This is a genomic window from Kitasatospora arboriphila, from assembly GCF_039528095.1.
GTDB lineage: Bacteria > Actinomycetota > Actinomycetes > Streptomycetales > Streptomycetaceae > Kitasatospora > Kitasatospora arboriphila.
Genome location: NZ_BAAALD010000015.1, coordinates 15802 through 111837, shown reverse-complemented (window position 1 = coordinate 111837; position 96036 = coordinate 15802). Strand labels below are relative to the sequence as shown.

Sequence of the window (96036 nt, the reverse complement as noted above, 5' to 3'; positions counted from 1 at the left end):
GCACCATCCTCGGTGCGGTCAACTTCATCACCACCATCATCTGCATGCGCGCCCCGCGGCCGGCGCCGCGCCGACACCGGCGGAGCGGGCGACACCGCGGGAGCCCGCGGCGGGCCGGGCGGCCGCTCCGGGGTCTCCCAGCCGTACGTCCACGGCGCCTTCCACTGTTCGTCCATCCCGGTCTCCCGTCCGCGCGGCGGGCCGCCCCGCGGGTCGCGGCGGGGGCCGCCGTGCCCAACGAGCCGGCCCGCCGGCGCGGAACGGCACCGGGCGGCGGACACGGTGGTGCGGTGCGGGTGCGCGCCCCCGGGCCCCGGACGATGCTGGGGGGCATGAACAGCAACAGCACCACCGAGCCCCTGGTCGAGGTCGCCGAGTTCCGCACCGACAGCCGCTACCGGCTGGTGCACTTCAAGGGCAGCGGCTGGAAGCCGCTCGCCCCCGAGGAGTTCGAGCCCGAGGTCAAGCACGCCTTCCCCGAGCTCGACCCGCACGACCCCGTCCTGGTGCACTGGGTCGACCGTCCGTGGGAGTGGCCCGCCTGGCACCCGGGCGAGGCCTGACCGGCCGTCGGCGGGTCAGAGCGGACGGCCGAGCAGCCGCCCGGCCTCCGCCAGCACCCCCGACAGGTAGTCGGCGGCGGCTCCGCCGACCGCGAGCCCGGCGGCCTGCCCGGACCACAGGTTGACCAGATCCGACCTGCCCCGGGCGGCCGCCTCGGCGCGCAGCGGCAGCATCAGCGCGTTCTGCACCGGATAGGGCGGGACGGTCTCCTCGTGGGCGGCCATCTCACGGACGAAGCGGTTGGCGATGCCGCGCGCCGTCCGGCCGGAGAACAGCCGGGTGAGCACGGTCGTCCGGGCCTCCGGCGAGAGCAGGGCGCGGCGGTGCACCTCGCTCGCCGCGGACTCGGCGCAGGCCAGGAAGCCGGTGCCGATCTGCACCGCGTCCGCACCGAGCAGCAGGGCGGCGGCCAGGCCGCGCCCGTCGGTGATCCCGCCCGCCGCCACCACCGGCACCCGCACCGCGTCCACCACCTGCGGCACCAGCGAGAAGGTGCCGACCAGCGACTCGCGCACCGGCGCCAGGAAGGCGCAGCGGTGCCCGCCGGCGTCGCTGCCCGAGGCGACCACCACGTCGGCACCGGCCCGCTCCAGCGCCTCGGCCTCGGCGACGGTGGTCGCGGTGCCGATCAGCGGGATGCCGCGGCGCCGCGCCCCGGCCACCAGCCGCTCCGGCGGCAGGCCCATCACCAGGCTGATCACCGGCGGAGCCGCCTCCAGCAGGGCGTCGACCTGCTCGTCGAAGTCCGGCCGGCGCAGTTCGGTGGACGGGTCGGGCAGCCCCAGTTCGGCGTAGTACGGGTGCAGCCGCTCGACGTCCTCCGCGGTGGCGCGGGTCTCGCCCTCGCCCGGCTGCGGCACCCAGAGGTTGACCGCGAACGGCCGGGAGGTCGCGGCGCGGAGGTCCTTCACCAGCTGCGTCAGCGCGTCCGGCTGCAGGTGGTGGGCCCCGAACGAGCCGAGTCCGCCGGCCTCGGAGACGGCGGCGGCCAGGGCCACCGACGACGCTCCTCCGCCGAACGGGCCCTGCACCACCGGGTGCTCCAGGCCCACCAGCTCGCAGAACCGGCCCACGGCGCGTGTGTTCATGACGATGCGCTCCCTCGCTGTCGACGTTCCCGCCATGCTAGACGACCGGTCAACTATTCGTGGTGACCGCCCCGGAACCGGCCGTGTCGGAGGCGGGCCCTACCGTGTCCGTCCATGGGACTCTCGATCACCGTCGGCCTGCTCGACGACCTCGACCGCCACGACCCGGAGGGCGCCACCCACCACGCCCGTGAACTCGCCGTGCTCGCCGACGCGCTGCAGGCCAAGGGCATCGACTGGCGGGAGCCCGCGCCCGCGGGCACCGGCCGCGCCGGCCACAGCGGCGGCTTCCCCTACGCACACCTGCACCACCTGCGGCGGGCGTTCGTGCTGCGCCGCCACGGCGCCGTCACCCCCGCCGCCGACACCGACCCGGACCAGTACGACTGCGACCGCGGCGAGGTCGAGGAGGAGGCGCTGATGTTCTCCTCGCACCTGCTCTGCCACTCGGACTGCGCCGGCTACTACGTGCCCGCCGACTTCGACGACCCGGTGTTCCTGCCGGAGGAGGCCGCGGTCGCGGGTGGTGGGATGGTCGGCTCCGCCGCGCAGCTGCTCGCCGAACTCCGGCGCCTGGCACCGGCGATCGGCATCTGCCCGGAGACCGCGGCCGCCACCGCCGACCCCGTCGTGGCGGCCGACGACCCGTACGAGGCGGAGAAGTCCGCCTGGCACGTACTGCACGGCGCCTGCCGGGAGAGCCTGGCCACCGGCCGCGCGATCGTCTTCCACTGAGGCCCGCCCGTCGCCGCGCCCGCCCACCCGCCCACCCGCCCGGTCGCGGGGCCGTGGCGGGCGGCCGGTGGCGGCCGTCGGAGTGACACTCCGTCGAGTCGTGACGGGGTGTCGTCAATCGGATGCCTAGCGTGACGGGCATGACTGTAGATCGTTCCCTCGCCGCCCCGGGCGGGCCGGGTCTCGCCGGGGCGCCCCGGCGAGGCGGGCTCGCGGCGCTCTTCGTCCTGGTCCTGGCCCTGCTCACGGTCGCCGCGTCGATCACACCGGCCGCGGCCGCGCGCCGGGCGGGCGGCACCGTGTCCGTGCAGTTCGAGAACAAGAGCGACCGCGACCTCACGGGTTTCGCCATCAACGTGCCCGAGGGGTGCCTCATCCCCTTCGCACCGGCCACGATCGCGGCCGGAACCACCGCGACCTGGACGGTGGGGCCCTGCCAGTCCGCGTACGGCACCAGGGGGACGATCGACTACACCGTGCAGGGGGAGAACGGCGCGACCACCCGGATCGGCTGGGACGTGCCCTTCACGGGGCCCAACTCGTACACCGAGTCCGCGCCCACCGGGTACGTGATCGGCCACACCGGCGGCACCGACCCGCAGACCCCCGTCCACTGGACCTTCGACTGCAACTCCAAGACCTGTGACGGCATCCCCGACGCGTGGAAGCTGAACGGCGTCACCCTCGACCCGGGCGACGGCAGCGCCGCCAAGTTCATCGACCTGCCGGCGATGGGCGCCGACGTCAACCGGCCCGACGTCTTCGTCCAGCTCGACTGGATGGCCGGCACCGCACACAGCCACGCGATCGACCCCGCCGCGATCAAGAAGGTCGTGGACGCCTTCAAGAACGCGCCGTACAACAAGCGGGGGCAGACCGGCACCGGCATCAACCTGCACATCGACGCCGGGCCCAACAGCATCATGAACTTCGCCACCAACACCACCTGGGGCACCCTCAGCCGGGCCAAGCAGCTCACCGAGACGACCAACCTCGGCACCAAGGTCAACGGCCTCTACCAGTGGGACGCCTTCACCGCGCTGAAGAACGCCACGGGCGGCTTCCGCAGCACCGCGCGGGGGCCGATCTTCCACTACGCGATCTCCGCCCACAACCTGGAGAGCGGCTCCCGCTCCAGCGGGATCTCCGCCGGCACACCCGGCAGCGACCTCATCGTCAGCCTGGGCAGCTTCACCAACAGCGTCGGCACCGTCGACGAGCAGGCCGGCACGCTGATGCACGAGCTCGGCCACAATCTCGGCCTGCGGCACAGCGGCAACTCGGACATCCCGAACCACGAGCCGCAGTACTTCAGCGTGATGAACTACAGCTACCAGTTCGGCCTGACCGTGGGGACGACCAAGGGCCTCCTCGACTACTCGCGGCAGAACCTGTCGCTGAACGAGACCGCCCTGGACGAGCGGGTCTACCCGCCGACCAACCCGCTCTACGACGTCAGCCACTTCTGCCCCGGCATCGACGGGACGGTCGGCAAGTTCGTCACCATCCAGTCGAGCAAGGCCGCCGTGGACTGGAACTGCGACGGCCGGATCTCCGACACCGAGGTCGGCGTCGACGTCAACGGCGACGGCAGCCAGACCGCCCTCGCCGGGCACGACGACTGGAACGCCCTCGTCCTGCGCGGCGGTGCGGTCGGCCACTCCGGCGCGGATTCGGCCGGCGTCCCGGCCCCGACGCTGGAGAACGAGGCGACCCCCGAGGACGAGGCGATGGACCTCCCCGTGGACGTCACCCCGCCGGTCACCACCGCCCGGACGAGCGCGCACCCGCACAAGGACGGCGGCCACCAGGGCGAAGGCGGCCACAAGGGCGAGGTGCGGGTCGTCCTCACCGCCACCGACGACCTCTCCGGCGTCGCCATGACCGAGTACAACCTCGACAGCAGGGGCTGGCAGACCTACACCGGCCCGATCGTGGTGACCGGCGAGGGCAAGCACCGGCTGCTCTACCGGTCCGTCGACCACGCGCAGAACCAGGAGACGGACAAGTACCTCGTCCTGCGGGTCGACCGGAACTCCGAGTGGCACCAGGAACCGACCGCCGAGCACTGAGCACTGAGCGCACGTACGGACGCCCCGGACCGGGACCTCCCGGTCCGGGGCGCCGGCATGCCGCGGGCGGAGTAGTTGACCGACCGTATACTCGCCGCATGGGACGGAGCAGCACGGCACAGGAGCGACTGCTCGACGCCGCCGGCGACCTGCTGCACACCCACGGCTACTCGGCCCTCGGCGTCGCCGAGATCTGCGCCCGGGCCGAGGTCAAGAAGGGCAGCTTCTACCACTTCTTCGCCTCCAAGCAGACGCTGACCCTCGCCGCCGTCGACGCACACTGGACGCAGCAGCGGCAGGTCTGGCAGACCCTGCTGGGCACCCCCGGACGGCCTCCGCTGGAACGCCTGCGGCACCTGCTGGACGCCCAGGCGGCGGCGCAGCGGGCCGACAAGGCCGGCGGCGGCAGCGTCCGCGGCTGCCTGCTCGGCAACCTCGCCCTCGAACTCAGCGGCCGCGAGCCGGAGATCCAGACCCGGCTCGCCGAGATCTTCGACGAGCAGGCAGCCCTGGTGCAGGGCGTCCTCGCCGAAGCGGCCGCCACCGCGCCGGTCGCCGCCGACACCGGGACGGCCCGCGCGGTCGTGGCCCAGCTGGAGGGTGCGGTGCTGTTCGCCAAGCTCGCCGACGACCCGGCCCGGCTCGACGGCCTCTGGCCCGCCGTGCAGCGCCTCGTCCGGTCCGACTGAGCGGGGCCCCTCCGGCTCCGACTGAGCGGCGCCCCTCCGGCTCCGACTGAGCGGGGCCCTCTCCGGCTTTCGCCCGGACATGCCGTGCGCGGTCCGGCCGGGCCGTAGGCTCGACCGATGGGGACCCGGCAGGTGGACGCATCGCAGTGGCAGCAGGCCTGGACGGACGGCGGACGACGCGCCGTCCACATCGGCGACGTCGCCGACTTCAACGCCCAGTTCGTCCCGCAGAGCCCGGCCGCCCGCCGGCAGGCCCACCACTACTCCTGCCTCGCCGCCTTCTACACCCCCGACCCGGCCGCGCTGCTGCTGCCCGGCGAACCCGACGCGGAGTGGACGGCCTGGCTGGCACGGGAGTTGGCCTGGGGCCCGGTCGAGCTGCACACCGGACTCGCCGACGAGCACGGCACCGTCCGCGGCACGCTCGCCGTCCGCCCGGCCCTGTGCGAGGGCATCGAGCGGCTCGGCCTGCCCGTCCGCCCCTGGGGCCGCACCGCCGGGCCGGGCCTGGAGGCCGTCCACCACTACGAGTCCAAGGCCGCCTCGCACGAGCTCTTCGCCCGCACCGCGGCCGGGCACCCGGGTGTCCTGGTGCCCCGTCAGCGACCGGCCCGCTCGGCCCGGCGGGCCTCCCGGCTGCTCGCCGCCCTGGCCCGCCGCGGCGAGACCGCCGTCCTCAAGGCCCACCACGGCGTCGGCGGGTACGGCACCGCCGTCGTCACCCCGCGGGACACCACCGCGGCAGGCGGCGCCCGGGCGCTGCTTCGCGGCCTCGCCGCCGAGGGCGTCCTGCCGCCCGGCGGCAGACTGCTGGTGGAGGAGTACGTCCCCGGGCGGGGCCGGCTGCGGAACCTCACCTTCGACGCGGTGATCGCCGACGACGGCACCGTGCACCCGGTCGGCACCGCCGTGATGCACGTCGACGGCACCAGCTACCGGGGCGCCACCGCCGGCCCCGGCGCGGTGCCTCCGCGGGCGGCCGGCACCGCGGAGGCGTTCGGCCTCGCCGTCGGCGCCGAACTCGCCCGGGCGGGCCACCGCGGCTGGTACGACGTCGACTTCGTCACCGACCCGGCCGGTCGGCTCGCCCCGACCGAGGCCAACCTGCGGCTCACCGGCCCCGCCGTCGCCTTCGTGCTCGCGGCCCGCCTCGACGCGGTGCACGGCCCGGGCCACCGGGTCCGCACCCTGGACATGCTGCCGCTCGGCGCCCGGCTGCCGCAGCAGGCGCTGCTCGCGCACCTGTCCCAACTCGCGGAGCGCTGCGAGCGGTTCGGCGTGCGCCTGCTGCCGACGATTCCCACCGCGAGCTGGGAGGAACTGCCGACCGCGGGCGTGGCCCTGGCCGCCCGTGCCCCCGACACGGTGACGGCCCTGGACGCACTGGACGCGGCGGAGGCGGTCGTCCGGGCGGCCTGCGAGGCCCTCGCCGACCCCTTCGACGCCGTCGCCCCCGACGTGCCCGGCGTGCCCGGCGTCAGCGCCCGTCCTGCGAGGGGCCGCGCCGCCCGGTGACCGTCCGCGCGGCCGCCGACCCCTGCGCAAACATGAACGATCCCACGATCGCCGCGGCGACGATCAGCGTGACGTTGAACGTGTAGACCATGAACGCCTGCCGTCCCCAGTCGGTCGGGTTCGTCAGCCGGTACATGTTGTCCTGCGGCCACCAGGCGGCGAGCAGCCAGACGATCGCGAGATGGGTGAACCGGGTGAGCACCGGCCCCCGGCCGAGCCGCGCGACCGCGGGGTGCCCGAAGAGGAGGAACGCCGTTCCCAGGGCGAAGCCCAGCCACTCCGCCCCGTACAGCACCGAGAACGCGAGGGTGTAGCTCCCGGGCACCGCCGAGAGGTCGGTGGAGCCCGGCCAGAGGGTGGAGGTGAGGGACGCACTGCCGAAGAAGGCGAAGACCAGGACCAGCACCACCAGGCACCCCCGGGTGAAACCGTCGGCCTCGGCCCGGCCGCCACCGCCCTTGACGGAGCCCGAGGTCTTGCCCGAGGCCTTGCCCGCGCCGTCGGCGTGGCCGCGCGGCGCGGGCAGCGGCAGCGCCGCTCGGTCCAGCTTCCCGGCGCGGGTGCGCGGCAGCGCCGGGACGGGGACGACGGCCTCCGGCACGAGCTGCTTCGGCAGCCGCTCGGCGAGGTACTCCCGGACGGCGGAGGCCTCCGGCCGGGTGCCCTCCGCCGCGACCACGTAGGCCACCAACGGCCGCCTCGCGGAACCCTGTTCGGGACCGAGGACGGTCACCGCGCACTCCCGCACCTCCGGGTGGCCGCGCAGCACCGCCTCCGCCTCGGCCGCGTTCGCGGTGCCCGCCCCGGAGTCCCGGCCGACGTACTCCAGCAGCCCGTCGGCGCGCCGCCGCGCCAGATCGCCGGTGCGGTACGCGCGGTCGTCGATCCCGGGCAGGAAGGCGAAGCGGGACCCGGTCAGGTCGGGCAGACGCGGGTAGCCGCGGCCGACGCCCGGCCCGGTGAGGCAGATCTCGCCGATGTCGCCGTCCGGGACGGGCCGGTCGTCCGGGCCGATCAGGTGCACGCCGTTGCCGGGGAACGGCCGGCCGATCAGGGAGATCCGCTCGGGCTGCTCGACGTCCCCGCCGAGGTCCGCCGGATCGAAGTACGTGCTGTCGACGCCCGCCTCGGCGACGCCGTACACGTTGATCACCCGGACGCCGGGGCCGAGGTAGCGCTGCATCCTCAACTGCTCGTCCAGGTACCACTTCTCGGCGCCCACCGTGAGCAGCCGCAGCGCGCCGAGCTCCAGGCCGCGCGGCTGCAGGTGGTCGAGCAGTCGGCGCGCGGTGTGGACGTTGGTCTCCATCACGGTGATCCGCTCGTCGACCACCAGCCGGTGCAGCTCGGAGAGTTCGGCGGTGCGGTCGAGCGTGAAGTTGCGCTTGGCCATCACCAGGGTGCCGCCGGTGCACAGGGCGCGGATCCAGTCCGCGGTGAAGACGTCGAACTCCAGGGTGGCGGTCTGCAGGAAGCGGTCCGCCGGGGTCAGCCCGTACACCTCGCGCCAACCCCGGTGCGAGTGCAGCAGATTGCGGTGCTCGACCAGGGCGCCCTTGGGCAGCCCGGTGGAGCCGGAGGTGTAGAAGACGCAGGCCGGGTCGCCGGACGTCAGCCCGACGGCGAGCGGCCCGTCGTCCTCGGACGCCGCCGCGGCCGCCGAGGTGTCCAGGCAGAGCAGCGCACCCTCGCCGGAGTCGGCGAGCCGCACCCGGTGCACCTCCTCGGTCACCACCACGGCCGGAGCCGCGTCCGCCAGCACGTGCCGGATCGTCCGGTCCGGTCCGGTCGGCTCCAACGGCACGTACGCGGCACCGGTCTTGAGCACCGCCAGCAGTGCCGTGATCAGTTCGGTGCTGCGGCCGAGCGCGACCGCGGCGAAGCCGCCCGGGCCGAGCCCGAGACCGGCCAGGTGCCGGGCCAGCCGGTTCGCCCGCCGGTCCAACTCCCCGTAGGTGAGCCGGACCTCACCGCAGACCACGGCCGATGCGTCCGGTGCGCGCACCGCCTGCTCCTCGAACAGGCCGTGCACGGTCTGCGCCTCCCCCTGCATGGTCCAACCCCTCCCTCGTCGGCGGTACCGCCCTGAGCCTGCCCGCCCCCACTGACAGTGTGCAGCCAGTACGCCTGGGTGACCGGCCGGGAGTATCGGGTAGTTGCGGGTCCGTCACCGGATCGGGACGTGCCGCGGACCTGCGTCGGCTACCGGTGGGTGCCGGCGGGCGACCGGTGACCGGCCGACGGGCGACCGGGCGCCTGTGGACGGGTGACCGGTGGAGGACCGACGGGCGACCGATGGGTGACCGATGCGCCGCCAACTCCCGCCGCCTACGGTGGAGTCCACCGGCAGCCGCCACCGGCGGACCGGACACCGCACCCGAGGGGGACCACCATGACCGCCTACGCCATCGCCCGGATGCGCGCCATCGACTTCGGCCCGGACATCGTCGAGTACCTGCGCCGGATCGACGCCACCCTGGAGCCCTACGGCGGCCGCTTCGTCGTCCACGGCGGCGCCTACCGGGTGCTGGAGGGGGAGTGGTCGGGCGACACCATCGTCATCGCCTTCCCGGACGGCGAGCGCGCCCACGCCTGGTACGACTCGCCCGTCTACCGGGAGATCATCGCCCTGCGCACCGACCACTCCACCGCCGACCTGATCATCGTCGAGGGGGTGGGGGAGGGCTACCGCGGTGAGGACGCGCTGGCCAAGCTGCTGCCCGCCCACGAGGGCGACGGCGGAGCCTGACCGGCCGTCCGATCGAAACGGACTGACTGACCATCAGATCTTGGCGGCGGCGTGTATGCGCGGTGCGCACGCCCGCCGCGAAGAATTAACCTCCTCGGTCTACTCGCGTAAACCCTGGGAGCAGCAAGCTTGTTGAGCGCCCGGAACCAGTCCGTCCGGGTGCTCTTCGCGCTTCCCCCATCCCTGGAGTCACGCATGCGCTCGATACGCCCGCTGCGCCGCACCGCCGCCGCGCTCGGCGCCGCCGCCCTCGCCGCCACCGCGCTGATGACCAGTGCCGGCACCGCCGAGGCCGCACTGCCCACCCCCGTCTCCACCAGCACCGCGAAGACCTACCTGGCGAGCCTCACGGTGGCCGCCGAGTCCCACGAGTCCACCTACGACCGCACCCTCTTCCCCCACTGGATCACCATCTCCGGCACCTGCAACACCCGTGAGACCGTGCTGAAGAGGGACGGCGTCGGCGTCACCACCGACTCCGCCTGCGCCGCCACCGGCGGCACCTGGACCTCCGCCTACGACAACGTGGTGACCACCAGCGCGTCCAGCTTCGACATCGACCACCTGGTGCCGCTCGCCGAGGCCTGGCGCTCCGGCGCCTGGGCCTGGACGACCGCCCAGCGCCAGAACCTCGCCAACGACCTCACCCGCCCGCAGCTGATCGCCGTCTCCGCGAGCTCCAACCGCTCCAAGGGCGACCAGGACCCGTCGACCTGGCTGCCGCAGGCCTCCTACCGCTGCACCTACGTCCGCGCCTGGGTGCAGGTGAAGTACTACTACGGCCTGTCCGTCGACAGCGCCGAGAAGTCGGCCCTCACCTCGGTGCTCAACGGCTGCTGAGCCGTTCCCGTCCCCTCCGTGCCCGGAGAAGGCGGACGCCCGGACGCTCCCTCGGGGTGGGAGCGCCCGGGCGTCCGGACGGAGCCGTGGCCTCAGGCCGGCAGCTGCGCCTCGATCGCGGCGACCAGCTCGTCCGCCTCGGGCTCGGTGCGCGGACGGAACCGGCCGACCACCGTGCCGTCCGCGGACAGCAGGAACTTCTCGAAGTTCCACTGCACGTCGCCGGCCGTGCCCTCGGCGTCCGCCACCTCGGTCAGCCGGGCGAACAGCGGGTGCCGCTCCTCGCCGTTCACGTCGATCTTCTCGAACAGCGGGAAGGACACCCCGTAGGTGGTCGAGCAGAAGGTCTGGATCTCCTCGGCGCTGCCCGGCTCCTGCCCGAGGAACTGGTTGCAGGGGAAGCCGAGCACCGTGAAGCCGCGGTCGGCGTAGCGCTGCTGCAGCCGCTCCAGCCCGGCGTACTGCGGGGTCAGACCGCACTTCGAGGCGACGTTGACCAGCAGCAGCGCCTTGCCCTTGTGGTCGGCGAGCGAGGTCGGCTCACCGGCGAGGGTGCGCAGGGGGATGTCGTACAGGCTCAACGGAGGGTCCCTTCGGGGCGTTGTCGTGCGGCTTGTCGTGTGGCTTCGGCACGCGGCTTCGGCACGCGGCGCACAGGATGCGCCACAGCGCACAACCCGGCGCGGACCCGATCTGTTCCCGCACCCGCCGGCGCGCCGCCCCGGCGACGCGCCCCCGCCACCCGAACGGCGGAGGGTGCTCGGACGGTCGCCCTACGTGTGCTGTGCTGACCGCCATGACCAACCCCGACGGCGTCGCCCACTACGAGGACCTGCGGGCCCTCTTCGTGAACTGCACCCTCAAACGCTCCCCGGAGCGCAGCCACACCCAGGGTCTGATCGACATCAGCCGCGGGATCATGGAACGGCAGGGCGTCACCACCGAACTGCTGCGCGCCGTCGACCACGACATCGCCACCGGTGTCTGGCCCGACATGACCGAGCACGGCTGGGAGACCGACCAGTGGCCGGTGATCTACTCCCAGGTGATGTCCGCCGACATCCTCGTGCTGTGCGGCCCGGTGTGGCTCGGCGACAACTCGTCGGTGATGAAGAAGGTGATCGAGCGGTTGTACGCCTGCTCGTCGCTGCTGAACGACCGGGGCCAGTACGCCTACTACGGGCGGGTCGGCGGCTGCCTGATCACCGGGAACGAGGACGGCGCCAAGCACTGCGCGATGAACGTCCTCTACAGCCTGCAGCACCTGGGCTACGTCGTCCCGCCGCAGGCCGACGCCGGCTGGGTCGGCGCGGCCGGCCCCGGCCCGTCGTACCTGGACGAGGGCTCCGGCGGGCCGGAGAACGACTTCACCAACCGGAACACCACCTTCATGACCTGGAACCTGATGCACCTCGCCCGGATGCTCAAGGACGCCGGCGGCATCCCCGCCCACGGCAACCAGCGCTCCGAATGGGACGCCGGCTGCCGCTTCGACTTCGAGAACCCCGAACACAGGTGAGAGCGGCGCGGCCCACGACCTCGACCGGACCCTGGGCCGGCCGAGGCTAGGCGCCCGCGCGCCGGGGCAGTTTCCAGCCGGGGCGGGGAAAGTGGCAGGTGTAGCCGTTGGGGACCTTCTGCAGGTAGTCCTGGTGCTCGGGCTCGGCCTCCCAGAAGTCCCCGGCCGGGGTGACCTCGGTGACGACCTTGCCCGGCCACAGGCCCGAGGCGTCGACGTCGGCGATGGTGTCCTCGGCGACCTGCTTCTGCTCGTCGGTGAGGTAGAAGATCGCCGAGCGGTAGCCGGCACCGATGTCGTTGCCCTGGCGGTTCTTGGTCGACGGGTCGTGGACCTGGAAGAAGAACTCGAGCAGGGCCCGGAAGTCCGTCCGGGCGTCGTCGTAGAGCACCTCGATGGCCTCGGCGTGATTGCCGTGGTTGCGGTAGGTGGCGTTCGGGACCTCGCCGCCGGTGTAGCCCACGCGGGTGGACACCACCCCGGGCTGGTGGCGGAAGAGCTCCTCCATGCCCCAGAAGCAGCCCCCGGCGAGGACGGCCTTCTCGGTCGCCATGGTCTTCTCCCTCAGTGATGGACATCGGCTTGCGCTGGTGCTGACAACCAACGAGGCCACCGTATTCCTGCACACGCGCCGACCGGCCCTCGTCCGGGTTCCGCAAGGACGCAGAACCAGCCGGTTCAGGGCGTGATCGACGTTCCCGGGCGCAGGACGGCGTTGAGGGAGGTCGCCGTCGTCGCGTCGAACCCGGCACGGCACGCGAGTCCCAGGTGCTGCGCGACCTTGCGAATGTTGAGGTCGACCGCGCTCTCGGCCGGGGTGGTGAGTGCGTCGATCGCGGCGCGTGCCCGCAGTACGGCAGTGCTGACGTGGACGGCGCGGGTGATGGAGGCGGGCCACCAGCCGATCGACAACCCGAACCGGAGGACGATGCGCTCGCGGCGTCCTCGCCGTCCATGCCACTGGTCCCCACCGCGCCGACGGCCGGGCTCACCAGGTCGGCGGGCCGAGCACCGGCTCCGCCGTCGGCACCCTGAGCCGCCGCGGGAACATCCAGGCGCTCTCCTTGGATGCGCCCGTCGCCTGGGCGAGGCAGTTGCGACGTCCTCACGCCTCGGTGCGGCAGGGGCTGCACCACGAGGTGCGGCGGGGACTCCGACTGGCCGGCAGCCAGGGGCGGATGACCCGGCGGGTCTGCAGCTGGAACTCGTTCGGCTGTGCCGCCGTCACGGGCCGGCCGTGGTGGTGTCGGTGGGGGATGGCAGCATGACGGGCCGGGTTCCGGTTCTCGGGAGGAAGTCATGCGGCAGCGACTCAATCTGATCCTGCTCGGTGTGCGCGACGTCGCCGCCTCGGTCGCGTTCTACCGGGCGCTGGGGTGGCGGAGGTCCACGGCGGGATCGGACGAGTTCGCGCTGTTCGAACTGGGTGGGGTCGCGGTCGGGTTCCAGTCCCGGGCGGCCTTCGCGGCCGACGCCGGTCTGCCCGACCGGGAGCCGGGCGGATTCTCGGGCTTCGCCCTGGCGTACGTGGCCCGCAGCGCCGACGAGGTGTACCGGGTGATGGCCAAGGCCGCCGAGCTGGGCGCCACCGTCACCCGCCCGGCCGGCCCGAATCCCTGGGGACACAGCGGATACTTCACCGATCCGGACGGCCACCTGTTCGAGGTCCTCTACGAGGACGGCTGGATCTTCGACGAGCACGACGATCTGGTGCTCTGACTGCCGCCGAAACCGAACAGCTCCCAGGCCGGCCACCCCGACGGCTCCACCCCCGCCAGGGCGCTGCGCACCGCGTCCGCCCGTCTGATCCACCAGGCCCGTACGCGGGAGTCGGCGACGCCCCGGTGATCCGGCTCCACAACCCGAAGGAGGTCGGCGGCGGCCGGAAGCCCGTCAACTGACCGCGCCCCCGGGCGTTCGGGACCGTCCACGGACCCGGACGCCGGGCGGCGGCAGACCCGGGCGGCCGCCCCGGGGACGGTCTACCGGGGGAGTGGGCGCGGGCCACTCCGGTCGGGCCGGACAGCCTGCTCCGGCCGGGACGTGAGCGGGCGTCCGGCCACCGCGGCGGCCGCGAGCCTCCGCCGGTCCAGCCGGTCACCGTCGAAGAACTCGGGCAACAGCAGCGCCGCCACGGCCTCGGCCCCGGTGCCGTCGTCGAGGCGCAGGACGGGCACCTCGGTGGGCCGTTCCGCTGCGCCGCTGCCGAGACGGGTGAGGGTTTCGCGGCTTTCGAGTTGCAGCCACGTGCCCACCGAGGAAGGGCCTTCCACCGACAGGAGGCCGGCCTCGTACAGGCTGGTGACGAGGAGGTTCTCCACCCGGAGTGCGCCGGCGACGTACAGCACGCATTCGCTCTCGCACAGCAGGTTCTCCGCCGTGACGGTGCCGGTGACGCACAGCGTCGGGTAGTACCCCGAGTTGGAGAAGTGCAGGCTTCCCTCGACCGTCAGGTTGCCGTCGATGACATGGACGGCCTCCACGTCCTCGCGCTCGCCGACGTCGTCGATGCCGCAGCCGACGGCCACCCCACCGGGGACGACCACGTCGCCGTCGTGCACGAGGACGTGCGCCGGTTCCTCGCTGAACAGACCGTCGAACTCGAGGTCCGGCCCGCCGAGGAACGGATGGCGCTCCACCGCCTCCTCCCACGGGAGGCTCTCCCAAGCGGTCGTCAGTTGACGGAACAGCATCCCACTTCCCTCCAGCTCGCGGTCGCGAAAGACGAACCCTACTGACGCTTAATGCGTGTTGTCGTGGGGGCTGACAGGTCGTGGTTGTCGCGGTACACCCAGGTCATGAGGTACGCGCAGGGCGGCGGGCTGACTGCCGAGCGGAGGGCGTTTCGCGAGCAGATCCGCCTTGAAGCGGGCGAGCTGTTCGCGGCGGGCCGGGACAACGCCGAGGTAGCGAGGGACCTGCGGGTCCATGTGCGGTCGGTGCAGCGCTGGCGCCGCGAGTGGGTGACGCGGGGCGAGGCGGGCCTGGCGTCGAAGGGGCCGGCGTCGCTGCCCAAGCTCAGCGACGAGCTGTTCGTGAAGCTGGAGGCCGCGCTGGACTTGGGGGCGGTGGCGCACGGTTGGCCGGACCAGCGCTGGACCCTGGTACGGATCCAGACGCTGATCGGGCGGATGTTCGACAAGAGCTACACCGCACCGGGGGTGTGCCTGCTGTTGCATCGGCACGGCTGGTCGCCGCAGGTCCCGGCCCGGCGCGCGGTCCAGCGCGACGAGGAACTGGTTACGACGTGGGTGAAGGAGACGTGGCCGGCCGTGGAACGACCGCGGCGGCGCTCGGGGCCTGGACCGTCTTCGCCGACGAGGCCGGCTTCTCGATGACGCCGCACACCGCCCGTACCTGGTCCCGCAAGGGCTGCACACCTGTCATCCGGGTCAACGGCGGCAGCCGCCGCCATCTGTCCGCCGCAGTCCTGTGCTGCTACAAGCCCGGACAGCGGCCCCGTCTGATCTACCGCCACACCACCGACCGGCGAGCCGACCGGCGCAAGGGCTTCTCATGGAAGGACCTGCGCGACCTGCTGGCCGACGCCCACCAGCAACTGCACGGACCGATCGTGCTGGTCTGGGACAACGTCGGCCTGCACCCGAGCCGCGCGATCCGTACCTGGACCGAGGCCCGGGACTGGCTGACCGTCTTCCAACTGCCGCCCTACGCGCCGGACCTCAACCCCGTCGAGGGCGTCTGGTCCAGCCTGCGGCGCACCAACCTGGCCAACATAGCCTTCACCAACTACGACCACCTGGTCACCGCAGTCCGGCGAGGCCTGCGCCAGATCCAGTACCGGCCCACCATCATCACCGGCTGCCTCACCGGCACCCGCCTGGCCACCCACCCCAACTACATCATGCATTAAGCGTCAGGGGTCGCCGAGGCTGAAGTTCAGTGTGTCCATCAGCAGAGGCGGCAGGTTCCGGAGACGACGTGCGGGGCGCTGGACGAGGGCAGCCACTGCTGGCGTATGTCTGGGTTGGGACGGCACACTTCAGCGATGAATCCGAACTCGACCGAACCGACTCGGTGTGATCCGCCTCCAGTTAACTGCGACCTCTACCCCGATCTGGCTTCCGGCGGCGGTCTCGCTGCAGTTCTGCAGGAAACAGCTGCAGAGCTCGGCCTTTCGTTGGGCGACATTGACGTCGACGACCGGCGCCCGCTGACGTCGGCCCGGACGAACAGCGAGAACTTCACAACCTGGATCGACATGAGTGCCGTCGAACGGCGCTTCTTCTTCGGTGTGTGGATCAACGGCACGAAACGGGTCTGGGGCGCCACGGACGACGTGCGCGAGTTGGCCAGGGCCTGGGCGGCGTGGCGCAGCGGCATGACGGCTCGGGAAATCCAGGCCGCAGCACCGTTCGTGGAGGTCGCGGAGCTGGCGGAGGCGCATGAGCGCGGACCGGCCGAGGCCACCGCGCTGAGCTGGGAACTGCTCCTGGCGAAGCTCCGCCGGATCGGTGAGAGGTACGGTTACCCGAACGGCGGGGCACAGTTGGCAGCGGCCGAAGCCGCCTATGGCGAGCCGTTGTTGCGGCAGCTGTTCCCATTCACCAGCCACTTTCAGCTTCACTTCTCGACCTGCACCGGTTTTCCCTACTCGTGGGACGTGCCGTACATCGAGCCCTCGCCCGGTGGGCGGTACCGGATCCACGGGCCGGCGCGTGGCGTGTTCATCGGTGAGGCCAACACGGCGGAACAGGCCGTCCGCGCGGTGGTGCGGGGGCTGCCCGAAGGCTGCGGGCCGGCGGTGGCAGGGACCGCCGTGCCGGTGCAGCGGTAGACCGTTTGGAGGTCCACCGCTGGTGCAGGACGACGCAGACCATAAGGCCTGGTTTCCGGGCCGCGGTCCCGCGCGGGGTCGGGTTTGGCAGCACGGCCTGGGTCTACCGCGACGATCACCGCCTGTCAGCACCCCACGACATCAGGCATTAAGCGTCGGTAGCGGCACCCCGCCGGACCGCCGGCTCCGCTGCGCCGCTGCACGGACCGGGAGCAGTCCGTCGGCGCCGAGCTGTTCCGCGGGGGGTCATGCGCCCGGCAGACCACGGAGGATGTTGGGTGATCGCCTGACAGGTGAGGTACGGGTCGGATAGATCTGTGCGGGTGAATGACTCCACTCCCAGCGAGCCCACTCCCGAGGAGGGCGAGCGCACCTCCCGCGCCGAGAACGCGAAGAACCTGATCAAGAAGCACAAGGGGAAGTTCCTGGCCGTCGGCGGCGCCATCGCCACGGTGGCCGCAGCCGTCGTCGTCGCCGGTCTCGTCGGCGGCAGCGGCACCGGGGAGACCGAGGACGCCGGGGACACCGATGGCACCGAGGACCTCAGGGATTCCGAGTCGGCCGCCGACCTCGGAGACGCGGACCGTCCGAAGCGTAAGTCCCCTGTCGGGCACGACGTCGTGGCGGCCCTGGTGAAGCTCGCGGACGGTTGGCAGGCCAGTGAGGAGCGCAGGGCGGCGTACAAGGAAGCGACGGGGGAGGACCTTCCCGCTGACAGCACCTATCGCTCGGAGCATCGTCGGGGCGACTTCGGGGACGAGGAGGATCCCGGCGACGCCGTAGCCTGAGCACCTGGCGGAAGCCGACGCGGCCTCTCACTCCTGCGTGGTGCAGGCGGAGCCGCTGCAGAGCGTCCTTGCCGTTGCTGACCCGCGGCTTCCCGGTGTGGCCGGGGCACGGGTCAGGAGCTGCTGCCGCTGACGGCCGATTCAGGCTCCTGCCCGACGGGCGTGCGATAGGTTGCCGATCATGACCGACCTGGGACGCATCGCCTGGCCGCCCGAGCCGATCAGGACCGAGAGGCTCGTGCTGCGTGCGCCCGAGGGCCGGGACCGGGCGGCGTTCGTCGATCTGCTGGCGTCGCCGGAGGTGCACACCTACCTCGGGGGTGCCCGGCCGCGTGACGAGGTGGAGCGCGAGATGCGTGAGACGTCCGGGGTGCCCGAGGGGTGGCCCGGGAGTTTCGTCGTCGAGCTCGACGGGGCGATGATCGGTCAGATCCTGCTCAGGAGGGCGACGGAGCACCGTCGCCCGGCCGCGGTGGGGAAGGCCGATCTGGGGTACCTGTTCCTGCCGCGGGCGTGGGGGTTCGGGTACGCCGCGGAGGCGTGCCGGGCGGCCCTCGACTGGTTCGACGGTGTCTTCCCCGGCGAGCCGGTGGTGCTCACCACCCAGAGCGCGAACGTCGGTTCGATGCGTCTTGCGGCGAAGCTGGGGTTCACCGAGGTGGAGCGGTTCCGGGCCTGGGACGCCGAGCAGTGGCTCGGCCTGCGGTCGGCGGTCACGCCGCCGGTGTGAGCCGGAGCCCGTCCCGCCGGCGGACGGGCCGGAAATGGCGGACGGGCCGGAAACGGCGGACGGCCCCGCCGGCGGACGGGGGCCACGACGGCCGGCCCCGCCGGCGGACGGTGCTCCCACGGCGTCCGGGCCCGACGAGGAGGGCGCTTCTCGTCGGGCCCGGGGCGGGATCAGACGACGGTTCGGCAGACCGTTCCGTTCAGGCGGAAGACCGTCGGGGACGGGTTGGCGCCGTTGTTGCCGCCGACGAAGCCGAAGTCGACGGAGTTGCCGCCGTTGGGGGCGAGCCTGGCGTTGTACGCGCCGTTGGTCACGCGGACGTGCTGCCCCTCGGCGGTGATGTCGGCGTTCCACCAGGAGTCGGCGGACTGTCCGGTCGACGGCCAGTCGAAGTCCAGTGTCCAGCCGTTGATGTCCGCCGGGCCGAGGTTGCTCACCACGACGTCGGCGACGAAGCCGTTGCCCCAGCCGGTGGTCACCTGGTACGCGACGGTGCAGGTGCTGTCGTCGGGGGTGCCGGTGGTGAAGGTGAGCGGTTCGGAGGGCCGGGAGAGGTGCCCCGCCTGGTCCCGGGCCAGCACGTTGACCGTGTGCCGGGAGCCCGGCGGCAGGTTGTGGAGCGTGGTGGAGGTGCCGGTGGACGAGCCGAGCAGCTGGACGGTGGTGCCGAGCTGCTCGTAGACCTCGTAGCGGTCCACCGCGCCGGTGGTGGCCGGCCAGCTCAGGGCGACGGTGTTGGCGCCGACCGCGGTGGTCCGGGGCGCACCGGGGGTGCCGACGGTGGCGGCGGACGAGCCGGTGCCGCTCTTCGGGTGCATGGTCAGCACGGTGACGGAGTAGGGGGCCAGGGTCGCCGAGGAGGAGGTGGCGGTGCCGGTCGCGTCCACCAGGCCGTCGTCGCCGGGTGCCCACCGCTGGACGGAGGGCGCTGCGGCGCCCGCGGTGAAGCCCGGGTACCGCAGGTCCACGGTGTGCTCGGCGGAGGAGCTCTTGTTGAGCAGCAGGACGCTGAGGTCGCCGTTGGCCCGGAGCACCGCGTGGGAGGAGACCTCGGGGTCGGAGGTGCCGGAGGCCACCATGCTGTCGCCCGGGTCGCTGAGGGCACCCAGCGCCTTGATGCCCCAGTACGGCGCGAACGGGGTGTTCACCGCGGGCTCGCAGACGCTGCCGGAGCAGCTGCCGTTCGACAGCATGCCCATGTCGCCGTAGTCGGTCTCACCGCCGACCGTGGTGACGGCGCCCGCGCCGTTGTGGGTGTCCCACCAGTCCACGGTGAAGACGCCGTTCTCCAGCGCCGTCATCACGGCCTCCGCGGCGAACAGGCCGTTGGGGCGGCTGGTGAAGGCACCGCTGCCGGAGTTGGAGTTCACCTCGGTCATCGCGATGCCGATGCGCGCGGAGTCGGTACCCGCGTACTGGTCCAGCAGGGTGCGCACCTGGCGGAGCTCGCCGGGGAGTTGCTGCACGGCGGCCAGCGACTGGTCGCCGGTGCTGGTGTTGGGGTACCAGTGGACGCTGACGAAGTCGACGTCGTGGGCGACGGCGGCGAGCACGGTGTGGTTCCAGTCGCCGGTGTCGCCGGCGGCCACGATGCCGTCCGGCCAGTTGCCGGGCATGGTGAGCACCGCGCCGATCTTGACGGTGGGGTCGACGGCCTTCATGGCCGCGGCGTACGCCTTGACCTCCCTGGCGTACTGGTCGGGCGTCTTGTCGGCGTGGACGTCGTTCTCCCAGCCGCTGCCGTAGACGCCGTTGCCGTAGATCTCGTTGCCGATCTCCCAGTACTTCGCCCCGTAGTTCTTGGTGACGTTGGCGTACCGGACCCAGTCCGCGGCCTCCTGGGCCGTGCCGGAGCCGTAGTTGGCGATCAGGACCGGCTGGGCGCCGGAGGCCTTCACGGTGCCCATGAAGGCGTCGAAGTCGGTGCCGGGGGCGACGTACCCGCCCGGTGCGGTGTTGTCGACCCAGTGGTAGATGTCGGAGTAGGAGCCGCCCGGGTAGCGCAGCGCGCCGATTCCGGCGGCCTTGTACAGGGAGACCACCTGGGGGTCGTTCATGTACGAGTCCCAGACGGCGGTGTTCGCGCCGAGCGCGGTGGAGCCGACGGTGCCCAGACCCGCGCTCGCGTTGACCGTGACGGTGGTGCGGCCGGTGGCGGCGGGGTCGGCCGCGGCGGCGGGGGCGGCCAGCGGCAGTGCCGCAGCCACCACGGCTAGGGCGGCCGAGGCCGTCGCGGCGAGGGGGCGGCGGGGCCCGTCTGGTCTGCTGCGGAACGGCATGACGTGTTCCTCCCGGGTGATGCGCCGGCCCGGGGGCGCGCCGCGGGCGGGACGGTGGACGGGGGCTGTGCGGCGTGCGGTGCCGCGTCGACCGTCGACGATGCGTGCGGCGGATGGGGCTTGGGAGCGCTCCCATGATGGGAGGGGGCGCCGGGCATGTCAATCTTCCCGACGTGCCGGGACGCCCCCGCCGCGGCAATCCGGCGCTCAGGCCGTCCCGGTCTCGGCGGACTTCATGATCCGGAGGAGGGGCGAGATGTCCTTCTCGAAGGTGAATTCGCGCAGGAGCGTGGTCCACCGTCCGTCCTCGCGCCGCCAGACGAAGCCGTACCGGATCGGGACGCCGTGCTGGACCCGGTGCATGACGACCGTTCCCTGGTCACCGTGTTCACTCGTCGCGAGGAAACGCACGTCGTCGATGTCCTCGCCCACCCGCTGCCCCTGGTCCCGCAGGGTGCGGAAGCGCGTCATGAACTGCTCCTTCGTCAGGATCGCGACCTGACCCGCCTCGTCGACCCGGATGTTCTCGAAGCCCGGGTCGTAGAGGACGTCGAGCGCCTCCACGTCCATCGCGAGGCCGGCGTTCAAGTACTCCCGCATGCGTGCGACCAGCGACCGGTCCATGGTCGACTCCCCTTCCGTCGTTGTCGTCCCGGCGGTTCGTGCGCGTGGTGAGCAACGGCCCGGGAACGCCGCCGCCCGCGCTCCAGAGTTCCACCCGGGGGCGACAGACCACCTGCAGACCACTGACAGCCGACTCTCGCGCGAGCCGCGCACCGGGCGCTCACGTCGACCGGGGAAAGCGTCGACCGGGGAAAGCGTCGACCGGGGGAAGCGGCGGCCGGGGGAAGCGGCGGCCGGGGGACGGCCGTTGACAATTGTCATTCGCGGCCGGTGACGCGGCATCACTACCGGAGCGGAGCGCCGAAGCGCGAGGCTGGCGGCCATGGGGACGACACAGGCGGTGATGACGGCCGAAGGGCTGCGGTACCGGTACGGCGGGACGCTCGCACTGGACGGGGTGGACCTGCGGGTCGACCCGGGGGAGTGCGTCGCACTGCTCGGGCCGAACGGCGCCGGGAAGTCGACGCTGGTCGCCCTCACGGTCGGGCTGCTCGCTCCCCAGCAGGGGACGGTCCGGGTGCTCGACGGCGATCCGCGCCGCGCGGCGACCCGGCGGCGGCTCGGGGTGGCGCAGCAGACGCCCGGCTTCCCGAACACGCTGACCGTCGGCGAGCTGGTGACCGGCGCCGCCGTCCGCGGCGGGCTACGGGCCTCGGCCGCCGAGCCGGTGCTGGCGGAACTCGGGCTCGCCGAGCTGCGGCGCCGGCGGGTGCCCAGGCTGTCGGGCGGTCAGAAGCAGCGGGTGCAGCTGGCGATGGCCCTGGTCACCGAGCCGGCCCTGCTGGTGCTCGACGAGCCGACCGTGGGCCTGGACACCGCGGCCAGGCGGCACTTCTGGCAGATCCTGGCGCTGCGCCGGGCGCGCGGCGCCGGGGTGCTGGTGACCACGCACCTGATCGAGGAGTCGGCCGCGGTCGCGGACCGCGTGGTGGTGCTCGACCGGGGCCGGATCCTGGCCGACGCGCCCCCGGAGGAGCTGGTGGCGCGGCTGCCCGACCGCACCGTGACCGTCCGCACCCGCCTCGACCTGCGGGAGGTCGGGCAGGTGCCGGGCGTGCTCTCGGTCACCGCGGAACACGATCTGATGCGGATCCAGACGCGCTCGCCCGAGGACCTGCTGCGGGTGCTGCTGGACCGGGACGGGCAGCTGTCGGAGCTGCGGGTGCAGGACGCGGGCCTGGAGGAAGCCGTGCTCGCGCTGACGGACGGGGCGGAGGCGGCACGGTGAGCGCGACGACGGCACGGGTCTTCGGAGTGGAGCTGCGGGACGAGCTGCGGGCGATCGTGCGCGAGCCTACCTCGTTGTTCTTCAGCATCCTCATGCCGGTCGGGTTCTTCGTGCTGTTCAACCTGCTCTACGGCCACCGGGTGACCCAGGGGCTGCCGGCCGGAACGGCGATGGTGGCCACCTTCGGCACCTACGGGGTGATCACGGTGGCCGCGCTGCAACCGGGGATCGGCGTCGCGCAGGACCGCGACCTCGGCTGGCTGCGGACGAGGCGGGTCTCCGCCGTGCCGATCGGGATCAGCCTCGCCGCGAAGGCCGCGGCCGCGCTGCTGTACGCGGTGGGAGTGCTGGCGCTGATGGGGGTGGCGGCCGCGGCCTTCGGCACCCTGCACGCCTCGGTGTGGCAGCTGGTGCGGCTGGCGGCGGTCCTGCTGCTGGGCACCGTGCCGTTCACGCTGGTGAGCGTGGCGGTCGGGCTGCGGCTGCGCCCCAACGCGACGATCGCGCTGCTCAATGCGCTGCTCTTCCCGCTGGCGGTACTGTCGGGGCTGTGGATCCCGATCCAGTTGCTGCCCCGGACGGTGCGTCAGATCGCCGAGTTCCTGCCCACGTACCACCTCGCCCGACTCGGGCTCGCCCAACTGGGCGGGGGCAGCGTGCTGATCCACGTCCTCGCCCTGCTGGTGACGACGGCGGCGGCGCTCGGACTGGCGACCCTGGCCCACCGCCACGCCCGGACGTGACCGCCCCGCGGGCCACCGCGCCCGGGTCGCGCGCCGGCCGGCTGCGGACCTGGGACTGGGTCCACCTCGGCTATCTGCTCTTCGTGCCCGCGCAGCCGTACTTCTCGCCCCGTCCGGCGTGGTGGGAGTGGCCGCTGGCGACCGCGGTGTGCGCCGCCACGGCCGCGCTGTACGCGGCGAAGCTGCTGCGCGGCCCGGACGCGCGCCACGTCTGGACGGCGATCGTCCCCATGGCGGCGATCGGCGCGCTGGCCACCCCGTTCAACACCAACGCGAGCGTGCTCTTCGTCTACGCGGCGGCGGTCGCGGGCGACACCCTGTCGTGGCGCGGGGCGCGGCCGTGGTTCGCGGCTCTGACCGTCCTGAACGGCGCCGCCGCCGCGGTCTCGCGGGTGCCGATGCCCTACCGGCTGTGGGGGTTCGTGTCGGCGTCGGTGCTGATCTGGGTGATCGGGCTGCTCGAACTGCGGCAGCGCGACCGGTGGCAGGAGTGGGAGAACGAGCGGCTTCGCACCTCGCAGGTCGAGCTGCTGGCGACCCTCTCCGAGCGCGAGCGGATCGCGCGCGACCTGCACGACCTGCTCGGGCACTCCCTGACCGCCGTGGTGATGCGCGCTCAGCTGACCAAGGAGCTGGTGCCCGTCGACCCGGAACGGGCGAGGGCCGAGGCGGAGGAGATCGAACGCAACGCCCGCGAGGCGCTGGCCGCGGTGCGCAGCACGGTCACCGGCTGGCGGCGGACCACCGTCCGCAGCGAACTGGAGGCGGCCCGGCGGGCGTTGGCCGGGACGGGGGTGAGCCTCGGCGTGGACTGCGAGGACGGGCTGCGGCTGGTCGCGGGGGTCGAGCACGAACTGGGGCTGGCGCTGCGCGAGGCGGTGACCAACGTGGCCCGGCACGCCCGGGCCACGCACTGCCGGATCGGACTGGACGCGGACGACAGGAGGGTACGGCTGGTGATCGCGGACGACGGGATCGGCGGCTCGGCGCCGGAGGGCACCGGGCTGACCGGGCTGCGGGAGCGGATCGCGAAGCTCGGCGGTGCGGTGCAGCGCAGCGGCTCGGCCGGCACGACGCTGACCATCACCGTTCCGCTCGGGGCGGCGGCCCGGTGATCCGGGTGGTGCTGGCCGAGGACCAGGGCATGGTGCTGGGCGCCTTCGCCGCCCTGCTGGACCTCCAGCCCGACATCACGGTGGTGGCGACCGCGACGGACGGCGACGACGCCCTGGCCGCGGTGCGCGAGCACCGCCCCGACGTGCTGGTGACCGACATCGAGATGCCCGGCCGCACCGGCCTCGACCTGGCTGCGGAGCTGAACCGGACGGCCGATCCGACCCGGGTGCTGATCGTGACCACCTTCGCCCGGAGCGGCTACCTGCGCCGCGCGGTCGACGCCGGGGTGGCCGGCTACGTGCTCAAGGACGCGCCGATCGGCGAACTCGCCGCGGCGCTGCGCCGCGTGCACGCGGGTGAGCGGGTGGTCGCGCCGGAGCTCGCGGTGGCCGCGTGGGACGCGGCCGATCCGCTGACCGACCGGGAACGGGAACTGCTGCGCGCGGTCGCGGACGGCGCGGGCAACGCGGAGATCGCGGCGCGGTTGTGCCTGGCCGAGGGCACCGTGCGCAACTACCTGTCCACCGCGATGGCCAAGCTGGGCGCACGCAACCGCACCGACGCGGCCAGGACGGCACTGTCGCGCGGCTGGTTGTAGCGGCGGAGCCCTCGTCGGTGCCCTCGTCGGTGCCCTCGTCGGTGCCCGCGTCGGGCCCTCAGGCGGGGACGAGCGGCCCCGGGGCCGGCCCGGAGGACAGGGCGAACCGGAGGTCGTGCAACGGCCGGCCGGTGCCGTGCCAGATGGAGAGCGCGTAGACGCTGATCGGGTAGTGGACCCAGCGCGGCGGCGCCCACACCGTGCCCCGCACGGTGGCACCGCGGCCGCCGGCGTCCAGACCGGAGGGTACGTCCCCGGCCTCCACCAGCAGGTCCCAGGCCCTGCGCGGCACCGCGAACTCCGCCTCGTCCAGCGTGCCGCGCAGGTTGGCACGCAGGATCGTCGTCGCCGCGAGGTCGAGCGTCAGGGCGCCGTCGACCAGCGCGCGGTCGATCCGGTGCCCGGCGGCGGCCAGCTCCTCGCACAGCCGGTCGACCGCAGCCGTGAGCAACTCCTTCGCGGCGCGTTCGGTGCCGGCCGCGCGGCACAGCAGCGCCTGGAAGTGCACCTCCTCGGGCACCACGACCCGGTCGCCGATGACCGTCCGCAGCAGCGCCGCGTCCAGGGCGGCCGGCTCCCGGTGGGCGGCGGCGACGTTGCGGGCGACGGCGCGCAGGAACGGGTCGGCGCAGTCCTCCAGCAGGAACGACCACAGCCGCTCGCACAGGTCGACCGTGCGCACGCCGGTCGTGGCGTGGACGACGCGCAGGGCGCAGCGCAGCAGGATCTTCTGGAACAGCGTCATGGAGACGCGGAAGGCCATCCCGCGCACCCACTCGTCGGCGGTCATGCCGTCGTGGGCGACGACGACCTCGGCGACGAGTTCGGGGTTGGTGACGTCGCACGGCATCCGTCGCGTCGTCAGCTTGTGCTCGTCCTGGAAGGTCTCCCGCGCGTACTCGGTGTTGTTGAGCAGCAGCAGCGGATAGATCACCGGGGAGCCGCCGGCGGTCAGCACCTCCTCGACCCCGGCGAGGTAGGAGTCGTAGGTCTCGCCGGGCAGGCCCCAGATCAGGTCCGTGTAGGTCGGCACGTCCAGTGCGCGGAACCGGGACAGCAGCCGGCGGTAGTGGTCGGTGCGGATGTTGGCGCGGTTGGCGATCCTCAGCACGTCCGGGTCGAAGGACTGCGCGGACAGCGTGATGGCGCCGGTGAGTTCGGCGGCGTGCAGCATGCCGGCGATCTCCACGATGCGGTCGTTGCCGTTCTTGGCCCAGTTGGTGCTGATGACCAGCCGCTTGCCGTGGCGGCGGGTGAGCTCCACGATGTGCTCGGCGATCTGCCGGTCCCGGGCGACGATGCCGAAGTTGGCGTCCGCGATGAACAGGGTGGCGTCCGTCGGCATCAGCCGGACGAGCCGGTCCAGTTCGCCGAAGATCCGCTCCAGGTCGAACTGGCGCACCTTGGAGTTGGTGGCGCCGCCCCAGTAGCAGAAGGCGCACTTGTAGGGGCAGCCGCGGTTGGTCTCGTAGACGATCATCGACGAGCCGGCGATCTCCTCGTCGGAGTAGACCGGGGTCAGGATCGGCGAGACGACCTGCTCGAGGTCGGTGATCCGGTCCGCGTCCGGGGTGGTGACGACGGCGCCGTCGGACCGGTAGCTGATGCCGGGGACACCGGCGAGTTCGCCCCCCGCCAGGAAGCAGCGGACCAGGTCGCGGAACCGCAGCTCGCCCTCGCCGTGGACCAGCACGTCCACCCAGGGCGCCTCGGCGAACAGCGGGTCCTGCTGGTGGCTGACGTCGTTCCCGCCGAGGACGACACGGCAGTCCGGCCAGCGCTCCTTCACCCGGCGGGCCAGCTCCAGGGACTGGGCGCGGTTCCAGAAGAACACCGTCAGCGCGACGGCGAACGGCTCGTCCCAGGAGTCCAGCAGCTCGGTCACGGCCTGCTCGCCGCCGCTCTGCTCGCGCACGCTGATCCGGAACTCGCAGGCGTCGTCGAGCACCGGGTCGGCGACCGCGGTGGCCTTCAAATAGCCGAGGGTGACGCTGTACCGGACGCCGTGCATTGCGGTGAACTCGACGAGCTGGACGGTCTTCTTCTTCGCGGCCGCCCCGGCCGGCGAGGTGGAGGTCATGGCTACCAATCCGTGCAGTCGGCAACGGCTACACACGGTCGCAGCGCGCGGTGGTGCCGTCAATAACGCGCGATTTGTAGCGTAAGTATCCCGGAGGATACCGGCCGCGAGCCGAAATGCTTTCCGGTGCGGCCGGATCGGATGGTGCACATTGACGGCTCCGGTGGCTCGATGTAGCGTCGGCCCGGATCCCCCGCCCCACGCCAACTGGCCAAGTCTCCATGCCAGCGGGCCCGGAGCGGGTGGACGACCGCCGCAGACGTCGATCGCACGGATATCCAGGAAATTCCCGGAGATCCGGTCCAAGGAGTGGTGTCGGTGCGCTTCGGGCTTTCCTTCCTACCTGACTGCACGCCCGAGACGAAATCCCCTCAGACCTATTTCAGTGACGCGCTGGAATTGTCCGTCCGGGCGGAGCTCGGTGGCCTGGAAACCATCAAGATGACCGAGCACTATCTCCACCACTACGGCGGCTACTGCCCGAGCCCGCTGGGATTCCTCTCCGCGGTGGCCGCCCGGACGGCGTCGGTCAGGCTGATGACCGGCTGCGTCCTGCCGGTGTTCCACCACCCGATCCAACTGGCCGCGGAAGCCGCGCAGGTCGACGCGATCAGCGGCGGCCGGCTGGACGTGGGATTCGCCCGGGCCTATCTGCCCGACGAGTTCGACGCCCTGGGCCTGCCCATGGAGGAGAGCACCGAGCGGTTCCGGGAGACCGTCCGGGCGGTGCTCCGCCTGTGGACCGAGGAGGAGGTCAGCGAGGACACGCCGTTCTTCTCCTACCGCGACGTGACCGGCCTGCCCCGGCCCACCCAGCGGCCGCACCCGCCGGCCTGGGGAGCCGCGGTGCGCACCCCGGAGAGCTTCACCTGGCTGGGCACGGAAGGGCTGGGGCTGCTCATCACCCCGCTGATCTCGCCGCACGAGTTCCGCGACCACCTGACCCTCTACCGTGACGCGTTCCACGCCGCGCACGGCGGCACCGGGCTCCGCCCCCGGGTCGCGGCCAGCCTGCCCCTGGTGGTCGCCGACACCGACGCCCGCGCGGAGCGGATCGCCGAGACCCACCTGCGGCGCTACCTGGACGTGTGGGCCCTGGCCGTGAACGCCTGGGACCGCAGGGAGTCCACCGCCTACCGCGGCTACTCCGGGTTCGGCTGGATGCTGCGCGGCCTGAAGCCCACCGAGCTCTTCACCCGGGGCGGCGCGATCGTCGGATCCCCGGCCACGGTCGTCGACCGGATCCGCGCCTTCAACGACCACATCGGCGGCGTCGACCAGATCCTGTGGCAGATCGACTTCGGTGCGATGCCGCTCGCCGAGGCTGGGCAGACCCTGGAGCTCTTCTGCTCCGAGGTGCTGCCCGAAGTGAAATCACTGTGACGAACCGTCACCCGGAACACGAGGGGGGGTGTGAAGACATGGAGGGATTCGAGGACCTGGTGCTGGACGACGGCGCCTTCGAGCTCGTCGACCTGGGCGAGGTGGTGCCCGCGTCGGTGACGGCCGGCTACGGCCTGACCGAGCTGTCCGCTTCCGGCGGCGCCAGCAGCTGTTGCTGCTGCTGCCCGTGCTGCTCCTGCACCTGACCGGGGTGCTGATCGATCCGGCACCCGTGCTCTAGCCGGTGCGCGTGCGTGTACGAGGACCGGGTGGCTCTCGGTCCTCCTCCTGACCTGTCATCGGATCTGCCTGGAGAAGCGGTGGTCATGGACGTCGATGTCGAGCGGATCCGGCCGCGCCTGCGTGGTGACGTGTACGTCATGCGGGTGCCCGAGGGCGCGTACATCCGCAGCAACCTGGGCGGATCGATGCTCAAGGGCGCGTCGACCTACGAGTGGATCCAGCGGATCGCGCCACTGCTGGACGGCACCAGGACCCTCGGCGAACTGTGTGCGGCCGTGCCGGAGCAGAGCCGTGCCGCGCTGGCCAGACTGACCCTGCTGCTGCTGGGCAAGGGCTACGTCAAGAACGTCCTGGACGACCGCCCGCACACCCTCACCGCCGACCTCGCCAGGACCTACGCCGCGAACATCGCCTTCGTCGAGTACTTCACGGACTCGCCGGAACTGCGCTTCGAGCGCTACCGCGAGGCCGCCGTCGTCCTGACCGGCGCGGGCCCGCTGCTGCAGGCACTGACCAACGCGCAGCTGCGCTCCGGCGTGCGCACCGCGACGGTCGCGCCGTTCCCCGAGTCCCCGTTCGACCGGGACCGCGTCGCCGAGCACCTGGCCGCGGCCCGGGCGCTCGACCCGGACCAGCGACTCGCCCACCTGGAGGCCGTCGACGACGACCGGCTCGCGGCCGGCGCCGCGATGGTGCTGCACGTCGCCGACCGGCCCATGATCGGGCGGGCCCGGCGGCTACCGAGGACCGCCCGTGCCGCGGGCGCCGCGTTCGCGCAGGCGGTCGCGGTCGGTGACGAGGCGTGGATCGGCCCGGTGATCGGCGAGGACGGCGACGCCACCGCCTGGGAGTCGGCCTGGCGGCGGCTGTGCGCACTCGCGCCGGACCTGCCGGGCGCGGACCTGAGGGACCGTCCGGATCTCGCGCCGAGCGACTTCCTGCGCGGCCCGACCGTCGCCCTGGTCGCCAACCAGCTCTGCTTCGCGGCGTTCCGCCACCTGACCGGCATCGACCGGGGGCAAGCGGCCGACCGGCTGGTCCGGTTCGACCTGGAGACGCTGGAGACCGCGACCCACGCCTTCCTGCCGCACCCGCTGGCACTCCCCGCCGTCCCCGACGACCCGGCCCGACCGGCCGCCCTGTCCGCCGCACCGCCCGTCGACGACGAGGAGCTCGCCCGGCGCGCGGTGGACTGCGTCGACCCCCGGACCGGCGTGTTCGCGGAGATCACCGAGCGCGACTACGAACAGCTGCCGCTGTTCGTCAGCGAGGTGATGGTCTCCGACCCGGTCGGCCTGGCCGGCGGCCCGTTCCCGGTGCACGGCTGCGGCGAGAGCGTCGTCGAATCGCGCCAACGGGCCGTGCGGCGCGCGTTCGAACGCTACGCGGCCGTGATGGCCGACTCCCGTAGGGGCGACCGGCTGCACGGCGTGGACGTGCTCACCGGCGAGCCGGTCGAGGTCGAGGCCTCGGCGGTCTTCCCGGCGCGGACCGCGGCGTCCGGGGACGACTGGTCCGCGGCGGTGCGCGCCGCGGTGGTCGCGGCGGCCCGCGCGGGCGCCGGTGCGGCACTCGCGGCCGCGACCGCGCCGCTGCCCCGGCTCGGCCTCGCCGGCGCCGAACTGACCGCGCGCGGCGCGCGCTACCGCAAGCTGCTGGAGATCGTCGACCAGCCGTACGAGGTCTACGACCTGTCCGGACTGCTCGGCCTGCCCACCTTCGCGTTCACCACCCCGGAGGCCACCGTCGCCTGCACCAGCGCCCTGGAGGCCGGCGCCGCACTGGAACAGGGGCTGGAGCTGACCCTGCTCGCCCACCAGGCCCGGGCCGCCGACCAGCCCGGCTACGCGCCGGAGGCCGTGCCCGAGCTGCCCGCGGAACTGCGCGGGAAGCCGCGCCCGGAGGCCGGGCCGGACGGGGCACGGCCTGGCCCGGTGACCCTGGACGAGGTCGTGGCACGGCTGACGCGCGACGGCGGCCGGGTGGTGGCCGTGCCGCTGGACCACGATCCCGCCGTCGCCCGGCTGTGTCCGTTCGTGGCACAGGCCGTGGTCGTCCGTGGCTGACCGGCCCCAGGTGCTGCGGGAACCCCACCGGGTGATCGTCGGACCGTGGCCGCCGGGCTGCCCGGACTGCCTGCACACCCGGCGCACCGCGGCCTCCGGCGACGACCGCACCGCCGGGCCCGCCGCCCCGCCCGCCACCGGGACGCCGCGCCCGCAGCTCCCGACCTTCCTCGCGGACACCGTCGCCGAACTGACCGGCGCCGAGCCGCAGGCACAGCGCTACTGGATCGTCGACGCGGCCACGCTCGCGCTGTCCCGGCACGGCTTCCTGGCCGACCCGCACTGCCCGACCTGCTCGACCGCCACCCCCGACACCGCGGAGGGCGCGCGGATCACCCGCCGGGCCCGGGCCAAGCTCTCCCCCCGGTCGAGCCGGGTCAGCCGGCTGGACCGGGCCGCGCTGGAGGCGGTCTACGTGGACGGGCAGAGCGGGCTGATACCCTCCGTCACCTCCTACACCCAGCACGCCTTCCCCTTCACCGAAGCCGTGCTGGCCGTGCCCGGCGTCTCCACCGAGGCGTCCGGCTACGGCCGCACCCGCGACTTCGCGTCCGCACGGGCCGTCGCGGTCGCCGAGTCGCTGGAGCGGCTCGCGGCCCACGCACCGGCCAGGCGCACCGCCGTCCGGGCCTGCTGGGCGCAGGTGACCGCCGACGCGATCGACCCCCGCACCCTCGGGCTCTACCCCGCCGACCGGTACCGCACGCCGGGCTTCCCCTACCGGGAGTTCACCGAGGACGCGGTGGCGAACTGGGTCTGGGGCTGGTCGTTCGGCCGGGCCCGCCCGGTGCTCGTCCCGGAGGGCTTCGTCTACTACCGGCTGCGGGGCAACGGCGGCGAGGCCGGGTTCGCCTGCGAGATCTCCAGCGGCTGCGCGCTCGGCGGCTGCTACGAGGAGGCGGTGCTGCACGGCGTCCTCGAAGTCGCCGAACGCGACGCGTTCCTGACGGCCTGGTACGGCAGCACCCCGCTTCCCGAACTCGACCCGGCCGCCGCACCCGACCGCCGGATCCCGCTGGTCGCCGAACGGATCGAGCGGCACGGCTACCGGGTACGGATCTTCGACAGCACCCGGGAGCACGGCATCCCCTCCTTCTGGACCTTCGCCGAGGACGTCACCGGCGACGGCCGGCCGAGAGCCGTCTCGACCGGCGGCAGCGGACTCCGACCGGCCGAGGCGGTCCTCGCCGCACTGCACGAACTGAGCCAGACCGTCGAGTACGTGACCCTGCTGGCCATGGACCCCGGGTGGCGCGACCGTGCCCGGCACCTGGCCGGGCACCCGGACGAGGTCGTCTCGATGGCCGACCACCTGCTCTGCGCGGCCGATCCGGACAGCTTCGACCGGTACGCGTTCCTGCTGGACGACCCTCCGGCGTCGACCTGGCAGCAGGGGCTCGAACGGTGGCGGTGGCCGCACCACACCGAGATCGGCGCCGACCTGGACGAGGCCGTGCGGCGCTTCGCGGCCGCCGGCATGGACGTGATCGCCGTCGACACCACCTCAACGGAACAGGCATCGGGAGGCTTCACATGCGTCAAGGTGATCGCACCGGGCTCGGTGCCGATGACCTTCGGCCACACGGCCCGGCGGGTGACCGGACTGCCCCGGCTCGGGCAGGTGCGCAATCCGCATCCGCACCCGTTCCCGTGACGGACCGCCGGGACGGCATCGGCCGCGAGTTCTGGCGGATCAGCCTGGAGGACCTGGCCGAGGCGATGGAGACCCGGCAGTCGGAGTACGGCAACCCGGACGAACCACTGAAGTTCAAGATCTACCGGGGCCTGCCGCGCCTGCCGCTGACCACGAGGCTGCCCACCGAACTCGGCCCCGTGGACACCCTCGACGGGCCGGGCCTGTCCACGCTGCTGCACTACGGCTACGGCATCTCCCGGCAGGAGTTCGACACCAACGGGACCTGGCCCTACCACCGGACGGTCGCCTCGGCGCGCTGCCTGTTCGGCGTCCAGCTGTACGTGTGTCTCGCCGACGGCACCCACCACTACGACGCCCCGCACCACACCCTCGTGCGGCTGCGCGAGGGCGACCACCGGCGGCTGCTCACCCGGGCCACCGGAACCGGCGGGCCGATGCCGCAGGCCGTGGTCGTGCTCGCCGCCCTGCTGCCCAAGACCGCCTACATCTACCGGGACTACGCCTACCGGCTGTGCACGCAGGAGGCCGGCCTGGTCGCCGGGAACCTCGACCTGGTCGCCCGGGCCATGGGCCTGCGGGCGCACGTCCACCACCAGTTCCTGGACGAGCCGGTCGGCAAGCTGCTCGGGCTCGACGGCGACGAGGAACCGGCCCTGCTGGTGCTGCCGCTCCACCTCGCCGAGGCCGAGGCCGAGGCCGAGGCGGGCGCGGGCGCGGGCGCGGGCGCGGGCGCGGGCGCGGGCGCGGGCGCAGGTCCAGGTCCAGGTCCGGGTACCGGTCCGAAGGGCCGGCCGGTCGCGGAGACCGCCGCGGCACTCGCCGCGACCGTCGAGGCGATCGAACCGCCGGTGGTCCCGAGCGGCCTGCACGTCCCCCGGGCCTGCCCCCTGCTCACCGAGGTCAACCGGGCGTCGCTGCGCACCGACACCACGGGCTTCACGACGGCCGTCCCGGTCGCGCCCGCCCTCCCCGGCGCCGAGCCGCGGCCGCTGCCCGCGACCGAGGTCCCCGAGCCCGGCCTGGCCGGGGTGCTGCGCGCCCGCGACTCGGGCCCCGGCATCTTCCGGCCGGTCGCCTCCCGGGTCGACGGAGTCGAACTGTGGGCCCGACTGGCCCGGATCCGCACCGGGATCGTCAGCGACGCCGTCCCCGCCGGAACACCGGCCCCGCTGGAGGTCTTCCTGACCGTCGGAGACCTCACCGGCATACCGCCCGGGGCCTACCGGATCGCCCCGGAGACGGGAGCGCTGCACCCGGTCGTCCGTACCGCGCCCCACGGCGCCACCGACGCCGTCGGCCCGGACGCCGTGACCGCGATCGAACGCGTCACCGTCCCCGGACCGGTCTTCACGCACATCAACGCCGTCGTCCACCTGGTCGGCGACCGCGACTGGGCCTTCGACACCTTCGGCGACCGCGGCTACCGCGTGATCAACCAGGAGGCCGGACTGCTCGCCCACCGCGTGTGCGTCGCCGCGGCCGCGCAGGGCATGTCGGGCCGCGTCGTCAACGCCTACCACGCCGACGGGGTCCGCGCGGCCCTCGGCCTCACCGAGCAGCGCCACACCCCGGTGTTCCAGATCCTGCTGGCCAGGACGGGCCCCGGCGGCCGCATGATCGTGCCCGTCGAACCCGAGGCGGTGGAGTGATGGAGAGCCCGCGAGAAGCCCCGCCGGGAACGGCACCGTACCGGCTCGCCCCGGCCGCCGTGATCCGGCTCGCCGGCAGCCCGGCCGCCGCGCTGGACGGCCTGCGCTGCGCGCGCAGCTGGAGCACCGCCCGGGAACTGCTCCGCCTGCGCGCCGAGATCACCGAGGCCGCCGGGGAGCTGTCGGCCCTGCTGCACACGGCGATCGGCACCCTCGGCGACGGCGAGGCGAAGGCCCGGGCGGTCGCCGTGCGCCGGGCCGTGCACCGCGGCCGCCGCATCGACCCCGCCCGACTGGCCGACGTGCCCGCCGACCTCACCGCCCCGCTGCGGCACTGGTCCGCGCTGCTCGGCGAACGCGACCGGCTGCAGGCCGAGTTGCCGCAGCACCTGGAACAGGACTGGGCGCAGAGCTGCCGGGCCCTGCGCGACGCGGGCCGGCTGCCGGCCTTCCAACTGGGTCTGGTGCACGCCAACCCGGACATGTTCCTCGCCCTGCACCGGTGGCTGGCCACCGGGCGCGCACCCCAGCGCCAGAGCCTGCTGCGGCTCGCCCAGTACCTGGCCCGATCCGCCGCCAAGACCAGCCCCTACTCCACCTTCACCAGCAGCGGACTGGCCGCCTGGGGAACGTCCGACGACATCGTCGAACCGTCCGCACGGCTGACGGAGCACCAGGGCACCGCCCCGACCGGCACCGAGGTCAGCATCGGCACGCTGCACCGGATCGCCCGCGCCGTCGGCGAACGCCCGGACGTCGCCGGCGGCTGCCCGATCCGGATCAACCCGAGCGCCACCGTCGTCGGCGACACGCTGGTCTTCCTCGGCCGCCGTCCGGTCGAGCACGTGCACGGCCTCGCGCTCACCCCGACGCTGCGCCGGGTCCTCGACGTGACCACGCACGGCACCACCCCGGACGAGCTGCGCGGCGCACTGCTGGCCCGGGCGGCCGACGGACACCAGGCCGACGCCTTCCTGCGCCGCCTGGTCACCCTCGGCGTGCTGGAGCCCGTCCCGCCGCTCGCCGACCAGAGCCCGGACCCGGTCGCCGACCTGCGCTCCTGGCTGCACCGGTTGCGCCGGCCAGGCCTGCAGGAGCTGGACCGGACCCTGCACGCGGTGCAGGAGGCGCTGTCGGCCTACCCGACCATCGCCGCGCCCGCAGCCCGGGTCGCCGTCCGCGACGCCGTGGTCCGCGGCCTGGACACCGCCCTGCGCGAGGCGGGTGACCACGCCCACCTGCACAACCCCAAGCTGGCCAAGGAGTTCGCCCGGTACAGCTTCTACGAGAACGCCGTCCACCCGGGCACCGCCGCCGTGCTGGACCTGGAACGCTGGCAGCCCCTGCTGGACGACCTGGACGCCGTGCGCACCCTGCTCGGCCTGATCGGGCCCGACCTGCCCGCCAAACTGACCCTGAGCCGGCTGTTCCGCGACCGGTACCCGGCCGGGGCCGAGGTCCCGCTGCTGGTGTTCTACCGGGACGTGCTGACCGAGCAGCAGAACGCCGCCCCCGCGCCCGCCGCCGGGGACGGCCCCGGGGACGGACCCGAACACGGACTCGGGGACGCGCTGCGCGAACTGCAGCACCTGCGCGCCGCCGCCAAGCGGCTGCTGGGCGAGCGGGCACCCGACCCGGACGGGGTGGTCCGCATCGACCCGGAGGAGATCCGCACGCTCGCCAAGGAGTGGCCGGGCTGGGTGCGCACCCCCACCTCCGTGGCCGCCTACTGCCAACTCGCCGCCACCGCGCAGGGCCACGAGCTGGTGGTCAACACCGTCAGCTGCGGATTCGGCCGCGGCCGGAACCGGGTGCGGCAGATCCTGGACGGGCTCGACCTGCACACCGACGCACCGGCCGACCACGGACCGGCCGCCGGCCGCGGCGAGGTGCTGTTCGCCGAGTTCGAGGCCGTGGCCAGGTCCGCGGTCAACGTCAGGAAGCCCGGGGTGCGGCTGGTCGTCGACTACCCCGGCGTGCGCAGCCTCCGCGCCCCGGACGACCGGCTGCCGGTCAACGACCTGTCGGTGCGGCGCGGCGGCGACGGACTGCTCCAGCTGGTGTCACGACGGCTCGGCCGGCAGATCTGCCCCGTCCACCCCGGCCTCGGCGACCGGCTGCTGCCACCCGCCGCACGGTTCATGGTCGAGGCCTTCGGCGAGTCCACCACCTGGTTCGGCGCGCACACCGAACTCCGGATGACCTCGGACCCGCGCACCGACACCGGCGTGCGCCGCCTTCCGCGGCTGACGGTCGGCACGGTGGTGCTGCGCCGCGCCGTGTGGATGACCCGCGCGGACCGGATGCCCCGGCGCGCCGACGCCGCCACCGACGCGGCCTGGATGCTGCGGACGGCCGGATGGCTGGCCGAACACGGCATCCCCGAGCGGTGCTTCGTGACCGTGCTCGACCCGGCCACCCTGGCCGGGGGCGGCGGCCGGGCCCCGCGCAACGACACCAAACCCACCTACGTGGACTTCGCGAGCATGCTGCTGCTGCTCGGGTTGGAACGTCGGCTCGCCGAGCCGGACGCGATCGTGCAGATGACCGAGACCCTGCCGGACCCCGGCCGGATCCGCGGCGAGCGCGTCGCCGAGTACATCGTGGAACTCAACGAGCCCGGAGTCACCCATGTCCGACACACCTGACCTGCCCGTTGCGTCCGCCCCGGCCGACCTGCCGGAGCCGCCCGCGACGGCCGCACGCACCTGGGTCAGCGCCCACCTCCACTACCACGGCGACCAGGACGCCCTGGTCGTCGGCGCCGTCCGGCCCGCCGTCGAACGGCTGCGCCGGGCCGGGCAGGCCGAGGGCTTCTTCTTCCTGCGCTACTGGGAGGGCGGCCCGCACGTCCGGCTGCGGGTGCTCACCGACCCCGAGCGGGCCGCGGAGGTCCGGGCCGTCATCGAGGAGACCGCCGCGGAGTTCTACCGGACCTCGCCGTCCGGATCCCCGATGACCCCGCAGGAGTACGCCGACTCCGCACCGGGCCTGGCAGCGCTGGAACGGATGGCCGCCTACGACACGGAACTCCACCCGGACAACTCGGTCGCGTTCGTCGACTACCGGCCGGAGACCGGGGTGTTCGGCACCGGCCGCTCGCTGGAGGCGGTCGAGCGGCAGCTGATGGCGGCCAGCGCGCTGGCCCTGGAGCTGATCGCCCGCGGCCGCACCCCGGGGCAGCGCGCCATGGACGCCTTCGCCATGCTGGCTGCCAACCGCACCCTGTTCACCGGCATTCTGCCCGAACTCGCCTACCAGGCACGGTTCATGGTCGAGAGCGGCGGTCAGGCCGCGCAGCTGATCGGCACACCGGCGTTCGAACGGCACTACGAGGCCAACAAGGCCCGGCTGCGCTCCACCCTGGAGGCGGTGTGGGCGGCCACCCGGGGCGTGGCACTGCCCGACGGGTCGGTGGCGGGCACCTGGCTGGCGAGCACCAGGGACCTGAACGACACCCTGGTCCGCCTCGAACTGCTCGACCGGCTGGACGCGTACCCGAGCTTCGAGGCGCCCGCCGACGTCCTGGACCACATCAACCACGTGGTGCCGCAGCTGATCGTGGAGCGGTGCGCGCACCTGATGTGCAACCGGCTCGGCATCGGCCTGGCCCAGGAGTCCCACCTGCGGCTGCTGCTGACCCGCACCGCCTTCGACCTGTGCGCGGTGTGACCGTGAACGACCCGGTCACCCGCTACCAGGAGGACGTGCACACCCCGACCGAGGTGGCCGACCCGCAGGCGTTCCCGCCCCGGGTCGTCAAGAGCTACCCGGGCGCGCCGCGGCACCCGCTGCCCTGGCCGCCCGAGCGCGCCGGGCACCGGCTCGGCCGACTGCTCGCCGACCTCGGCGGCATCACCCGCGCGCAGTGGCTGACACCACTGGACATGCTGCCCTTCACCGACGGCTTCGACGCGATCCCCGACGACGACCCGCTGCAGTGGCTGGTCACCAGGCGACCGACCCCGTCGGGCGGCGCCCGCTACAGCGCCGAGTGGTACGTGATCGCCGGCCCCGACTCCGGGGTGCCGACCGGCGTCCACTACTACGACCCGGCCCGCCACGACCTGGTCCGCCTGCGCGCGGGCGACCACCTCGGCCGGGTCGCCTCCCGGCCGGCCGCCACGGTGCTCGTGCAGACCAACGTGTTCTGGCGGCTCGCCGCGAAGTACGGCGAGATGCACTACCGGCTCGCCTGCCTGGAGGCCGGGATCCAGGTGGCGCAGGCCCTCGCGGTCACCGACGGGCAGGAAGCCACCGCCCGGCTCCGCTTCCCCGACGCCGACCTCGCCGAACTGCTCGGCCTCGACCCCCGCGAGGAGGGCGTGCACGCGCTCGTCGAACTGCTCCCGCCGCCCCCGCCCGCCGTGCCCGGCCCGTCCATGGCCGCCTTCCCGCGCGCCCACGCCGCCCACACCGCCGTGCTCGCCCAGAGCCGCCCCGGCCCCGAACCGCTGCCGGACGCCCCGGTGGGCGACGGCAAACGGATCGACCTGCCACTGGCCGCACCCGACCTCCGGGCCGGCACCCGGACCCGGCACGCGGCCGTCCGCGGCTTCAACGGCGACCCGATGCCGCCCGGCGCGCTGGCCACCGTCCTCACCGCCTACGGACAGCAGGCCCGCTGGGACCTGCCGGACCACCTGGTCGAGTTCTACTGCGTCGTCGCCGACGTGACCGGAATCCCGTCCGGGGCCTACCGCTACCACCCCGACGAGCACCGGCTGGAGGCCGTCGCCGACGGCGACCCCCGGCAGCGGCTGCGCGAAGCCGCCCTGGCCGCACTCACCCAGCAGGGCGCGCGTACGGCGAACCTGTGGCTGCTGCCGGTCGGCGACGCGGAGGCCGCCGAGGCCCGGTTCGGCGCCCGCTGGTACCGGCTGCAACAGGCCGCCGCCGGCGCCGCACTGCACCGGGCCTGCCTCGCCGCCGCCGCCGTCGGCGTGGCGAGCCGGATCCAGAACGACGTGCTCACGCACCGGCTGGACGAGTGGTTCGGCCTGCAAGGACGCAGGCGGAGCCTGCTGATGGCCCAGCTCGGCACCGAGCACCCGGCCGGGCTGCGCCCCGAGTTCCGGCTGACGTGGTGAGGGGGAGGCGCACGTGAGCGAGACCGTACTCGGCACCGGCCTGCTGGCCGGGGCGATCGCCGGACGGCCACCGTCCCTGCTGGTGGTCGCGCACGACACCTGGCACACCGGCGACTGGGCCGCCGCCCACGACCGGGGCGAGGACTGGGTGCCGGTGTGGACCGAACTCGACAAGGCCGTGATCGGCCCCGTCGTCCGGCCCGGCGAGCCCGGCTGCGCCTGGTGCGTGCAGACCTGGCGGTCCGCCGCGCCCCGCCGCGACCGGTGGACGGCCGAACTGCGCCAGGACGGGCGGATCGCGCAGCGGCCCTCGCCCTGGCTGTCCAGCTGCGCCGCCGAGACCGTCCGAGAGCTGCTGCACACCGGCGCGGCCGCGGACTGCTGCTGGTACGTCGGCCTGCGCGACCTCTCCCTCGCCCGGCACCCGTTCCTGCCCGACCCGCTGTGCCGGGTCTGCGGGACGCTGCCGGAGGACACCGCCGTCCTGGCCGCGATCGACCTGCGGCCGCGGCCCAAGCCGCGGCCGGGCGCCACCAGGGTCCGCGACCTGCACGAGGCCGAGCTGACCGCCCTGTACGTGGACGCCGAAACCGGCGTGGTCGCCCCGCCGAACGGCATGCGGGACGCCCGGTTCCCGCTGGCCGAGGCCGTGCTCACCGAGTACGGCCACCGCGGCGAGGCCGGCTGGGGGCGCGGACGCGACTACGCCACCTGCCGGACCACCGCGATCGCCGAGGCCCTGGAACGCCTCGGCGGCCAGTGGCCCTGGGGCAAGCGGACCAGCGTGCGCGGCAGCTGGGCCGACCTCGCGGACGACGCCCTCGACCCGCGCTCGTTCGGCCTGTTCCCGCCCGGCCGCCACCCCGACCCGGACGGCCGCTACCAGCCGTTCACCGAGGACGCGGTGGTGTCCTGGGTGTGGGGGTACTCCTTCGGCCTCGCCCGGCCGGTGCTCGTCCCGGAGAGCCACGCCTACTACCGCACGGACTTCCAGCCGGGCGCCGCGGCGGACAAGCCGTTCACCTTCGAGATCTCCAACGGCTGCGCGCTCGGCGGCTGCCCCGAGGAGGCGATCCTGCACGGCATCCTGGAGGTCGTCGAACGCGACGCCTTCCTGATGACCTGGTACGCCCGGATGCCGGTGCCCGAGGTCGACCTGGCCCGCGCACCCGACCCGCGGATCCGGCTGGTCGTCGAACGCCTGGAGCGAACCGGCTACCGGGTACGGGCCTTCGACACCACCCTGGCCGAGGCGATCCCCGCGTTCTGGGTGCTGGCCCGGGACACCGAGGGCGACCCCGCACGCCCGCAGGTCATCTGCACCAGTGGATCGGCCCTCGACCCGGCCGCCGCCGTGCTCAGCGTCCTCGGCGAGCTCGCACCCATCGTCGAGCAGGAGCTGCGCCGCTACCCCGCCGAGGCCGAGCGGGCCCGGCGGATGGCGGCCGACCCCGACCTGGTGCGCGTGATGACCGACCACGCACTGTGCAGCGCGACCCCGGAGGCGCTCGACCGCTTCGACTTCCTGCTCTCCGGCCCGGACCGCACCGTCGGCTGGGACCGCGTCGGCCGCGGCCCCTGGCCGCACCACGCCGACCTGCGGGACGACCTGACGGAGGCCGTCGGCCGGATGCGGGCCGGCGGCATGGACGTGGTGGTCGTCGACCAGACCTCGCCGCTGCACCGGGCCGCCGGACTGCACTGCGTGAAGGTCCTCGCCCCCGGCGCACTGCCGATGACCTTCGGCCACCGCAACCGGCGGACCACCGGCCTGCCCCGGCTGCGCGAGGTGCCGCACCGGCTCGGCCACGCGCCGCGCCCGCTCACCGACGCCGACCTCAACCCCCACCCCCACCCCTTCCCATGAGCAGCCGTCACCCCGTCGTCGCCGCCACCTTCACCGTCCGGGTCGCCGGCCTGGCGGCCACCGTCACCGAGCAACTGGCCGACCGGCCGCTGCGCGACGCGCTGCTGGCGACCGCACGCACCGCCGCCGAACTCACCGCCCGCGCCGCCGAGCTCTCCGACCGCTGCCACGCGGTGATCGGGGCGCTCCCGCACCCGGCCGCCAAGCCGAAGCTGGTCGCCCTGCGGCGCCGCGTGCACCAGCAGCGAGACACCGCGCGGCTGCTGGCCGATCCGCTGGTCACCGTCGCCCTTGGCGGCGAACTGACGGCGGACATCACCGAGTTCGGGCACCGCGTGGCCCGGCACCGGGCCGGGCGCGCGGAACTGCCGGCGCTGCTCGCCGAGGCGGAACGGGCCGTGAACGCCGCCCTGCGGGAGATCGCCGCCGACCCCCGCTTCGACCAGGGCCTCGCCCATGCCAGCCCCACCCTGCGCCAGGTGCTGCAGCACCGGCCGGGCCGGCAGGAACTGATCCGGCTGGCCGTCTACGCCACCAGGGCCGCCGTCAGGACCAGCCCGTTCAGCACCTTCACCGCGAGCGGCCTCGGCCGTTTCGTCCCGGACGGTCCCGCGCTGCGCTGGACCGCGACCGCACCGGCCCGGTCGGTCGTCGAACTCGACCTCGCCGCACTCGTCCCGCTGGCCGCGGAACTGTCCGGGGCGACCGGGACCAGGGTCCGCGTCAACCCCAGTGCACGGATCGTGTCGGACACCGTCCGGTTCCTCCGCCCCGCGCCGGAGGAGGAACTGCTCAGCCTGCCGCTGACCGCGGCCCTGCGGCACTGCCTGCGGGCCGCCGCCGACCGGCCGACCCTCGCCGAGCTGACCGCCCGACTCCCCGCGCCGCCGGACCGGGCCGCCGGATACCTGCACGCGCTGCTGGCCACCGGACTGCTGCTGGCCCGGCCCGATCTCGACGAGCACGGCCCCGACCCGCTCGGCCGGTTGGCACGGCGTGCGCCCGAGCTGACCCCCGTCCACGAAGCGCTGCGCGCTTACGCGCACGCCGACGGCACCGAGCGGGCCGCCCTCGGTGCGACGCTCTCCGAACGCCTCGTACCGCTGGGCGTCACCGGCAGACTCCGGGACGTGGTGACCGAGCAGTCGGTCATCCCCGGCGTGGTGGCCGAGGCCGGCCTGTCGTCCTGGCGGGCCGCCCTCGACGACCTGGCCCTCGCCTGCCGGCTGCTGGCCGTTTTCGACCACACGCTGCCGTTCAAGCTGGCGATCGCCTCGTTCGTCCGGGAGCGCTTCGGAACGCGGACACCGGTGCCTTTCGACCGGTTCTACACCGAACTGGTGCGCCACGGCGGTGAGGTGATGCGGCTGCACCCGGCCGCCGTCGCCTTCGCCCCGACCGGACCGACGGAGGTGCTGGCCGCCAGTGCGATCCCGGAGGTGCGCCGACTGGTCGGCCTGATCGGCGAGGTCCGGCGCGCGCTGCCGGACCGGCGGCGGATCGAGCAGGTGCTGGACACGCTCCCGGTCTGGGTGCGCCCGGTGGGATCGGCCGCCGTCTACACCCAGTACGACGGCGGGCGGCTGGTCGTCAACGCGGTCAACTCCGGCTTCGGCCGTGGCCGGTCCCGGGTGCGCCGGCTCCTGGTCGCCGCCGGTGAGGACCCGCTGCCGGTCGCGGCGGTGCACCCGGGAGGGACGAGGTACGCCGAGTTCGCGCAGACCCCGGCCACCTCGCTCGACCAGCGCGAGTTCGCCCTGCCCGAGCGCCTCGACTACCCGCCGCCCGCCCGGCTGACCGTCGGCGTGGGGCGGGACGGTCTGCCCGTCCTGCTCGACGGGGACGAGGCCGTCCGCCCCGTCCACGGCGGGCTCTCCTACGAGCGGCAACTCCCACCGGTGATGGCCCTGTTGGTGGAGGCGTTCGGTGAGAGTCCGATCCTGCTCCGCCCCGACCAGCCGTTGCAGCACGATCCGGTCGCGGGGACGGGGCCGGGCCGCGTCCTGCACGCACCACGGCTCGACGTCGGACGCGTGGTGCTCCGGCGGGCCACCTGGGTGGCCCGGCCGGGCACCCTGCCGCGCCGCGCGGCCGGGCAGACCGACGCGGACTTCCTGCTCCTGCTGGCCGCCTGGCTGACCGAACACGGCATCCCGCCCCGGTTCTTCGTCTCCGTGCTGCGGCCGGGCGGCGGCCCGGCGGACCCGCCCGCCCGCGACCGGACCCGCAAGCCGCTGCTGGTCGACATCGGGTCACCGCCGCTGGCACTGGCCTTCGAGAAGCTGGCCGCCGATCCGGCCGCGGCGGCGGTCCTCACCGAGGTCGCGCCGGAGCCCGCGACGGCGCTCACCGACCAGGAAGGCCTGCCGCGGGTGACCGAATTCCTGATCGAACTGAACTGTCGAGGAGACGGACGATGACGGACCACTCCTGGCGCACCGTGAACGTCCACCACCACGACCCCGACCGGACGGATCTGCTGCTCGACGCGGTGCGCCCCTTCCTGCGCGCCGTGGCCCCCGTGGCCTCCCGGATCTGGTTCCAGCCGCACTGGCGGCGCGGGCCGCACGTCCGGATCCCGATCGAGGCGACCCCCGAGGCCTTCGACGCGGTGGTCGCCCCGGCCGCGGCGGACATCCTCGGCGGCTACCTGCGGGCCCGCCCCTCCACGGCGGTGCTCGACGAGACGGCCGCGCTGGAGCAGCACCGGCGGCTCGCCCGCAACGAGCGCGAGCAGGGGCCGCTGACCCCGTGGGCCGCCAACAACTCCGTCGAGACCGAGCCCTACGACCGGCGCCTCACCGTCCTCGGCGGGCAGGCCGCGGCCGACCTGCTCGCCGACTACTACACGGACACCAACGACACCGTCTTCGCCGTCCTGGAGGCCGTCCGCGGCGGCGGTTCGAGGATCGCGCCCGCCGTCGACCTGTTCATCGCGGCGGCGCACCGCTTCCTGCCACCGGTGACCTACGGCTACCTCTCCTACCGCGGGCACGCCGACGCCTTCCTCGCCAAGCAACCCGACGGACTGCGCGAGCGGTTCGACCGGGTCTACGAGGCCAACGCGGACCACTTCAGGCGACGCGTCGCCACCATCGCCGCGACGGACGGTCGCTACGAGGTGCCGCCGTTCGGCGGTCTGCTCGACACCCTGCTGCACTACCGCGAGCGGGCGGCCGAACTGATCCGGGCCGGGGAGCTGGCGCTCGACACCGACGCGAACGGCCGGCCGGAGGAGTGGGGTTCGAGCTGGGGCGCCTGGTCCGACCGCAGCCCGTTCCACCGGACGCTCGGCGGCCACCGGGGGGCGGCCGACCAACTCGGGGGCTGGGACGCCTTCCGGCAGTACCGGGTCGTCCTCAACTGGCTCTACCTGAACATGTACCGGATCGGCATCGGCGAGCTGGAACGCAACCTGATCTGCCACGTGGTCGCCCGCGCCGTCGAGGACGTGCACGGGGTGACCGCCATGGACCGGATCCAGGACCTGATCGGCTTCGTCGACGGCGGCGGTCGTCTGTCGCCGGGCCGTACCGGGCAGGGACAAGGGATGTGATGGACCGTCAGGCAAAGAAATGTCATTGAATGCGCCCGTATGAAACGGAATGCCGAGTTGATATGGCATGCTCATGCTCCCGGCATGGTTCCCACGACGTGCCGCGAATGCGAGGGGGAGCACACCTTGGCCACTTCCGAAGCCGGCGCCGCCGTCAACGGCGCCCACCGACGCAACGACGACCCGAGCCGCCCGATCCTCGACCAGATCGCCGACAAGTGGTCGATGACCGTCCTGACGGTCCTCAGCGAGCCCAAGCGCTTCAACGAGATCAAGCGCCAGCTGGAGGGCGTGACCCAGCGGGTGCTCACCCAGACCCTGCGCCGTCTGGAACGCAACGGGATGATCAGGCGCCAGGTTCTGCCGACCTCCCCGGTCGGGGTCGAGTACTCGCTGACCCGACTCGGCGAATCCCTGCGGGAACCCTTCAGCCGGCTGCACACCTGGGCGGTCGACAACACGGACGAGATCCGGGCCCACCAGCGCGAGTACGACCGGCGGATGCTCGACTACAGAACGCCCCTGCGGCCGGTGGCCGCCCCGCTCCCCCCGGACGGATTCCCCCAGGAACGGCCCACGCGGCTGTGACCGCCGCGCTCAGCGACCCTCGCCGAGCGCGGCGCGCAACCGGTCCAGCCGGGTGAGGGCGCGGGCCGCCCAGCCGTCGCGCAGGTGCAGCGGCACGCTCACCGTCACCCCGCTCCGGACCGGGTCGCGGACCTCCACCACGAACGGGTCGGCGGCACACAGCCGCAGGTAGGCGCTGCGGCCCGCCTCCGGCCAGTCGACCGCGGAGCCGTCCGGCAGGGCGCCGTCCTCCTCGGCCGCGGCGCGGGCGGCGAGGTGGCCGGTGAGGTCCGCGAGATCGGCATCGGTGAAGCGCAACGGCAGGTACGCCCGGACGAAGCCGGCCTCGATCGCGATCCCGGCCTCGTGCCACCCTTCGTGGGGGCCGCCGCCCGCCGCGTCCTCCAGCACCACCGCGACGCTCTGCGTCCGGTCCGCGAACCTCACGACATCGAGATCCCCCACCCGCGCCCCTCCTCCTCACGCACTCCGGCCCGGCCCCCGACACCGGCCCGCCACCCGCATCCTGCCGGGTCCGACCGACAGCGCCCCGACCGGGCCCGGCCCGCGGACACCGGCGGACGGCACCGGGTCACCGGCCGGCCCGTGTGCAGGCGAGCAGTTCGGCGGCCGGTCCGGTCGGGGTGCGGCCGGAGGGCCAGACCGCGCGCAGGGACCGCCGCATGTCGATCCCCTCCGTCTCCACCTCCACCAGACGGCCGTCGGCGACGGCCGTCCGTACGGCGAGCTCGCTCATGACGGCGGGGCCCGTTCCGGCGATCACCGCGTTGCGGACGGCCGTCGCCGAGCCGAGCTCCAGCAGCCGCCGGGAGTCGCCCGCCCCCGCCCGGCGCAGCGCCCGGTCGAGGGTGTCGCGGGTGCCCGACCCCCGTTCGCGCAGCACCAGCGGGGTGGCGGCGAGCACGGCGACGCCCAGCGGCCGACGCAGCCGGGCCCAGGGGTGGCCGGGGGCGACCACCACCAGCAGCCGGTCGCCCGCCACCTGACGGGTCGACAGCCCGCTCGGCGGCTGCGGCGCCTCGATGAAGCCGAGGCCCGCCGCGCCCGTGCGCACCAGGTCGGGGACGTGCTCGCTGTTGGTGACCTGGAGGCTCACCTGCAGCTCGGGCCGCCTGCGGCGCAGCTCACCCAGCCATGCCGGCAGCAGGTACTCGGCGACGGTCATGCTCGCCGCGACCTTGAGCTCGGCGTCGCGCCGGCTGCGCAGCTCCTGCGCCCCGGTGACCAGCCGGTCGAGTTCGAGCAGGACGCGCTGCGCGCACTCGACGACCGCCGCGCCGGCGTCGGTGAGCCGGGAGCCGCGGCGGGTCCGGTCGAGCAGGACGAGACCGAGCCGGCGCTCCAGCGCGGAGAGCCGCTTGCTCGCCGAGGGCTGGGCGATGCCGAGGCGTGCCGCCGCGCTGCCGAGACTGCCCGTCTCCGCGACGAGGACGAGCAGCCGCAGCGACTCCGGGTCCGGCAGGCGGCCGGACCCGGCGGGGTCGAGCGGACCGGCCCCCGCCCCGCTCGTCACCGGCGGACTGACGGCCGTGGCGGTCGTCTGACTCATGCCCATGGGCTATGACCTCCTCTGCAAGTGGGGGCTACGCGGACGCGCGGGCGCCCGGAACAGTCGCGGACATGAGTGATGCTCTCGACTTCCAGTCCGCGGCGCCGACCGCCGCACCTGTGGACCGGCGCACGCCGCAGCACGCGGACGTGCCCCGGCCGTCCCGCCGGAGCGTCTGGGCGGCCCGGGTGCCGGGCCTGGCCGCGGCGCTGGCCGTGGCCGTGGCGGGCACCGCGGCCGGCCGGCTGGTACCGGTCGTCGGCGGCCCGGTGTCCGGGATCGTGCTGGGCGTGCTGGTCGCCGTCCTCGCCGGGCCGCGCCCGCGGCTGCGGTCCGGGATCGACTTCGCCGGCAAGCCGGTGCTGAAGTCCGCGGTCGTCGTCCTCGGTTCCCAGCTGTCGCTGGTGCAGATCGCCAGGGTGGGGGCCGGCTCGCTGCCGGTGACGATCGGCACCCTGGCGCTGTGCCTGGCCGCCGCGTACGGCCTCGGCCGGTGGCTCGGGGTGGTCGGCGACCTGCGCACCCTGATCGGCGTGGGGACGGGTGTCTGCGGCGCGTCGGCGATCGCCGCGGTGACGCCGGTCATCGGAGCGGCCGGCGCCGAGGTCGCGTACGCGATCTCCACGGTCTTCCTGTTCAACATCGCCGCGGTCCTCGTCTTCCCGGTGGTCGGACACCTGCTCGGGCTGAGCCAGCACGCCTTCGGGCTGTTCGCCGGGACGGCGGTCAACGACATGTCGTCCGTGGTCGCCGCGGCCGCCACCTACGGCCCGGGCGCGGCCGACTACGGCGTCGTCGTGAAGCTCACCCGCACGCTGATGATCATCCCGATCTGCCTGGTGCTGTCGGCGCTGGTCGCCCGGCGGGCCCGCCGCGGGGCGGGCGCCGCCGTCACCCGGGTGCGGGTGGCCGGACTGGTGCCGGGATTCCTCCTGGCCTTCCTCGCCGTGGCCGGGGCGAACACCGCCGGGCTCGTGCCCGCCGGGGCCCGGCACGGCCTCGGCGGGCTCGCGGTCTTCCTGATCACCGTGGCGCTGTCGGCGATCGGGCTCTCCACCGACCTCGGCGGACTGCGCCGCGCCGGGCCCCGGCCGCTCGTCCTCGGCGGCTGCCTGTGGCTCGTCGTGTCCGTCGGCAGCCTGGGGCTGCAGTGGCTGACCGGGACGCTCTGACCCGGCTCCCGCGCGGACTCACCGGGTCCGCGACCGCCGGACACCGCGCGCGTACTCGGCGAACCAGGCCAGCATCTCCGGGGCGGTGACGGCCCCCTCGCCGCTCACCTCGGCGACGTCCGCGCCCTGGAGGATGCGCTTGACCGGGACCTCCAGCCGCTTCCCCGTCAGGGTGCGCGGCACCGCGGGCACTGCGGTGACGGTGTCCGGCACGTGCCTGGGCGACAGCTGGTGCCGGATCGCCGCGGTGATCCCGGCCCGCAGCGCGTTGTCGAGGACGGCGCCCTCCGCGAGGACCACGAACAGCGGCATGTGGTAGCCGCCGTCCGGCAGTTCGGCCCCCACGACCAGGCTGTCCGCGACCTCGGGGAGCTGCTCCACCACGGCGTAGATGTCGGCGGACCCCATCCGCACGCCCATCCGGTTGAGCGTGGAGTCGGAGCGTCCGGCGACCACGACGGTGAGGTCGTCCCCGACCGTCACCCAGTCGCCGTGCCGCCACACGCCCGGGTACGTGTCGAAGTAGCTCGCCCGGTAGCGCGAGCCGTCCGGGTCGCCGACGAAGTGCAGCGGCATCGACGGCAGCGGCGCCGTCACCACCAGTTCGCCCTGCCGGCCGGTCAGCGGCCGGCCGGACGGGTCCCAGGAGGCGAGGGCGACACCGAGCGCGGGGCACGGGATCCGGCCGACCCGGACGGGCAGCAGGGCGCTGGCACCGGCGAGGACCGAGCAGATGTCGGTGCCGCCGCAGATGGACTGCAGCCACACGTCCGGCCCGAGCCGGTCGTGCACCCAGCGCCAGGTGCTCGGCGGCAGTGCGGACCCGGTCTGCAGGACGGTCCGCAGCGCGCCGAGGTCGTGGCGGGCCGCGGGACGGGAGTCCGCCCGCTCGGCGGCGGTCAGGTAGGCCGCGCCCACCCCGACCACCGTGGCGCCGGTCCGTTCGGCGACCCGCCAGACGCCGTCGGTGTCGGGGTGGGTGGGGCTGCCGTCGTACAGCACCAGGGTGCTGCCGTGCAGCAGGCCGCCGACCATGAAGTTCCACACCATCCAGCCGGTGGTGGTGTGGAAGAAGTACCGGTCCTCGGCGCGCAGGTCGCAGCCGAGGCCGAGCGCCTTGAGCAGTTCGACGACGATGCCGCCGTGGCCCTGCACGATGCCCTTGGGCCGGCCGGTGGTGCCGGAGGACCAGAGGATCCACAGCGGGTGGTCGAAGGGCAGGTCCGCGAAGTCGAGCGGGACGTCCCCGGCCGTCAGCGGGGCCCACCGGTGCTGCCGCACGTCGCCGCGCGGCGACCACACCGACGCCGGCGCGGGCGCCGCCGGGCGGAGGTGGTCGATCGTGACCAGGTGCCGCAGGGTGGGCAGCCCGGCGGTGATCTCGGCGACGGCCGGGAGCCGGTCGTACTCCTTGCCGCCGTGGCGGTAGCCGTCCACGGCGAGCAGGACGGTCGGTTCGGCCTGCCGGAGCCGGGAGAGCACGCCGGCCGTGCCGAAGTCCGGTGAGCAGACCGTCCACACCGCGCCGACGGCCGCGGAGGCCAGCAGCGCGACCACGGTGTGCGGCGTGTTCGGCAGGTAGCCGGCGACCCGGTCGCCGGGCTGCACACCCATCTCCCGCAGCCCGGCGGCCAGGGCCCCCACCTGGCGCCGGAGTTCGCGCCAGGAGGTCTCCTCGGGCCCGCCGTCCTCGGTCAGTGCGACGAGGGCGGGCCGCTCGTCGGTGGCCCGGGCGAAGCAGCGCTCGGCGAAGTTCAGGCGCGCCCCGGGGAACCAGTCGGCCCCGGGCATGGCCGCGTCGCCGAGCACCCTCTCGTAGCCGGAGACGGCGTCGAGGCCGTAGTGCTCCCAGACCGCCGACCAGAAGCCGGGCAGGTCGTCGGTGCTCCACCTCCACAGTTCCGCGTAGTCCGGGAAGCGCAGCCCCCGGGTGCGTTCCAGCCGCTTCAGGAAGCCGGCCACGCCGGACTTCTCCGTCGAGGCCGGGCTCGGGGACCACAGCAGGTCGGTATCGGTGCTCATCGTCGCCTTCCGGTGGTGCGGGTGGAAAAACGGGGGGCGTGTCCGACGGCTCCCGCGTCTGGCGGGAGCCGTCGGACACGCCCCGGTGTGCCGGTGTCGTCAGCCGAACTCGAGTTCGCGGACCAGCTCCGCCGCCTGCGGCCAAGGACCGTAGCCGGAGGCGGGGTTGAGATGGCCGACCGCTCCGAGCCCGATCAGGCGGCTGCCCCAGGCGGCCGCCATCCCGGCGACCCTCTGCGGGTGGCCGAGCGGGTCGTCGTCGCTCATCGCGACGATGCTGGGGAACGGCAGGGCCGTTCTCGGCGTCGGGGTCCAGCCCTTCTGCCGGAGCGCCTCCGGGGTGGGATAGCCCTCGGGCAGCGGGGTGTCGAAGTCCGGCGGGGTGGCCAGCAACGCGCCGTGGACCGGGCGTCCGGTCCGCAGCGCCCAGTGGACGGTGGTCATCACCCCGGCGCTGTGGGCGACCAGGATCGGCGGCCCGGGCGCCTCGGCGACCGTCTCCTCGAGGGCGGCGACCCGGGCCTCGCAGTCGATCCGGTCGTCGTCGCCGGCCAGCGGCGGGACGGTGCGGACGTCCCGGCCGGCGGCGGCGAGCCCGTCGGCGAGGACGGTCTGCCAGTGGTCGGCCACGTGGCCGCGCAGCCCGGGGACGATCACGACCGGGGGAGGGAGGGGGGAGCTCATGCGGGTGTCTCCGCTTCGTGGGGGGCCGGGGCGAAGCCGTTCAGGCGGCGCAGGTCGGTGCGGTAGCGGCTGCGGCCGACCAGGAAGCAGGCCGAGGCCAGCAGGGCGACCAGGGGGACGAGCTGCAGCGCGCCGAGCAGGCCGGTGCGGTCCGCGATCATCCCGGTGACCGCAGGCCCGGGGGCCAGGCCGAGGAGGCTGTTGGCCAGGGTGAGGGTGCCGAAGGCGGTCGCCGGGATCGCGTCCGGGGTCAGATTGGCGACCATGGCGGCCGCCGGGCCGGCCGTCGCGCCGGAGAGCAGTGCGCCGGCGCCGAGCAGGAGGAGCTGGGGCGCCCCCGTCGGGATCCGGAACGCGGCCGTCAGCAGCACCAGTGATCCCAGGCTGCAGGCGAGGGCGACGAGCCACTTGCGGGCCGGGTCGGACCGGCTGATCCGGTCGGACGCCATGCCGCCGCCGACCATGCCGATGCCGATGAGCAGGGCGTAGAGCCCCGCCGTGCCGCCGGCCCTGGCCGTGGGCATCCCGTAGTAGCGGTTGAAGAAGCTGGGCAGCCAGGCGATCAGCGCTCCGGGGATGAACAGCTGGAGCCCGCTGCCGACGTACGCGCCGACCACCGAGACCGAGGAGAACAGCTTGGGCAGCAGGGCGCGCAGTGGTGCCGCCGCCGCGCGCTCCGCCCGGCTCGGGCGCGGTCCGGGGTGCAGCCGCTTCTCGGTGACCACCAGGGCGAAGACCACCGCGAGGACCAGCCCGAAGATCCCCATGGTGCCGAACGCCCAGCGCCAGCCCAGGTGTTGGCCGACGGCGCCGCCGATCGCGACGCCGAGGACGGAGCCGAACGCGCCGCCGGCGATGAACGCCCCCGAGAGGGTGGCCCGCATGCCGATCGGGAAGACGCTGAGCACCACGGCGATGCCGACACTGCCGTAGGCGGCCTCGCCGATGCCGACGAAGAGACGGCCGACGAACATCTGGCCGTAGTCCGCCGCCACCGCGCAGCCGAGGGTCGCCACGCTCCACGTGATCGCCGCGGCCACCAGGCTCCGCACCCGGCCCCAGCGGTCGGCGAGCAGCGACATCGGGAAGGCCAGCACGCCGACCGCCAGGGCGACGACGCCGCTGAGCGATCCCAACTTGGCGTCCGTCAGCATCCATTCGGCCTTCAGCAGCGGGAAGACCGCATTCAGCACCTGCCGTGACATGTAGTCCGAGAGGAGCAGTCCGAAACTCAGCGCGAAGACCACCCAGGCGTAGCGCCTGGACACGGCCGGCGCCTGGGCAGCGGCGGCCGGAGCCGCCGCCGGCTCCGCATCGGTGTGAAACGCCATTGTTACCACCTCACCTGTTGCTGGGACGGGCTCAGAAGGGTCTGTCTCCGACGATTCCGGCGCGCTCCATCCGGCGGACGGCGGGCCAGTAGTCCTGCACGGCGTAGTGCTGGGTGGAGCGGTTGTCCCAGATCGCGACGCTGTTCGGCTGCCAGCGCCAGCGCACCTGGTACTCGGGGATCGCCGCCTGGCTGATCAGGTACGTCAGCAGGTTGGCGGCGCCCGGGGCGTAGTCCAGGCCGAAGCGGACGTTCTCCGGGGTGTGGTAGTTGACGAAGTGCGTGGTGAAGCCGTTGACGAAGAGGATCTTCTCGCCGGTCTCGGGGTGGGTGCGCACCACCGGGTGCTCGGCGTCCGGGTACTGGGCCTTCAGCCGGTGGCGCGCCTCGGTCGGCATCACCGCGCCGAACGTCGCCTCGATGCTGTGCCGGGCCCGCAGGCCCTCGATCTGCTCCTTGACGTGGTCCGGCAGCCGGCGGTACGCCTCGGCCATGTTGACCCAGAGCGTGTCGCCGCCGACCGGCGGGGTCACGACGCAGCGCAGGACCGCGCCCATCGCCGGGGTCTCCCGCCAGGTGCCGTCGGTGTGCAGGGCGTTCTCGTAGTGCTCGGGCGCGCTGTCGAGCTCCTTGTAGATGCGCACCAGCCCGGGGTGGTCGGGGTCGCTGCCGGCCACCGGGTGGTCCTCCAGCGGGCCGAACCGCCGGGCGAAGGCGACGTGTTCGGCCCGGGTGATGTCCTGGTCCCGCAGGAACAGGACCTTGTGCCGGAGCAGGAGCTCCCTGATCTCGGCGAACAGGTCGGCGTCGCGGGAGGCGTCGCCGAGGTTCACCCCGGACAGTTCGGCGCCGATGGTGCAGGTCAGCGGCTCGACCTTGATCGAGCGGCGGACGGAGGGGCGCACCAGGGCCGGTGCGGCCGGGCCGGGGAGGGCGGTCTGGTTCATGTGGATCCTCCGGGGGAGGCGGTGGGGTCCGCGCCGGGCGCGGGTGCGGGGTCCGCGGCGCGGGTGGGTCCGCGGTGCGGGTCAGAGGACGAAGACGGAGGAGCCGGTGGTCCGGCCGCCCTCCAGGTCGCGGTGCGCCTGTGCGGCGTCCTTGAGCGAGTAGCGCTGGTTGATCTCGATCCTGATCCGGCCGGCGGCGACGTGGCCGAAGAGCTCGCCCGCGAGCTCGGCGCGTTCCGCCGGGTCCGCGATGTAGTCGGCGAGTGCCGGCCTGGTCACGAACACCGAGCCGTGCAGGGCGAGTTGCATGGCGTCGATCGGCGGGACGGGGCCGGAGGCGGTGCCGAAGCAGACCAGCAGTCCGCGTCGCCGCAGCGAGGCGAGCGAACCGGCGAAGGTGGTCCGCCCGACGCTGTCGAAGACGACCGGCACGCCCTCGCCGCCGGTGAGCTCCCGCACCCGGGCGGCGACGTCCTCCTCGCGGTAGTACACGACGTGGTCGCAGCCGTGGGCGCGGGCGAGTTCGGCCTTCTCGGTGCTGGAGACCGTGCCGATCACGGTGAGGCCGAGCAGCTTGGCCCACTGGCAGAGGATCAGGCCGACGCCGCCCGCCGCCGCGTGCAGCAGCACCGTGTCGCCGGCCTGCAGCGGGTGGATCCGGCGCAGCAGGTAGGCGGAGGTGAGGCCGCGCATGGTCATGGCGGCGGCCGTCTCGAAGCCGATCGCGTCGGGCAGCTTGATCAACGAGCCGGTGGGCATGACCCGTTCGGTGCTGTAGGCGCCGAGCGGGCTGCCGGTGTAGGTCACGCGGTCGCCCTCGGCGAAGCCGGTGACGCCGGGGCCGACGGCCTCCACCGTGCCGGCCGCCTCCACACCGAGTCCGGCGGGCAGCGGGGCGGGGTAGAGCCCCGTCCGGAAGTACGTGTCGGCGAAGTTGAGGCCGACGGCCGCGTGGCGGATCCGGACCTCGCCCGGGCCCGGCGCCCCGACCTCGACCTCCTCCCAGCGCAGGACGTCGGGACCGCCGGTCTCGTGGAAGCGGATGGCGTGGGCCATGGGGTGCTCCGTTGCTCTGGTCTCGGGGCTGGTCGTGGTGTGCCGCGGGGGTCAGTGCTTGACGTCGCGGAGCATGAAGCCGCGCTGCCCGGGGCGGCGGTTCGGCACCATGCCGAGCTGCGCCAGGGTCTCCTCGGTGTCCGCGTAGTACTCGCCGAGGTGGTAGATCTCCTTCGCCTCGGCGCCGCTCGCGACGTCGCGGCCGAGGGCGTCGGCGATCGTGACCATCTGCTCGACCTGCTGCACCGAGGTCATCCGCTCGCCCTTGCGGCCCCACAGGTTGTCCTCGTTGCCGACGCGCACGTGGCAGCCGAGGGCGATGCCGATGGCGTTCATCGGGGCGACGGCGCGCATCGAGCTCTCGATGGTGAGCACCGCGCCGTCCGGCACCCGGCGGACGAACTCGATCAGGTCGGCGGGGTGCCGGCCGGCGAAACCGCCGCCGATGGCCACGTAGTTGAGCACCAGCGGCCCGGTGTACACGCCGGAGCGGATCAGCCGCTCGACGGTCTCCAGCTGGGCGATGGTGGCGAGCTGGAAGTGCGGCTGGATGCCCTTGTCCCGCAGCCGCTCCAGGTGCTCCAGGTAGAACTCCGGCCCGGCCTCCAGGTACATGTCGCGGTACGCGCGGTAGTACTCGGGCTTGGCGATCGAGGTGCCCTCCAGGTCGTCCGCCGTCATGATCTCGACGATGTTCATCTGGCTGGTGTTGATCGCGATGGTGACCTGGTCCGGCTTGGGGTCGAGCTCCGCGAGCATGTGACGGGTGTCGTAGGACAGCCACTCGGCGTCCGCGCCCTCGCCCTCGGGGGCGAAGGAGATCGAGCCGCCGATCTGCAGCACCATGTCCGGCACCGCCTGGCGCAGCCGGCCGACCAGCTCGTTGAACATCGACAGCCGCTTGGAGCCCTTGCCGTCCAGCTCGCGGACGTGGATGTGCAGGACGGTGGCGCCCGCGTTGTAGCAGTCGACGGCCGCCTGCACGTGCTCGTCCATGGTGAGCGGCAGGTCGGGGGCGTCGCCGGGCAGCCACTCGGGCCCGTAGGGTGCGGCCTGGATGACCAGCTTCTGCTGGTTCTCGGGCAGCAGGGAGTCGTCGAGGAAGTGCACGGTCCGTCTCCTTCGTCGGATGGGGTGGGCGCCGGTGCGGCGAGGGACGCCGCGGTACGGGGCGCCGTGGCGCGAGCCGCTTCAGTGCTGAACGCTGTGGTGCTGAACGCTGTGGTGCTGAGCGCTGCGGTGCGGGGCGGTGCGGGTCCGGCCCGGCGGACGGGGCTCGGACGGCGTGGTGCTCCCGGCCGGCGGGGCGAAGGCTGAGGGTGGGCCCCCGCCCGGCCCGTCGTTGCGGGGCCGGCGGTCTCTCGCGGTGCAGCAAAGGTAGGGCGCGCCGGGCGGCCGTGCTTGACCGTGGGTGACAGCGGACTTTCCATTTGGGGACACCCGTCCCGGGGTGCCGACGCGGTCAGTGCTCCGCGGTCTGCCCCCGGCGCTCGCGCCACTCCCGGGCGGTGCAGCCGAACTGCTCGCGGAACCAGCGGGAGAACGCGCTGGGCGCCGAGAACCCCAGCAGGTCGGCGATCTCGGTGAGCGACCGCCGGCCGTTGGCCACGAACTGCTCGGCGAGCTGCACCCGCGTCGCGTTGAGCAGTGAGGAGAAGGTCTCGCCCGACTGCGCGAGATGGCGGTGCACCGTGCGCCGGTCCACGCCCAGGCTGCGGGCGACCTGCTCGATCGAGCAGCGCCCGGTCGGCAGCAGCACCTCGATCAGCTCGCGCACCCGGTCCGGCACGGTGGTGTCCCGGGGGACGGCGATGGCCTCGAAGTACTGCCGGGCGTACGTCCGCAGCTGCGGGTCGGACATCGCGTTGGGCGAGTCGAGGTCGCCCGCGTAGAAGACGATGCCGTCGAACTCCCGGCCGAACTCCACCGTCGAACCGAAGACCCGCCGGTGGGTGCCGGTGTCCGCCGGGGCGGGATGGGTGAAGCAGACGGACAGCGGACGCCAGTGGGCGCCGAGGAAGCCCAGCAGGACGCGGTGGAAGGCCCCCACGGCCAGTTCGGTCGCCTGGCGGTGCTCCAGCGGTTCGCCGAGGTCCAGCCCGACCTTGATCGTCGCCAGCCCGTCGCGCTCGGAGAGCCGGGTGTGCAGCACCTCGTTGTACATGTGCTCGTGCCGGAGCATGAGCCCGAGCGCGCTGCGCACGTCCGGCTCCTCGCGCAGGACGAGGCTGATCGGGCCGAGGCTGGAGAACCGCCGGAACTCGGACATCCGCAGGCCGAAGTCCTCGTGCCGGGCGGCGGCGGCCGAGAGCTCCAGCAGGTGGACAACGGCCGCGCCGGAGATCCACCGGTCCTGCACGGCGAGGCCGGCGGCATCCAGGCCGACCCGCTTCATCAGCGGCTGCGGGTCGAGGCCCAGCGACCGGCTCAGCTCGACGTATCCGCTCAGCGCGGCGGTGCGGACCAGTGGCCTCACGGGATCAACTCCCTCGGAGAATGTCCCCAAGTGGTAAGCCAACTGTCACGTGAAGTCAAGCAGTGCGACGGGCGGACTCCTAGCGTTGCACCACCGCCGAGCAGGTCGGCAGCCCGGCCCCTGGCGGCGGACGGCCGCCCGGCGGGGGAAGGAGCCCACGGAATGCTGCAGGAGCACCTCACCGGACCGGCCGCCTGGCACGGCCCCGACCTGGCGGGCCGCGACACGTGGACCGTCCGGCTGTCACCGGCGCACCTCGCCGAGCTGGACGCCGCACTGCACACCGCACGCAGTCGCGGAACCACCCTGCTGAGGTCGACCGCGGCGGACTTCCCGCTGCCGACCCTCGCCGCCGAACTGGACGGCATCGCCGAGGAGTTGGAGAACGGCCGGGGATTCGTCCTGGTGAAGGGCCTGCCGGTCGACCGGTGCGGCGCGGGCGCGGCGGCCAACGTCCTCTGGGGGATCGGCCGGCACCTCGGCGCCCCGGTCTCCCAGAACGCCGCCGGCCACCTGCTCGGCCACGTCCGCGACACCGGCCGGACGCTGGCCGACCCCGCGACCCGCGGCTACCAGACCCGCAACGCCCTCGGGTTCCACACCGACGGCTCCGACGTCCTCGCCCTGCTCTGCCTGCGCCCGGCCGCCGCGGGCGGACGGATCGGCCTGGCCAGCTCCGCCGCCGTCCACAACGCCGTCCTGGCGCACCGCCCCGACCTGGCGCGCCGCCTCTACCGCCGGTACGCCGTGGACCGCAGGGAGGAGCACGGCCCGGGCGAGCGCCCCTACGACACCGTGCCCCTCGCCTGCTGGCACGCCGGCCGGCTCAGCCTGCGCTACCACCGGTGCCACCTGGAGTCCGCACAGCGGTTCCCCGACGCGCCGCGGCTGGAGCCGGCCGACACCGAACTGTTCGACCTGATCGACGGGGCGGCCTCCTCCCCGGCGGCCCGCCTCGACCTCGACCTGGAGGCCGGCGACCTGCTCCTGGTCAACAACCTCGCCGTCCTGCACTCCCGCTCCGCCTACCGGGACGGCCCCGGACACCGCCGCCACCTGCTGCGGCTCTGGCTCGCCCTGCGCCGGGGCCGGCCGCTGCCGCCCGCCCTGTGGACGGACCCGCACCGGGCCGACACCGCCCCCGGCCGCGGCGGCGTCCCACCCCGCGACGTGATCGCCCCGCAGCACCGGGCGGACCGCACGGTCCGCCTCCCGTACCGGAGCCACCACCGGCTCGCCCCGAAGGAGACCACGCCATGACCAACCTCGCCTCGCTCCTGGTGTCCTCGGCCCGGGAGCACGGGGAACGGACCGCCGTCCGGCAGGACGGGACCGTCCTGAGCTACACCCGGCTGGAGGACGCCAGCGCCCGGCTGGCCGCACTGCTGCACGCGGACGGCGTCCGGCCCGGCGACCGGGTGGCCCTGGTCCTGCCCAACGTCGCGCTCTTCCCCGTCGCCTACTACGCCGTGCTGCGCGCCGGCGCCGTCGTGGTGCCCATGAACCCGCTGCTGAAGGCCCGTGAGATGGCCTTCGTCCTGCGGGACTCCGGGGCCCGCACCGTCCTGACCGCCCCGCCCTTCGCCTACGAGGTCGCCGAGGCCGCCGCGGACGCCGGGGTCGGCAGCCTGGTCGTCGAGGCCACCGCCTTCGACACCCTGCTCGGCAGCATCCCGCCGCTGCACGGGGTCGCCGAGCGGGCCGCCGAGGACACCGCGGTGATCCTCTACACCTCGGGCACCACGGGTACGCCGAAGGGCGCCGAGCTCACCCACCGCAACCTGCTCAGCAACGCCGTGACCTGCGTCGAGACGCTCTTCGAACTCGGCCCGGAGGACGTCCTGTTCGGCGGCCTCCCGCTGTTCCACGCCTTCGGGCAGACCTGCGCGATGAACGCCGCCGTCGCGGCCGGCGCCGCCCTCACCCTGCTGCCGCGCTTCGACCCCCGGCAGGCCCTGGAGATCCTCCGGCGGGACGGCGCCACCGTCTTCCTCGGCGTGCCCACCATGTACACCGCGCTGCTCAACACCGTTGCCCCGGACGGCCTGGACCTCCCGCAGGTGCGGCTGGCCGTGTCGGGCGGCGCCGCGCTGCCCGTCGAGGTGCTGCACACCTTCGAGCGCTCGTTCGGCACCGTCGTGCTGGAGGGGTACGGACTCTCCGAGACCGCCCCGGTGGCCTCGTTCAACCACCCCGGCCGGCCCCGCCGGGCCGGCTCGATCGGCCTCCCGGTCCGCGGCGTGGAACTCAGGCTCGTGGCCGCCGACCGCAGCCCGGCCGGGCCCGGTGAGGTCGGCGAGATCGCGATCCGCGGCGAGAACGTGATGAAGGGGTACTGGAACCGGCCGGAGGCGACCGAGGAGGCCTTCCAGGACGGCTGGTTCCACAGCGGCGACCTGGCCCGGGTCGACGAGGACGGCTACTACTACATCGTCGACCGCAAGAAGGACCTGATCATCCGCGGCGGGTACAACGTCTACCCGAGGGAGGTCGAGGAGGTGCTGTACGAGCACCCGGCGGTGGCCGAGGCGGCGGTCGTCGGTGTCCCGCACGAGCACCACGGGGAGGAGATCGCCGCCGTGATCGTCCTCCGGGAGGGTGCGCACACCACCGCCGACCTGATCCGCGAGCACGTCAAGCAGCGGGTGGCCGCCTACAAGTACCCCCGGATCGTCACCTTCACCGAGCAGCTCCCCAAGGGCGCCACCGGCAAGATCCTCAAGCGCGAGATCGTGGTCGAGCAGCCCGCGGCGACCTGACCCGGCTCTGCTCCGAGCGGGCCGCAGCGGCAGGTCGACCGTACAACGGCGTTCCGGGCAGGTCGCGTTGAAGGATGCGCCGGTTCCGGTCGACCTGCCCGCGGTGGCCGAGGGGTACTCATCGGTCTTCCCGCACGCCGAACTTGCGGGCATCGCCCCTGCTCGGCCGGACCGCAGCCCGCGCTATTGGTCCAGACCTATTGACCACGCCTCGCCGCCCCTCCTACGATCCGGACCGGCACAGCCCCCACATGTCCCCACCTCACCCGCAGCCGGACGTCACACCCCCACGTACTGGTCATGTCCATGACTGACGCCCGGCGGGAAGGGAGCACAGCATGTTCCGTCGAAGGTCGCGGACCCCGCGTCCCCCGGGCGACGTCCGCCCCTGCCCGGAGCCCGGCTTCGAACGCGCCCCGCAGGTGCACCGCGCCCGCCACGCCGCGCACGGTTCGACCGTCCTGAGGCGCGCCGTCGCCGGCGTGAGCGCCGCCGCCGTCATCGGCGGCGGCATCGCGGTGGCCGGCTCCGTCACGGCCGGGGCCGCCGCCACCAACCTGGTCGCCAACCCCGGATTCGAGAGCGGGCTCTCCGGCTGGACCTGCTCCGGCGGCTCCGGCACGGCCGTCGGCAGCCCGGTCCACGCCGGCACCTCCGCGCTCAAGGCCACGCCGACCGGCCAGGACACCGCCCAGTGCGCGCAGACCGTCAGCGTGCAGCCCAACTCCCAGTACACGCTGAGCGCCTACGTCCAGGGCAGCTACGTCTACCTCGGCGCCACCGGCACCGGCCTCACCACCGCCCCCTCCACCTGGACGCCGAACAACGCGTCGTACGGCCAGCTGAGCGTCAGCTTCACCACCGGGGCGACCACCACCTCGGTGACCGTCTACGTGCACGGCTGGTACGGGCAGTCCGCGTACTACGCGGACGACGTGTCGCTCACCGGCCCCGGCGGCAGCAGCCCCTCGCCGAGCTCCAGCACCAGCCCGTCGACCAGCGCCTCGCCGAGCACCAGCACCTCTCCCTCCACCAGCACCAGCCCGTCCGGCAGTCCGACCACCAGCGCCTCGCCCAGCGGCAGTTCGACGGGCGACACCTGCCCCACGAAGCCGAAGCCGTCCGGCAAGGTCCTGCAGGGCTACTGGGAGAACTGGGACGGCGCCTCCAACGGCGTCCACCCCGGCATGGGCTGGGTGCCGATCACGGACAGCCGGATCGCCGCGCACGGCTACAACGTCGTCAACGCCGCCTTCCCGGTGATCCTCTCGGACGGCACCGTCCTGTGGCAGGACGGCATGGACGCGGGCGTCAAGGTCTCGACCCCCGCCGAGATGTGCCAGGCCAAGGCGGCCGGGGCGACGATCCTGATGTCCATCGGCGGTGCCGCCGCGGGCATCGACCTGAGCTCCAGCGCCGTCGCCGACAGGTTCGTCGCGACCGTCGTCCCGATCCTCAAGAAGTACAACTTCGACGGGATCGACATCGACATCGAGACCGGCCTCTCCGGCAGCGGCAGCATCACCACCCTGTCCGCCTCCCAGGCCAACCTGGTGCGCATCATCGACGGCGTGCTGGCCCAGATGCCCGCGGGCTTCGGCCTGACCATGGCCCCCGAGACCGCGTACGTCACCGGCGGAAGCGTCACCTACGGCTCGATCTGGGGCGCCTACCTGCCGATCATCAAGAAGTACGTCGACAACGGCCGCCTCTGGTGGCTGAACATGCAGTACTACAACGGCAGCATGTACGGCTGCTCCGGCGACTCCTACCAGGCCGGCACCGTCCAGGGCTTCACCGCGCAGACCACCTGCCTGAACAACGGCCTGGTAATCCAGGGCACCACCGTGAAGGTGCCCTACGACAAGCAGGTGCCCGGCCTGCCGGCCCAGTCCGGCGCGGGCGGCGGCTACATGGCGCCGAGCCTGGTCGGCCAGTCGTGGAACGCCTTCGGCGGCTCGCTGAAGGGACTCATGACCTGGTCGATCAACTGGGACGGCTCGAAGGGCTGGACCTTCGGCGACAACGCCAAGGCCCTCCAGGGCCGCTGACCTCCCACTGACGTCCCGTTGACGTCCCGCTGAACCCCGCGCCCCGGTGCACGGCCCCGAGCCGCAGTCGGTCACCGACCGACCTGCCCTCGGGCCCGGGCCCGGGGCGCGGCCGTGGAGCGTCGACCGGGGCGGGGCAATGGTTGACCACCTGAATAATTGAGTCTACGGTTCTATCGGCGCGCGAGGTTCGCATCCGCAGCAGCCTCCGATCCACCGGGAGCGCCGTTCCGTCCAGAGAGGCGCAGCTGGTATGACGACGTCCGGCCTCCGGGTCCCCGGGACCGCCCCGATCGACCACCGTGCGGCCGTCGCCGCGGAGACCGCCCGCTTCGCGGCGGCCCTCGACGGCGCCGACTTCGCGACCCCGGTGCCGAGTTGCCCCGGTTGGACGCTGGCCGACCTGGTCCGGCACGCGGGCAGCGTGCACCGCTGGTTCTCCGTGCTGCTGCACGGGCGGATCCAGGAGCCGCCGCGGAGCCGCGACGTCGACCTGCAGCTGCCCGCCGGCGACGACGGGTGGGCCGACTGGCTGGCCGGGAGCGCGGCGGTCGCGGCGGACGCCTTCCGGGCCACCGACCCGGACGCCCCGATGTGGGCCTGGGGCGCCGACCAGCACGCCCGGTTCTGGGCGCGCCGGATGCTGTTCGAGACCCTGGTGCACCGGGTCGACGCGGAGCTGGCCCTCGGGGTGCGGCCGGAGGTCGACCGCACGCTCGCCGCCGACGGCGTGGACGAGTTCCTGACCAACCTCCCCTTCGCCGGCCTGTTCGCCCCCGAGGTGGCCGAGCTCCGCGCGGACGACCGCACGATCCGCTTCCGCGCGACCGACGGGAACGAGAGCTGGCTGGTCCGCCTGCGGCCGGACGGCTTCGGCCTCGACCCGGCCGACGACGGATCGGCCCCCGCCGACGCGACCGTCCGGGGCGCCGCCGTCGACCTGCTGCTGCTCGTGTACGGACGGCCCTCCCTCGGCAAGGACGCCGTCGCCCGGGAGGGGGACGCGGAGCTGCTGGCGCACTGGTTCGCCCACTCGGCCTTCTGAACCCGCCGGGCCGCCGGGCCGCCGGGGAGCGATGGCGGACGGGCGCCTGGGGCGGGCGGGGCGCGCGGGACGGTGCGGGCGTCGGCCGCAGGGATGGCGTGAATTCGACGTGCGCGTGGCGCGGTTTCGAGGTAAGCGGGTCCGGGAAAATCGGGAGGTACTGAGCATTCCGGGTGGCTGAGGGAGCGTCTCATGACCCACCGTGACTCCGGATTCGACCCGCAGGACCAGGACCCGCAGACCGTTCAGCGCCTCCGCTTCGGCGTCGGCGTCATCGGGTTCCTCCTGCCGATCGTCCTCCTCGTCGGAAACATCATCACGTCGGCGCGGCTCACACTGCTCGCCTCCATGAGCGCGTCGTACTACACGCACATGCGCAACGTCTTCGTCGGCAGTCTGTGCGCCATCGGCGTCTTCCTGATCTGCTACCGCCACGACCGACGCGAGGACCGGCTGAGCTCACTGGCCGGGGTGTTCGCGATCCTGGTGGCGATGTTCCCCACCCTGCCGCCGACGTCCGTCACCCCGCACCCCACCCAGGTGCAGACGACGGTCGGCATCCTCCACCTCTGCTTCGCCGCAGGACTGTTCGGCCTGCTCGCGTTCTTCTGCCTGCGGCTGTTCGGCGACGGCCGGGGCCGGCCGGGACACCGCATCCACAACGCGGTCTACCTGGTGTGCGGTTGGGTCGTCGTCGGCTGCACCGTCATGATCGCCACGGCCGGCGTGCTGCACTTCGCGTGGGACCTCCCGCTGACCCTGACGTACGTCGGCGAGGCGGTGTCGGTGTTCGCGTTCGGTGTCGCGTGGCTCGTCAAGAGCGCGGCGATCGGCGCGGTCGCGTCCACGGCCTCACCCGGTCCGGCTCCGGCCTGATCACGGACATCCCCGGGCGCGGACCGCGCCCCCGTCGCCCCGCGCTCCCCGGGACCGTTCCCGGGGAGCGCGGGGCCGCGTTCAGAGCAGCCCCGCGCGGAGGCCGTCCCGCCACTCCGTGGCGAGCACCGCGTAGACGAGGGTGTCGCGCCAGGTGCCGTCCGAGCGCCGCGCGTGGCGGCGCAGCGGCCCCTCCCGGACGGCGCCGAGGCCGGACAGCGTGAGCTGGGTGCGCACGTCGAGGTGGTCGACCTGCCACTGGACACGGCCGAAGCCCAGGTCGTCGAAGGCGTGGCGGAGCAGGAGGAAGTGGGCCTCGGCGGTCATCGGGGTCTCCCAGGTGTTCCGCGCGGCCCAGTGCCAGCCGATGTCCAGGCGCTCGTCGACGACCGCGATGTCGGTGTACGCGATCCAGCCGGCGGCCCGGGTGGAGCCCGCCGGGACGATCGCGAACATCACCGCGTTCCCCGCCGACTGCTGGGCGAGCCGCTGTTCGACCAGCATGTGCATCTCGCCGAGCGTGTAGGGAGTGACCACCGGGAGCCACTGCCAGAGGCCGTCGTCACGGCTGCCCGCGAGGTGCAGGTCGGGTACGTGCGCCGTGGTCAGCGGCTCCAGCCGGACGTACCGGCCGTGCAGGACGACGGGCGCGAGGGGCCGTGGTGCCATGCCGAGCAGGCTAACCCCGCCCGGCGATTCCTGACAGGGGTATGCCAGAGCCCGGCCCGCATCCGGCAGTACCGGGTGGCCCGCACCTGGCAGGACCGGGTGGCCCGCACCCGGCAGGACCGGGCGGCGCCCGGCCGTCGGTCCCGCCCGGGGGCGGGCCGTGCCACCCCGCCGGTCGGCGGGTGACGGCGTCCGCCGATCGCCCGATGCACCCCCAGGGCCGGCCCGGCAGAGTGGACGGCATGTCAGAAACCGCCGGGACGGTGACCGCCGCGGAGCGCCGCGACCGGCAGTCCGGGCCGCGTCCCGCCCGCCTGGTCGGACTCGACCTGGCCCGGGGCCTCGCCGTGTTCGGGATGTTCGCCGCGCACCTCGGGCCCGACCCGGAGACGGGAGGCCCGGTCGGTGCCGCCATGGGCCTCGCCCACGGGCGGGCCTCCGCGCTGTTCGCGGTGCTGGCCGGCTGCTCGCTGGTCCTGCTCGCCGGCCGCCGCCCGGGGACGGGCCGGGACGCCCGGCGGTCGGCCGCCCGGATCGCCGTCCGAGCCGTCCTGCTGATCGCCCTCGGCGCCGCCCTGGACGCCCTCGACCCGCCGATCAGCCTCATCCTCACCGCGTACGGCGCCTACTTCCTGCTGGCCCTGCCGCTGCTCCGGCTGCCCGCCGGCGTCCTCGCCGGCCTCGCCGCCGCCTGGGCCCTGCTCGCCCCCCAGCTGTCGTACGCGCTGCGGACGGCCGGGGCGGCCGACCTCCTGCCGCAGCGCCTCGCCGAGCCGTTGCTCACCGGTGCCTACCCGGCCGCCACCTGGATGCCGTTCGTGCTCGCCGGGATGGCCCTGGCCCGCCTCGACCCGTCCGGGCCGGCCGTCCGGCGCCGGGCCGCGGCCGTCGGCGCGGGGCTGCTGGCCCTCGGGTACGGGGGCTCCTGGCTCGCGGTGCGGCTGCTGGGTGCGGCGGTGCCGCAGGAGGGGTCCGGCGCCGTCGACCCCGGGGACGCGGCCGGACTGCTGGGTGCGGCGCCGCACACCGGGACGAGCTTCGAGGTGCTGGGCGCCCTGGGGTTCGCCCTGCTGCTGGTCGCCGGCTGCCTGGAGCTCACCGCCCGGCCCGCCGGGAGGACGGGCCCGGCGGCGACCGGCGCGGGCGCGGCCGTGGCGGCGGCGGTGGCCGCGGTGGCGCGGCTCTCGCTGACGGCGTACGTGGCGCACGTCCTGGTGGTCGTGCTGCTCGGGATCCGGCTGGATCCGGGGCCGCCGCTGCCGCTGTTCACCGCGTTCGTCGCCGGGACGCTGGTGGCGGCCGGGCTGTGGACGGCACGCTTCGCCCGCGGTCCGCTGGAGGCGGTGATGCACCGGGCGACCGGGGTGGCCAGGCTCGTGCCGTGATGCCGGCGGCCGGGGCGACGGCCTTCCGGGGAACCGGGCGTGCAACCGGGCCTTCACGACGGGAGCGCCTGCTCCGTCCGCGCGGTCCGACGCCGCGGCGAGCGGCTCGACCGGACCCCGGCGAAGGCCGGGTGACCCGGCCGGGGCCGCCGCACCGAGTCGCAGGCCGACCGCCAACCGCCGTTCATCCGCCGGTCGTGCGCGTTCCCTACGCTCGGGCCGCTACCGGTGGCGACCAGTCACTTGCGGTGATCGGTGGCCGGCGCCCGCCCGGCGCGGCCACCCCTGAGTGAAAGGCCGTTGGATGGCCCCGCGCCTCTCCGTCGTCGTTCCGATCCACAACGTCGAGCGCTACCTCCGGGAGTGCCTCGACTCGATCGCGGCCCAGACCTTCGAGGACTTCGAGTGCGTCATGGTCGACGACGGCTCGACCGACGGCGGGGCCGCCATCGCCGAGGCCCGCGCCGCCGAGGACCCCCGCTTCCGGCTGGTCCGGCAGGAGAACAAGGGCCTCGGCGCCGCCCGCAACACCGGCTGGCGCCACCTCACCCCCGGCACCGAGTACCTGGCCTTCGTGGACAGCGACGACACCCTGCCGCCGCACGCGTACCAGCTGATGATCCGTACGCTGGACGAGACCGGCTCCGACTTCGCCTCCGGCAACGCCATGCGGCTGCGGCGCGACGGCCTCACCCCCTCGCACGCGCACCGCCGCCCGTTCCGCGAGACCCGGCTGCGCACCCACGTCAGCGAACTGCCGGCCCTGGTCACCGACCGCACCGCCTGGAACAAGGTCTACCGGCGCTCGTTCTTCGACGTCGCGGGCATCCTCTACCCCGAGGGCATCCTGTACGAGGACGCGCCGGTCAGCGTGCCGCACCACTTCCTGGCCGAGCGGGTCGACGTGCTCGCCGATCCGGTCTACCACTGGCGGGTCCGCGAGGACGGCGAGCTGTCGATCACCCAGAAGAAGACCGACCCGCGCGGCCTGGCCGACCGGGTCCGCTCGATGGAGCTCGTCCGGGAGTGGCTGCTCGGCCGCCCCGAGCCGGTGTTCGCCGAGCACCTGCGCGCCTACGACCGGAACTGCCTGGTCGAGGAGATCCCGATGTTCTTCTGGTCCGTCCCGGACGGCGACCGCGCCTACCGGGAGGCCTACCAGCGGCACGTCAGCCGGCTGGTCCGGGCGATCGGCCCCGAGCGGCTGGCCGGGCTGAGCACCCAGCTGTGGCTCAAGTACCGTCTGACGCTGGCCGATCGGATGCGCCGCTTCGTCGCCGTGCAGCGTCTGCACCGCCTCGCCCGGCGCACCCGGCAGGCCGTCGCCCGGGGCTGAGCCGGCGAACCGTGCGCGTTACTGCTTGACACCTTGCGTCATACTGTAACGCGCGCGGTCCGGGGCAGCTCGGAGCGGGCAGCAGCACCCGGCCCCGCGTGGGCCCCTCCCGCACCCCGGAGCACGCCATGCACCCCTTCCTCGACCACCCGGGGCCGCTCGCCTTCGCGCACCGGGGCGGCGACCTCGGCCGCCCGGAGAACTCGTTCGCCGCCTTCGAGGCCGCCGTCGCCCTCGGCTACCGCTACCTCGAGACGGACGTGCACGCCACCCGCGACGGCGTCCTGGTGGCCTTCCACGACTCCCGCCTGGACCGGGTCACCGACAGCTCCGGCGCGGTGGCCGAACTGCCCTGGGACACCGTCCGGCAGGCCAGGATCGGCGGCACCGAACCCGTGCCGCTGCTGGAGGACCTGCTCGACGCCTTCCCCGGTGCCCGCTTCAACATCGACGTCAAGGCGGCCCAGGCCGTCGGACCGCTGGTCGAGGCGGTCCGCCGGACCGACGCCTGGGACCGGGTCTGCGTCGGCGGCTTCTCCGACAGCCGCCTCGCCGCCGCCCTCGCCGACGCCGGCCCGCGGCTGGCCACCTCGCTCGGCCCGCGCGAGGTGGCCCGGCTGCGGCTGCGCTCACTGGCCGGCCCGCTGCTGCGGGGCCGCGGGACGCCGTTCGCCGGGATCTGCGCGCAGGTCCCGGAGCGTCACCGGGGCGTGCCGGTCGTCGACCGGGCCTTCGTCCGCGCCGCCCACCGGCTCGGCCTCCAGGTGCACGTCTGGACGGTCGACGATCCGGTACGGATCAGGGCTCTCCTCGACCTGGGCGTGGATGGCATCATGGCCGATCACATCGACGTCCTGCGGGACGTCCTCGGTGAGCGCGGCTGCTGGACCGACGGCAGCACCGGCTCCAGCACGGAGACAGGAGCCCCATGAACACAGCGGCCCGACTGCCGGACCACCTCGACACCTCCACCGACGGCCGCGCCCTGCGCCGGATGCAGTTCGGCTGGTACATCAACGACTGGGCCAACGCCGCGTTCTCGGCCACCGTGCTGACGGTGTTCCTCGGACCGTACCTGACCTCCGTCGCCAAGAACGCCGCCGACGCGGCCGGCGACGTGCACCCGCTCGGACTGACGATCCGCGCGGGCTCGTTCTTCCCGTACACCGTCTCCTTCTCCGTGCTGGTGTCCGTCGCGGTGATGCTGCTGACCGGCACGGTCGCGGACCGCACCGGGCGGCACAAGGAACTGATGTGCGGCTTCGCCTACGTCGGCGCGATCGCGACCATGGCGATGTTCTTCCTCGGCGGCGACCGCTACCTGCTCGGCGGCGGCCTGCTGGTGGTCGCCAACATCGCGTACGCCGTGTCGGTCGCGCTCTCCTACGCCTACCTCCCGCGCCTCGCCACCCCCGACGAGCGCGACGCGGTCTCCTCCAAGGGCTGGGCCTACGGCTACGCGGGCGGCGGACTCCTGCTGATCGCCAACCTGGCGCTGTTCGAGGGCCACGACGCGCTCGGCCTGTCCTCCGGCACCGCCGTGCGGATATGCCTCGCCTCGGCCGGCCTGTGGTGGGCGCTGTTCACGATCGTCCCGATGCTGCGGCTGCCCTCCCGGGCCGGCGCCGCCCCCGACCCCGCCGCGGCCGACCGGCCCGCCGACGGCAGCCTGCGCGAACTCGCCCGCACCCTGCGCGGCATGCGCCAGTACCCGCTCACCCTGCTCTACCTCGCCGCCTTCCTCTGCTACAACGACGGCATCCAGACCGTCGTCTCGCAGGCCTCGCTCTACGGCAGCGAGGAACTCGGCATGGACCAGACCTCGTTGGTCGCCGCCGTGCTGCTGGTCCAGATCGTGGCGATCGGCGGCGCCCTGCTGCTCGGCCGCATCGCGGGCCGGTACGGCGCCAAGCGGACCGTCCTCGGCTCGCTGGTCGCCTGGGTGTTCACCCTCGCCCTCGGCTACGTCATGCCCGCCCACAAGCCGATCTGGTTCTTCGCCCTGGCCTGCATGATCGGCCTCGTCCTCGGCGGCAGCCAGGCGCTCTCCCGCTCGCTCTTCTCCCACCTGATCCCGGCCGGCAAGGAGGCCGAGTACTTCAGCTTCTACAAGATCAGCGACCGCGGCACCAGCTGGATGGGCCCGCTGGTCTTCGGCCTCGCGTACCAGATCACCGGCAGCTACCGCTCGGCGATCATCTCCCTGCTGGTGTTCTTCGTGATCGGCTTCGCCGTGCTGGTGAAGGTCCCGCTCCGGCGCGCCGTCGAGGCCGTCGGCAACCCCGTTCCCGAGCGGCTCTGACCGGCTCCGGGCGAGGAACGGCCCCCGAGCGCCGCCGCAGGTCACCGGACCAGCGGCGGCGCTCTTCCACGAGCCGCCCGGGTCAGCGGCGGGCGGTCACGAGCGCCTCGACGTCGGGGACGAGGGCGGCAGGGGTGGGCAGGGCGTCGTTCTCCGCCCGGAGGCGCACGGCGGCCGTCCGGAGCGCCGGATCGGTGACGAGCCGGTCGAGCAGCCCGGAGTCCACGTCCTCGGAGCCGCTGCGCAGTGCGGCGCCGGTGGCGGTGAGGACGTCGGCGACGGTGAAGTTGTCGGCGCCCTGGGGGAGGAGCAGTTGCGGGACACCGGCCTGCAGCGCGGTCAGCGCGCTGCCGGCACCGCCGTGGTGGACGACCGCGTCGCAGACGCGCAGCAGCTCGGCCAGCGGCACCCACGGCAGCGGCCGGACATTGGCCGGAAGGGTACCGAGCGGGGTGAGATCCGCGTCACCCACGGCGAGCAGGAACTCCGCGTCGACCGCCGCGGCCGCCCCGATCAGCCGGGTGATCGCCTGCAGGCCGTCGATCCGGGTGATCACCGTGCCGAGGGTCACCGCGACCCGCGGCCGGTCGCCCCGGCGCAGCAGCTCCACGGGCACGGCGCCACCGCCGTTGTAGGGCACGTAGCGCATCCGCAGGCCGCCCGGATCGCCGCCCAGCGCCGCCGGGACGATGTTCAGCGGGGTGGACGCGGCCGGGGCGGACACGCCGTACCGCTCGTAGAGGTCGGTGACCCGGCGGGCCAGCCGCGCGGCCATGTCCAGGCCGGAGCTGAAACCGAAGTTCTGCAGCGCCGCCGGGATCTTCAGCCGCGCGGCGACCAACTGCGCGGAGGCCAGGCAGGAGTCGTGGACCAGCAGGTCGGCCCCCCACCCGCGGGCGGTCTCCAGCAGGTCGTCGACGGTGGGACGCGAGGCGTACGCGAACGCGGCCGCGGCCCGTTCGAGGATCTGGTCCTGGGTCAGGTCGGGCTTGGCGTAACTCACCGCCTCCTCGCCGCTGAAGGCCTCGAACGCCTCCTGGAGGGACGTCCCGTCGCCGATCCCGACCATCGGGAAGCCCGCCAGGCCGAGCTGCTCCATCGGCCTCGGGACGGCGAACAGCACGTCGTGTCCCGCGGCCCGCAGGGCCTGCGCGGTGGGCACCATCGGGTACAGGTGGCTCGGCGCTGCCGGGCCGGTGAAGAGGATGCGCACGGTGTGTCTCCCGGGTGTTGCGTCGGTCGGACGATTCCGGGGCCGACCCGCGGGCCGGCCCCGCCCGGACGAACTGATGGACCGTCAGTACGTGTTCCCACCACCGTCGACAATCGGCCGTTCCGCCCGGCCCGCGCCGCCCGCGGGCCGCGCGCCCGGATCCGCGCGCGGCGCGCCGGTGTCAGCCCGTCTTCGGCAGGCCGGGCGGGTTGATCTCGGAGGTCCGCACGGCCTCCTCGTCCAGGCCCCACCGCTTGAGGACCTGTCCGTAGGTGCCGTTCCGGATGATCTCGTTGATGGCCGCGTTCACCGCCTTGACCAGCCCGTTGTCCTTCTTGGTGGTGGCGGCGATCTTGCCGAGGACGTCGGTGCCGCCGCCGGAGTACGTGCCGATGACCTCGGTCTCGCCGGTCTGCGCGGCGTGGAAGGCCTCGGTCGGGTTGGGGCCGAGCCAGGCGTCGATCCGGCCCGAGGAGAGCGCCAGGTAGTAGTCGGAGGAGTTCTGGTAGTACTTGATGTCGACCGGCTTGAGGCCGGCCCGGACGTTCCGGTCGTTCCAGGCGACGAGCAGCTTCTCCTGGTTGGTGCCGGAGGAGGTGCCGATGGTGTGCCCGGCGACGTCCTTCGGCCCGGTGACCCGCCAGCTGCCGCCCTTCCTCGCCTCGAAGCCGAGGACGTCGAGCCGGTAGGTGGCGAAGTCGTACTTCTCCTTGCGGGCCTCGGTGACGGTGATGTTGGTGATGCCGAGGTCGTACTTGCCGCTGTCGAGGCCGACGAAGACGTTCTCCCAGGAGACCGGGTTGAGTTCGACCTTCAGGCCGAGGACGTTGCCGATCAGGTGCGCGAGGTCGGGTTCCGCGCCGATGATCGTCCGGTCGTCGGTGGCGTGGAAGTCGAGCGGCGGGACCGTCCCCAGCGAGTCGACCACCTGGAGGGTCCCTCTTCGGCGGATCTCCTCCGGAACGAGGGCGGCGATCGCGTCCACCTCGGGCGTGGTGACGCGGTGCTGGTCCGGGGTCAGGTTGATCGTGACGCCGTTGGGGGCGGTGCCCGACTTCGCTCCGGCGAGGTCGGCGGAGGCGCCGGTGGAGGCGGAGCCGCAGGCGGTGAGGAGGAGGGCGGCGGCAGCGGCGGCGAGGGTGCGGCGGGGCAGGGACACGGCGGGCTCCTGTGCGGGTGCGCTGGACTGTGCGGGATTCAGAGGACCTTGGAGAGGAAGGCGCGGGTGCGTTCGTGCTGCGGATGGTCGAGGACGGCCTCGGGCGGGCCCTGCTCGACGACCACGCCGCCGTCCATGAAGACGACGGTGTCGGCGACCTCGCGGGCGAAGCCGATCTCGTGGGTGACGACGATCATGGTGGTGCCGGCCGCGGCGAGGTCCCGGATCACGTCCAGCACCTCGCCGACCAGTTCGGGGTCGAGCGCCGAGGTGGGTTCGTCGAAGAGCAGCACCTTGGGTTCCAGGGCGAGTGCCCGGGCGATCGCTACCCGCTGCTGCTGACCGCCGGAGAGCCGGCGCGGGTACTCCCCGGCCTTGTCGGCGAGGCCGACCCGGGCGAGCAGGTCCAGGGCGGTGGCCCGGGCCTCGGCCCTGGACCGGCCGAGGGCGCTCACCGGTGCCTCGGTCAGGTTCTCCAGCACCGTGAGGTGCGGGAAGAGGTTGAAGCCCTGGAAGACGAAGCCGATCCGGGTGCGCTGGCGCAGCACCTCGCGCTCCTTCAGCTCGTACAGCCGGCCGCCGGAGCGGCGGTAGCCGATGAGTTCGCCGTCGACGGAGACGGTCCCGCGGTCCAGCTTCTCCAGGTGGTTGATCGCCCGCAGCAGGGTGGACTTGCCCGACCCGGACGGGCCGAGCACGACGGTGACCGAGCCGGCGGCGGCCTGCAGGTCCACGCCGCGCAGCACCTCCAGTCGGCCGAAGCTCTTGTGGACGCCGCGGACGTCCACCATGGCGGTCGCGGTCATCGCGGGCCTCCCGAGGGGCTGGGCCGGTTCTCGGTGATCCGGCGGACGAGGTCCCGGGCCCGCTGCAGCGGGCCGGGCGGCGGGGTGCGGTCGGCGCCGCGGGCGAAGTGCCGCTCGATCCAGTACTGGCCGATCGACAGCAGGGTGGTGAGCAGCACGTACCAGGCGGTGGCGACCATGAGCAGCGGGACGACCCGGCCGGTGCGGCCGTAGACGACCTGGACCTGGTAGAAGAGTTCGCCGATCGCCATCACGTAGACCACCGAGGTGGCCTTGAACAGCGAGACGATCTCGTTGGCGGCGTTGGGCAGGATGCCGCGCATGGCCTGCGGCAGGACGATCCGCCGGGCCTGCCGCAGCCGGGGGATGCCGAGCGCCGCGGCGGCCTCCGCCTGGCCGGTGTCGACGGCGAGGACCCCGGCGCGGACGATCTCCGCGGCGAAGGCGGCCTGGTGCAGGGCGAGGCCGAGGACGGCCGCGCCGAAGGCGCCGAGCGCGTGCACGGTGTCGAACTCCCACAGCACCGGCCCGAACGGGATGCCGAGGCCGAACCGCCGGTACAGGTAGGAGAGGTTGAACCAGAAGACCAACTGGACGATGAGCGGGATCGAACGGAACGCCCAGACGTACGTCCAGCCGATGGCCCGCAGGATCGCGCTGCGGGAGAGCCGCAGTGCGGCGACCGCGGCGCCGAGCGCGAAGCCCAGCAGGGTGGCCCAGAAGGTGAGTCGGAGCGTGATGCCGACGGCCCGGAGGATGGTGTCGGTGGCGAAGTGGGCCCGGAACGTGGGCCAGTCCCAGCCGGGGTTGGTGGCGAGGCCGTGCAGGAACTGCGCGACCAGGACGAGCGCGGCGGCGCCGGCCGCCCAGCGCCACGGATGGCGCGCGGGGACGACCGGGAGGCCGGCGTCGCCGGGCGGCCCGGTTCCGGGCCCGGCGGTCCGCTCGGGTGCGGCGGTGGTCATGGCGGGACTCCTCTGCGGGGCGGACACGGGATCACGGGTGCTCGGGCGGGCTGATCCGCGAAGTGGTGACGGCGGAGTCCTGGGTGCCCCACTTCTGCAGGATGCGCGCGTACGTGCCGTCCTCGATCAACCGGTTGACGGCGGCCTGGAAGGCCGGGGTGAGCGGCGAGCCCTTCTTGAAGGCGAAGCCGACGTCGAGGCGGTGGAACTCGCCGAGGAAGCGGGTGCCGGCGGCGGGCTGCGCGGCCTGGTGGCGCAGCCCGTTGATGGTGGACATCACCACGTCGATCCGGCCCTGCTGCAGCCCGGTGAGGACGGCGCCGCTGTCGGAGAACGCCCTGACCTCGTAGGGCTTGCGGCCGGCCGCGGCGCAGACGTCCTTCTTCGCGTTCAGCGTGGTCTCGAAGGTGGTGCCGGCGCCGGTGCCGATGACCAGGCCGCAGAGCTGGACGAGGTCGGTCACCTGCTGCAGCCGGGTGTCGTCCTTGCGGACGGCGAAGCCCTGGCCGTCGTCGACGTAGGTGACGAAGTCGATCGTCCTCAGCCGGGCGGTGGTGACGCCGAAGTTGCCGGTGCCGACGTCGTACTTGCCGCTGCCGAGGGCGGGCAGGATGGTCTCGAAGGCGGCGTCCTCGCGCTGCACGGTGAGGCCGAGGACCTTGGCGACGGCGTCGGCGACGTCGACGTCCAGCCCGGCCGGGGTCTTCTTCGCCGGGTCGGGGTAGAAGGCGCTCGGCGGGGTGCCGACGGCGCCGCCGAGCCGGATCGTGCCGGCCCTCCTGACCTCCTCGGGCAGCAGCGCGGCCACCGCGTCGACCTTCCGCACGCCGGAGACCACGTCGTGCGAGGCGGCCTCGACCGCGGAGGCTCCGACGGCGGGCCGGGCCGGTGCCGGGTCCGCGCCGCAGCCGGCCAGCAGGAACACTGCGGCGGCTGCGGCAACGGCGGGTGTGCGTCTCACGGTTCGGGGGCCTCTCTCGGTTCGGCGGCCGCCGGGCGGCGGTCCGTCAGGTGCTGGACGAAGGGCAGCGGGTGCAGCGCGCCCGGGGGTGCGTCCAGGTCGAACAGCGGGGTGTAGCCGGCCGCCAGGTAGAGCTGCCTGGCCTCCGGCTGCCGGGAGCCCGTGGTGAGGAGGATCCGCCGGTAGCCCTCGGCGGTCGCGGCCCGCTCCAGTTCGGCGAGGACCCGCCGGGCGAGGCCGCGGCGCCGGTGCGCCGAGTGCGTCCACATCCGCTTCACCTCGGCGGTGCCGGGATCGCCGTGGCGCCGGTACGCACCGCCGGCGACCGGCTCGCCCCGCTCCAGCAGGAGCAGCAGCAGACCGCCCGGCGGGGCGAACTCCTCGGGCGGGTGGCGGGCCATCTCCTCGTGCCCGCCGGGTCCGTAGCGGCTGACGTACTCGTGGGTGAGCTCGTGCACCAGCGGCTCGGCGACCGGGCCGTCCAGCCGGTCGGCCCCGACCTCGACGGTGGTGCTCACGCCCGGGCCGCGACCGGCTGCTGCCGGTCGCGCTCCTCCGCCGCGGCCAGGGCGACCGCCTTCGCGGCGTCCCGCTTGGCGACCTCCTCCCGGACGATCGGGATGACGTACCGGCCGAAGTCGACGGCGTCGTCGACGTGGTCGTAGCCGCGGGCGGAGACGATGTCCACGCCCAGGTCGTAGTAGTCGAGCAGCGCCTCGGCCACCGTCTCGGGAGTGCCCACCAGGGCGTTGGAGTTGCCGGCGCCGCCGGTGGCGGCGGCGGTCGGGGTCCACAGCGCACGGTCGTAGCGCTCGCCGGCCTCGGCGATGGCGATCAGCCGCTGCGAGCCGGTGTTCTCCGGCGCGTCCGCGGACCTCCGCCGCACCAGGTCGCCGCCGGCCCGCCGGGCCCGGATCGCGCCGACCGTCCGGTGCGCCTTCTCCCAGGCGAGTTCCTCGGTGGCGGCGATGATCGGCCGGAACGCGACCTGGATCCGCGGGGTGTCGGTGCGGCCCGCGGCGCGGGCGGCCCGCTCGACCTTCTCGATCTGCTCGGCGGTGCGGGCCAGCGGCTCGCCCCACAGGCAGTAGACGTCCGCCTCGGCCCCGCCGGCCGCGTACGCCGCCTCCGAGGAGCCGCCGAACGACACGCCCGGCCGGGGCTGCTGCACGGGGAAGACGTCGGAGACGAAGTCCTCGAACCGGTAGTGGGTGCCGTGATGGTCGAACGGCTCGTGCGAGGTCCAGGCCCTCTTGACGATGCCGATGTACTCGCGGGTGCGCTCGTAGCGTTCGTCCTTGGTGAGGTAGTCGCCCTCGCGGCGCTGCTCGTGGTCGTTGCCGCCGGTGATGAAGTGGACGGTCAGCCGGCCGTCGCTGATCCGGTCCAGGGTGGCGAAGGTCTTCGCCGCGAACGTCGGGTACGAGACGTTCGGGCGGTGCGCCAGCAGGATCTGCAGCCGGTCCAGCTTCGAGGCGAGGAAGGCGGCGGCCGCGGCGGGCTCCGGCGAGCCGGCGCCGTAGGCGAACAGCACGCGGTCCCAGCCGTTGTCCTCGTGGGCGCGGGCGAGCCGCAGGGTGTACTCGCGGTCGAACGCGGCGGTGGTGCGCGGCGTGGTCTCCGAGCCGTCGCCGGTGGCGGCGATGCCGAGGAACTCGACGGGCATGGGGCGGGCCTCTCTACGGTGGGCGGGCACGGCGGAGCACGCGCGCGGCGGGGCGCGCGGCAGGGCCGCCCGGACGTACGGGTGGGTGGACGGACGGGTGCGCGACGGACGCCGACGGTGCATCGGCGGGAGCGGGTGCGCGGAAGGGCAACGGCAGCGTGCCGGGAGTCCGCAGCGGCGGACGGGGAGGCCGGCCCCGCACGGCGGGGCGGACGAGGGAGTGCCGCCCGCAGGGACGGCGGGCCGGTCAGCCGGCCTGCTGCCGGGTCAGCCGCAACACGCCGCGGACCACACCCGACCGAAGTCGATGTGGCCGCGCGTGACCAGGGGCTGCTCGGCGTACATGCGGCAAGTTGAGCAGTGAACCGTGGAGTTCGTCAACCTCCGTCCGGATCCGGGACGACCGGAACGCCCTTGACACCCGCCGTTCGGGCACGCGTACGATCGACCCGAGCGAGGTGCCCAGGAGCCGGCCGAAGTCCCGTCGGCTCCCGCCGTGTTGAGGGACGCGGCGCGCGTGACGGACCAGCAGACCCCTGCCCGCGTCCGCCCCTGGAGCCCCCATGGCCACGTCGCACGACGTCCTGCCCGCCGCCCTCGCCCCACCACCCGCCGACACCGACCTGCCGGTCGTCGCCCGCCGCCGCCCCGGCCGGACGGCCGCCGCCGTGCTCGCCCTGCTCGCCGCCGGACTGCTGCTGAACTCGGCCGCGCACAATCGCGCCTTCCAGTGGGACGTGGTCGGCCAGTACCTCACCTCGACCGCGATCCTGCACGGACTGGTGCTCACCCTCTGGCTGACGGCTGCCGTCACGGCGCTCGGCTTCGCCCTCGGCACCCTGCTCGCGGCCGCCCGGCTGTCCGGCAACCCGGTGCTCGCCGCACTGAGCCGCGGCTACGTCTGGGTCTTCCGTGCCACGCCCGTCCTCGTCCAACTGCTCTTCTGGTTCAACATCGGCGCGCTCTACCCGACGCTCTCGCTCGGCGTCCCGTACGGGCCGGAGCTGCTCAGCGTGAAGACGGTGAACCTGCTCGGCCCGACCGCCACCGCGGTCGTCGGACTCACCCTGCACGAGGCCGCGTTCGCCGCCGAGGTCGTCCGGGCCGGCATCCTCTCCGTCGACCAGGGCCAGCTGGAGGCCGCCCAGTCGCTCGGACTGCGCCCCGCCCGCGTCCTGCGCCGGATCGTCCTGCCGCAGGCGATGCGCTCGATCGTGCCGACCGCCGGCAACATGCTGATCGGCACCCTCAAGGGCACCAGCATCGTCAGCGTGCTCGCCGTGCACGACCTGCTGTTCTCCGCGCAGCTCATCTACAACCAGACCTACCAGGTGATCCCGCTGCTGGTGGTGGCCACCCTCTGGTACATCGCGGTGACCAGCGTGCTCTCCGCCGGCCAGTACTACGTCGAGCGGTACTACGCCCGCGGCGCCGGCCGCGCCGCGCCCCCGCCGACCCCGCTCGCCCGGCTGCGGACGGCACTCGGCACCGTACGGCGGGAGCCGGCCCGGTGAGCGCGCTGGTGATCGTCGGCGCCGGACCCCGCGGCACCGGACTGCTGGAGCGGATCGCCGCCAATGCACCCGAACTCCTGTCCGCGGAACGGCCGTTGCACATCCACCTGGTGGACCCGCACCCGCCCGGCGGCGGCCGGATCTGGCGGCACGAGCAGTCCCCGTTGCTGCGGATGAACTCGATGGCCGAGGACGTCACCATGTTCACCGACGAACGGTCCACCGTCACCGGACCCGTTCGGCCCGGACCGTCCCTCGCCGAGTGGGCCGCCCGCCCCGAGGCCCACCCGCCGTACCGGCCGCCGGCCGACCCGGCCCTCGCCGAGGAACTGCGCACCCTCGCCCCGGCCGACTTCCCGACCCGCCGCGCCCAGAGCGCCTACCTGGACTGGGTGTTCCGGCGCGCCGTGGCCGAGCTGCCCCCGCACGTCACCGTCACCGTGCACCGGGACACCGCGCACGCCGTCACCGGCCCCGCCGACGGCCCGCAGTCCGTCCGGCTCACCGACCGGGTGCTCACCGCCGACCGGGTCGTCCTCGCCCTCGGCCACCTGGACTCGGCACCCGAGCCGCAGCACCGCGCGAACGCCGCCTTCGCCGCCCGGCACGGCCGCTTCCACCTGCCGCCCGCCTACTCCGCCGACGCGGACCTCTCCGCGCTGCGGCCCGGCGAGCACGTCCTGCTGCGCGGCATGGGCCTGGCCGCCGTCGACCTGGTCTCGCTGCTCACCGAGGGGCGCGGCGGCCGCTTCGAGGACGCCGCCGGCGGGCTGCGCTACCTGCCCTCGGGCCGCGAACCGGTGATCCACCTCGGCTCCCGCCGCGGTGTGCCGTACCACTCCAAGACCCACTACCGGCTGCAGGGACCACCCGCCCCGCTGCCGCGCCACTTCGGTGCGGTCGCCGTCGACGCCCTCGCCGCCCGGCCCGGCCCGCTCGAACTGCGCCGCGACGTCTGGCCGCTGATGGCCAAGGAGATCGGCTTCGGCCACTACCACGAGCTGTTCCACGCCCACCCGGAACGCACCGCGCTGCCCTGGCCGGAGTTCCTCGCCGCCTACGACCGGCTCGACTGGTACGGCCCGGAGCGGGAGGCGCTCGTCGCCGCGGCCGTGCCCGACCCGGCCGACCGGCTGGACTTCGAGCACCTGGACCGGCCGCTCACCGGCGTGCGCCTGCCCGACGGCGAATCCCTGCAGCGGCACCTGCGGGCCCACGTCCGCGCCGACGCCGACCGCCGGGCCGACCCCGCGCACAGCGCCGACCTCGGCGCCTTCCTCGCCCTGCTGTCGCTCTACGGACAGCTGCCGAGGCTGCTGGCCTCCGGCCGGCTCTCCGCCCGCTCGGTCGCCGAGGACCTCGACGGCTGGTGGACGGGGTTCTTCAGCCACCTCGCCTCCGGGCCGCCCGGCTTCCGACTGCGGCAACTGCTCGCCCTCTCCGAGGCCGGCGTCGTGCGCTTCCTCGGCGCCGACACCGCGGTCGACCGGGACGAGAGCGACGGCACCTTCGTCGCCCACAGCCCCACCGTGCCCGGGCGCCGGGTCCGGGCCACCGCCCTGATCGAGGCCCGCCTGCCGAGGCACTCCGCCGACCGCACCGCCGACCCGGTGCTGCGGGAACTGCTGCGCGCCGGCCGGATCCGCGAGGAGGTGCTCGCCGACGCCGGGCACACCCACCGCTCCGGCCTGATCGAGGTCGCCGCCGACGGCGGCCTGCTGGACCCGGCCCTCGGCGGCGCCCCGCACCCCCGGCGGCTCGCCCTCGGCCCGCACACCAACGCCCGCAGCTACGCGGCCTTCGCGCGGCCGCGGACCGACGCCCCCGCCTTCCGCCAGAACGACACCGCGGCCCGGGCCCTGCTGCGGGCCTTCGCCGTGGACACCGCACCGGACGTGCCGTCGCGGAAATCCCCGAGCGCGCTCCCGTCCGCCCGGTCGGACGACGGGAATGCGTTCGCACACGTTTCGTCGGGGAGTGGGCGGGCCGATCCCACATGACCGCAGGTCAGGAGGGAATGTCAGTGCTCCGCCGTACTGTGGAACCAACGTCGGAGGGGGCGCCGGAAACGGCGCCGGAAGAGCGTTGGAAAAGGGGCGGAACCATGTCTGCGAACAAGATCAAGCACAAGGTCAACCACGTTTCGCTGGTGGTCGACAAGTCCGGCTCGATGCGTCAGCACGAGGCGCAGCTCGTCCGCGTCGTCGACGAGTTCGTGAAGGGCCTCCAGGAGGAGTCCGACCGGCTCGGCCACGAGACCCGGATCAGCCTCTACGCCTTCGACCACGAGGTCGAGAACCTGGTCTGGGACATGGACGTGAAGCACCTGCCGTCCCTGCGGGGCCTCTACGCGGTCGACGGCGGAGCGACGGCGCTGATCGAGGCGGCCGTGAAGTCGGTCGACGACCTGAAGAACATCTGGGAGGGGTACGGCGAGCACTCCTTCCTCCAGGTCGTCGTCACCGACGGCGAGGAGAACGCCTCCGGCTGGTCGGAGACCGGCCGGATGCACACCCGCGTCGGCGGCGACCGCGGCGCCGCCACCCTGCGCACCTGGATGAACCGGATCAAGGGCGCCATGGACGACCTCCCCGACCACTGGACGTCGGCGATCCTCGTCCCCAACTCCCTGGCCAAGCGCACCGCCCAGGAGTACGGCTTCCCGGCGGGCAACATCGCGATCTGGGACGCCGACTCCAGCAAGGGCGTCGAGGAGGCCATCGGCACCGTCAAGTCCGCCGCCACCAGCTTCCTCCGCGGCCGCGAGCAGGGCGTCCGCGGCACCAGGAACCTCTTCGCCATGGGCCAGGACCTGAGCACCGACGAGGTGAAGGCCAACCTCGACGCGCTGGACACCGGCAAGTACATCCTCGTCCCGGTCGACCAGCAGCTGCCGATCCGCGAGTTCGTCACCAGCGCCGGCCACGCCTACACGACCGGCTGCGCCTTCTACGAGCTCTCCAAGCGGGAGAAGATCCAGGGCACCAAGCAGCTCGCCGTGGCGGAGAAGGACCCGGCGACCGGCCGGATGACGGGCAGGGTGTTCTCCGGCCCGGCGGCCCGTCAACTCCTCGGCCTGCCCGCCTCGGAGGCCACCGTCAAGCCGGGCGAGAACCCCTCGTACACCGTCTTCGTCCAGTCGACCTCCGTGAACCGGAAGCTGGTGCCGGGCACCAAGCTGCTCGTCCTCCTCTGACGGGGCGACGGCCACCGCACCGACCCCCACCACGACGACCGCACCCGAGCCCGCACCGGGGCCGGGCGCCCTGCCGCCAGGACGGACCGACCGACCGTGAGCCCCCAGCTGCGCACCGAGAACCCGAGCGCCCTCGCCCTGTCCACCACCGACCGCGGCCGCACCGCCCCCTGCCGCCTGGCCTGCTGGTTCGACGAGGACGCCCCGCGGCGGCAGACCTACACGATCCGGGCCGACGGCCCCTGGGGGCACGTCGAGGGCGCCGGGTGGGACGGCTTCGGCGCCCTCCTCGACGCCCGCCGCCGACTGGAGCCGCTCGGCTGGCTGCTCGCCGTCGCCGGCGCCCGCCGCGACGCGTGGCCCAGCGGGTTCCTGCGCGAGAGCGGCGGCGAGGAGGCTGTCCTGCTGCTGCCGCCCGCCGCCGGCACCGAGCTTCCCGCCCTGCCGATCCTCGCCCCCGCCCCCGCGCACCTGGCGGCCACCGCCGCCGACCTGGAGGCCGCCCACCGCCGCTGGCTGGAGACTCCGCAGGCGGGGATCGCGGCCCCGGCGCGGGCCGACGCGCCGACCCGGCGGAAGTGGTTCGCGTTCCGCGGCCCCCGTGCCGTAGTGTCTGGGACACCGACGCGGGGTGGAGCAGCTCGGTAGCTCGCTGGGCTCATAACCCAGAGGTCGCAGGTTCAAATCCTGTCCCCGCTACCAACCGGCCGGGCCCGGTGCGCATCAGCGCACCGGGCCCGGTCGCTTGCCGTGCACCGCGGGCCCCGACCGCCCCCCCGTCCGGCGCGGCCGCCCGTACGGCAGTGGGCGGGAGTGACGCATCGAAGGTGTCCATCGCGCGGTCCGGTGACAGCGGCGCCGACCGGCCCTAGCATCGGCGCACAGCCGCGGTCGTCGCGACGAACGGGCGGCCGGCCGAGCAGTGGCCGGCCGCCTCGCGGGTCCCGGGGCGCGCCCCACCGCTGCCCCGGGACCGTCCGCGCGGATCGTCCCCGGCGTGCCGTCGGCCCGGGCGGCGCGGTGCTGCCCGCCGGACCGTCAGCGGCGTGCCCCGGCGGCGGGGACGGCGGTGACGGTGTCGTGGGGGCTGAAGGTGCGGCGGTAGGCGGCGGGTGAGACCCCGAAGGCCGTCCGCATGTGGGTGCGCAGCGAGTTGCCCGAGCCGAGGCCGGCCCGGTGCGCGACCAGGTCGATCGGCAGGTCGGTGGTCTCCAGCAGGTGCTTGGCGAGTTCCAGGCGCTGGGCGGTGAGCCACTGCACCGGGGTCATGCCGACCTCGTCGCGGAACCGCCGGGTGAAGGAGCGCAGGCTCATCCGTGCGTGCTCGGCGAGCCGGTCGAGGGGCAGCGGCTCGCCGAGGTGCTCCAGGGCCCAGGCGCGGGTGGCGGTGGTGCTGGCGACGGTGGGCTCGGGGACGGGCCGGTCGATGTACTGCGCCTGCCCGCCGTCCCGCCACGGCGGCACGACGCACATGCGGGCGGCCCGGTTGGCGACGGCCGCGCCGTGGTCGCGGCGGATCATGTGCAGGCACAGGTCGACGCCGGCGGCGACACCGGCGGAGGTCAGCACGTCGCCGTCGTCGACGAACAGGACCTCCTCGTCGACCTTGACGTCCGGGTAGGCCCGGCGGAACTCCGGGGCGAGGTTCCAGTGCGTGGTGGCCGGCCGGCCGTCGAGCAGGCCGGCCGCGGCGAGCACGTACGAGCCGGTGCAGATCGACACCAGCCGGGTGCCGGGCCGGATCCCGGCGATGGCCGCCGAGACCTCGGGGGGCAGGGGGCCGCCGTGGCTCAGCTCGGGCATGGCGTGCGTCGGCGGGACGATCACGGTGTCCGCGGCGGCCAGCGCCTCGGGGCCGGCGGCCGGCTGCACGGTGAAGCCGGCGTCGCTGAGGACGGGGGCGCCGTCGGCCGTGCAGACGGTGACCTCGTAGAGCGGGCGCCGCTCGGCGTCCTCGGCGCTGCCGAAGACGCGGGACGGGATGCCGAGCTCGAAGGGCGGGACCCCGGGCAGGGCGAGCACGGCGATCCGGTGCGGCCGGCCCGGTGCACCCGGCGTCCGCTTCCGCTCGCTCTCCGTCATGTCCATCCGCGATCCGGCCATGGCCAGATCCTGTCACATGGTGACCGAACGGCCAACACCGTGCCGGGCCCGGGTGCCGGATCGTTGACTGCGTCGCCGGGGGAGCCCGGCGCACAGGAACGCAACGAAGGACGAGGAACAGACATGCGTGCGGTGGTCGTGGAGCAGTGGGGCGGGCCCGAGAACCTGGTCGAGCGCGAGGTCGAGCGGCCCGAGCCCGGGCTGAACGAGGTCCTGGTGCGGGTGCACGCGGCCGGGGTGAACCCGGTGGACTGGAAGACCCGGGCCGGCGGCGCCCTCATCGAGTGGGGCGCGGTGCCGGCGGTCGGCTGGGACGTGTCCGGCACGGTCGAGGCCGTCGGCCCCGGCGTCGGGATCTTCCGCCCCGGCGACGAGGTCTACGGGATGCCGCTCTTCCCCCGCCAGGCCGGCGGGTACGCCGAGTACGTGGTCGCACCGGCCCGCCACCTCGCGCCCAAGCCCGCCAACCTGACGCACGTGGAGGCCGCGGCGCTGCCGCTGGCCGCGCTGACCGCCTGGCAGGCCCTGGTGGACGCGGCCGACGTCCGCCCCGGGGAGCGGGTGCTGGTGCACGCGGCGGCCGGCGGCGTCGGCCACTTCGCCGTGCAGATCGCCAAGGCCCGCGGCGCGTACGTCATCGGCACGGCCAGTGCCGGCAAGCACGACCTGCTGCGGGAGCTGGGCGCGGACGAGGTGGTCGACTACCGCGCGGTCCGGTTCGAGGACGTGGTCTCCGACGTCGACGTGGTGCTGGACGGCCTCGGCGGCGAGACCGCCGAACGCTCCCTGAAGGTGCTCAGGACCGGCGGCCGGCTGATCACCCTGCCCGGCCCGGACGACGTCCCGGCCGCCCCGGACGGCGTGCGGGCGGCCTGGGTCCTGGTCGAGCCGGACCACCTCGGCCTGCGCGAGATCGCCGCCCTGGCGGAGCGCGGCGCACTGAAGCCCGTGGTCGAGACCGTCCTGCCGCTGGCGCAGGCGGCCAAGGCGCACGAGATCGGCGAGCAGGGCCGCACCACCGGCAAGATCGTCCTCACCGTCGACTGACCCGTCGACACCCGGGAGCGGGGCGCCGCCCCCGCCCGGGGGAGTGATCAGCCCGTCCGCCCGCCCTTCCCGACGACCACGAACTGGCCCATCATGCCGTCGTCCTCGTGGCGCATCAGATGGCAGTGGTACATGTACGGGTTCCGCGGGTCGGCGTAGTCGCGGAAGACCACGGCGAGGCGCACCGAACCGGACGGCGGCACGGAGACGGTGTCCTTCCAGCCGGCGAGTTCCGGCGGGGGAGGGCCGCCGTTGACGTCGAGGACCTGGAAGTGGTTGTCGTGGACGTGGAAGTTGTGCACCCGGTTGTGGGTGTTCGTCACCGTCCAGACCTCCGGGACGTCGACGGTGGCGGTGACGTCGATCCGCTCCATGTCCATCGGCAGGCCGTTGATGGTGTTGCCGTCGAGCTCGAAGGTGCGCGCCACCGCGGACGCCGTCACCGGCGGGGGGATCACGGCCAACGCCGAGGGCGTCGCCGTGCCCGCGCGGAGCTGCGGCCGCGGGTCCAGGCGCAGGAGCTCGAACTCCTCGCCCTGGGCGGCTCCGGCGGACGGGCCGCGGCCCTTCCTGGCGGGCAGCGGGGCGGGGAAGGACCGCAGGGTGCGCGGCCGACCCGCCTGCAGGCGGACGACGACCTCCGCCCGCTCCCCGGGGGTCAGGAGGAGGCGGCGGAGCCGGACGGGCGCGGCGAGCAGCCCGCCGTCGGAGGCCACCATCTCGAACTCGCCGTCGTCGTCCAGACCGAGGTTGTAGACCCGCATCGTCGAGCCGTTGAGGATGCGCAGCCGCACCCGGTCGGTGGCCACCGGTGCGTACGCGCCCGCGATCCCGTTCACCGTCACCGTCGGGCCGGTCAGTCCCGTCCCGGCCTCGTTGCGCTCGTCCAGGGTCCCGTCGGCGTTGAGCTTTTTGTCCTGCAGGATGACGGGGAGGTCGTCGACGCCGTACTCGTGCGGCAGGGCGGTGCCAGCGGCCGTCCCGTCGTCGACGAGGAACAGACCGGCCAGACCGCGGTAGGTGTGCAGCTGGGTCGAGCCGTGCGGGTGCGGGTGGTACCAGAGGGTCGCCGCGGGCTGGGCGATCGTCCACGACGGCTCCCAGCCGGCGTCCGGGGCGATCGGCTGGTGCGGGCCGCCGTCGCACGCCGCGGGCAGGTGCATGCCGTGCCAGTGGACGGACGTCGGCTCGGGCAGCCGGTTGCGGACCCGCACGCCCACCGTCTCACCGGTGCGGGCGCGCAGCGTCGGACCGAGCAGGTCCTGCGAGTAACCCCAGGTCGGCGTGGACTTCCCCGGCACGATGTCCGCCCGGCCGGGCCGCGCCTCCAGCGTGAACCACCGCACGCCGTCCTCCGTGCGGGACTCCGCGAGCGGAGGGACCGGCAGCCGCCGGTAGCCGGCGGGCCCCGGGCCCCCCGGCACCGCCCCGCCGCCCGACTCACCGTCAGGCGCCGCCCTGCCGGCCGTACCGGCGACACAACCCGCCGTCAGGACCGGCGCGGAGACGAGGCCGGCCAGCACCGCACGCCGCGACCACACACCCACTCGGCCACCTCACGACGCCGATCGGACAGGGAACCGCTCGACGGACACGTCGTCCGCGCGCCGTCGGCCGGCGCCGGCCCGACCCGACGAGGAGTTCGAAACTAACACCCGCCGAAGGCACCGGACGTGGTCGAACCGGGCCGAGCCCGCCGCGTGCCGCGGTAGACCACTCGTTCGTACGAGGGTCCGCCGCCTGCCCGGCAGGAACCACCGGTGGCGGTCCGTCAGCCGCCCGCCCGCGCCGCCTGCCAGGCCTCGCGGACGGCGGACGGGATCCTGCCGCGGTCGTTGACCGCGTAGCCGTTCCGCCGCGCCCAGGCCCGGACGGCCTCGTCGTCCGGCCCCTGCCGGCCCCGGACGTCCGGGCCGTCCCCCGGCGCGGCGGGCACTCCTTCGAGCTCGTCCGCGGCCGCGCGCAGGAACGCGGACAGCGAAGGGTGGAGGCCCTCCGACGGGAGCTCCCCCTCGCTCCACGCCCCGACCGCGCCGGTGCGGGTGTCGAGGAAACGCCCGGAGAACCCGTCGCGCTCGGCGGTGATCGGCACCCACCGACTGCACCAGTCGACGTGGTCGCCGTCCGGCGGGTCGGACTCCGCGAGGGACTGCTTGAACCCGTGGACCCGCTCGATGTCCGTGAGGCAGAGCAGCAGCCCCCCGGTCGGCAGGACCCCGTCGTGTCCGAACGCCACCCACGCGTTGCGGCCGTCGTCCGTCCGGAGCCGGCCGAGGCCGCTCGCCCCCAGCCACGCCCGCAGCTCCGGCGGGAAGACGACGCCCATGCGGCGCTGCGCCGCCTCGATCGCCGCAGGGTCCCCCGGGCCGTCGAGCCCGGCGACCGCCTCCGCCGCGTTCCGCCGAACCCGGCGGACGATCCGCTCCCACTCCCGCAGGACGTCCTTTGGCTCCGATCCGTACTCGTCCACGCCGCCCCCGTGCCTCCTGTCCTGACCACGGATCGGGTCAGGGCAGGAGGCACGGTAGCCCACGACTCCGACACGTGAGGGCGCGAGGCGCGCCCGCTGAATCGCGCCCCTGAATCGCCCCCTGAATCGCCCCGAGTGCCCGTTGAAGACTCCTAGGTGCGGCGGTGGGCGGTGATGACGCGTTGCAGCACGATGAAGACGAACAGCAGGGCGCCGATGACGATCCTGGTCCACCAGGAGCTGAGCGTGCCCTGGAAGCTGATGATCGTCTGGATGAGCCCGAGGACCGCCACGCCGAGGACGGTGCCGACGAGGTAGCCGGAGCCGCCGGTGAGGAGGGTGCCGCCGATGACGACGGCGGCGATGGCGTCCAGCTCCAGGCCGACGGCGTGCAGGCCGTAGCCGGAGAGCATGTAGAACGTCAGCAGGACGCCGCCGAGGGCGGAGCAGAAGCCGCTGATCGCGTAGACGGTGATCCTGGTGCGGGCCACCGGCAGGCCCATCAGCAGCGCGGACTGCTCGCTGCCGCCCAGCGCGTACACGTTGCGGCCGAACCGGGTGTGGTGCAGGACCACGAAGGCCGCCGCGGCGACCAGCACGGCGATGACGGCGCTGGGGGAGAGGAAGGTGCCGCCGGGCAGCGGGACGCGGGTCTGCGCCATCGCGGTGTACGACGGGTCGGTGATGGAGATCGACTCGACGCTGATCGTGTAGCAGAGGCCGCGGGCGAGGAACATGCCGGCGAGCGTCACGATGAACGGCTGGATCTCGAAGGTGTGGACGACCCATCCCATGGCCCAGCCCAGCCCGGTGCCGATCGCCAGCACCAGCGGGACGACGGCGAGGATCGGCCAGTGGTGCTGCTCCACCAGCCAGGCCGAGACCATGGTGGACAGGGCGACGACCGCGCCGACCGACAGGTCGATGCCGCCGGTGAGGATCACGAAGGTCATGCCGACGGCGACGACCAGCAGGAAGGCGTTGTCGATCAGCAGGTTCAGCAGGACCTGGCCGGAGAAGAAGCCCTCGTACTGCACCGAGCCGACGCCGAACATGGCGACGAGCAGGACGGTGGTGACCAGCAGCGGGACGTGGCCGCGCAGTCGTGCGGCGGGAGTGGTGTTCATGCGCCCACCTTCAGATCGGCGGATGCGGGCTCCGGCTGCCGGCCGCCGTGCGCGGTGGTGCGACGGCGGGCGAGCTTGGCGCGGAACCGCGGCGACTGGATCAGGCAGACGGTGATGACCACGGCGGCCTTGAAGACCAGGGTGGTCTCGGGCGGGATGCCGATGGTGTAGACGGTGGTGGACAGGGTCTGGATGACCAGGGCTCCGAGCACGGTGCCGCCGATCGAGAAGCGTCCGCCGTTGAGCGAGGTGCCGCCGATGACGACGGCCAGGATGGCGTCGAGTTCGATCCACAGGCCGGCGTTGTTGCCGTCGGCGGCGGAGACGTTGGAGCTGATCATCAGTCCGGCGACGGCCGCGCAGACGGCGCTGGCGACGTAGACCAGGGTGGTCAGGCGGTGGGCGCGGATGCCGACCAGGCGACTGGCGACGGGGTTGCCGCCGACCGACTCCAGCAGCAGGCCCAGGGCGGTGGAGCGGGTGAGCAGCACGGCCAGGGTGACGGCCGCCGCCGCGAGCAGGACGGAGAACGGGACGGTGAGCCAGTAGCCGCCGCCGATCAGCCGGTAGGGGTCGCTGGTGACGGTGATGATCTGGCCGTCGGTGATCAGCTGGGCGACGCCGCGGCCGGCGACCATGAGGATGAGGGTGGCGACGATCGGCTGCACGCCGATGCGGGAGACCAGCAGGCCGTTGACCGTGCCGAGGACGAGTGCGACGGCCAGCGCCAGCGCCACGGCGGTCAGGACGGTGGAGACGCTGCCGGGGTCGGCGGCCTCGCTGATGTGCAGGCAGGCCAGGGCGCCGGCGATGGCGACCGTGGAGCCGACCGACAGGTCGATGCCGCCGGTGGCGATGACCAGCGTCATGCCCAGGGAGACGAGGACCAGCGGTGCGCCGAAGTGCAGGATGTCGATCAGACTGCCGTAGAGGTGCCCCTCCTTGGTGTGGACGGCGAAGAAGTCCGGGGTGAACAGCAGGTTGGCCAGCAGCATGGCGACGAGGACCGCTGCGGGCCAGAAGAGCCGGTGTTTCGTCATCGCCGGGCTCCGCTCGCGATGGTCTCCATGAGGTGCTCCGGGGTGAGCGATCCGTCGTTGGCCAGTTGGGCGACCATGCGGTGGTCGCGCAGCACGCCGATCCGGTGGCTGAGGCGCAGGACCTCCTCCAGTTCGGCGGAGATGAACAGCACGGCCATGCCCTTCTCGGCGAGGTCCGCGACCAGTTTCTGGATCTCGGCCTTCGCGCCGACGTCGATGCCGCGGGTCGGCTCGTCGAGGATCAGCAGCTTGGGGTCGGTGATCAGCCAGCGGGCGAGCAGCACCTTCTGCTGGTTGCCGCCGGAGAGGTTGCGCACCAGTGCCTCGGGGTCGCCGGGGCGGATGTTCAGCGCCCTGATCCAGCGCAGCGCGTAGTCGTCCTGTGCGGTGCGCGACAGGGGCCGGAGCCAGCCGCGGGAGGCCTGGAGGGCGAGCACGATGTTCTCGCGGACGGTGAGTTCGCCGACCAGGCCCTCGGACTTGCGGTTCTCGGAGCAGAAGGCGATGCCGTGCGCGACCGCGGCCTGCGGGGTGCGCAGCGCGGCGGGCCGGCCGTCGATCCGCACGGTGCCGCTGTCCGCGTGGTCGGCGCCGAACAGCAGCCGGGCGGCCTCGGTGCGCCCGGAGCCGAGCAGCCCCGCCAGCCCCACGACCTCGCCGGGCCGCACGGTCAGGTCGTAGGGCTCGACCGCGCCGCGGCGGCCGAGCTTCTCCGCCGTGAGGAAGGGCTGCTCCGGCGCGGGCCGGTCCGTACGGCGGCTCGCGGTCGCCAGCCCCTCCAGGTCGGCGAGTTCGGCGCCGATCATGCGGGAGACCAGCTGGACCTGGCTGAGGTCCCGGGTGAGGTACTCGCCCTCCAGGCGGCCGTTGCGCAGGACGGTCATCCGGTCGCAGATCTCGTAGACCTGGTCGAGGAAGTGCGAGACGAACAGGATCGCCACGCCCCGCTCGCGCAGCCCGCGCATGACGGCGAACAGCTGCGCGACCTCGTCGCGGTCGAGGCTGGACGTCGGCTCGTCCAGGACGAGCACCTTGGCCTCGACGTCCACCGCCCGGGCGATCGCCACCAGCTGCTGGACGGCGATCGAGAAGCTCTCCAGCGGGGCCGTGACGTCGATGTCCAGGTCGAGTGCGGCGACCGAGGCCGCGGCGCGGCGGCGCAGTTCGGACCAGTGGATCAGGCCGCGGCGGCGCGGCTCACGGCCGATGAAGAGGTTCTCCGCGACCGACAGGTTCGGGCAGAGGTTGACCTCCTGGTAGACCGTCGAGATGCCGGCCTGCTGCGCCTGCAGCGGACCGGCGATCCGCAGCGGCCGGCCGGCCAGGGTGACCTCGCCGCCGTCCGCCGGATGGACGCCGGTGAGGACCTTGATGAGGGTGGACTTGCCCGCGCCGTTCTCGCCCATCAGCGCGTGCACCTCCCCGGGGAAGAGCCGGAAGTCGACGTCGTCGAGTGCCAGCACGCCGGGGAACTCCTTGCGGAGCCCGCGTACTTCCAGGACCGGTTGCTGCATCGGTCCTCCTTTCGTGGTCGGTCGGGACCGGGGGCGGGCGCCGCGCCGTGGGGCGGCGGCGCGGCGGGCGGCCCGGTGCGCCGTCCGGTCAGTACTGACGGGTCGGCAGCGCGGCGGTGGCCTGCTCGGGGGTGAAGGTGCCCTCGACGGTCTTGATCCGGCGTTCCACGGCCTCGCCGTTCTTGACCTTCTTCGCCAGCTCCATCAGCTGGTCGCCGAGGAGGGGGTTGCACTCCACATCGAAGTTGATCTTGCCCTGGGACATGGCGGTGAAGGCGTCCTTCACGCCGTCCACGGAGACGATCCTGATGTCGGTGCCGGGCTTCTTCCCGGACTCCTCGATCGCCTGGATCGCACCGAGCGCCATGTCGTCGTTGTGGGCGTACAGGACGTCGATCTCGGGCTGCGCCTTCAGGAAGGCCTGCATGACCTCCTTGCCCTTGGCGCGGGTGAAGTCGCCGGTCTGCGAGGCGACCACCTTGAACTTCGGGTCGCCCTTGATCACGTCGGCGAAGCCGGACTTGCGGTCGTTCGCCGGGGCGGAGCCGGTGGTGCCCTCCAGCTGGACGATGTTCACCTCGCCCGGCTTGCCCTGGTACTCCTTCACCAGCCAGTCGCCGGCCTTCTTGCCCTCCTCGACGAAGTCCGAGCCGAGGAAGGTGGCGTAGAGCGAGGTGTCCTCGGAGTCGATCGCGCGGTCGGTGAGGATCACCGGGATGTGCGCGTTCTTGGCCTCCTTCAGCACGGTGTCCCAACCGGACTCGACCACCGGGGAGAAGGCGATCACGTCGACCTTCTGCTGGATGAACGAGCGGATCGCCTTGATCTGGTTCTCCTGCTTCTGCTGGGCGTCGGAGAACTTGAGGGTGACGCCGGCCTTCTTCGCCGCCTCCTGGACGGACTTGGTGTTCGCGGTGCGCCACCCGCTCTCGGCGCCCACCTGGGCGAAGCCGAGGACGAGCTTGCCGCCCGGCTTCTTGCCGTCCGACGAACCGCCGGTGGAGGAGCAGGCGGACAGGCCGACGATCATGACGCCGGCCAGGACGGCGGCAGCGGCTCTCTTGGACATCTGGGCTTCCTCTCGATGGTCCCCTCCGGGCCGGGGCTGCGGAGCGGGCAGCGGGCAGCGGTCGGCGGAGGGAGTGGGTGTGCCGGCCCGGGCGGGCGGCAGCCGCCCGCCCGGGCCCTGAAGCGATCGGATGGATCGTCAAAGACGGTGTGAGGATGATCGGTCGGCGTACCGATGCGTCACCGGCGTGCGCTGGGGTGGGAGCACCGGCGTCTTCGCCCGATGATTGTTAGCGCTCACATATGGTCGGGGCAAGAGTGGTGCACCGCTTTATCGAATCTTGACCGCTGCCGGCCGGCCCGCCCGTCCGGTCACCGGTGGCGCCGGGGGTCCGGGACGTCGGGCAGGGGATCCGTGACCGGCGCCTGCCGTATCGGCGCGGATGCCGCCCTGTCGGGTGCAGCGGGTCGCGAATGCCCAGGTGGCGCGGGGAGTGGCCGTTCCGGTGGCGACCGGCGGTGACCGGCGGCTGTGCGTCGGGGGCTGTCGGACACCTTGACGCGGTCATACGGAGTGTTCATAGTGATGCCCGGCCGCCTCTGAGCCGAACTCTCAATCACCCCAGCTGTCTTGAGTTGCTGCCGGCTCAGATTGTTAGCGCTAACACTCGACCCCCCCGCCACCAGCAAAGGAGCCCACCCTTGGCTGCTCGAACACGGCTGCGCCGCGCCCGGCGCGCCCTGCTCGCGTCCGGGACCACCGCCGTCCTCGCCGCGGCCCTCCTCGCCGGCACGGAAGCAACCTCGCAGGCCGCCACCCAGGGGCCGTGCGACATCTACGCCGCGGGCGGCACGCCCTGCGTCGCGGCCCACAGCACCACCCGTGCCCTCTACGGCGCCTACGACGGAGCCCTCTACCAGGTCCGGCGCGCCTCGGACGGCGCGACCAGGGACATCGGCCCGCTGAGCGCCGGCGGCTACGCCAACGCCGCCGCCCAGGACACCTTCTGCGCCGCCACCACCTGCCTGATCACCGTCGTCTACGACCAGTCGGGCCGCGGCAACGACCTCACCCAGGCACCCGCGGGCGGGGCCGCGGGCGGCCCCGACGACCTCGCGCCCGCCACGGCCGCACCCGTGAAGGCCGGCGGACACCCGGCCTACGGCATCTACGTGGCCGCCGGCACCGGCTACCGCAACAACCACACCTCCGGGATCGCCACCGGCGACCAGCCCGAAGGCATGTACGCCGTCCTCGACGGAACGCACTTCGGCGGCGGCTGCTGCTTCGACTACGGCAACGCCGAGACCAACAACCTCGACACCGGAAACGGCCACATGGAGGCCGTCTACTTCGGCGACAGCCGGATCTGGGGCACCGGAACCGGCAACGGTCCCTGGGTGATGGCCGACCTCGAGAACGGCCTGTTCTCCGGTGCCGACGTCGGATACAACGCCAACGACCCGAGCGTCAGCCACCGCTTCCTCACCGCCGTCGTCAAGGGCGGCCCGAACCAGTGGGCCATCCGCGCCGGCAACGCCCGGTCGGGAGGACTCTCCACCTTCTACAGCGGCGCCCGCCCCAACGCGTCCGGCTACAACCCGATGCACAAGGAAGGCGCCATCATCCTCGGCATCGGCGGCGACAACAGCAAATCCTCGAGCGGCACCTTCTACGAGGGCGTCATGACCTCCGGCTACCCCTCCGACGCCACCGAGAACGCCGTGCAGGCCAACATCAACGCCGTCGGCTACCAGACGGCCCCCGTCACGTCGAGCTCGCTCACCGTCGGCTCCCGCATCTCGCTCCGGGCCACGACCGCCTGCTGCACCGCGGACTCGCTGCGCCGCAACACCGACGGCACGGTGGCCATCTCGCCGATCAACGCCGCCAGCCCGGCCGCCGACAGGACCGCCGCAGGCTGGACCGTCCGCGCCGGACTGGCCGACAGCAGCTGCCTGTCCTTCGAGTCCGCCGCCGCCCCCGGCCAGTACCTGCGCCACTCCGGCTTCCAGCTCTACACCGCCGCGAGCAACGGCACCGCCCTGTTCATGCAGGACGCGACCTTCTGCCCGCAGGCGGGCCACAGCGGCCAGGGCTTCTCCTTCCAGTCGGTCAACTACCCGAACAAGTACCTGCGGCACTACGCCTACACCGGCTACCTCGCCGGCGACGGCGGCAGCAACACCTGGGACAACGCCACCAGTTGGAGCGAGGACACCAGCTGGCTCGCCGCCCAGCCCTGGTCCTGAGGCCTGCCCCGGTCGTGAGGCCTGCCCCGGTGGTGAAGCCTGCAATGCCGCCCGGAGGGGCGGCACCGCCTGCTCCTCGGCGGTGCCGGCCCTCCGGGCGGCACGCCCCGGCAAGAGGCTGCCGGATTTCGGTTATTGGCGCGGTGCGGGCGGATCTCCTGATCGTGCGGCCCGATCGGCCGCAGGACGGCGGCGCGGACGCGCGGCCCCGCTCCCGCATGCTCGAAAGGCTCACCGTGACCCGTGACTGGAAGGGCCACCGCCCGCTGCTCGCCTGCTCCCTCGCGCTGGCGGTCGGTGCGACCGCCCTGCTCGGGATGGCCGCACAGGGCTCCTCGGCGCAGGACTCGTCGGGGCAGGTCGCGTCCGCGCAGCCGGGCGGTTCCGCCGCGGGTCACTCCGCCGCCGACCACTCGGCCGCGGGCCACGGCGCAGCCGCTGCCTCCCCGGCGGCCGGCAAGCACGGTGGGCACGCGATGGCCGGCACCGACGGGCTGGCCCCGGAGCGCGACGGCTACCGCCTGGAGCCGCGGGTCGCCGGCCTCCCCGCCGCGCGGCCGGTGAGCTTCCCGTTCGTCGTCACGGGCCCCGACGGGCGGCCGGTCACCGAGTTCGCGGAGTCCCAGACGAAGCGGATGCACCTCTACGCGATCCGCTCGGACCTGACCGGCTACCAGCACCAGCACCCCGTGATGGCGGCCGACGGCACCTGGACGGCCGACCTGGCCGCACTCGATCCGGGCGTCTGGCGGGTGTACGCCTCGTTCGCACCGGCCGTCGGGTCGCACCAGGGCACGGAGTACGTGCTCGGCAGCACCGTCACGGTGCCGGGCACCGCCACCGAGGCCCCGCTCCCGGCCGCGGCCGGCACCGCCGTGGCCGACGGCTACACGCTGACCGTCCAGGGGGACCCGACGTCGGCGGAGGCCTTCCCGCTGACCGTCACCGCCACGGGTCCGGACGGCAGGCCGGTCACCGACCTCCAGCCGTACCTCGGGAGTTACGCCCACCTCAGCGCCTTCCACGAGGGCGACCTGGCGCTGGCCCACCTCCACCCGATCACCCCGGTCACCGCGGGCGGCGGCGGCCCGGTGCTGACCTTCTACGCCCTCCTCGCGAAGCCCGGGAACTGGCGGGTCTTCCTGCAGTTCCAGACCGGTGGCCGCCTGCACACCGCGGCCGTCACCCTGCGGGTGCCGTAGGCCCTCTCTTCCGGATCTTGCCGGGCGCGCTACGCCGGGCATCGCCACCCAGCCCCGAGGGGCCGGGAGGTGCCCCCAGCCCGGACGCACCGGCGAATCGGCCGAGTGCGGTCCGGTACGAGGCCGATCCGCCGGCACGCCCGGCCGGGCGCGAAACGGGGGCACCTCCCGGCCGGAGGCCGGGGGAGCCGCGCGCTCATCCGGCAAGATCCGAAGGAGAGGACCTGGCGCCTGTCCGGCGGGGCCGGGCCACGCCGGGGTCCCGGGGGTCAGTACGGCTCTTCGCGCCACTCCAGGCAGGTGGGCCGCCGGCCGCCGGACAGGACGAACTCCTTCACGGCCTGACGCACCAGGCCGATCGGGACCTCCGTCGGCTCCAGGAACTCCCGGGGGTAGGTGACGACCATGTAGGTCGCCACCGGGGTGGTGGCCTCGCCGGCCGGGATCAGGGCGCCCTCGTCGCCGGTGCTGTAGGAGAGGATGCCGACCTGCCCGCCGGCGCGGACCCCGACCAGGAACTCGTGGTCCGGCCGGCCCGACGGCAGCAGCGGGCGGTCCAGGGAGATCAGGTGGGCCGTGTTGCGCAGCGGACCGCCGGCGATCAGCGCGTCGACCATCGCGTCGACGGCCTCCGCCGAGTCGAGCAGCACCGGTGCACCCGAGTGCTCCTCCAGGTGCTCCTCGGTGAAGACCGCCTCCGTGCCCCGCAGCGTCTCGTCCCCCTCGCCGTCCCGGGTGGTCATGTGCCGGAGGCGTCCTGGCGCGGGGCGACGGCCTGCTCCAGCAGACCGTGCAGGACGCCCTGCTCGTCCGGGGTGAGCGCGGAGAGCGGAGAGTCCACGGCGAGGAGTCCGAGGAGGCGTTCGCGCAGTGCGGTGCCGTCGGCGGTGAGGACGAGGTGCTTGGCCCGGCGGTCGGTGGGGTGCGGCCGGCGCTCGACGAGCTGCTGCTTCTCCAGCTTGTCGACGACGAAGGTGGTGTTGGAGGGCTCGCAGCTCATCCGCTCGGCGAGCTCCCGCATGGTCATCGGCCCGCTCATCTCCCGCAGCGCGGTCGCCTGGGAGGCGGTGAGGCCCAGGGTGGCGGCGCGTGCCCGCACGTGTTCGGCGATGCGCTGGGCGAGTCCGTTCACCAGGCCGCACAGCTGCCGCTCGGCCACGGCCTGCGCCTGCGCGTGCGCCTGCGTCGGTGCCTGTGCCTGCGGGGACGTCGTCATACGCCCCAGCCTAGCAAATCCGTCCGATCCAAATAATTGCAACTTGAATGGTTCGAACTTGATGCATATGGTGGGCGTCGCTGCCGCGGGAGACTGCGGCAGGCCGCTGACGTGCATTCACAGGAGGGGAACCATGACGGACCTGACGACGACTCGGGGCGGACGGCTGAACCGGCCGGGAGCGATCCGTTCCGTACGACTGGGCGGGACCAGGGTGTCCTACGTGCCGGACGGCGACGTGCGGCTCCGGCCGCTCGACCTGCTCCCGGACACCACCGCGGAGGTGTGGGCCGCACACCCGGAGTACCTGGACGCCGCAGGCCACCTCGTGGGCAGCGTCGGCGGTCTGCTGGTGGAGCACGGCGACCGCGCGCTGCTCATCGACGCCGGCTTCGGCCCGCGCACGGCCGAAGCCCCGGCCGGGCCGGTCGGCGTCATCCACGGCGGCGCCCTGCTGGAGAACCTCGCCGCACTCGGCCGCGGACCCGCGGACATCGAGGCGGTCGCCTTCACTCACCTGCACTCCGACCACCTCGGCTGGGCCGGCCACCCCGCCCCCGGCACCGGCCGGCCCGCGTTCGCCCACGCCGACCACCTGGTCTCCGAAGCCGAGTGGGAGCGACAGGACCTGCTGGAGGCCCAGGGCACGGCCGAACAGGCCGCCGTCTTCGCCCCACGGGTCAGGACGGTCACCGACGGGCAGGAGGTCTTCCCCGGCGTCCGCGTGCGGATCACCCCCGGCCACACCGTCGGGCACGCCGAGTACGTGATCACCGGGGGCGGACGCCGTCTGATCGCCTTCGGCGACGCCGTGCACTCGCCGATCCAGATCGACCACCCCGAGTGGTCCGCGGCCTTCGACCACGACCCCGCCCGGACGGCCGAGCACCGCCGCCGACTCGTCGCCGAACTGGCCGAACCGGACACGATCGGATTCGGCGTGCACTTCGCCGACGTTGTGTTCGGCCACGTCCGCCGGGACGGCCACGGCCCGGCCTGGAAGCCCCTGGACGCCTGACCCGCCGGGCGGGCGCCGTCGGAGGTCGGCGGGTTCGGCCGAACC

The 96036-nt window shown here is 73.7% G+C and carries 82 protein-coding genes and 1 tRNA gene; 48 read left to right on the top strand and 35 right to left on the bottom strand.

The features are described 5' to 3' along the window. Positions 1–332 precede the first annotated feature (332 nt). Positions 333–563, top strand: a complete 231-nt coding sequence (locus tag ABD353_RS11285; protein ID WP_030273247.1) for a hypothetical protein — start codon at positions 333–335, stop codon at positions 561–563. Between the two features lie 15 nt (positions 564–578). Here the strand turns inward: ABD353_RS11285 and ABD353_RS11280 are convergent, their stop codons facing one another. Then, complete coding sequence (locus tag ABD353_RS11280; RefSeq protein WP_344623383.1) at positions 579–1652, bottom strand: NAD(P)H-dependent flavin oxidoreductase; 1074 nt, start codon at positions 1650–1652, stop codon at positions 579–581. A 114-nt stretch (positions 1653–1766) separates the two neighbouring features. Between ABD353_RS11280 and ABD353_RS11275 the strand changes: the two genes are divergently transcribed. From ABD353_RS11275 to ABD353_RS11260, 4 genes are all read left to right on the top strand, one after another. Further along, a complete protein-coding gene (locus ABD353_RS11275; protein WP_344623382.1) occupies positions 1767–2387 on the top strand; it encodes a hypothetical protein in 621 nt (206 codons plus the stop codon). Positions 2388–2527: 140 nt separating this feature from the next. Further along, positions 2528–4459 carry an OmpL47-type beta-barrel domain-containing protein gene (locus ABD353_RS11270; RefSeq protein ID WP_344623381.1) on the top strand — a complete coding sequence of 644 codons (1932 nt, stop codon included), beginning with the start codon at positions 2528–2530 and terminating at the stop codon, positions 4457–4459. Positions 4460–4557: 98 nt separating this feature from the next. Continuing rightward, a complete protein-coding gene (locus tag ABD353_RS11265) occupies positions 4558–5148 on the top strand; it encodes a TetR/AcrR family transcriptional regulator (protein ID WP_344623380.1) in 591 nt (196 codons plus the stop codon). Between the two features lie 117 nt (positions 5149–5265). Then, positions 5266–6663 carry an ATP-grasp domain-containing protein gene (locus ABD353_RS11260; protein ID WP_344623379.1) on the top strand — a complete coding sequence of 466 codons (1398 nt, stop codon included), beginning with the start codon at positions 5266–5268 and terminating at the stop codon, positions 6661–6663. Here the strand turns inward: ABD353_RS11260 and ABD353_RS11255 are convergent. Further along, positions 6626–8716 (bottom strand): amino acid adenylation domain-containing protein, encoded by a 2091-nt coding sequence (locus tag ABD353_RS11255; RefSeq protein ID WP_344623378.1) that lies wholly within the window; start codon positions 8714–8716, stop codon positions 6626–6628. The genes ABD353_RS11260 and ABD353_RS11255 overlap by 38 nt on opposite strands. Before the next feature lie 339 nt (positions 8717–9055). On the opposite strand from ABD353_RS11255, the gene ABD353_RS11250 reads away from it, so the two are divergent. Both ABD353_RS11250 and ABD353_RS11245 read left to right on the top strand, forming a co-directional pair. Then, entirely contained in the window at positions 9056–9412 is a 357-nt protein-coding gene (locus tag ABD353_RS11250; protein WP_344623377.1) for a DUF1330 domain-containing protein, read from the top strand. Positions 9413–9607: 195 nt separating this feature from the next. Then, positions 9608–10252 (top strand): HNH endonuclease family protein, encoded by a 645-nt coding sequence (locus tag ABD353_RS11245; RefSeq protein ID WP_344623376.1) that lies wholly within the window; start codon positions 9608–9610, stop codon positions 10250–10252. A 92-nt stretch (positions 10253–10344) separates the two neighbouring features. Here ABD353_RS11245 and ABD353_RS11240 read toward each other — a convergent pair whose 3' ends face one another. Then, a complete protein-coding gene (locus ABD353_RS11240; RefSeq protein ID WP_344623375.1) occupies positions 10345–10833 on the bottom strand; it encodes a glutathione peroxidase in 489 nt (162 codons plus the stop codon). Between the two features lie 215 nt (positions 10834–11048). Here ABD353_RS11240 and ABD353_RS11235 point away from each other — a divergent pair, with 215 nt between their 5' ends. Beyond that, entirely contained in the window at positions 11049–11771 is a 723-nt protein-coding gene (locus tag ABD353_RS11235; RefSeq protein ID WP_344623374.1) for a flavodoxin family protein, read from the top strand. A 46-nt stretch (positions 11772–11817) separates the two neighbouring features. Here ABD353_RS11235 and msrA read toward each other — a convergent pair whose 3' ends face one another. Further along, positions 11818–12324, bottom strand: a complete 507-nt coding sequence (gene msrA, locus ABD353_RS11230) for a peptide-methionine (S)-S-oxide reductase MsrA (protein WP_344623373.1) — start codon at positions 12322–12324, stop codon at positions 11818–11820. A 125-nt stretch (positions 12325–12449) separates the two neighbouring features. Beyond that, a complete protein-coding gene (locus ABD353_RS11225) occupies positions 12450–12683 on the bottom strand; it encodes a hypothetical protein (RefSeq protein WP_344623372.1) in 234 nt (77 codons plus the stop codon). A gap of 387 nt (positions 12684–13070) precedes the next feature. Between ABD353_RS11225 and ABD353_RS11220 the strand changes: the two genes are divergently transcribed. Beyond that, a complete protein-coding gene (locus ABD353_RS11220; RefSeq protein ID WP_344623371.1) occupies positions 13071–13490 on the top strand; it encodes a VOC family protein in 420 nt (139 codons plus the stop codon). Positions 13491–13753: 263 nt separating this feature from the next. Here the strand turns inward: ABD353_RS11220 and ABD353_RS11215 are convergent, their stop codons facing one another. After that, positions 13754–14464, bottom strand: a complete 711-nt coding sequence (locus ABD353_RS11215) for a hypothetical protein (RefSeq protein ID WP_344623370.1) — start codon at positions 14462–14464, stop codon at positions 13754–13756. 105 nt (positions 14465–14569) lie between these two features. On the opposite strand from ABD353_RS11215, the gene ABD353_RS40375 reads away from it, so the two are divergent. From ABD353_RS40375 to ABD353_RS11190, 4 genes are all read left to right on the top strand, one after another. Further along, positions 14570–15645 (top strand): IS630 family transposase gene (locus tag ABD353_RS40375; RefSeq protein WP_425555125.1). Its coding sequence is split into 2 segments (ribosomal slippage): positions 14570–15016 and positions 15019–15645, totalling 1074 coding nucleotides; the frame shifts between segments, so codons are not numbered across the junction. A 135-nt stretch (positions 15646–15780) separates the two neighbouring features. After that, entirely contained in the window at positions 15781–16569 is a 789-nt protein-coding gene (locus ABD353_RS11200) for a DUF6193 family natural product biosynthesis protein (protein ID WP_344623368.1), read from the top strand. Between the two features lie 323 nt (positions 16570–16892). Continuing rightward, positions 16893–17357 carry a hypothetical protein gene (locus tag ABD353_RS11195; protein WP_344623367.1) on the top strand — a complete coding sequence of 155 codons (465 nt, stop codon included), beginning with the start codon at positions 16893–16895 and terminating at the stop codon, positions 17355–17357. A 181-nt stretch (positions 17358–17538) separates the two neighbouring features. After that, a complete protein-coding gene (locus tag ABD353_RS11190) occupies positions 17539–18087 on the top strand; it encodes a GNAT family N-acetyltransferase (RefSeq protein WP_344623366.1) in 549 nt (182 codons plus the stop codon). A 170-nt stretch (positions 18088–18257) separates the two neighbouring features. Here the strand turns inward: ABD353_RS11190 and ABD353_RS11185 are convergent, their stop codons facing one another. Both ABD353_RS11185 and ABD353_RS11180 read right to left on the bottom strand, forming a co-directional pair. Further along, a complete protein-coding gene (locus ABD353_RS11185) occupies positions 18258–20366 on the bottom strand; it encodes a cellulose binding domain-containing protein (protein ID WP_344623365.1) in 2109 nt (702 codons plus the stop codon). Between the two features lie 207 nt (positions 20367–20573). Further along, the gene (locus ABD353_RS11180; protein WP_344623364.1) at positions 20574–20990 is read right to left on the bottom strand and encodes a nuclear transport factor 2 family protein; all 417 of its coding nucleotides are present in this window, start codon (positions 20988–20990) and stop codon (positions 20574–20576) included. A gap of 322 nt (positions 20991–21312) precedes the next feature. On the opposite strand from ABD353_RS11180, the gene ABD353_RS11175 reads away from it, so the two are divergent. The 4 genes from ABD353_RS11175 to ABD353_RS11160 are packed head-to-tail and all read left to right on the top strand — an operon-like array spanning position 21313 to position 24675. After that, positions 21313–22218, top strand: coding sequence for an ABC transporter ATP-binding protein (locus tag ABD353_RS11175; RefSeq protein WP_344623363.1), 906 nt, complete (start codon positions 21313–21315; stop codon positions 22216–22218). Next, positions 22215–22961: an ABC transporter permease gene (locus ABD353_RS11170; protein ID WP_344623362.1), complete on the top strand. Its 747-nt coding sequence runs from the start codon at positions 22215–22217 to the stop codon at positions 22959–22961. Before ABD353_RS11175 ends, ABD353_RS11170 begins: the two co-directional genes overlap by 4 nt. Beyond that, the gene (locus ABD353_RS11165) at positions 22958–24076 is read left to right on the top strand and encodes a sensor histidine kinase (RefSeq protein ID WP_344623361.1); all 1119 of its coding nucleotides are present in this window, start codon (positions 22958–22960) and stop codon (positions 24074–24076) included. Before ABD353_RS11170 ends, ABD353_RS11165 begins: the two co-directional genes overlap by 4 nt. Beyond that, the gene (locus ABD353_RS11160; protein ID WP_344623360.1) at positions 24073–24675 is read left to right on the top strand and encodes a response regulator transcription factor; all 603 of its coding nucleotides are present in this window, start codon (positions 24073–24075) and stop codon (positions 24673–24675) included. Before ABD353_RS11165 ends, ABD353_RS11160 begins: the two co-directional genes overlap by 4 nt. 58 nt (positions 24676–24733) lie before the next feature. On the opposite strand, the gene ABD353_RS11155 is transcribed toward ABD353_RS11160, so the two are convergent. Further along, entirely contained in the window at positions 24734–26755 is a 2022-nt protein-coding gene (locus ABD353_RS11155) for a radical SAM protein (protein ID WP_344623359.1), read from the bottom strand. A 309-nt stretch (positions 26756–27064) separates the two neighbouring features. On the opposite strand from ABD353_RS11155, the gene ABD353_RS11150 reads away from it, so the two are divergent. The 12 genes from ABD353_RS11150 to ABD353_RS11095 all read left to right on the top strand — a co-directional run bounded on the left by ABD353_RS11150 (position 27065) and on the right by ABD353_RS11095 (position 44854). Next, positions 27065–28138, top strand: a complete 1074-nt coding sequence (locus ABD353_RS11150; protein WP_344623358.1) for an LLM class flavin-dependent oxidoreductase — start codon at positions 27065–27067, stop codon at positions 28136–28138. Positions 28139–28176: 38 nt separating this feature from the next. Next, a complete protein-coding gene (locus ABD353_RS11145) occupies positions 28177–28344 on the top strand; it encodes a thiomuracin/GE37468 family thiazolyl RiPP peptide (RefSeq protein WP_153464076.1) in 168 nt (55 codons plus the stop codon). 120 nt (positions 28345–28464) lie between these two features. Beyond that, positions 28465–30447 carry a hypothetical protein gene (locus ABD353_RS11140; protein ID WP_344623357.1) on the top strand — a complete coding sequence of 661 codons (1983 nt, stop codon included), beginning with the start codon at positions 28465–28467 and terminating at the stop codon, positions 30445–30447. Next, positions 30440–32101 carry a TOMM precursor leader peptide-binding protein gene (locus ABD353_RS11135; RefSeq protein WP_344623356.1) on the top strand — a complete coding sequence of 554 codons (1662 nt, stop codon included), beginning with the start codon at positions 30440–30442 and terminating at the stop codon, positions 32099–32101. The genes ABD353_RS11140 and ABD353_RS11135 overlap by 8 nt, the downstream gene beginning before the upstream one ends. After that, positions 32098–33753, top strand: coding sequence for a nitroreductase family protein (locus ABD353_RS11130; protein WP_344623355.1), 1656 nt, complete (start codon positions 32098–32100; stop codon positions 33751–33753). The genes ABD353_RS11135 and ABD353_RS11130 overlap by 4 nt, the downstream gene beginning before the upstream one ends. Continuing rightward, positions 33753–36401, top strand: coding sequence for a lantibiotic dehydratase family protein (locus ABD353_RS11125; protein WP_344623354.1), 2649 nt, complete (start codon positions 33753–33755; stop codon positions 36399–36401). The genes ABD353_RS11130 and ABD353_RS11125 overlap by 1 nt, the downstream gene beginning before the upstream one ends. Then, positions 36385–37425, top strand: coding sequence for a lantibiotic dehydratase C-terminal domain-containing protein (locus tag ABD353_RS11120; RefSeq protein ID WP_344623353.1), 1041 nt, complete (start codon positions 36385–36387; stop codon positions 37423–37425). The genes ABD353_RS11125 and ABD353_RS11120 overlap by 17 nt, the downstream gene beginning before the upstream one ends. A 2-nt stretch (positions 37426–37427) precedes the next feature. After that, a complete protein-coding gene (locus ABD353_RS11115; RefSeq protein WP_344623352.1) occupies positions 37428–38843 on the top strand; it encodes a nitroreductase family protein in 1416 nt (471 codons plus the stop codon). A 13-nt stretch (positions 38844–38856) separates the two neighbouring features. After that, positions 38857–40710: a TOMM precursor leader peptide-binding protein gene (locus ABD353_RS11110; RefSeq protein ID WP_344623351.1), complete on the top strand. Its 1854-nt coding sequence runs from the start codon at positions 38857–38859 to the stop codon at positions 40708–40710. Then, a complete protein-coding gene (locus ABD353_RS11105) occupies positions 40707–43130 on the top strand; it encodes a lantibiotic dehydratase (protein WP_344623350.1) in 2424 nt (807 codons plus the stop codon). The genes ABD353_RS11110 and ABD353_RS11105 overlap by 4 nt, the downstream gene beginning before the upstream one ends. Next, a complete protein-coding gene (locus tag ABD353_RS11100) occupies positions 43127–44266 on the top strand; it encodes a thiopeptide maturation pyridine synthase (RefSeq protein ID WP_344623349.1) in 1140 nt (379 codons plus the stop codon). Before ABD353_RS11105 ends, ABD353_RS11100 begins: the two co-directional genes overlap by 4 nt. Positions 44267–44392: 126 nt before the next feature. Then, positions 44393–44854, top strand: a complete 462-nt coding sequence (locus ABD353_RS11095; protein ID WP_344623348.1) for a winged helix-turn-helix transcriptional regulator — start codon at positions 44393–44395, stop codon at positions 44852–44854. Between the two features lie 9 nt (positions 44855–44863). On the opposite strand, the gene ABD353_RS11090 is transcribed toward ABD353_RS11095, so the two are convergent. Both ABD353_RS11090 and ABD353_RS11085 read right to left on the bottom strand, forming a co-directional pair. Then, complete coding sequence (locus ABD353_RS11090; protein WP_344623347.1) at positions 44864–45298, bottom strand: DUF5959 family protein; 435 nt, start codon at positions 45296–45298, stop codon at positions 44864–44866. A 127-nt stretch (positions 45299–45425) separates the two neighbouring features. Continuing rightward, positions 45426–46403: a LysR family transcriptional regulator gene (locus tag ABD353_RS11085; RefSeq protein ID WP_344623346.1), complete on the bottom strand. Its 978-nt coding sequence runs from the start codon at positions 46401–46403 to the stop codon at positions 45426–45428. A 71-nt stretch (positions 46404–46474) separates the two neighbouring features. On the opposite strand from ABD353_RS11085, the gene ABD353_RS11080 reads away from it, so the two are divergent. Next, positions 46475–47575, top strand: a complete 1101-nt coding sequence (locus ABD353_RS11080) for a YeiH family protein (protein ID WP_344623345.1) — start codon at positions 46475–46477, stop codon at positions 47573–47575. 18 nt (positions 47576–47593) lie between these two features. Here the strand turns inward: ABD353_RS11080 and ABD353_RS11075 are convergent, their stop codons facing one another. From ABD353_RS11075 to ABD353_RS11045, 7 genes are all read right to left on the bottom strand, one after another. Beyond that, the gene (locus ABD353_RS11075; protein WP_344623344.1) at positions 47594–49597 is read right to left on the bottom strand and encodes an acetoacetate--CoA ligase; all 2004 of its coding nucleotides are present in this window, start codon (positions 49595–49597) and stop codon (positions 47594–47596) included. 99 nt (positions 49598–49696) lie between these two features. After that, on the bottom strand, positions 49697–50281 hold the full coding sequence (locus tag ABD353_RS11070) for an RBBP9/YdeN family alpha/beta hydrolase (protein WP_344623343.1): 585 nt from the start codon (positions 50279–50281) through the stop codon (positions 49697–49699). Then, positions 50278–51549, bottom strand: coding sequence for an MFS transporter (locus ABD353_RS11065; protein WP_344623342.1), 1272 nt, complete (start codon positions 51547–51549; stop codon positions 50278–50280). Before ABD353_RS11065 ends, ABD353_RS11070 begins: the two co-directional genes overlap by 4 nt. A 94-nt stretch (positions 51550–51643) precedes the next feature. Next, the gene (locus ABD353_RS11060) at positions 51644–52558 is read right to left on the bottom strand and encodes a TauD/TfdA dioxygenase family protein (protein WP_344623341.1); all 915 of its coding nucleotides are present in this window, start codon (positions 52556–52558) and stop codon (positions 51644–51646) included. An 81-nt stretch (positions 52559–52639) separates the two neighbouring features. Further along, on the bottom strand, positions 52640–53614 hold the full coding sequence (locus ABD353_RS11055; RefSeq protein ID WP_344623340.1) for a quinone oxidoreductase family protein: 975 nt from the start codon (positions 53612–53614) through the stop codon (positions 52640–52642). 51 nt (positions 53615–53665) lie between these two features. Then, positions 53666–54724: a beta-keto acid cleavage family enzyme gene (locus tag ABD353_RS11050; RefSeq protein ID WP_344623339.1), complete on the bottom strand. Its 1059-nt coding sequence runs from the start codon at positions 54722–54724 to the stop codon at positions 53666–53668. 352 nt (positions 54725–55076) lie between these two features. Next, on the bottom strand, positions 55077–56090 hold the full coding sequence (locus tag ABD353_RS11045; RefSeq protein ID WP_344623338.1) for an AraC family transcriptional regulator ligand-binding domain-containing protein: 1014 nt from the start codon (positions 56088–56090) through the stop codon (positions 55077–55079). 162 nt (positions 56091–56252) lie between these two features. Here ABD353_RS11045 and ABD353_RS11040 point away from each other — a divergent pair, with 162 nt between their 5' ends. The 5 genes from ABD353_RS11040 to ABD353_RS11020 all read left to right on the top strand — a co-directional run bounded on the left by ABD353_RS11040 (position 56253) and on the right by ABD353_RS11020 (position 62821). Beyond that, a complete protein-coding gene (locus tag ABD353_RS11040; protein WP_344623337.1) occupies positions 56253–57350 on the top strand; it encodes a TauD/TfdA family dioxygenase in 1098 nt (365 codons plus the stop codon). Further along, positions 57347–58849 carry a long-chain-fatty-acid--CoA ligase gene (locus ABD353_RS11035; RefSeq protein WP_344623336.1) on the top strand — a complete coding sequence of 501 codons (1503 nt, stop codon included), beginning with the start codon at positions 57347–57349 and terminating at the stop codon, positions 58847–58849. Before ABD353_RS11040 ends, ABD353_RS11035 begins: the two co-directional genes overlap by 4 nt. A 338-nt stretch (positions 58850–59187) precedes the next feature. Next, positions 59188–60900, top strand: coding sequence for a carbohydrate binding domain-containing protein (locus ABD353_RS11030; protein ID WP_344623335.1), 1713 nt, complete (start codon positions 59188–59190; stop codon positions 60898–60900). Positions 60901–61153: 253 nt separating this feature from the next. Further along, positions 61154–61945 (top strand): maleylpyruvate isomerase family mycothiol-dependent enzyme, encoded by a 792-nt coding sequence (locus tag ABD353_RS11025; protein WP_344623334.1) that lies wholly within the window; start codon positions 61154–61156, stop codon positions 61943–61945. 192 nt (positions 61946–62137) lie between these two features. Further along, entirely contained in the window at positions 62138–62821 is a 684-nt protein-coding gene (locus tag ABD353_RS11020; RefSeq protein ID WP_344623333.1) for a DUF998 domain-containing protein, read from the top strand. A gap of 81 nt (positions 62822–62902) precedes the next feature. Here ABD353_RS11020 and ABD353_RS11015 read toward each other — a convergent pair whose 3' ends face one another. Then, positions 62903–63490, bottom strand: coding sequence for a GNAT family N-acetyltransferase (locus tag ABD353_RS11015; RefSeq protein WP_344623332.1), 588 nt, complete (start codon positions 63488–63490; stop codon positions 62903–62905). Positions 63491–63732: 242 nt separating this feature from the next. On the opposite strand from ABD353_RS11015, the gene ABD353_RS11010 reads away from it, so the two are divergent. The 4 genes from ABD353_RS11010 to ABD353_RS10995 all read left to right on the top strand — a co-directional run bounded on the left by ABD353_RS11010 (position 63733) and on the right by ABD353_RS10995 (position 68513). Further along, on the top strand, positions 63733–64875 hold the full coding sequence (locus ABD353_RS11010) for an acyltransferase family protein (protein ID WP_344623331.1): 1143 nt from the start codon (positions 63733–63735) through the stop codon (positions 64873–64875). A gap of 304 nt (positions 64876–65179) precedes the next feature. Next, positions 65180–66211 (top strand): glycosyltransferase family 2 protein, encoded by a 1032-nt coding sequence (locus ABD353_RS11005; RefSeq protein WP_344623330.1) that lies wholly within the window; start codon positions 65180–65182, stop codon positions 66209–66211. Between the two features lie 128 nt (positions 66212–66339). Beyond that, complete coding sequence (locus ABD353_RS11000) at positions 66340–67143, top strand: glycerophosphodiester phosphodiesterase family protein (protein WP_344623385.1); 804 nt, start codon at positions 66340–66342, stop codon at positions 67141–67143. After that, the gene (locus tag ABD353_RS10995) at positions 67140–68513 is read left to right on the top strand and encodes an MFS transporter (protein ID WP_344623329.1); all 1374 of its coding nucleotides are present in this window, start codon (positions 67140–67142) and stop codon (positions 68511–68513) included. The genes ABD353_RS11000 and ABD353_RS10995 overlap by 4 nt, the downstream gene beginning before the upstream one ends. An 82-nt stretch (positions 68514–68595) precedes the next feature. Here ABD353_RS10995 and ABD353_RS10990 read toward each other — a convergent pair whose 3' ends face one another. The 7 genes from ABD353_RS10990 to ABD353_RS10960 form a co-directional block, all read right to left on the bottom strand. Beyond that, entirely contained in the window at positions 68596–69726 is a 1131-nt protein-coding gene (locus tag ABD353_RS10990) for a nucleotide disphospho-sugar-binding domain-containing protein (RefSeq protein ID WP_344623328.1), read from the bottom strand. Between the two features lie 181 nt (positions 69727–69907). Beyond that, complete coding sequence (locus ABD353_RS10985; RefSeq protein ID WP_344623327.1) at positions 69908–70885, bottom strand: ABC transporter substrate-binding protein; 978 nt, start codon at positions 70883–70885, stop codon at positions 69908–69910. A gap of 38 nt (positions 70886–70923) precedes the next feature. Continuing rightward, positions 70924–71691, bottom strand: coding sequence for an amino acid ABC transporter ATP-binding protein (locus ABD353_RS10980; protein WP_344623326.1), 768 nt, complete (start codon positions 71689–71691; stop codon positions 70924–70926). Continuing rightward, positions 71688–72656, bottom strand: a complete 969-nt coding sequence (locus ABD353_RS10975; RefSeq protein WP_344623325.1) for an amino acid ABC transporter permease — start codon at positions 72654–72656, stop codon at positions 71688–71690. Before ABD353_RS10975 ends, ABD353_RS10980 begins: the two co-directional genes overlap by 4 nt. Before the next feature lie 31 nt (positions 72657–72687). Further along, entirely contained in the window at positions 72688–73617 is a 930-nt protein-coding gene (locus ABD353_RS10970) for an ABC transporter substrate-binding protein (RefSeq protein ID WP_344623324.1), read from the bottom strand. Next, a complete protein-coding gene (locus tag ABD353_RS10965; protein WP_344623323.1) occupies positions 73614–74135 on the bottom strand; it encodes a GNAT family N-acetyltransferase in 522 nt (173 codons plus the stop codon). The genes ABD353_RS10970 and ABD353_RS10965 overlap by 4 nt, the downstream gene beginning before the upstream one ends. After that, positions 74132–75283, bottom strand: coding sequence for an LLM class flavin-dependent oxidoreductase (locus ABD353_RS10960; RefSeq protein WP_344623322.1), 1152 nt, complete (start codon positions 75281–75283; stop codon positions 74132–74134). Before ABD353_RS10960 ends, ABD353_RS10965 begins: the two co-directional genes overlap by 4 nt. A 563-nt stretch (positions 75284–75846) precedes the next feature. Between ABD353_RS10960 and ABD353_RS10955 the strand changes: the two genes are divergently transcribed. The 5 genes from ABD353_RS10955 to ABD353_RS10935 all read left to right on the top strand — a co-directional run bounded on the left by ABD353_RS10955 (position 75847) and on the right by ABD353_RS10935 (position 80695). Then, positions 75847–76797 (top strand): amino acid ABC transporter permease, encoded by a 951-nt coding sequence (locus tag ABD353_RS10955; protein ID WP_344623321.1) that lies wholly within the window; start codon positions 75847–75849, stop codon positions 76795–76797. Next, positions 76794–78797 (top strand): FAD/NAD(P)-binding protein, encoded by a 2004-nt coding sequence (locus ABD353_RS10950; RefSeq protein ID WP_344623320.1) that lies wholly within the window; start codon positions 76794–76796, stop codon positions 78795–78797. Before ABD353_RS10955 ends, ABD353_RS10950 begins: the two co-directional genes overlap by 4 nt. A 104-nt stretch (positions 78798–78901) precedes the next feature. Then, positions 78902–79993 carry a vWA domain-containing protein gene (locus ABD353_RS10945; RefSeq protein ID WP_344623319.1) on the top strand — a complete coding sequence of 364 codons (1092 nt, stop codon included), beginning with the start codon at positions 78902–78904 and terminating at the stop codon, positions 79991–79993. A 96-nt stretch (positions 79994–80089) separates the two neighbouring features. After that, the gene (locus ABD353_RS10940; protein WP_344623318.1) at positions 80090–80641 is read left to right on the top strand and encodes a hypothetical protein; all 552 of its coding nucleotides are present in this window, start codon (positions 80090–80092) and stop codon (positions 80639–80641) included. Next, positions 80619–80695: transfer RNA gene (locus ABD353_RS10935), tRNA-Met, on the top strand. The genes ABD353_RS10940 and ABD353_RS10935 overlap by 23 nt, the downstream gene beginning before the upstream one ends. 336 nt (positions 80696–81031) lie before the next feature. Here the strand turns inward: ABD353_RS10935 and ABD353_RS10930 are convergent. Continuing rightward, complete coding sequence (locus ABD353_RS10930; protein WP_425555123.1) at positions 81032–82096, bottom strand: GlxA family transcriptional regulator; 1065 nt, start codon at positions 82094–82096, stop codon at positions 81032–81034. Between the two features lie 123 nt (positions 82097–82219). Here ABD353_RS10930 and ABD353_RS10925 point away from each other — a divergent pair, with 123 nt between their 5' ends. After that, positions 82220–83143: an NADP-dependent oxidoreductase gene (locus ABD353_RS10925; protein ID WP_344623317.1), complete on the top strand. Its 924-nt coding sequence runs from the start codon at positions 82220–82222 to the stop codon at positions 83141–83143. Between the two features lie 47 nt (positions 83144–83190). Here the strand turns inward: ABD353_RS10925 and ABD353_RS10920 are convergent, their stop codons facing one another. From ABD353_RS10920 to ABD353_RS10895, 6 genes are all read right to left on the bottom strand, one after another. After that, on the bottom strand, positions 83191–84489 hold the full coding sequence (locus ABD353_RS10920) for a multicopper oxidase family protein (RefSeq protein WP_344623316.1): 1299 nt from the start codon (positions 84487–84489) through the stop codon (positions 83191–83193). A 425-nt stretch (positions 84490–84914) separates the two neighbouring features. Next, on the bottom strand, positions 84915–85613 hold the full coding sequence (locus ABD353_RS10915; RefSeq protein ID WP_344623315.1) for an Lsr2 family DNA-binding protein: 699 nt from the start codon (positions 85611–85613) through the stop codon (positions 84915–84917). A 152-nt stretch (positions 85614–85765) separates the two neighbouring features. Further along, positions 85766–86740 (bottom strand): galactofuranose ABC transporter, permease protein YjfF, encoded by a 975-nt coding sequence (yjfF, locus tag ABD353_RS10910; protein ID WP_344623314.1) that lies wholly within the window; start codon positions 86738–86740, stop codon positions 85766–85768. Then, positions 86737–87780, bottom strand: a complete 1044-nt coding sequence (locus ABD353_RS10905) for an ABC transporter permease (protein WP_344623313.1) — start codon at positions 87778–87780, stop codon at positions 86737–86739. The genes yjfF and ABD353_RS10905 overlap by 4 nt, the downstream gene beginning before the upstream one ends. After that, positions 87777–89294: a sugar ABC transporter ATP-binding protein gene (locus ABD353_RS10900; protein WP_344623312.1), complete on the bottom strand. Its 1518-nt coding sequence runs from the start codon at positions 89292–89294 to the stop codon at positions 87777–87779. The genes ABD353_RS10905 and ABD353_RS10900 overlap by 4 nt, the downstream gene beginning before the upstream one ends. A gap of 88 nt (positions 89295–89382) precedes the next feature. After that, positions 89383–90363, bottom strand: coding sequence for an ABC transporter substrate-binding protein (locus tag ABD353_RS10895; RefSeq protein WP_344623311.1), 981 nt, complete (start codon positions 90361–90363; stop codon positions 89383–89385). A 641-nt stretch (positions 90364–91004) separates the two neighbouring features. Between ABD353_RS10895 and ABD353_RS10890 the strand changes: the two genes are divergently transcribed. Further along, on the top strand, positions 91005–92555 hold the full coding sequence (locus ABD353_RS10890; RefSeq protein WP_344623310.1) for an alpha-L-arabinofuranosidase B: 1551 nt from the start codon (positions 91005–91007) through the stop codon (positions 92553–92555). Between the two features lie 236 nt (positions 92556–92791). Continuing rightward, positions 92792–93757 (top strand): hypothetical protein, encoded by a 966-nt coding sequence (locus ABD353_RS10885; protein WP_344623309.1) that lies wholly within the window; start codon positions 92792–92794, stop codon positions 93755–93757. Between the two features lie 269 nt (positions 93758–94026). Here ABD353_RS10885 and ABD353_RS10880 read toward each other — a convergent pair whose 3' ends face one another. Next, positions 94027–94500 carry an Imm1 family immunity protein gene (locus ABD353_RS10880; protein WP_344623308.1) on the bottom strand — a complete coding sequence of 158 codons (474 nt, stop codon included), beginning with the start codon at positions 94498–94500 and terminating at the stop codon, positions 94027–94029. Continuing rightward, the gene (locus tag ABD353_RS10875) at positions 94497–94973 is read right to left on the bottom strand and encodes a MarR family winged helix-turn-helix transcriptional regulator (protein WP_344623307.1); all 477 of its coding nucleotides are present in this window, start codon (positions 94971–94973) and stop codon (positions 94497–94499) included. Before ABD353_RS10875 ends, ABD353_RS10880 begins: the two co-directional genes overlap by 4 nt. Positions 94974–95106: 133 nt before the next feature. Here ABD353_RS10875 and ABD353_RS10870 point away from each other — a divergent pair, with 133 nt between their 5' ends. Then, positions 95107–95991 (top strand): MBL fold metallo-hydrolase, encoded by an 885-nt coding sequence (locus tag ABD353_RS10870; protein ID WP_344623306.1) that lies wholly within the window; start codon positions 95107–95109, stop codon positions 95989–95991. Positions 95992–96036 lie beyond the last annotated feature (45 nt).

Bases quoted from the DNA above. Each gene is read 5' to 3' on its own strand.
- ABD353_RS11285 (WP_030273247.1), top strand. From the start codon at position 333: ATGAACAGCAACAGCACCACCGAGCCCCTGGTCGAGGTCGCCGAGTTC.
- ABD353_RS11280 (WP_344623383.1), bottom strand. From the start codon at position 1,652: ATGAACACACGCGCCGTGGGCCGGTTCTGCGAGCTGGTGGGCCTGGAG.
- ABD353_RS11275 (WP_344623382.1), top strand. From the start codon at position 1,767: ATGGGACTCTCGATCACCGTCGGCCTGCTCGACGACCTCGACCGCCAC.
- ABD353_RS11270 (WP_344623381.1), top strand. From the start codon at position 2,528: ATGACTGTAGATCGTTCCCTCGCCGCCCCGGGCGGGCCGGGTCTCGCC.
- ABD353_RS11265 (WP_344623380.1), top strand. From the start codon at position 4,558: ATGGGACGGAGCAGCACGGCACAGGAGCGACTGCTCGACGCCGCCGGC.
- ABD353_RS11260 (WP_344623379.1), top strand. From the start codon at position 5,266: ATGGGGACCCGGCAGGTGGACGCATCGCAGTGGCAGCAGGCCTGGACG.
- ABD353_RS11255 (WP_344623378.1), bottom strand. From the start codon at position 8,716: ATGCAGGGGGAGGCGCAGACCGTGCACGGCCTGTTCGAGGAGCAGGCG.
- ABD353_RS11250 (WP_344623377.1), top strand. From the start codon at position 9,056: ATGACCGCCTACGCCATCGCCCGGATGCGCGCCATCGACTTCGGCCCG.
- ABD353_RS11245 (WP_344623376.1), top strand. From the start codon at position 9,608: ATGCGCTCGATACGCCCGCTGCGCCGCACCGCCGCCGCGCTCGGCGCC.
- ABD353_RS11235 (WP_344623374.1), top strand. From the start codon at position 11,049: ATGACCAACCCCGACGGCGTCGCCCACTACGAGGACCTGCGGGCCCTC.
- msrA (WP_344623373.1), bottom strand. From the start codon at position 12,324: ATGGCGACCGAGAAGGCCGTCCTCGCCGGGGGCTGCTTCTGGGGCATG.
- ABD353_RS11220 (WP_344623371.1), top strand. From the start codon at position 13,071: ATGCGGCAGCGACTCAATCTGATCCTGCTCGGTGTGCGCGACGTCGCC.
- ABD353_RS11215 (WP_344623370.1), bottom strand. From the start codon at position 14,464: ATGCTGTTCCGTCAACTGACGACCGCTTGGGAGAGCCTCCCGTGGGAG.
- ABD353_RS11200 (WP_344623368.1), top strand. From the start codon at position 15,781: ATGAATCCGAACTCGACCGAACCGACTCGGTGTGATCCGCCTCCAGTT.
- ABD353_RS11190 (WP_344623366.1), top strand. From the start codon at position 17,539: ATGACCGACCTGGGACGCATCGCCTGGCCGCCCGAGCCGATCAGGACC.
- ABD353_RS11185 (WP_344623365.1), bottom strand. From the start codon at position 20,366: ATGCCGTTCCGCAGCAGACCAGACGGGCCCCGCCGCCCCCTCGCCGCG.
- ABD353_RS11180 (WP_344623364.1), bottom strand. From the start codon at position 20,990: ATGGACCGGTCGCTGGTCGCACGCATGCGGGAGTACTTGAACGCCGGC.
- ABD353_RS11175 (WP_344623363.1), top strand. From the start codon at position 21,313: ATGGGGACGACACAGGCGGTGATGACGGCCGAAGGGCTGCGGTACCGG.
- ABD353_RS11155 (WP_344623359.1), bottom strand. From the start codon at position 26,755: ATGACCTCCACCTCGCCGGCCGGGGCGGCCGCGAAGAAGAAGACCGTC.
- ABD353_RS11145 (WP_153464076.1), top strand. From the start codon at position 28,177: ATGGAGGGATTCGAGGACCTGGTGCTGGACGACGGCGCCTTCGAGCTC.
- ABD353_RS11140 (WP_344623357.1), top strand. From the start codon at position 28,465: ATGGACGTCGATGTCGAGCGGATCCGGCCGCGCCTGCGTGGTGACGTG.
- ABD353_RS11125 (WP_344623354.1), top strand. From the start codon at position 33,753: ATGGAGAGCCCGCGAGAAGCCCCGCCGGGAACGGCACCGTACCGGCTC.
- ABD353_RS11120 (WP_344623353.1), top strand. From the start codon at position 36,385: ATGTCCGACACACCTGACCTGCCCGTTGCGTCCGCCCCGGCCGACCTG.
- ABD353_RS11105 (WP_344623350.1), top strand. From the start codon at position 40,707: ATGAGCAGCCGTCACCCCGTCGTCGCCGCCACCTTCACCGTCCGGGTC.
- ABD353_RS11100 (WP_344623349.1), top strand. From the start codon at position 43,127: ATGACGGACCACTCCTGGCGCACCGTGAACGTCCACCACCACGACCCC.
- ABD353_RS11085 (WP_344623346.1), bottom strand. From the start codon at position 46,403: ATGAGTCAGACGACCGCCACGGCCGTCAGTCCGCCGGTGACGAGCGGG.
- ABD353_RS11080 (WP_344623345.1), top strand. From the start codon at position 46,475: ATGAGTGATGCTCTCGACTTCCAGTCCGCGGCGCCGACCGCCGCACCT.
- ABD353_RS11075 (WP_344623344.1), bottom strand. From the start codon at position 49,597: ATGAGCACCGATACCGACCTGCTGTGGTCCCCGAGCCCGGCCTCGACG.
- ABD353_RS11070 (WP_344623343.1), bottom strand. From the start codon at position 50,281: ATGAGCTCCCCCCTCCCTCCCCCGGTCGTGATCGTCCCCGGGCTGCGC.
- ABD353_RS11060 (WP_344623341.1), bottom strand. From the start codon at position 52,558: ATGAACCAGACCGCCCTCCCCGGCCCGGCCGCACCGGCCCTGGTGCGC.
- ABD353_RS11055 (WP_344623340.1), bottom strand. From the start codon at position 53,614: ATGGCCCACGCCATCCGCTTCCACGAGACCGGCGGTCCCGACGTCCTG.
- ABD353_RS11040 (WP_344623337.1), top strand. From the start codon at position 56,253: ATGCTGCAGGAGCACCTCACCGGACCGGCCGCCTGGCACGGCCCCGAC.
- ABD353_RS11035 (WP_344623336.1), top strand. From the start codon at position 57,347: ATGACCAACCTCGCCTCGCTCCTGGTGTCCTCGGCCCGGGAGCACGGG.
- ABD353_RS11030 (WP_344623335.1), top strand. From the start codon at position 59,188: ATGTTCCGTCGAAGGTCGCGGACCCCGCGTCCCCCGGGCGACGTCCGC.
- ABD353_RS11025 (WP_344623334.1), top strand. From the start codon at position 61,154: ATGACGACGTCCGGCCTCCGGGTCCCCGGGACCGCCCCGATCGACCAC.
- ABD353_RS11020 (WP_344623333.1), top strand. From the start codon at position 62,138: ATGACCCACCGTGACTCCGGATTCGACCCGCAGGACCAGGACCCGCAG.
- ABD353_RS11015 (WP_344623332.1), bottom strand. From the start codon at position 63,490: ATGGCACCACGGCCCCTCGCGCCCGTCGTCCTGCACGGCCGGTACGTC.
- ABD353_RS11010 (WP_344623331.1), top strand. From the start codon at position 63,733: ATGTCAGAAACCGCCGGGACGGTGACCGCCGCGGAGCGCCGCGACCGG.
- ABD353_RS11005 (WP_344623330.1), top strand. From the start codon at position 65,180: ATGGCCCCGCGCCTCTCCGTCGTCGTTCCGATCCACAACGTCGAGCGC.
- ABD353_RS11000 (WP_344623385.1), top strand. From the start codon at position 66,340: ATGCACCCCTTCCTCGACCACCCGGGGCCGCTCGCCTTCGCGCACCGG.
- ABD353_RS10995 (WP_344623329.1), top strand. From the start codon at position 67,140: ATGAACACAGCGGCCCGACTGCCGGACCACCTCGACACCTCCACCGAC.
- ABD353_RS10980 (WP_344623326.1), bottom strand. From the start codon at position 71,691: ATGACCGCGACCGCCATGGTGGACGTCCGCGGCGTCCACAAGAGCTTC.
- ABD353_RS10975 (WP_344623325.1), bottom strand. From the start codon at position 72,656: ATGACCACCGCCGCACCCGAGCGGACCGCCGGGCCCGGAACCGGGCCG.
- ABD353_RS10960 (WP_344623322.1), bottom strand. From the start codon at position 75,283: ATGCCCGTCGAGTTCCTCGGCATCGCCGCCACCGGCGACGGCTCGGAG.
- ABD353_RS10955 (WP_344623321.1), top strand. From the start codon at position 75,847: ATGGCCACGTCGCACGACGTCCTGCCCGCCGCCCTCGCCCCACCACCC.
- ABD353_RS10945 (WP_344623319.1), top strand. From the start codon at position 78,902: ATGTCTGCGAACAAGATCAAGCACAAGGTCAACCACGTTTCGCTGGTG.
- ABD353_RS10930 (WP_425555123.1), bottom strand. From the start codon at position 82,096: ATGGCCGGATCGCGGATGGACATGACGGAGAGCGAGCGGAAGCGGACG.
- ABD353_RS10925 (WP_344623317.1), top strand. From the start codon at position 82,220: ATGCGTGCGGTGGTCGTGGAGCAGTGGGGCGGGCCCGAGAACCTGGTC.
- yjfF (WP_344623314.1), bottom strand. From the start codon at position 86,740: ATGAACACCACTCCCGCCGCACGACTGCGCGGCCACGTCCCGCTGCTG.
- ABD353_RS10905 (WP_344623313.1), bottom strand. From the start codon at position 87,780: ATGACGAAACACCGGCTCTTCTGGCCCGCAGCGGTCCTCGTCGCCATG.
- ABD353_RS10900 (WP_344623312.1), bottom strand. From the start codon at position 89,294: ATGCAGCAACCGGTCCTGGAAGTACGCGGGCTCCGCAAGGAGTTCCCC.
- ABD353_RS10895 (WP_344623311.1), bottom strand. From the start codon at position 90,363: ATGTCCAAGAGAGCCGCTGCCGCCGTCCTGGCCGGCGTCATGATCGTC.
- ABD353_RS10880 (WP_344623308.1), bottom strand. From the start codon at position 94,500: ATGACCACCCGGGACGGCGAGGGGGACGAGACGCTGCGGGGCACGGAG.
- ABD353_RS10875 (WP_344623307.1), bottom strand. From the start codon at position 94,973: ATGACGACGTCCCCGCAGGCACAGGCACCGACGCAGGCGCACGCGCAG.
- ABD353_RS10870 (WP_344623306.1), top strand. From the start codon at position 95,107: ATGACGGACCTGACGACGACTCGGGGCGGACGGCTGAACCGGCCGGGA.